This is a genomic window from Sphingomonas sp. R647 (assembly GCF_020177055.1).
Taxonomy (GTDB): Bacteria; Pseudomonadota; Alphaproteobacteria; order Sphingomonadales; family Sphingomonadaceae; genus Sphingomonas.
The window spans coordinates 508,753-619,655 of record NZ_JAIQXT010000002.1 but is presented as its reverse complement, the minus strand read 5'-3'; the positions used below and the strand labels follow the sequence as shown (position 1 = coordinate 619,655).

General features: G+C 66.1%; 113 protein-coding genes and 1 tRNA gene (2 of these 114 only partly in view). 63 read left to right on the top strand and 51 right to left on the bottom strand.

The genetic code is table 11. The features are described 5' to 3' along the window. Positions 1 to 1,773, bottom strand: the 5' portion of a protein-coding gene (locus K9B35_RS06935) for a glycosyltransferase family 4 protein (RefSeq protein ID WP_224921067.1). The gene continues 504 nt to the left of window position 1, outside the view; only the first 1,773 of its 2,277 coding nucleotides appear in the window; the start codon lies at positions 1,771 to 1,773; the stop codon falls past the left edge of the window. A 114-nt stretch (positions 1,774 to 1,887) separates the two neighbouring features. Continuing rightward, positions 1,888 to 2,334, bottom strand: coding sequence for a preQ(1) synthase (gene queF, locus K9B35_RS06930; RefSeq protein ID WP_224921066.1), 447 nt, complete (start codon positions 2,332 to 2,334; stop codon positions 1,888 to 1,890). A 30-nt stretch (positions 2,335 to 2,364) separates the two neighbouring features. On the opposite strand from queF, the gene K9B35_RS06925 reads away from it, so the two are divergent. Genes K9B35_RS06925 through K9B35_RS06905 form a run of 5 tightly spaced genes read left to right on the top strand, consistent with a single transcriptional unit; the run spans position 2,365 to position 8,443 of the window. Beyond that, the gene (locus K9B35_RS06925) at positions 2,365 to 3,909 is read left to right on the top strand and encodes a cryptochrome/photolyase family protein (RefSeq protein WP_263622361.1); all 1,545 of its coding nucleotides are present in this window, start codon (positions 2,365 to 2,367) and stop codon (positions 3,907 to 3,909) included. Between the two features lie 9 nt (positions 3,910 to 3,918). Continuing rightward, positions 3,919 to 4,755 (top strand): 3-mercaptopyruvate sulfurtransferase, encoded by an 837-nt coding sequence (gene sseA / locus K9B35_RS06920; protein WP_224921065.1) that lies wholly within the window; start codon positions 3,919 to 3,921, stop codon positions 4,753 to 4,755. Then, positions 4,752 to 5,945, top strand: coding sequence for a cystathionine beta-lyase (metC, locus tag K9B35_RS06915; RefSeq protein WP_224921064.1), 1,194 nt, complete (start codon positions 4,752 to 4,754; stop codon positions 5,943 to 5,945). Before sseA ends, metC begins: the two co-directional genes overlap by 4 nt. After that, on the top strand, positions 5,942 to 7,297 hold the full coding sequence (locus K9B35_RS06910) for a mechanosensitive ion channel family protein (protein WP_224921063.1): 1,356 nt from the start codon (positions 5,942 to 5,944) through the stop codon (positions 7,295 to 7,297). Before metC ends, K9B35_RS06910 begins: the two co-directional genes overlap by 4 nt. Before the next feature lie 9 nt (positions 7,298 to 7,306). Next, positions 7,307 to 8,443, top strand: coding sequence for a GNAT family N-acetyltransferase (locus K9B35_RS06905; RefSeq protein WP_224921062.1), 1,137 nt, complete (start codon positions 7,307 to 7,309; stop codon positions 8,441 to 8,443). A gap of 84 nt (positions 8,444 to 8,527) precedes the next feature. Here K9B35_RS06905 and K9B35_RS06900 read toward each other — a convergent pair whose 3' ends face one another. From K9B35_RS06900 to K9B35_RS06880, 5 genes are all read right to left on the bottom strand, one after another. Further along, complete coding sequence (locus tag K9B35_RS06900) at positions 8,528 to 10,234, bottom strand: hypothetical protein (RefSeq protein WP_224921061.1); 1,707 nt, start codon at positions 10,232 to 10,234, stop codon at positions 8,528 to 8,530. A 9-nt stretch (positions 10,235 to 10,243) separates the two neighbouring features. After that, positions 10,244 to 11,776, bottom strand: a complete 1,533-nt coding sequence (locus tag K9B35_RS06895) for a hypothetical protein (protein ID WP_224921060.1) — start codon at positions 11,774 to 11,776, stop codon at positions 10,244 to 10,246. Further along, a complete protein-coding gene (locus K9B35_RS06890; protein ID WP_224921059.1) occupies positions 11,773 to 13,413 on the bottom strand; it encodes a hypothetical protein in 1,641 nt (546 codons plus the stop codon). The genes K9B35_RS06895 and K9B35_RS06890 overlap by 4 nt, the downstream gene beginning before the upstream one ends. Before the next feature lie 73 nt (positions 13,414 to 13,486). Beyond that, positions 13,487 to 14,704, bottom strand: a complete 1,218-nt coding sequence (locus K9B35_RS06885; protein WP_224921058.1) for an argininosuccinate synthase — start codon at positions 14,702 to 14,704, stop codon at positions 13,487 to 13,489. A gap of 33 nt (positions 14,705 to 14,737) precedes the next feature. Continuing rightward, positions 14,738 to 16,066, bottom strand: coding sequence for an MATE family efflux transporter (locus tag K9B35_RS06880; protein WP_224921057.1), 1,329 nt, complete (start codon positions 16,064 to 16,066; stop codon positions 14,738 to 14,740). A 57-nt stretch (positions 16,067 to 16,123) separates the two neighbouring features. Here K9B35_RS06880 and K9B35_RS06875 point away from each other — a divergent pair, with 57 nt between their 5' ends. The 3 genes from K9B35_RS06875 (at position 16,124) to K9B35_RS06865 (ending at position 17,681) form a co-directional block, all read left to right on the top strand. Beyond that, positions 16,124 to 16,537 carry a DUF1801 domain-containing protein gene (locus K9B35_RS06875; RefSeq protein ID WP_318245958.1) on the top strand — a complete coding sequence of 138 codons (414 nt, stop codon included), beginning with the start codon at positions 16,124 to 16,126 and terminating at the stop codon, positions 16,535 to 16,537. Positions 16,538 to 16,626: 89 nt separating this feature from the next. Beyond that, on the top strand, positions 16,627 to 17,307 hold the full coding sequence (locus tag K9B35_RS06870; protein ID WP_224921055.1) for a CDP-alcohol phosphatidyltransferase family protein: 681 nt from the start codon (positions 16,627 to 16,629) through the stop codon (positions 17,305 to 17,307). Then, positions 17,304 to 17,681 (top strand): EF-hand domain-containing protein, encoded by a 378-nt coding sequence (locus tag K9B35_RS06865; RefSeq protein WP_224921054.1) that lies wholly within the window; start codon positions 17,304 to 17,306, stop codon positions 17,679 to 17,681. Before K9B35_RS06870 ends, K9B35_RS06865 begins: the two co-directional genes overlap by 4 nt. Here the strand turns inward: K9B35_RS06865 and K9B35_RS06860 are convergent, their stop codons facing one another. From K9B35_RS06860 to K9B35_RS06845, 4 genes are read right to left on the bottom strand one after another with little or no spacing between them, the layout of a single operon-like run. After that, a complete protein-coding gene (locus tag K9B35_RS06860; protein WP_224921053.1) occupies positions 17,682 to 18,908 on the bottom strand; it encodes an SAM-dependent methyltransferase in 1,227 nt (408 codons plus the stop codon). It abuts the gene before it with no gap. Positions 18,909 to 18,967: 59 nt separating this feature from the next. Beyond that, positions 18,968 to 19,717: a molybdopterin-binding protein gene (locus tag K9B35_RS06855; protein ID WP_224921052.1), complete on the bottom strand. Its 750-nt coding sequence runs from the start codon at positions 19,715 to 19,717 to the stop codon at positions 18,968 to 18,970. Then, positions 19,714 to 20,448, bottom strand: coding sequence for a cytochrome b/b6 domain-containing protein (locus K9B35_RS06850; RefSeq protein ID WP_224921051.1), 735 nt, complete (start codon positions 20,446 to 20,448; stop codon positions 19,714 to 19,716). Before K9B35_RS06850 ends, K9B35_RS06855 begins: the two co-directional genes overlap by 4 nt. Continuing rightward, a complete protein-coding gene (locus K9B35_RS06845; protein ID WP_224921050.1) occupies positions 20,441 to 21,196 on the bottom strand; it encodes a sulfite exporter TauE/SafE family protein in 756 nt (251 codons plus the stop codon). The genes K9B35_RS06850 and K9B35_RS06845 overlap by 8 nt, the downstream gene beginning before the upstream one ends. A 144-nt stretch (positions 21,197 to 21,340) precedes the next feature. On the opposite strand from K9B35_RS06845, the gene K9B35_RS06840 reads away from it, so the two are divergent. Together K9B35_RS06840 and K9B35_RS06835 are read left to right on the top strand one after the other, a co-directional pair. Further along, positions 21,341 to 21,730, top strand: a complete 390-nt coding sequence (locus tag K9B35_RS06840) for a CZB domain-containing protein (RefSeq protein ID WP_224921049.1) — start codon at positions 21,341 to 21,343, stop codon at positions 21,728 to 21,730. A 74-nt stretch (positions 21,731 to 21,804) separates the two neighbouring features. Beyond that, entirely contained in the window at positions 21,805 to 22,641 is an 837-nt protein-coding gene (locus K9B35_RS06835) for a PhzF family phenazine biosynthesis protein (protein WP_224921048.1), read from the top strand. A 102-nt stretch (positions 22,642 to 22,743) separates the two neighbouring features. Here K9B35_RS06835 and K9B35_RS06830 read toward each other — a convergent pair whose 3' ends face one another. Further along, entirely contained in the window at positions 22,744 to 23,208 is a 465-nt protein-coding gene (locus K9B35_RS06830) for an outer membrane protein (protein WP_224921047.1), read from the bottom strand. A gap of 156 nt (positions 23,209 to 23,364) precedes the next feature. Further along, positions 23,365 to 24,573, bottom strand: coding sequence for a 23S rRNA (adenine(2503)-C(2))-methyltransferase RlmN (gene rlmN, locus K9B35_RS06825; protein WP_224921046.1), 1,209 nt, complete (start codon positions 24,571 to 24,573; stop codon positions 23,365 to 23,367). A 160-nt stretch (positions 24,574 to 24,733) separates the two neighbouring features. On the opposite strand from rlmN, the gene K9B35_RS06820 reads away from it, so the two are divergent. Then, complete coding sequence (locus K9B35_RS06820; RefSeq protein WP_224921045.1) at positions 24,734 to 25,135, top strand: DUF4168 domain-containing protein; 402 nt, start codon at positions 24,734 to 24,736, stop codon at positions 25,133 to 25,135. Positions 25,136 to 25,160: 25 nt separating this feature from the next. Here the strand turns inward: K9B35_RS06820 and K9B35_RS06815 are convergent, their stop codons facing one another. Together K9B35_RS06815 and K9B35_RS06810 are read right to left on the bottom strand one after the other, a co-directional pair. Further along, a complete protein-coding gene (locus tag K9B35_RS06815) occupies positions 25,161 to 25,625 on the bottom strand; it encodes a hypothetical protein (RefSeq protein WP_224921044.1) in 465 nt (154 codons plus the stop codon). After that, on the bottom strand, positions 25,622 to 26,248 hold the full coding sequence (locus K9B35_RS06810; protein WP_224921043.1) for a histidine phosphatase family protein: 627 nt from the start codon (positions 26,246 to 26,248) through the stop codon (positions 25,622 to 25,624). The genes K9B35_RS06815 and K9B35_RS06810 overlap by 4 nt, the downstream gene beginning before the upstream one ends. 133 nt (positions 26,249 to 26,381) lie before the next feature. Here K9B35_RS06810 and K9B35_RS06805 point away from each other — a divergent pair, with 133 nt between their 5' ends. Together K9B35_RS06805 and dnaN are read left to right on the top strand one after the other, a co-directional pair. Further along, positions 26,382 to 27,038 carry an outer membrane protein gene (locus K9B35_RS06805; RefSeq protein ID WP_224921042.1) on the top strand — a complete coding sequence of 219 codons (657 nt, stop codon included), beginning with the start codon at positions 26,382 to 26,384 and terminating at the stop codon, positions 27,036 to 27,038. A gap of 147 nt (positions 27,039 to 27,185) precedes the next feature. Then, the gene (dnaN, locus tag K9B35_RS06800) at positions 27,186 to 28,289 is read left to right on the top strand and encodes a DNA polymerase III subunit beta (protein ID WP_224921041.1); all 1,104 of its coding nucleotides are present in this window, start codon (positions 27,186 to 27,188) and stop codon (positions 28,287 to 28,289) included. 48 nt (positions 28,290 to 28,337) lie between these two features. On the opposite strand, the gene K9B35_RS06795 is transcribed toward dnaN, so the two are convergent. Both K9B35_RS06795 and K9B35_RS06790 read right to left on the bottom strand, forming a co-directional pair. Beyond that, the gene (locus K9B35_RS06795; RefSeq protein ID WP_224921040.1) at positions 28,338 to 28,994 is read right to left on the bottom strand and encodes a hypothetical protein; all 657 of its coding nucleotides are present in this window, start codon (positions 28,992 to 28,994) and stop codon (positions 28,338 to 28,340) included. After that, positions 28,987 to 29,199, bottom strand: coding sequence for a helix-turn-helix transcriptional regulator (locus K9B35_RS06790; RefSeq protein ID WP_224921039.1), 213 nt, complete (start codon positions 29,197 to 29,199; stop codon positions 28,987 to 28,989). The genes K9B35_RS06795 and K9B35_RS06790 overlap by 8 nt, the downstream gene beginning before the upstream one ends. A 134-nt stretch (positions 29,200 to 29,333) precedes the next feature. Here K9B35_RS06790 and K9B35_RS06785 point away from each other — a divergent pair, with 134 nt between their 5' ends. The 6 genes from K9B35_RS06785 (at position 29,334) to K9B35_RS06760 (ending at position 36,388) form a co-directional block, all read left to right on the top strand. Further along, positions 29,334 to 30,083 (top strand): ubiquinone biosynthesis protein COQ4, encoded by a 750-nt coding sequence (locus tag K9B35_RS06785; protein WP_224921038.1) that lies wholly within the window; start codon positions 29,334 to 29,336, stop codon positions 30,081 to 30,083. Between the two features lie 53 nt (positions 30,084 to 30,136). Next, the gene (recF, locus tag K9B35_RS06780; protein WP_224921037.1) at positions 30,137 to 31,201 is read left to right on the top strand and encodes a DNA replication/repair protein RecF; all 1,065 of its coding nucleotides are present in this window, start codon (positions 30,137 to 30,139) and stop codon (positions 31,199 to 31,201) included. 83 nt (positions 31,202 to 31,284) lie between these two features. Then, on the top strand, positions 31,285 to 32,892 hold the full coding sequence (locus K9B35_RS06775; protein ID WP_224921036.1) for a bifunctional GNAT family N-acetyltransferase/carbon-nitrogen hydrolase family protein: 1,608 nt from the start codon (positions 31,285 to 31,287) through the stop codon (positions 32,890 to 32,892). Between the two features lie 59 nt (positions 32,893 to 32,951). Next, entirely contained in the window at positions 32,952 to 35,489 is a 2,538-nt protein-coding gene (gene gyrB, locus K9B35_RS06770; RefSeq protein WP_412103442.1) for a DNA topoisomerase (ATP-hydrolyzing) subunit B, read from the top strand. 87 nt (positions 35,490 to 35,576) lie between these two features. Next, on the top strand, positions 35,577 to 35,984 hold the full coding sequence (locus tag K9B35_RS06765; RefSeq protein WP_224921034.1) for a septal ring lytic transglycosylase RlpA family protein: 408 nt from the start codon (positions 35,577 to 35,579) through the stop codon (positions 35,982 to 35,984). 56 nt (positions 35,985 to 36,040) lie between these two features. Continuing rightward, entirely contained in the window at positions 36,041 to 36,388 is a 348-nt protein-coding gene (locus tag K9B35_RS06760; RefSeq protein ID WP_224921033.1) for a hypothetical protein, read from the top strand. 157 nt (positions 36,389 to 36,545) lie between these two features. Here K9B35_RS06760 and K9B35_RS06755 read toward each other — a convergent pair whose 3' ends face one another. The 4 genes from K9B35_RS06755 to K9B35_RS06740 form a co-directional block, all read right to left on the bottom strand. Continuing rightward, positions 36,546 to 37,838 carry a homoserine dehydrogenase gene (locus tag K9B35_RS06755; protein WP_224921032.1) on the bottom strand — a complete coding sequence of 431 codons (1,293 nt, stop codon included), beginning with the start codon at positions 37,836 to 37,838 and terminating at the stop codon, positions 36,546 to 36,548. Between the two features lie 60 nt (positions 37,839 to 37,898). Then, a complete protein-coding gene (locus tag K9B35_RS06750) occupies positions 37,899 to 38,279 on the bottom strand; it encodes a hypothetical protein (RefSeq protein WP_224921031.1) in 381 nt (126 codons plus the stop codon). Positions 38,280 to 38,353: 74 nt separating this feature from the next. Continuing rightward, complete coding sequence (locus tag K9B35_RS06745) at positions 38,354 to 39,304, bottom strand: isopenicillin N synthase family dioxygenase (protein ID WP_224921030.1); 951 nt, start codon at positions 39,302 to 39,304, stop codon at positions 38,354 to 38,356. 299 nt (positions 39,305 to 39,603) lie between these two features. After that, positions 39,604 to 40,098: a hypothetical protein gene (locus tag K9B35_RS06740; protein ID WP_224921029.1), complete on the bottom strand. Its 495-nt coding sequence runs from the start codon at positions 40,096 to 40,098 to the stop codon at positions 39,604 to 39,606. A 103-nt stretch (positions 40,099 to 40,201) separates the two neighbouring features. Between K9B35_RS06740 and K9B35_RS06735 the strand changes: the two genes are divergently transcribed. The 4 genes from K9B35_RS06735 to K9B35_RS06720 all read left to right on the top strand — a co-directional run bounded on the left by K9B35_RS06735 (position 40,202) and on the right by K9B35_RS06720 (position 42,866). Beyond that, positions 40,202 to 41,446, top strand: coding sequence for a multidrug effflux MFS transporter (locus K9B35_RS06735; RefSeq protein ID WP_224921028.1), 1,245 nt, complete (start codon positions 40,202 to 40,204; stop codon positions 41,444 to 41,446). Between the two features lie 77 nt (positions 41,447 to 41,523). Continuing rightward, entirely contained in the window at positions 41,524 to 41,865 is a 342-nt protein-coding gene (locus K9B35_RS06730) for a DNA primase (RefSeq protein WP_224921027.1), read from the top strand. Between the two features lie 118 nt (positions 41,866 to 41,983). Next, entirely contained in the window at positions 41,984 to 42,400 is a 417-nt protein-coding gene (locus tag K9B35_RS06725) for an ExbD/TolR family protein (RefSeq protein ID WP_224921026.1), read from the top strand. A gap of 67 nt (positions 42,401 to 42,467) precedes the next feature. Further along, positions 42,468 to 42,866 carry an acyl-CoA thioesterase gene (locus tag K9B35_RS06720; RefSeq protein ID WP_224921025.1) on the top strand — a complete coding sequence of 133 codons (399 nt, stop codon included), beginning with the start codon at positions 42,468 to 42,470 and terminating at the stop codon, positions 42,864 to 42,866. On the opposite strand, the gene ppc is transcribed toward K9B35_RS06720, so the two are convergent. After that, the gene (gene ppc / locus K9B35_RS06715) at positions 42,863 to 45,538 is read right to left on the bottom strand and encodes a phosphoenolpyruvate carboxylase (RefSeq protein WP_224921024.1); all 2,676 of its coding nucleotides are present in this window, start codon (positions 45,536 to 45,538) and stop codon (positions 42,863 to 42,865) included. The genes K9B35_RS06720 and ppc overlap by 4 nt on opposite strands. Before the next feature lie 173 nt (positions 45,539 to 45,711). On the opposite strand from ppc, the gene glpX reads away from it, so the two are divergent. Together glpX and K9B35_RS06705 are read left to right on the top strand one after the other, a co-directional pair. Next, a complete protein-coding gene (glpX, locus tag K9B35_RS06710; protein WP_224921023.1) occupies positions 45,712 to 46,680 on the top strand; it encodes a class II fructose-bisphosphatase in 969 nt (322 codons plus the stop codon). Further along, positions 46,680 to 47,435: a CPBP family intramembrane glutamic endopeptidase gene (locus K9B35_RS06705; protein ID WP_224921022.1), complete on the top strand. Its 756-nt coding sequence runs from the start codon at positions 46,680 to 46,682 to the stop codon at positions 47,433 to 47,435. Before glpX ends, K9B35_RS06705 begins: the two co-directional genes overlap by 1 nt. Here the strand turns inward: K9B35_RS06705 and K9B35_RS06700 are convergent. The 5 genes from K9B35_RS06700 to K9B35_RS06680 all read right to left on the bottom strand — a co-directional run bounded on the left by K9B35_RS06700 (position 47,407) and on the right by K9B35_RS06680 (position 54,087). After that, positions 47,407 to 48,177: an ABC transporter permease gene (locus K9B35_RS06700; RefSeq protein WP_224921021.1), complete on the bottom strand. Its 771-nt coding sequence runs from the start codon at positions 48,175 to 48,177 to the stop codon at positions 47,407 to 47,409. The genes K9B35_RS06705 and K9B35_RS06700 overlap by 29 nt on opposite strands. Beyond that, positions 48,174 to 49,112, bottom strand: coding sequence for an ABC transporter ATP-binding protein (locus tag K9B35_RS06695; protein WP_224921020.1), 939 nt, complete (start codon positions 49,110 to 49,112; stop codon positions 48,174 to 48,176). The genes K9B35_RS06700 and K9B35_RS06695 overlap by 4 nt, the downstream gene beginning before the upstream one ends. A gap of 66 nt (positions 49,113 to 49,178) precedes the next feature. Next, positions 49,179 to 49,931 (bottom strand): DsbA family protein, encoded by a 753-nt coding sequence (locus tag K9B35_RS06690; protein WP_224921019.1) that lies wholly within the window; start codon positions 49,929 to 49,931, stop codon positions 49,179 to 49,181. Beyond that, positions 49,928 to 51,274 (bottom strand): M48 family metalloprotease, encoded by a 1,347-nt coding sequence (locus K9B35_RS06685; protein WP_224921018.1) that lies wholly within the window; start codon positions 51,272 to 51,274, stop codon positions 49,928 to 49,930. Before K9B35_RS06685 ends, K9B35_RS06690 begins: the two co-directional genes overlap by 4 nt. Positions 51,275 to 51,411: 137 nt before the next feature. After that, entirely contained in the window at positions 51,412 to 54,087 is a 2,676-nt protein-coding gene (locus K9B35_RS06680; RefSeq protein WP_224921017.1) for an Rne/Rng family ribonuclease, read from the bottom strand. Between the two features lie 474 nt (positions 54,088 to 54,561). On the opposite strand from K9B35_RS06680, the gene K9B35_RS06675 reads away from it, so the two are divergent. From K9B35_RS06675 to K9B35_RS06660, 4 genes are all read left to right on the top strand, one after another. Further along, positions 54,562 to 55,812 (top strand): N-acetylmuramoyl-L-alanine amidase, encoded by a 1,251-nt coding sequence (locus K9B35_RS06675; protein ID WP_263622352.1) that lies wholly within the window; start codon positions 54,562 to 54,564, stop codon positions 55,810 to 55,812. A 111-nt stretch (positions 55,813 to 55,923) separates the two neighbouring features. Beyond that, positions 55,924 to 58,425 (top strand): penicillin-binding protein 1A, encoded by a 2,502-nt coding sequence (locus K9B35_RS06670; protein ID WP_224921015.1) that lies wholly within the window; start codon positions 55,924 to 55,926, stop codon positions 58,423 to 58,425. A gap of 100 nt (positions 58,426 to 58,525) precedes the next feature. Then, positions 58,526 to 59,653 carry a peptide chain release factor 2 gene (gene prfB, locus K9B35_RS06665; protein WP_224921014.1) on the top strand — a complete coding sequence of 376 codons (1,128 nt, stop codon included), beginning with the start codon at positions 58,526 to 58,528 and terminating at the stop codon, positions 59,651 to 59,653. 41 nt (positions 59,654 to 59,694) lie between these two features. Next, entirely contained in the window at positions 59,695 to 60,411 is a 717-nt protein-coding gene (locus K9B35_RS06660; protein ID WP_412103446.1) for a class I SAM-dependent methyltransferase, read from the top strand. A 119-nt stretch (positions 60,412 to 60,530) separates the two neighbouring features. On the opposite strand, the gene K9B35_RS06655 is transcribed toward K9B35_RS06660, so the two are convergent. Beyond that, positions 60,531 to 60,986, bottom strand: a complete 456-nt coding sequence (locus K9B35_RS06655) for a JAB domain-containing protein (protein WP_224921012.1) — start codon at positions 60,984 to 60,986, stop codon at positions 60,531 to 60,533. Between the two features lie 69 nt (positions 60,987 to 61,055). Between K9B35_RS06655 and K9B35_RS06650 the strand changes: the two genes are divergently transcribed. The 7 genes from K9B35_RS06650 (at position 61,056) to K9B35_RS06620 (ending at position 68,876) form a co-directional block, all read left to right on the top strand. Continuing rightward, positions 61,056 to 61,850, top strand: coding sequence for a thymidylate synthase (locus K9B35_RS06650; protein WP_224921011.1), 795 nt, complete (start codon positions 61,056 to 61,058; stop codon positions 61,848 to 61,850). Continuing rightward, the gene (locus K9B35_RS06645; RefSeq protein ID WP_224921123.1) at positions 61,847 to 62,323 is read left to right on the top strand and encodes a dihydrofolate reductase; all 477 of its coding nucleotides are present in this window, start codon (positions 61,847 to 61,849) and stop codon (positions 62,321 to 62,323) included. The genes K9B35_RS06650 and K9B35_RS06645 overlap by 4 nt, the downstream gene beginning before the upstream one ends. Positions 62,324 to 62,437: 114 nt before the next feature. Next, positions 62,438 to 63,607 carry a dipeptidase gene (locus K9B35_RS06640; RefSeq protein ID WP_224921010.1) on the top strand — a complete coding sequence of 390 codons (1,170 nt, stop codon included), beginning with the start codon at positions 62,438 to 62,440 and terminating at the stop codon, positions 63,605 to 63,607. 240 nt (positions 63,608 to 63,847) lie between these two features. Then, positions 63,848 to 64,777 (top strand): bifunctional riboflavin kinase/FAD synthetase, encoded by a 930-nt coding sequence (locus K9B35_RS06635; RefSeq protein ID WP_224921009.1) that lies wholly within the window; start codon positions 63,848 to 63,850, stop codon positions 64,775 to 64,777. Between the two features lie 150 nt (positions 64,778 to 64,927). Then, complete coding sequence (locus K9B35_RS06630) at positions 64,928 to 67,888, top strand: isoleucine--tRNA ligase (protein ID WP_224921008.1); 2,961 nt, start codon at positions 64,928 to 64,930, stop codon at positions 67,886 to 67,888. A 15-nt stretch (positions 67,889 to 67,903) separates the two neighbouring features. Continuing rightward, complete coding sequence (gene lspA, locus K9B35_RS06625; RefSeq protein WP_224921007.1) at positions 67,904 to 68,428, top strand: signal peptidase II; 525 nt, start codon at positions 67,904 to 67,906, stop codon at positions 68,426 to 68,428. Further along, positions 68,421 to 68,876 carry a DUF3035 domain-containing protein gene (locus K9B35_RS06620; protein WP_224921006.1) on the top strand — a complete coding sequence of 152 codons (456 nt, stop codon included), beginning with the start codon at positions 68,421 to 68,423 and terminating at the stop codon, positions 68,874 to 68,876. The genes lspA and K9B35_RS06620 overlap by 8 nt, the downstream gene beginning before the upstream one ends. Positions 68,877 to 68,977: 101 nt before the next feature. Here K9B35_RS06620 and K9B35_RS06615 read toward each other — a convergent pair whose 3' ends face one another. From K9B35_RS06615 to K9B35_RS06600, 4 genes are all read right to left on the bottom strand, one after another. Further along, the gene (locus K9B35_RS06615) at positions 68,978 to 69,706 is read right to left on the bottom strand and encodes a TorF family putative porin (RefSeq protein ID WP_224921005.1); all 729 of its coding nucleotides are present in this window, start codon (positions 69,704 to 69,706) and stop codon (positions 68,978 to 68,980) included. A 222-nt stretch (positions 69,707 to 69,928) separates the two neighbouring features. Beyond that, the gene (locus K9B35_RS06610) at positions 69,929 to 70,387 is read right to left on the bottom strand and encodes a RidA family protein (RefSeq protein WP_224921004.1); all 459 of its coding nucleotides are present in this window, start codon (positions 70,385 to 70,387) and stop codon (positions 69,929 to 69,931) included. After that, the gene (locus K9B35_RS06605) at positions 70,384 to 71,031 is read right to left on the bottom strand and encodes an HAD family hydrolase (RefSeq protein WP_224921003.1); all 648 of its coding nucleotides are present in this window, start codon (positions 71,029 to 71,031) and stop codon (positions 70,384 to 70,386) included. Before K9B35_RS06605 ends, K9B35_RS06610 begins: the two co-directional genes overlap by 4 nt. After that, the gene (locus K9B35_RS06600; protein ID WP_412103441.1) at positions 71,028 to 71,288 is read right to left on the bottom strand and encodes a DUF3572 family protein; all 261 of its coding nucleotides are present in this window, start codon (positions 71,286 to 71,288) and stop codon (positions 71,028 to 71,030) included. The genes K9B35_RS06605 and K9B35_RS06600 overlap by 4 nt, the downstream gene beginning before the upstream one ends. A 66-nt stretch (positions 71,289 to 71,354) precedes the next feature. On the opposite strand from K9B35_RS06600, the gene K9B35_RS06595 reads away from it, so the two are divergent. Further along, positions 71,355 to 71,717, top strand: a complete 363-nt coding sequence (locus K9B35_RS06595) for a response regulator (protein WP_224921001.1) — start codon at positions 71,355 to 71,357, stop codon at positions 71,715 to 71,717. A gap of 155 nt (positions 71,718 to 71,872) precedes the next feature. Here the strand turns inward: K9B35_RS06595 and rpmG are convergent, their stop codons facing one another. Next, the gene (gene rpmG, locus K9B35_RS06590; RefSeq protein WP_066664926.1) at positions 71,873 to 72,040 is read right to left on the bottom strand and encodes a 50S ribosomal protein L33; all 168 of its coding nucleotides are present in this window, start codon (positions 72,038 to 72,040) and stop codon (positions 71,873 to 71,875) included. Positions 72,041 to 72,329: 289 nt separating this feature from the next. Here rpmG and K9B35_RS06585 point away from each other — a divergent pair, with 289 nt between their 5' ends. From K9B35_RS06585 to K9B35_RS06565, 5 genes are all read left to right on the top strand, one after another. Then, positions 72,330 to 72,671 (top strand): hypothetical protein, encoded by a 342-nt coding sequence (locus tag K9B35_RS06585; protein WP_224921000.1) that lies wholly within the window; start codon positions 72,330 to 72,332, stop codon positions 72,669 to 72,671. Between the two features lie 10 nt (positions 72,672 to 72,681). Beyond that, the gene (locus tag K9B35_RS06580; RefSeq protein ID WP_224920999.1) at positions 72,682 to 73,248 is read left to right on the top strand and encodes a TMEM165/GDT1 family protein; all 567 of its coding nucleotides are present in this window, start codon (positions 72,682 to 72,684) and stop codon (positions 73,246 to 73,248) included. Between the two features lie 120 nt (positions 73,249 to 73,368). Beyond that, positions 73,369 to 73,866 carry a Dps family protein gene (locus K9B35_RS06575; protein WP_224920998.1) on the top strand — a complete coding sequence of 166 codons (498 nt, stop codon included), beginning with the start codon at positions 73,369 to 73,371 and terminating at the stop codon, positions 73,864 to 73,866. A 130-nt stretch (positions 73,867 to 73,996) separates the two neighbouring features. Continuing rightward, a tRNA-Arg gene (locus K9B35_RS06570) sits at positions 73,997 to 74,073 on the top strand. A gap of 75 nt (positions 74,074 to 74,148) precedes the next feature. Beyond that, positions 74,149 to 75,945: a tetratricopeptide repeat protein gene (locus tag K9B35_RS06565; protein WP_224920997.1), complete on the top strand. Its 1,797-nt coding sequence runs from the start codon at positions 74,149 to 74,151 to the stop codon at positions 75,943 to 75,945. An 11-nt stretch (positions 75,946 to 75,956) separates the two neighbouring features. Here the strand turns inward: K9B35_RS06565 and nth are convergent, their stop codons facing one another. Next, entirely contained in the window at positions 75,957 to 76,619 is a 663-nt protein-coding gene (gene nth, locus K9B35_RS06560; protein WP_224920996.1) for an endonuclease III, read from the bottom strand. Beyond that, positions 76,616 to 77,344 (bottom strand): 4-hydroxy-tetrahydrodipicolinate reductase, encoded by a 729-nt coding sequence (dapB, locus tag K9B35_RS06555; protein ID WP_224920995.1) that lies wholly within the window; start codon positions 77,342 to 77,344, stop codon positions 76,616 to 76,618. Before dapB ends, nth begins: the two co-directional genes overlap by 4 nt. A 110-nt stretch (positions 77,345 to 77,454) precedes the next feature. On the opposite strand from dapB, the gene K9B35_RS06550 reads away from it, so the two are divergent. Then, positions 77,455 to 78,369, top strand: coding sequence for a M28 family peptidase (locus K9B35_RS06550; RefSeq protein ID WP_224920994.1), 915 nt, complete (start codon positions 77,455 to 77,457; stop codon positions 78,367 to 78,369). A 109-nt stretch (positions 78,370 to 78,478) separates the two neighbouring features. Here K9B35_RS06550 and rpoN read toward each other — a convergent pair whose 3' ends face one another. The 6 genes from rpoN to K9B35_RS06520 all read right to left on the bottom strand — a co-directional run bounded on the left by rpoN (position 78,479) and on the right by K9B35_RS06520 (position 83,599). Then, positions 78,479 to 79,993, bottom strand: a complete 1,515-nt coding sequence (gene rpoN, locus K9B35_RS06545; protein ID WP_224920993.1) for an RNA polymerase factor sigma-54 — start codon at positions 79,991 to 79,993, stop codon at positions 78,479 to 78,481. A 5-nt stretch (positions 79,994 to 79,998) separates the two neighbouring features. Continuing rightward, positions 79,999 to 80,775, bottom strand: a complete 777-nt coding sequence (lptB, locus tag K9B35_RS06540; RefSeq protein ID WP_224920992.1) for an LPS export ABC transporter ATP-binding protein — start codon at positions 80,773 to 80,775, stop codon at positions 79,999 to 80,001. 104 nt (positions 80,776 to 80,879) lie between these two features. Further along, on the bottom strand, positions 80,880 to 81,434 hold the full coding sequence (locus tag K9B35_RS06535; RefSeq protein ID WP_412103440.1) for an LptA/OstA family protein: 555 nt from the start codon (positions 81,432 to 81,434) through the stop codon (positions 80,880 to 80,882). A 4-nt stretch (positions 81,435 to 81,438) separates the two neighbouring features. After that, the gene (lptC, locus tag K9B35_RS06530) at positions 81,439 to 82,080 is read right to left on the bottom strand and encodes an LPS export ABC transporter periplasmic protein LptC (RefSeq protein ID WP_224920991.1); all 642 of its coding nucleotides are present in this window, start codon (positions 82,078 to 82,080) and stop codon (positions 81,439 to 81,441) included. Positions 82,081 to 82,136: 56 nt separating this feature from the next. After that, positions 82,137 to 82,757, bottom strand: a complete 621-nt coding sequence (locus tag K9B35_RS06525; protein ID WP_224920990.1) for a ribonuclease D — start codon at positions 82,755 to 82,757, stop codon at positions 82,137 to 82,139. A 47-nt stretch (positions 82,758 to 82,804) separates the two neighbouring features. Then, positions 82,805 to 83,599: a TerC family protein gene (locus tag K9B35_RS06520; RefSeq protein ID WP_224920989.1), complete on the bottom strand. Its 795-nt coding sequence runs from the start codon at positions 83,597 to 83,599 to the stop codon at positions 82,805 to 82,807. Between the two features lie 203 nt (positions 83,600 to 83,802). Here K9B35_RS06520 and K9B35_RS20280 point away from each other — a divergent pair, with 203 nt between their 5' ends. Both K9B35_RS20280 and K9B35_RS06500 read left to right on the top strand, forming a co-directional pair. Continuing rightward, positions 83,803 to 84,645, top strand: a complete 843-nt coding sequence (locus tag K9B35_RS20280; protein WP_318245956.1) for a cold-shock protein — start codon at positions 83,803 to 83,805, stop codon at positions 84,643 to 84,645. A 10-nt stretch (positions 84,646 to 84,655) separates the two neighbouring features. Next, positions 84,656 to 85,486: a glutaminyl-peptide cyclotransferase gene (locus K9B35_RS06500; protein ID WP_224920988.1), complete on the top strand. Its 831-nt coding sequence runs from the start codon at positions 84,656 to 84,658 to the stop codon at positions 85,484 to 85,486. Here K9B35_RS06500 and K9B35_RS06495 read toward each other — a convergent pair whose 3' ends face one another. After that, positions 85,487 to 86,494 carry a DUF1176 domain-containing protein gene (locus tag K9B35_RS06495; RefSeq protein WP_224920987.1) on the bottom strand — a complete coding sequence of 336 codons (1,008 nt, stop codon included), beginning with the start codon at positions 86,492 to 86,494 and terminating at the stop codon, positions 85,487 to 85,489. It lies immediately after the preceding gene. A gap of 68 nt (positions 86,495 to 86,562) precedes the next feature. Here K9B35_RS06495 and K9B35_RS06490 point away from each other — a divergent pair, with 68 nt between their 5' ends. Beyond that, the gene (locus K9B35_RS06490) at positions 86,563 to 87,432 is read left to right on the top strand and encodes a 3-hydroxybutyryl-CoA dehydrogenase (RefSeq protein ID WP_224920986.1); all 870 of its coding nucleotides are present in this window, start codon (positions 86,563 to 86,565) and stop codon (positions 87,430 to 87,432) included. Here the strand turns inward: K9B35_RS06490 and K9B35_RS06485 are convergent. The 3 genes from K9B35_RS06485 to K9B35_RS06475 are packed head-to-tail and all read right to left on the bottom strand — an operon-like array spanning position 87,399 to position 89,844. Next, positions 87,399 to 87,758, bottom strand: coding sequence for a DMT family transporter (locus K9B35_RS06485; RefSeq protein ID WP_224920985.1), 360 nt, complete (start codon positions 87,756 to 87,758; stop codon positions 87,399 to 87,401). The genes K9B35_RS06490 and K9B35_RS06485 overlap by 34 nt on opposite strands. Then, positions 87,755 to 88,528 (bottom strand): MerR family transcriptional regulator, encoded by a 774-nt coding sequence (locus tag K9B35_RS06480; protein WP_224920984.1) that lies wholly within the window; start codon positions 88,526 to 88,528, stop codon positions 87,755 to 87,757. The genes K9B35_RS06485 and K9B35_RS06480 overlap by 4 nt, the downstream gene beginning before the upstream one ends. 47 nt (positions 88,529 to 88,575) lie before the next feature. Then, a complete protein-coding gene (locus K9B35_RS06475) occupies positions 88,576 to 89,844 on the bottom strand; it encodes a NupC/NupG family nucleoside CNT transporter (RefSeq protein WP_224920983.1) in 1,269 nt (422 codons plus the stop codon). A 114-nt stretch (positions 89,845 to 89,958) separates the two neighbouring features. Between K9B35_RS06475 and K9B35_RS06470 the strand changes: the two genes are divergently transcribed. Further along, positions 89,959 to 90,606, top strand: a complete 648-nt coding sequence (locus K9B35_RS06470; RefSeq protein ID WP_224920982.1) for a queuosine precursor transporter — start codon at positions 89,959 to 89,961, stop codon at positions 90,604 to 90,606. 19 nt (positions 90,607 to 90,625) lie between these two features. Here the strand turns inward: K9B35_RS06470 and K9B35_RS06465 are convergent, their stop codons facing one another. Both K9B35_RS06465 and K9B35_RS06460 read right to left on the bottom strand, forming a co-directional pair. Next, entirely contained in the window at positions 90,626 to 91,000 is a 375-nt protein-coding gene (locus K9B35_RS06465) for an ammonium transporter (RefSeq protein ID WP_224920981.1), read from the bottom strand. Then, entirely contained in the window at positions 91,000 to 91,290 is a 291-nt protein-coding gene (locus K9B35_RS06460; protein ID WP_224920980.1) for an autorepressor SdpR family transcription factor, read from the bottom strand. The genes K9B35_RS06465 and K9B35_RS06460 overlap by 1 nt, the downstream gene beginning before the upstream one ends. Positions 91,291 to 91,380: 90 nt before the next feature. On the opposite strand from K9B35_RS06460, the gene argB reads away from it, so the two are divergent. The 5 genes from argB (at position 91,381) to K9B35_RS06435 (ending at position 96,133) form a co-directional block, all read left to right on the top strand. After that, on the top strand, positions 91,381 to 92,280 hold the full coding sequence (gene argB / locus K9B35_RS06455; RefSeq protein WP_224920979.1) for an acetylglutamate kinase: 900 nt from the start codon (positions 91,381 to 91,383) through the stop codon (positions 92,278 to 92,280). Positions 92,281 to 92,373: 93 nt separating this feature from the next. Then, on the top strand, positions 92,374 to 92,670 hold the full coding sequence (locus tag K9B35_RS06450; RefSeq protein WP_224920978.1) for a YggT family protein: 297 nt from the start codon (positions 92,374 to 92,376) through the stop codon (positions 92,668 to 92,670). Further along, positions 92,667 to 92,978 carry a DUF167 domain-containing protein gene (locus K9B35_RS06445; protein ID WP_224920977.1) on the top strand — a complete coding sequence of 104 codons (312 nt, stop codon included), beginning with the start codon at positions 92,667 to 92,669 and terminating at the stop codon, positions 92,976 to 92,978. The genes K9B35_RS06450 and K9B35_RS06445 overlap by 4 nt, the downstream gene beginning before the upstream one ends. After that, complete coding sequence (gene folD, locus K9B35_RS06440) at positions 92,968 to 93,843, top strand: bifunctional methylenetetrahydrofolate dehydrogenase/methenyltetrahydrofolate cyclohydrolase FolD (RefSeq protein ID WP_224920976.1); 876 nt, start codon at positions 92,968 to 92,970, stop codon at positions 93,841 to 93,843. Before K9B35_RS06445 ends, folD begins: the two co-directional genes overlap by 11 nt. A 112-nt stretch (positions 93,844 to 93,955) precedes the next feature. After that, the gene (locus K9B35_RS06435; RefSeq protein ID WP_224920975.1) at positions 93,956 to 96,133 is read left to right on the top strand and encodes a TonB-dependent receptor; all 2,178 of its coding nucleotides are present in this window, start codon (positions 93,956 to 93,958) and stop codon (positions 96,131 to 96,133) included. A 39-nt stretch (positions 96,134 to 96,172) separates the two neighbouring features. Here K9B35_RS06435 and ung read toward each other — a convergent pair whose 3' ends face one another. Continuing rightward, positions 96,173 to 96,850: a uracil-DNA glycosylase gene (gene ung, locus K9B35_RS06430; RefSeq protein WP_224920974.1), complete on the bottom strand. Its 678-nt coding sequence runs from the start codon at positions 96,848 to 96,850 to the stop codon at positions 96,173 to 96,175. 59 nt (positions 96,851 to 96,909) lie between these two features. Between ung and K9B35_RS06425 the strand changes: the two genes are divergently transcribed. After that, a complete protein-coding gene (locus tag K9B35_RS06425; protein ID WP_224920973.1) occupies positions 96,910 to 97,281 on the top strand; it encodes a tRNA-binding protein in 372 nt (123 codons plus the stop codon). 180 nt (positions 97,282 to 97,461) lie between these two features. Here the strand turns inward: K9B35_RS06425 and ubiG are convergent, their stop codons facing one another. Then, positions 97,462 to 98,193, bottom strand: coding sequence for a bifunctional 2-polyprenyl-6-hydroxyphenol methylase/3-demethylubiquinol 3-O-methyltransferase UbiG (ubiG, locus tag K9B35_RS06420; protein WP_412103439.1), 732 nt, complete (start codon positions 98,191 to 98,193; stop codon positions 97,462 to 97,464). Positions 98,194 to 98,259: 66 nt separating this feature from the next. Between ubiG and K9B35_RS06415 the strand changes: the two genes are divergently transcribed. Next, positions 98,260 to 99,519, top strand: coding sequence for an aspartate kinase (locus K9B35_RS06415; RefSeq protein ID WP_224920971.1), 1,260 nt, complete (start codon positions 98,260 to 98,262; stop codon positions 99,517 to 99,519). A 24-nt stretch (positions 99,520 to 99,543) separates the two neighbouring features. Here the strand turns inward: K9B35_RS06415 and K9B35_RS06410 are convergent, their stop codons facing one another. Both K9B35_RS06410 and K9B35_RS06405 read right to left on the bottom strand, forming a co-directional pair. Further along, a complete protein-coding gene (locus tag K9B35_RS06410) occupies positions 99,544 to 99,810 on the bottom strand; it encodes a PepSY domain-containing protein (RefSeq protein ID WP_224920970.1) in 267 nt (88 codons plus the stop codon). 181 nt (positions 99,811 to 99,991) lie between these two features. Continuing rightward, entirely contained in the window at positions 99,992 to 100,795 is an 804-nt protein-coding gene (locus K9B35_RS06405; protein ID WP_224920969.1) for an endonuclease/exonuclease/phosphatase family protein, read from the bottom strand. A gap of 99 nt (positions 100,796 to 100,894) precedes the next feature. Here K9B35_RS06405 and K9B35_RS06400 point away from each other — a divergent pair, with 99 nt between their 5' ends. The 9 genes from K9B35_RS06400 to ftsH all read left to right on the top strand — a co-directional run. Further along, positions 100,895 to 101,413: a hypothetical protein gene (locus tag K9B35_RS06400; RefSeq protein WP_224920968.1), complete on the top strand. Its 519-nt coding sequence runs from the start codon at positions 100,895 to 100,897 to the stop codon at positions 101,411 to 101,413. A 47-nt stretch (positions 101,414 to 101,460) separates the two neighbouring features. Beyond that, positions 101,461 to 102,480 carry an NAD(P)H-dependent flavin oxidoreductase gene (locus K9B35_RS06395; protein ID WP_224920967.1) on the top strand — a complete coding sequence of 340 codons (1,020 nt, stop codon included), beginning with the start codon at positions 101,461 to 101,463 and terminating at the stop codon, positions 102,478 to 102,480. A 41-nt stretch (positions 102,481 to 102,521) separates the two neighbouring features. Next, positions 102,522 to 104,462: a sulfatase-like hydrolase/transferase gene (locus K9B35_RS06390; RefSeq protein ID WP_224920966.1), complete on the top strand. Its 1,941-nt coding sequence runs from the start codon at positions 102,522 to 102,524 to the stop codon at positions 104,460 to 104,462. A gap of 63 nt (positions 104,463 to 104,525) precedes the next feature. Then, positions 104,526 to 105,224, top strand: coding sequence for a hypothetical protein (locus tag K9B35_RS06385; RefSeq protein WP_224920965.1), 699 nt, complete (start codon positions 104,526 to 104,528; stop codon positions 105,222 to 105,224). A gap of 40 nt (positions 105,225 to 105,264) precedes the next feature. Continuing rightward, a complete protein-coding gene (gene ptsP, locus K9B35_RS06380; protein WP_224920964.1) occupies positions 105,265 to 107,550 on the top strand; it encodes a phosphoenolpyruvate--protein phosphotransferase in 2,286 nt (761 codons plus the stop codon). A 103-nt stretch (positions 107,551 to 107,653) separates the two neighbouring features. Further along, a complete protein-coding gene (locus K9B35_RS06375; RefSeq protein ID WP_224920963.1) occupies positions 107,654 to 108,616 on the top strand; it encodes a helix-turn-helix domain-containing protein in 963 nt (320 codons plus the stop codon). A 77-nt stretch (positions 108,617 to 108,693) separates the two neighbouring features. Next, on the top strand, positions 108,694 to 109,647 hold the full coding sequence (locus K9B35_RS06370; protein ID WP_224920962.1) for a tetratricopeptide repeat protein: 954 nt from the start codon (positions 108,694 to 108,696) through the stop codon (positions 109,645 to 109,647). Beyond that, entirely contained in the window at positions 109,610 to 110,698 is a 1,089-nt protein-coding gene (gene tilS / locus K9B35_RS06365; protein ID WP_224920961.1) for a tRNA lysidine(34) synthetase TilS, read from the top strand. Before K9B35_RS06370 ends, tilS begins: the two co-directional genes overlap by 38 nt. A gap of 69 nt (positions 110,699 to 110,767) precedes the next feature. Beyond that, on the top strand, positions 110,768 to 110,903 hold the start of the coding sequence (ftsH, locus tag K9B35_RS06360; RefSeq protein WP_224920960.1) for an ATP-dependent zinc metalloprotease FtsH. 1,823 nt of this gene lie beyond the right edge of the window; 136 of the gene's 1,959 nt are visible here — the first part of the coding sequence; its start codon is at positions 110,768 to 110,770; its stop codon lies off the right edge, out of view.

Sequence of the window (110,903 nt, the reverse complement as noted above, 5' to 3'; positions counted from 1 at the left end):
CTCAAACCATTCCCATTCAGGACGGCGCGCGATGTCGAGCAGCGCGATGAGTTCCTCACCAAAACGCTCCAGCAACGCGCGCGACAGCGCGTGGCCGGGATGCGCGTCGAGCATCGCTGCAGCCCCCAGCATCGCAAACGCACGCGCGCGCGGACTATCGAACTCCAGCGCGATCGATGCGGTCTGGTCGAACAGGATACGCGCCCAGTCGCGATATTTCGGCGCCCGCGCCTCGGCGGCACTGACTCCGAGCGACCACAAGGCGCGGCCGTTCGAATCTTCCGAACCCTTGTCCTCGCACCATTGCCGGTCGAAGCTCATGAAGTTGCGGAAGCGCCGCAGGTCGGGATTCCACGCATATTGGACGAACGCGGCGAACACGCTCGTCCACCGATCGCGGTCACTGTCGTCGAGCGGGTCAATCCGATGCATCAGGATCAGCGCGCGGGCATTGTCATCGATGCAATAGCCATGACGCCGGTCGGGCACCGCATAGATCGAATGCTGAAGCATGCCCGTCGAATCGCTCATTCGCTCGACCGCGCGAAAATCACCGGGCAGCACGGTCGTTCGCGCAGCGGGAAGGGCACGGATGCGCGGCGGGCGCGTGTCGCGCACCGCATCGAGCAGATCCGCCACCGCCTCGGCAATCCGCGGCCAGATCATCGTGCGGCCGCGGTCATGTGCGCGCCGCGCCATGGCTGCACGCGCCTTGTCGTCGTCGAGCAGCGCGCTGATCGCATCGGCAAAGGCGCCGCTGTCGCCGAACGGCACCAGGACGCCATGATTGTCGGCGAGGATCTCGGTCGCATGGACATAAGGCGTCGACACGACCGGCTTTCCCGATGCGACGGCATAGGACAGCGTGCCGGAGGTAATCTGCGCCGGGTTGGGATAGGGCGTTGCATAGATGTCCGCCGCCTGCAGATAATCGAGCAACTCATCCTGCTCGACAAAAGCGTTCACGAACGCGATGTTCCGTTCGACCCCGAGCGTCGCTGCGAGCGCGTGCAGGCGATCACGATACGCCTCACCCTCATGCGCCACCAGATTGGGGTGCGTCGCGCCGAGGATCACATACAGCGCATCGGGATGCCCGGCGACGATCGCGGGAAGCGCCTCGACCACCGTCTCGATACCCTTGCTCGGGGCGAGCAGGCCGAACGTCAGGATGACCTGCCGCCCCTGCCAGCCAAAGCGCGGCTTCATCGTATCGGGATCAACCAGCGCGCGGTCGGGAACGCCATGCGGAACCACCACCACCTTGCGCGGATCGACGCCATGCGCGCGGCGCAGGATATCTCGGCCCTTCTCGGCCATGACAATCACCCGCGCGGCACGGCGCAGCAGCGCTTCCATCACCCGCCGCTCATCCGGATTTGGCGCCTCGAGCACGGTGTGCAGCGTCGCGATCACCGGAAGCCCGCTGCGATCGAGCAGCGCGATCAGATGCTCCCCAGCAGGCCCACCATAGATCCCATATTCATGCTGGACCCAGATCGCCTGCGCGCCCGAGGCATCGATCGCACGCGCGGTGTCGAGATAGGCGGCGCGATCGTCCTGCGGGATCGTCGCGGTCACCGCCGGTGGGAAGTCATAGCTACCCGGCCGATCGTCCATCGCATAGACATCGACCCGCATCTCGGGAAAGCGGGCACGCATCGCCTCGAAACAATCCGTGGTGAAGGTCGCCAAGCCGCATTTGCGTGGCAGGAAATTACCGATCAGCGCAATGTGATCGACCCGGTCAGGCAGCAGCGACCCTCGCGTCATTCCTAATTCCTTCGCATCGGCAACATGGGTCAGCCCGAAGTTCGGGCGAGCAATCTCCAAACGTTACAATGACACTATGGTTGCATTGATGCTGCAATGCAACATCGCAAAGGTTCAACCGCGTCCGCGATAGCCCGGCACATCCTGCGCGGGGATCCACACGCCCGCAGGCTGCTCGCCCGACTGCCAGAATACGTCGATCGGAATGCCCCCGCGCGGATACCAATATCCGCCGATGCGCAGCCATTTCGGCTTCATCTCGTCGAACAGCCGCTGGCCGATCCCGACCGTGCAATCCTCGTGGTACGCGCCATGGTTGCGAAAGCTGCCGAGAAAGAGTTTGAGCGATTTGGATTCGACGATCGTGACGCCCGGCACATAATCGATCACCAGATGCGCGAAATCCGGCGCTGCGGTGATCGGACAGAGCGATGTGAACTCCGGCGAGACGAACCGGACGAGATAATCGCTTCCCGGACGCGGGTTGGGAACATAATCGAGCACCGCCTCTTCGGGCGATGCGGGGAGTGCGCTGGTCTGGCCTAGGAATTTGGGTGTCATGGCGCGCGATGTAGGAAAGGCGTTGCGGAAATGAAACGGGGGATCGACACGCTGATACCGCTATTGGTCGATCAGCTCTCGCCCGGCCTGTCCGCGCTGCGCACTGCCGACCCGGCAACCAGCGTCATCCTGATGATGGAGGTCGAGGAGGAAGCGACCTATGTCCGCCATCACAAGAAGAAAATCGCCTTCCTGTTCGCCGCGATGCGTCACCATGCTCAGGCGTTGCGCGACGCCGGGTGGCAGGTCGACTATGTCCGCCTGGATGATCCCGACAACAGCGGCAGCCTGACCGGCGAACTCGCCCGCGCGGTCGAGCGGCACCAGCCCGCCCGCATCATCGCTACCGAAGCCGGCGAATGGCGCGTCCGCCATGCGATGGAGCATTGGGCGGACAAGTTCGATGTGTCGGTGGAGATCCGCGAGGACGACCGCTTCATCGCCAGCCATGCCGAGTTCGACGCCTGGGCCGATGGCCGCAAGCAGCTGCGCATGGAATTCTTCTACCGCGAGATGCGCCGCAAGACCGGCCTGCTGCTGACCGAACGCGGCGAGCCCGAGGGCGGCCAGTGGAATTTCGACAAGGAAAACCGCAAACCAGCCGCGCGCGACCTGACCATGCCGCACCCGCTGTCGTTCGCGGCAGACGACCTGACGCAAGAGGTGATCGCGCTCGTCGCCGATCGCTTCGCCGATCATCCCGGGACGCTCGACGGGTTCGATTTTGCAGTCACCGCCGCCGATGCCGAGCGTCAGCGCGCGCATTTCCTGCGTTACGCCCTGCCGCAATTCGGCGATTATCAGGACGCGATGCTGACCGATGTGCCATTCCTGTGGCACTCGCTCCTCTCGCCCTACATCAATTGCGGGCTGCTCGATCCGCTTGACCTGTGCCGCCGGGTCGAGGCGTCGTACCGCGCCGGCCACACCCCACTCAACGCCGCCGAGGGCTTTATCCGCCAGATCATCGGCTGGCGCGAATATGTGCGCGGCATCTATTGGCGCGAGGGCCCGGACTATACCTCGCGCAACTTCCTCGATGCGCGGCGGCCCCTCCCCGCCTTCTACTGGACCGGCCAGACCGACATGCACTGCATGGCGCAGGCGATCGGCCAGACGCTGCAGAACGCCTATGCCCACCATATTCAGCGGCTGATGGTGACCGGCAATTTCGCGCTGCTGATCGGTGCCGATCCGGCGGACGTCCAGCGCTGGTATCTCGAAGTCTATGCCGATGCCTATGAATGGGTCGAGGCGCCCAATGTTCTGGGGATGAGCCAGTTCGGCGACGGCGGGCTGCTGGGGTCGAAACCCTACGCGTCATCGGGCGCCTATATCGACCGCATGTCCGATTATTGCGGGCATTGCCGCTATGACGTGAAGGCGCGCACCGGCCCGAAAGCCTGCCCGTTCAACGCGCTCTACTGGGACTTTCTCGTTCGCAACCGCGAGAAGCTGGGCAGCAACCAGCGGCTCGCCATGCCGTTCCGCAACTGGGACCGGATGGACGCGGACACGCAACGCGCGCTGCGGGCACAAGCGAAAGCGTTTCTCGCCGGGCTGGATGAAGGCTAGGCTGGCACAATGAACTCACTCGTTTCGACGCAATGGCTTGCCGATCATATCGGCGACGCGGACCTGCGCATCCTCGACGCCACCTGGTTCCTGCCGGGCGAGCCGCGCGACGCCGTGGCGGAGTTTGCAGGCGCGCACATCCCCGGCGCAGCATTCTTCGACATCAACGCCATCGCCGACCGCGCCAGCCCGCTGCCGACGATGCTGCCATCGGCCGAGCAATTCGCCGCGCAGGTCGGCGCGCTTGGCGTGGGCGATGGCGACCGCATCATCCTCTACGACAATGCCCCGCACCACACGGCGGCGCGCGCATGGTGGATGTTCCGCAGCTTCGGCATCGCCACCGCGCTGCTCGACGGCGGGTTCGCCAAATGGCGGGCCGAGGGGCATGCCATCGAAACCGGCTCCGTAGCTCCGGCGCCACGCACCCTGACGGCAACGCTCGACCCCGCCGGGGTCCGCAACATCGATCAGGTCCGCGTCAACCTCGACAGCCACGCCGAGCAGCTGGTCGACGCCCGCTCGGCCACGCGCTTCGCCGGCAGTGAGCCCGAACCACGCCCCGGCGTCGAACCCGGCCATATCCCCGGCAGCGCCAACGTGCCCTATTCGGAGTTCTTCAACGCCGACGGCACGTGGAAGCACGTCGCCACCCTGCGCGCGCTGTTCGAGGCGGAGGGGATCGAGGTCGAGCGCCCGGTGATCACCACCTGCGGATCGGGGATCACGGCGGCGGTACCGGCGTTTGCGCTGCATCTGCTCGGACATCGCGCCGCACTCTATGACGGCAGCTGGAGCGAATGGGGCGCAGACCCCGCTACGCCCAAGGCAAAGGGAGCTGCATGAGCGGCACGGACGACACGATGGGTAACGGCACGAAGGTCGTCGGCGCGGGACGTCGGCCCGAATGGACACAGGGGATCGTCAGCCCACCAGTGTGGCGCGCCTCGACCATCCTCTATGACAGTGTCGCGGAGATGCGTGCGGCCGGCGGGCGCGACACGCACCACCGGCTGTTCTACGGCCGTCGCGGCACCCCGACCCAGTGGAGCCTTGCCGATGCGCTGACCAGCCTCGAGCCGGGCGCAGAGGCGACCTTCCTCTACCCCTCCGGCGTCGCCGCAGTCTCCGCCGCGCTGCTCAGCGTGCTGTCGCCGGGCGACGAGCTGCTGCTGGCCGACAGCGTCTATGACCCGACGCGCAGCTTCGCGACCGGCTTTCTCGCGCGCTTCGGAGTCACCACGCGCTTCTACGATCCAATGATCGGCGGCGGTATCGCCGATCTGATCGGCGAGCGCACCCGCGCGATCTTTATGGAAAGCCCCGGAAGCCTGACCTTCGAAGTGCAGGACGTCCCCGCGATCGTCGCCGCCGCAAAGGCGCGCGGCGTAACGACGCTCATCGACAATACCTGGGCGACGCCCCTGCTGTTCCCGGTCATCGAACTCGGCGTCGATCTGTCGATCCTAGCCTGCACCAAATACATCGTCGGCCATAGCGACGTGATGCTGGGCAGCGTGACCGCCGCAGCGACGCACTGGACCAAGCTCCGCGACACCAGCTTCGCGCTCGGCCAGACCGCCAGCCCCGACGATGCCTGGCTCGGCTCGCGCGGGCTGCGCACCATGGCGGTGCGGCTGAAGCATCACGATGCGGCAGCGCTGGAGATCGCGCGCTGGCTGGAAACGCGGCCCGAAGTGGCGCGGGTGCTCCACCCCGCCTTGCCCTCCTGCCCCGGCCACGACCTGTTCGTGCGCGACTTCAAGGGCGCCACCGGACTGTTCTCCTTCGTGCTCAAGGGCGGGACCGAGGCGTCGCGCGCCGCGCTGATCGACGGGCTTGAGCTGTTCGGCATCGGTTATAGCTGGGGCGGGTTCGAGAGCCTGGCGATCCCGATCGACCCGCAGCGCCATCGCAGCGTCACCCAATGGGAGGCCGAAGGGCTGGCCGTGCGGTTGCAGATCGGGCTGGAGGATCCCGCCGACCTGATCGCAGATCTCGCCGCCGGGCTCGACCGGTTCCGGGCCGCTTCGTGACCCTCCCCAACCTCATCCCGCCCGCGCTGGCACAGTGGCTCACCGCCAACGGCATCCACGCCCCCACCCCGCCACAGCTGGTCGAGGGCGCAATTGCGGGGAGCCTCGCGCTCGTCGCGCTGGCGATCGGCTGGCTTGCCGGGCGCAAGCTGGGGCCGCTTTTGACCGCATTCTGGGAGCGGCGCGTCGGCAATCATGTCGAGGGGCTGGCCCCGCGCATGCACAATGTCGTGCGCCACGGCAGCGCGGCACTGCTGCTGGCGATGATCGCCAATGCCTGGCCGTGGACGACGCTGGCCGCGATGCTGCTGGGCATCGCGCTCGGCGCGGCGACCGCGATGACGGTGATGACCGTGATGCGCGGACTGCACATGCCGCGCTGGAGCGCATGGGCGGTCTCCGCGATCGTGTTCGTCGCGATCCTGAGCCATGCGCTCGGCGGGTTCAACGTCATCACCGACACGCTCGACCGGATCGGCGTCGATGTCGGCTCGCGCCGGCTGTCGCTGCTCGCCGCGGTCACGGTGCTCGTCACCGCCGTTGCGCTCTATGCCGGGGCGCGGCTCGTCAACCGGGTGATCGCGCATTCAATCCGCGAGGCCCGCGGGTTCGACGCGACGCAGAAGCTGCTGATTCAGAAGCTCGCCAGCATCGCGGTGATCGTCGTCGTGTTCCTGTTCGGGATCGACCTGCTCGGCATCGACCTGACCAGCCTTGCCGTCTTCTCCGGCGCGATGGGCCTCGCGGTCGGCTTTGGCCTGCAAAAGACGGTCGGCAATCTGATCGCCGGGATCATCCTGTTGATGGACCGCTCGATCAAACCGGGTGACGTGATCGTGGTCGGCGACAGCTTTGGCTGGGTCAACAAGATCGGCGTCCGCGCAGTCAGCGTGATCACGCGCGACGGCAAGGAGCATCTGATTCCGAACGAGAATCTGATGACTCAGGAGGTGGAAAACTGGTCTTTTTCCGACCGCAATGTCCGCGTCCGCATCCCGGTCGGAATCGCCTATGAATCCGACGTCAAGCTCGCGCAGAAGCTGATGCTCGACGCCGCACTGGAAAGCCCGCGCGTGCTCGATTCGCCGCGGCCCAATGTCTGGCTCACCTCGTTCGGCGACTATGCGCTGGAGCATGAGATCCTCGCCTGGATCAGCGATCCCGAAGGCGGCGTTGGCAATGTGAAGAGCGACGTGCTCAACCGGCTATGGGTCAAGTTCCAGGAACACGGCATCGAAATCCCGTTCCCGCAACAGGTGCTCCATTTCCGCAGCAGCAAGGGCGACCGGATCGGCAGCGTCGCGGGCGTGCGCAGCGACGCGCCGGTTGGCGGACTCGAAGACGCTCCCTAGATACAGCGCGTGCCGGAACCCATTTCAGCCCGCATTGCCGAAGGAGTCGCGTCGATCCCGGCGGCGCAGTGGGACGCCTGTGCGGGCGACAGCAATCCGTTTCTAAGCCACGCCTTCCTCGCCGCATTGGAAGCATCGGGGTCGGTCGGCGCCGGAACCGGCTGGCAGTCGCTGCCGATCGTGATCGACGACGCAAACGGCATCCCCGCCGCCATCGCCCCGGCCTACGCCAAGAGCCACAGCCAAGGCGAATATGTGTTCGATCACGCCTGGGCCGACGCGTTCGAGCATGCCGGCGGGCGCTATTACCCCAAGATTCAAGTCGCGGCCCCGTTCACCCCCGTCCCCGGCCCCCGTCTGCTGCTGCGTGATCCGGCGCTGGCACCGGCGCTGATCGCGGGGATCGAGGCGCTGACCGACAACAACCGGCTGTCGTCTGCGCACGTCACATTTGTCGATGAAGCCCAGTTGCCGCTGTTCGAGGAGGCCGGCTGGCTGGTCCGCGCGGGGACGCAATTCCACTGGCACAACCGCGACTATGCCGATTTCGACGCCTTCCTCGCCGACCTGTCCTCCCGCAAGCGCAAGGCGATCCGCAAGGAACGCGAGCGCGCGGTCGAGGGGCTGGCGATCCGGCATCTCAGCGGCGCGGAAATCACCGAGGCGCATTGGGATGCGTTCTGGGTGTTCTATCAGGATACCGGCAGCCGCAAATGGGGTCGGCCCTATCTCACCCGCCCCTTCTTCTCGCTGCTCGGCGAAGCGATGGGAGACCGGCTGCTGCTGATGTTCGCCGAGCGCGACGGGCGGCCGATCGCGGGGGCGCTCAACCTGATCGGCGGCGATGCGCTCTATGGCCGCTATTGGGGCTGCGTCGAGGACGTCCCCTTCCTCCACTTCGAGCTCTGCTATTATCAGGCGATCGAGGCGGCGATCGCACGCGGACTACCGCGGGTCGAGGCGGGCGCGCAGGGCGAGCACAAGCTGGCGCGCGGCTATGTCCCCGTCACCACCTGGTCGGCGCACTACATCCCCGATCCAGGCTTTCGCCGCGCGATCGAGGAGTATCTGGCGCGTGAGCGCGACGCGGTGGCGCAGGAACAGGAATTTCTGGGCGAGCTGACGCCGTTCAGACGGGGCGGTTAAGGCTTCCCAATGCCCGTTTGCCCTGAGCTTGTCGAAGGGCCGCGCCCCGCCCTTCGACAAGCTCGGAGCAAACGGAGCGTGAGGTTAAGCCTCCTTCTTCGCGCGCTCCCACGCTTCCATCTGCTTCTTCTTGTCGCGCTCCAGAAACTCGCGGATGTTCTGGATCTGCTTGCGATAGGGGCCGAGATCTTCGGCGTTCAGCTCTGCTGCCGGCTGGCCATGGTCGATCTTGAACAGCGCGCTGCTGCCATCGCGCCACACCGGAATCAGCCCCGCCTCAAGCCGCTTGTCGTACGGCGGCGGGCTGATCACCCACAGATAGTCATAGGCATGGCGCGGGAAGCGCGCGAGGCTGACCGCAACCGGCCGCCACCATTCGCGCGGGCATTTGGTGTCGGTGACAATCTGTGACGGATCATGGCTGAACCCGCGCGCCTGCTTGTAACGGACGGTGAGCAACTGCCCGCCCGCCATCGACCATTGGTCGTTGGTGTAGGCCAGCTTCCGCACCATCGCCATGCCGGGCAGGTGCTGCAGCCGCGTCATCGTCCATTCGTTGTAACAGGTCTCACCGACGAAGCTCAGCAGCCGCGCCCCCTCTGGCACATGCTCCAGCGCCGCGAGTTCGCGGTCATAGGATTTGTCGTAGAGAACGTTGCTATACGTCGTCGTTCCCATGCGAACGAGGAAGAAGGCCAGCCCCGCCATCGCCAGCACGCTCGCGCCCCGGATCGTCATGCCCGGCTTTGGGCGCAGGGAGATCACGGCAATCGCGATCATGTACGGGGCAAGCCGCATATCGGCATAGGCCGATCCGAACACGACGCGCGGCAACAGGATGAACACCGCGATCAGGAACAGCGCCGAAATGCCCAGGTGGCGCGAATATTCGATATTGGGATCGCGCAGCCCCTTGAGCAGCACCAGGAACAGCACGCCGAGGCAGGCGATGTCGAACAGCTGCCAGCGGTCGCGCAGGACCATCAGCACCCACCAGATCTTCGCGCGCCAGTTGAACCAGTCGCCAGTGACGCCGCTGACATCGCCCGCGCTGCGCCACATCAGCATCAGCACGGCGGCGGGGACCAGCGACAGGCAGTGGATGCCCGCCATGAACCACGGCACGACCCACCTTTGCACAAAATTCTCATGCCACGGGCCGGTGCGCGGACCGCGCATATCATGCTGGCGGATCAGCTCGGCGGCGAAACAGAGCACGCCGAGCGTGCCCCAGCCAAAGGTGTGCGTGACCCAGATCAGCATGCCGATCGGCACGAACAGCACCGCGCGCAACCGCACCTTGCCCATCCGCGCCAGCCGCAGCCACAGCGCAAAGGCGTTGAGCGCCAGCGCCATCGACAGCGCGAAATTGGCGAACCCGAAATGGAACGCATAGTTATAGGCGAGCGGCAGCGCGAACAAAGCGGTCGCGGGGATGCGGCCATGCACCTCGCGCGCGATCCAGAGCAGGCCGGTAACGGTCAGCACCGGGATGGTGATCACGATCAGCTTGACCGCCAGCTCAAGCCCGAAAATCGGCTCCAGCGGGATGATCAGCAGGTCGAGCCCGAGATTGCCGATCAGGCTCCATTCGAACTTGTACCAATCGTTGAGCCACGGCACTTCGCCATGGCTCAGCTGAACGCGATACCGCGCCATATGGCCCGGCAGGTCGACCTGCGGGGGGATGTCCGGCCACAATAACGGGATCGCCGCCGCAAGTGCCGCGAACAGCACGAACCAGCGCGTCTGCCACCAGCGTGGCATCTCGGTCGGATTTCCCCCTTGCATCCGACCGCCTTACTGCGGCGCAGCACCTGCGGGCAAGCGGCTTGCCGAACGATCGATCGCATAGAGCGCCGAACCGTCCTGTTTCCAGACGGGGCGCAGGCCGTGCAACGATGCCGGGGCGGTCGGCGCGTCGATCAGCCAGACATGGGTGAACGCGTCACGCGGGAACGCCGCGAGCGCCCGGTCGCGGGGAAGGAGGTTGGGATCGTGCGGACAGGCAGCCTCGACCGAAATCTGCGACGGATCATGTGCGAAATAGCCGAGCGGCAATGGCACGCGCAGCAACGGCGCGCCCTCCATCCGCCACTGATCATTGGCAAAGGCGGCGCGGCGCGCGGTGGCAAAGGCGGGAAGGTGCGTGCGGCGGCTGTGCGCCCAGGGCTGGTCGCAGCCGTCACCGACCAGCGCGAACACGCGCGCGCCGCGCGGAAGCTGATCGAGCGCCGCCAGCTCCCGCCGCCAATCGGCATCGTAGAGCGCGAAGCTGGCGGTGGTGCCGAGCGTGCGGATCAGGAAAAAGGCGAGGCCCGCCAGCGCGATGATGCGGACTGGCGCCCCCTCGCGCGGGGTCAGTCCCGCCAGCGCCACGGCAAAGGCGAAGGGCAGCAGCCGCAGATCGGCATAGGCCGAACCGAGCAGCGTGAACGGCAGCAGAAGGAATGCCAGCACCGTCAGTCCCGCAGCCGCAGCGGCTTGCGGCTCGAACCGCCCCGCCTGCCCCCGGATACCGGCATAGACCGCCATCACGATCACCAGCAATGCCGGCAGGTCGAGCCAGATCCACCGGTCGCGCAGCACGCTGCCCAGTCCCTTGAGCTTGGCGATCAGGTCGAAGAAGCGCCCGGTGTCCGCAGGTGCCCCACCACCGCGCCAGAGCAACATCGCCAGCACCGGAGGCGCGAGCGGAAGCGATGCGATGGCGGCGTCGAAGGCAGCGCGCGCGAGCGACCGGCCTTTGACCCGCGCTGCCCATTCGCCCGCAAAGACGAACAGACCCAGCATCGCCCAGCCCATCGCGTGGCACGTCCACACGATCAGTCCGAGCGGCACGAATATCGCCGCGCGCAACGCGATCCGCTGCAACCGCCCCAGCCACAGCCACAGCGCCCAGCCGCCGAGCGCGAGCGCCATCGCGAGGCAGTAATTCACGAACCCGAACTGAAACGGATAGCTGTACGCCAGCGGCAGCGCGAACAGCGCCCACGGACTCTCCCGCCCGGTCAACTCCCGACTGAGCCAGAGCAGCGCCCCCGTGGTCAGCACCGGAATTGCCAGCACCACCAGCTTGACCGCAGGCTCAAGCCCGATCAGCGGCGCCAGCGCGGCAACCAGCAGGTCCACCCCCAGATTGCCGACCAGTCGCCACTCGAACGCGTAGTAAGTATCAAGCAGCGCCGCCTCATCGCCCAGCATCACGCGGTACCGCCCGATATGGCCGGGCAGGTCGGTCAGCGGCGGCACGGCGGGCCACAACAACGGGATTGCCGCAAGCAGCATCGCAGCGGCCAAGAACCACCGGCTTTCCCACCAGCGCCCGCTCATCGCTCCACCCGATAAACCGTCGCGCCCGGCGCAACCGGGGTCAGCCAGTCCGGCGGGGTCCCCGCCCGCAGCGCGGCGCGCAGTGATCCGGCGGGCGGCGCGCCAAGCTCGTCCCACGCCCCGCCGCAATCGGCGATCAGGTCGATCCGCAACCGCTTCGCCTCGGCACGCGCCGCGCCAACCGGCAGGTCGACCAGCCGATACACCGCCAGATTACCCTGCGCATTGCGATGATAGGGTGCTGCGAGAATGCGGTGGCGCGTCTCCGCCAGCGCATAGGCCCCCAGGTCGATCGGCCCAGCAACCGTTCCAGCCGGTTGGGCAGCAAGCTGCGCCAGCACCGCACCGCCATCGCACGTCGCAGCGGGCGGCGGCGGCGCGGCAAGACTGCCCAGCGCCGGATAGAGAAACCCCGCCGAAACAACCCACGCCGCCGCCAGCGCCAGCGGCCCCCGCTCCCGCGCATAAGCGATCAGCGCCGCCAATCCCGGCGCGGCGAGCAGCGTCCCGGCGTAGATGCCACGCAACTGCACCAGCGCGAGCGCGAGCGCCGCCAGCTGGAACCCGGCGAGCACCGCCCAGCCCGTGCCGCGCGTCCGCCACCACTGCCATAGCGTCGCGGCCAGTCCCGCGAGCGCCAACCCGACATAACCGATCGCATGATCCAGCGGCGCGCCGAACAGCGGCTGCGCCTCCGCCACCCGCCCCAGCCACAGCCGCTCCAGCAGCGGATCGACCCCGCCATAGGGCGACAAGCAGGCAGGTGAGAGCGCAAGCGCCGCGACGACCGCAACATCGACCACCACAAATGCCGTGATCAGCCGTGCGCGCGGGCTCGCCATGCGGCGCGCAACCAGCGCGAGCGCGAGCGGCGCGAGCGCCGCCACCTGCGCCGCGCGCCACAGGGGTGCGGCGAACGCATCGCAGGTCGCGACACTCCACCCGCTCGTCCGAAACAGCAGCGCCGCCAGCGCCAGCCCGACGACCAGCGCAGCGCCATAGCCGAGCAGGCGGAGCCGCTCCCCCGCCCCGTCTGCAATCCAGCGCAGAACCAGCACCCCGCCGCCCAGCGCCAGGAACGGCGCAGTCTCCATCCCCACCACCAGCGACGCGACGCTCGCGCCGCCCGCCGCGACGCCGCAGCGCCACCCGCCGGGACCGATCACGGCGCGGACGAGGACCAGCAACAACACCAACTGCAGCCCATGATGGTCGATCCGCCCGGGCAGGAACAGAGCGCTCGCCGGATAGGCCAGCGCGGCGACAATGACAGCAACGGGTGCCGACACCGCAACCCGCCGCGCAATCGCCGCGACCAGCGTCAACGCGACCGCAAACAACAACAACGGCCACATCATCACCGCGACCAGCTCCGCCGCGTGCGCGCCCGCAACAGGCGTCAGCACAGCGATGATCGCGCCGGGCACCAGATCGGGCAACCGCGACCAGTGCATCTCCAGCCCCGCAGCCCCAAGCCGATACTGCGCCAGATCGCCAAATCCCTGGCCACCCAGCCAGTCGCGAATTTGCTGCAACCGCATCACATCATCGGTATCGGGCAGCCGCAACACCGACAGCGCCGCCCAGTCCCGCCACGCCCATACGGCAGCGAGCAGCAGCGCAAGCGTCGCCGCCACTGCATTATCGCGCCAGACCGTAGATCGCGCCGCCCCCATGGGGCTTTGCTAACCGACGATGGTTAACTTTGCATCAGGCCCCGCGCCGCCCCAACAACCGCAGCCGCAGCGCGTTGAGCTTGATGAACCCCGCCGCGTCGCGCTGGTCATATGCGCCCTGGTCGTCCTCGAACGTCACGACCTTTTCGCTGTACAGCGAATAGGGCGACTTGCGCCCGACGACATAGACGCCGCCCTTGTACAGCTTGAGCCGCACGGTCCCGGCGACCTTTTGCTGCGAGTAGTCGATCGCGGCCTGCATCATCTCGCGTTCGGGCGCGAACCAGAAGCCGTTATAGACCATCTCGGCATAGCGCGGCGCCCATTCGTCCTTGAGGTGCGCGGCGCCGCGGTCGAGCGTGATGCTTTCAATCCCGCGATGCGCGAGGTGATAGATGGTGCCGCCCGGCGTCTCGTACATGCCACGCGACTTCATACCGACGAAACGGTTCTCGACCAGATCGAGCCGGCCGATACCATGCTTGCGGCCAAGCTCATTGAGCGCCGCCAGCAGCGTCGCGGGCGACATCGCCACACCGTTTACCGCGACGCCATCGCCCTTTTCGAAATCGATCGTGATATATTCGGGCGTGTCCGGCGCGTCCTCCGGGTTCACCGTGCGCGAATAGACATAGTCGGGGGTCTCATCCCACGGATCTTCGAGCACCTTGCCCTCGGAACTGGTGTGCAGCAGATTCGCGTCGGTCGAGAACGGCGATTCGCCGCGCTTGTCCTTGGTCACCTGGATCTGGTGCTGCTCGGCGAATTCGATCAGCTTGGTGCGGCTGGTCAGGTCCCATTCGCGCCACGGTGCGATCACCTTGATGTCCGGGTTCAGCGCATAGGCCGACAGTTCGAAACGGACCTGATCGTTGCCCTTGCCAGTCGCGCCATGGCTGACCGCATCGGCATTCACTTCCTTGGCGATCTCGATCAGCCGCTTGGAGATCAGCGGGCGCGCGATCGAGGTGCCGAGCAGGTACAGCCCCTCATACAGCGCGTTGGCGCGCATCATCGGGAACACGAAATCGCGGACGAACTCTTCCTTGAGGTCGTCGATGAAGATGTGCTCGGGCTTCACCCCGGCATCCAGCGCCTTCTTGCGCGCCGGCTCCAGCTCTTCGCCCTGCCCCAGATCGGCGGTGAAGGTCACGACCTCGCAACTGTATTCCTGCTGAAGCCATTTCAGGATCACGCTGGTGTCGAGACCGCCCGAATAGGCAAGCACCACGCGATTGATCTTGTCGGCCATGTCGAACGCTCCAGAAAAAGGACGGCTGCGCCTCTAGGACCGTGGCGGCGCTTCCGCAACCGTAGCGAACAGGCGCGGCAAATGGATGGCGAGCAATCCGGCGCGGAAACCATAACTCGCCAGCAGCGCCAGCCACAGTCCCGTGGCACCGAACGGGCGCAGCAGCAGGTCGGTCGCGATATACAGCGCCGTCGCGAGGATCGCGGCATTGCGCAGCGCCCGCCCCCGCGTCGCGCCGATGAACACGCCGTCGAGCAGCCAGGCGGGAACGCCGACGATCGCCGCCAACGCAGCGAGCGGGAGCACCGCCCGTGCCGCCGCTCGCACCGCTTCGTTGGTGGTGAGCAGGTCGATCAACGCACCGCCGAACACCAGCGCGGCCAGCGTCGCGAGCAGTCCAAAGCCGAGCGAAAACTCTCCCGTCAGCCGGATCGCGCGCTTGAGCTCGCCCCGCGAACCGCGCCCGACCGCCTGCCCCACCCGCGACTCGGCGGTGAACGCGAAGCCGTCGAGGACGAAGGCAAAGATGCTGACCAGCTGCATCAACACATGGTTCGCGGCGAGTTGCACCGTCCCCAGCCGCGCCCCGGCATTGGCCAGCCACAGGAACAGCGTCAGCAGCGCGATCGTGCGCACCATGATGTCGGCATTGACCGCAAACAGCCGCTTCCACGCCGCGCCATGCAGGAAACCCGCGCGCTGCCCCAGCAAGGCGCGCGGCCCGGCGATCCGCGCAACCAGCACGATCCCCGCGACCAGCCCTACCCATTCCGCGATCGCGGTACCAAGCCCAACCCCGCGCGCGCCCATGCCAAACTGCCACACGAACACCATGTCGAGCACAGCGTTGACGAGGTTGACCAGGATCTGAAGCGCCAGCGTCTCGCGCGTGCGGCCAAGGCCGAGCAGCCAGCCATTGATCGCATAGAAGCCGAGCGCGGCAGGCGCGCCCAGGAAGCGCGCCGTCACAAACTCCCGCGCCGCATCGTCCAGCGCCCCGCCCCCAGCGAGCAAGGCAAAAGCGAGCGGCACGAGGATGATCTGCAGCGCGACCAGCACCACGCCGATCCCAAGCCCCGCCGCCACGCCACGCACCAGCAGCCCGTCCACCTCCTCCCGCGCACCACGGCCATGCGCCTGCGCGGTCAGCCCGGTCATCCCCATGCGCAGGAATCCGAACGCCCAGAAAATGAAGCTGATGATCGCCGTACCCAGCGCCACTCCGGCGAGCGCGGCGGCGTCTCCGGTCCAGCCGATCACGGCGGTATCGACCAGCCCGACCAGCGGCACCGTCGTCTGGCCAAGCATGATCGGCCAGGCCTGCGCCAGGATCGAACGGCGGGTGAGCGGGGCCGATTGCATCGCCGCCCTGTGCGGCTAGACTGGCCGAAAATCCAGCGAGGTCATGCCGTGGCCGATGTGAAGACCAAGCCCACCCCCGCCGACGTCGCCGCCTTTATCGACGCGGTCGAAAACCCCGTCCGCCGCGCGGATGCACGGACGGTCTGCACGATGCTGGAGCGCATCACCGGCGAATCGCCAAGGATGTGGGGCGCGTCGATCATCGGCTTTGGCAGCTATCATTATCGCTATGACAGCGGGCACGAAGGCGACATGTGCCGCCTCGGCTTTTCGCCGCGCAAGGCACAACTGGTGCTCTATGTGTTGAGCGACACGCCGGGCGAAGCGGAGAAGCTGGCGCGGCTGGGCAAGCACAAGACGGGCAAATCCTGCCTTTACATCAACAAGCTGGCCGATGTGGACATGGCCGTGCTCGAGGACATCGCGCGCGACGCGCTGGCCCATATGAACGCCAGATACCCGCCGGCCTGAGCCGCACGGCGTCCCGGTCCGGCGCGCGCTTCCACCACCTCGTCAATTCACAGCATTGCCCCCGGTCTCCGCATGGAGGATAGGGAACTATGACAGATCTAAGACAGGAGCCCCCCGCGCTCGACCGGATTCAGCAGAATTGGCTGGCAGCCGGTGAACGGCGCATCCTGAACTGGCTTTGCGCGCACATGCCGACCGCGATCACGCCGGATGTGCTGACGCTGACCGGCATGGTTGGCGCCGTGATGGTGTTCGCAGGCTATGTCGCGAGCAACTGGGGCATCGGATGGCTTGCGCTGACGCTGGCCGGCTATGCGGTGCAATGGTTCGGCGACTCGCTCGACGGCAGCCTCGCGCGCTGGCGGCGGATCGAGCGGCCGTCTTATGGCTATTTCATCGACCATAGCTGCGACGGGATGGCGAACCTGCTGATCGTCGCGGGCATCGGGCTCAGCCCGTTCGTGACGATGGACGTCGCGATGATCGCGCTGGCGGGCTATCTGCTCATGTCGATCCACACCTTCCTCTCCGCACGCGTGGTCGGCGAACTGCGCCTCTCCTATCTCGCCGCCGGGCCGACCGAGTTGCGGCTGATGCTGATGGGCATGACGGTGATGATGTGGGTGCTGGGGCCGGATCGCGGGCTGTTCGGCTTCATCTCCGGCTTCGACCTGTTCGTCGGCGGGATCGGCGCGATCCTGATTTTGCTGTTCCTGGGCCAGACGATCGCGACCGGACGGCGGCTCGCGGCACTGGAACGGCGGCGATGATCGCCGCTCTCGCCCTGCTCATGCTTCAGGCGCAGCCAGTGCATGTGGCGCCCGGCCCGCTGCCCAAGGCGGAAGCCGAACGCCGGGCCGCCGAGCGCTTCGCCGACCTCGACCTCAACGAAGACGGCTCGATCGAACGCGATGAGGTGCGGGCGCGCTTCGATTTCGAGGCGAGCGCCGAGGCGACCTATGCCGCATCGCGCCAGTCGAAAAAGGCAAGCCAGCCGCGTCCGGCAGTGCGCGCGCCGCGGACCGACTGGGCCAGGGCCGATGCGTGGTTCACAGCAGCGGACAAGGATGGCGACGGCAAGGTGACGCGCGCGGAACTCGACGCGCATCTTGGCGCGGATATCGAGCAACTCGGCGTCCAGTAATCAGCCGCGCAGCCGCGCTTCTTCCGCCGCCATATAATCCCGCGTGATCGGGAGCGCGGTGCGGGACCGGCTATACTGGAGCTGGTAATTGACCAGCCCGCCATTCTCGAAACTCACCAGCGACCCGGCGAGATAATAGGTCCACATCGCGAAGAACCGCTCGTCATAGAGCGCGACGATCTGCTGCCGTGCCGCCATCGCGCGGTCGTACCAATGCTGCAGCGTGTGGCCGTAATGCAGCCGCAGCACCTCGACATCGGTGAGGAAGAAGCGCAGCTCCTCATGCCCGCGCAGAATCTCCGACAGCGCCGGGATATAGCCGCCGGGGAAAATATACTTCGCGGTGAAGGCGTCGGTCACCCCCGGCCCGCCCGCACGGCCGATCGTGTGGAGCAGCATCACCCCCTCGGGCGTCAGCAGCTCGCGGCACTTGGCGAAGAAGGTGCGGTAATGCGCCGGGCCGACATGCTCGAACATGCCGACCGACACGATCCGGTCGAACTGCCCGGTGACATGGCGATAATCGATCAGCTCGAAGCGCACCTTGCCCGCCACGCCCGCAGCTTCGGCACGTTCGCGCGCGATCTTGAGCTGCTCCTCGCTCAGCGTCACGCCCAGCACCTCGGCCCCGGTCTTTTCGTGGAGATACAGCGCCATGCCGCCCCAGCCGCAGCCGATGTCGAGCACCGTCATGCCGGGTTTGAGCGCCAGCTTGGCCGCGATATGCGCCTTCTTGTCCGCCTGCGCCTGCTCCAGCCCATTCGCCGGGTCGGTGAAATAGGCCATCGAATATTGCCGGTCGGCGTCGAGGAACAGGTCGTAGAGTTTCGCCGACAGGTCGTAATGATGCGCGACATTCCGCTTCGACCGCCGCGCCATGTTGATGCGATCGAGCCGGAAGCGGACATTATCAAACGCACGCTTCACCGGACCGATATCGAGATTGCCGGTCTTGTCCTCCCACCGGTTGTTCGCGGTGACGAGGCGCAGCAGCGCAAGGATGTCGCCAGTCTCAATCACCAGCCGCCCGTCCATGAAACACTCTGCCGCGCCGAGCGCCGGATCGGTCAGGATGCGCCGCGCCACCGACGGATCGGTGAAGCGGATCGTGACAGGAGCAAGGCCGGGATCGGGCGATCCAAAACTGCGCGCACTGCCGTCCGCATGGATCACGGTGAGTTCGCCGCGCTTCACGGCGCGGGTGAAGAAATGATCGATCAGCGCCATGCGCGGCAAGCTAACGGCTGGACTTTGTTTCGCAAGTGCGAAGGTGACAGAAAACCGCGCTAAATCCCCGCATACCATTCGTAATCGGCGACATCCTCCCAATAGCCGCCCTTGCCGCGCCCGATCCCGTCGAGCGACGCGACCGCCTCGACCCGCATGACATATTTGGCGTGCTTGTAGCCAAGCTGCCGCTCGACCCGCAGCCGCACCGGCGCACCATGCGCGATCGGTAGGATGCGGTCGTTCATCGCCCACGCCATGATCGTCTGGGGATGAAAGGCGTCGATCAGATCAACCGATTCATAATAGGCACCACCGCGCAAACTGTCGGCGCAGTGGAACACCAGATAACGCGCACTGTCGCGCAGCCCGGCAGCGTCGAGGATCGCCGACAGCTTCGGCCCCTGCCACTTGCCGATCGCGCTCCACCCTTCGACGCAATCATGGCGCGTGATCTGCGCCCGCTGCGGCATCGCGCGTAGGTCGGCCAGCGACAGGCTGAGCGGCCGCGCGACCAGCCCGTCAACGCGCAGCCGCCAGTCGGCGAAGCGATTCTCGGCAAGCGCCATATATGCGGGAGTTCCCGGGTTCCGCGTGCCGTTCGAGCGGAACCGCGGCGACATGTCCTCGGGCGAGAACTCTCGGGCGAGCGCATTGCGGTTCGTAATGACGCGCTGCAGGCTGCGATGCACCGCCTCTGCCTTGAACAAAATGTCGCGCCCGGCCTCACTCTTGCCGACGCTGTCGCATCCGGCGAGCAGCCCGCCCGCGCCCGCGACGATCAGATTGCGGCGGGTGATCAGCGTCATGCGTCCTCCTCGCGCGGCACGCGCCATTTGCCGGTCACCATCGATCGCACCTCGTTCAACGGCCCGGCCAGGATCACCAGCGCGAGATGGACGATGATGAACAGCACCAGCAGCATCGTGACGATGAAATGGATCGACCGCGCGCTCTGCCGCCCGCCAAAGATGTCGAGCAGCCACGGCCACGCCGCATTCATCCCCGGCGACATGGCAAGCCCGGTAAAGATCACCAGCGGCAGCAGCACGAAGATCACGCCCGCGTAACTGAGCTTCTGGAAGATATTGTACGCGCGCGGGTTTTCGGGGTCGTGGAAACGCAGCGCGAGGTGCGACTTGAAATCGGCGATCAAATGCCCGCGCGACAATTCGCTGCGCGCGATGCGCAGGTCGCGCTGGAAATGCCGGTTGATCAGGCTGACGATCATGTACGCCAGCAACGCAAAGGCCAGCACCAGCGCGAAGAACAGATGCCAGCGCCGCGCCATTGCAAGGTTGTAGGTCGACGGGATCGTCAGCCACCCGGGCACCCGCGCAGTGTCGAAAAACCAGATCAGCTTGAACCATGGCCGGTCGTAATTCGCGCCATATTCGCCCCAATAAAGCTGGCCGTGCGCATTAAGGATCATCAGCCCGCTGCCGAGCAGGATGATCACGCTGACCGCCGTCACCCAATGCCACAGCCGCGTCGACAGCGTGTGGCGGCGAATCACCTCCGGGGGCGCGGGATCATCCATAGGCACGGACGAAGAATATCACCGTCGTTGCCGCCGTCACCAGCAATGTCCACGCGCGCACGACGCCCGGCGACAACCGCTTGCCGATCGCCGCGCCGCCGAAGCCACCCAGGATCGCACCCGCCAGCATCGGCAGGCACGCGCGCCATTCGACCATCGCAAAACCGATGAACACGAACGCCGCAGCAAGGTTGGCGACAGCCAGCATCAGCGTGCGGATCGCGAACAACGCGCGCGGCTCGATATTGGCGAGCAAGCCATAGGTCGCGGTGGTCATCAGCCCCACCCCGCCGCCAAAATAGCCGCCATAGATGCCCAGCAGCCCCTGCGCGCCGATCAGCGTGCGCCGCCCGATCGTAACCCGCGCATGCAGCCAGTCGGCCGCGCGCCGCCCGAACGCCATCACAACAAAGGCGAACAGCAACAGCCACGGGATCACGACATCGAACGTGTCGCTCGGCGTCAGCACCAGCAACAGGCTGCCGGCCAGCCCCGCAAAGAAGGTGATCAGTGCGAGCAGCAGCACCGACAGCCCTGCCACCGGCCCCAGTTCGTCCCGAAACCCCCATGCGCTCGCCGCCGCGCCGGGCAGCAGCGCAACGTTGGACGTCGCGTTGGCGATGTTGGCGGGCAAGCCGAGCGCAATCAGTGCGGGCAGCGTCGCGAACGTCCCGCCGCCCGCCAGCCCATTCATCACGCCGCCGGCGATACCGGCGAACAGGGCAAAGAGCAAAGCGGGCCAGTCCATCCAGCGCCCCTAGGCTGCGGGTGCAGAAATGCAAAGGCCGGCCGCGGCTTCCGCTTTGGGTAGCTGATTTGCCTCGCGCCCCGCCCGGCCCGCGCTGCACCGCCTAGAATAGCCCTGATAAACAAGGATAAGGGATTGGAATTGATGGACGGACGGGATCTGCTGGCACAAGTGCAGGCGGCGATTGGCGCGCATGGGGCATGGAAGCTGAAGCTCAGCACGGCGGTCTCAACCGGTCGAAGCGATGACGAGCCAGCCAGCGTTTGCCGTGACGATCTATGCCGCTTTGGCGCCTGGCTGCACGGCCCGGACATCGCTCCTTCCATCCGACAGGGCAAACCCTATCAGGTCGTTCGGCGCCTCCATGCCGAGTTCCACCAATGCGCCGGCGAAGTACTCGATCGGGTCAAGCGTGGCGATCAGGCAGGCGCCAGCGCGCTGCTCGCCGGCGACTATACCGATCGCTCCGCAACGCTGATCCGCGCGCTGACAAAGTGGAAGAGCGAGCTTCAGGCCGTTTCAGAACCCGTCTGAGGCCCCGGCAAACCGCCCCTTGCGTCAGCGCGGGTCGCAGTTCAATCCGCCGGGCTGGAACAAGGAGCGCGGCGATGAAACTCGATCTGGTCGACGTATTCGGGGCGGACGGAAACACCGGCAATCCGCTCGCGGTGGTGCATGACGCGCAGGCAATGGACGCCGATGCGATGCTCGCGCTCACCCGCTGGCTCGGCTTTTCGGAAACGACCTTCCTGATCCCCGCGACCGATCCGGCGGCGGACTATCAGGTGCGTATCTTCTACCCGGCGGGCGAACTGCCCTTTGCCGGGCATCCGACGCTTGGCACCTGCCATGCCTGGCTGGAGGCGGGCGGGGTGCCGCGCGACCCCAGCCGGATCGTCCAGCAATGCGGTGTCGGGCTGGTCCCGATCGCGCGCGATGGAGGCTTGCTGTCCTTCCGTGCACCGCCGCTGGCCCGCTCCGGTCCGTTGAGCGACGCCGAACGCGCCGAAGCCGCGCGGCTTGCCAATGTGCCGGCGGAGGCGATCGTCGATGCGGTCCACGCCAATAATGGGCCGGGATGGCAGCTGCTGCGGCTGCGCTCGGCGGCGGATGTGCTCGCGGTCGACCCACCCGCACGTGCGCCAGCGGGAACCGATATCGGGTTGGTCGGCCCCCATCCCGATGGCAGCGAGATCGCGTTCGAGCTGCGCGCCTTCTTCACCGACGGCAATGGCCGGCTGATCGAAGACCCGGTGACCGGCAGCCTCAACGCCGCGACCGCGCAATATCTGTTCGGCGCAGGACTGGCCACGGGCAGCTACACCGCCGCGCAGGGCCGCATGACCGGATGCGACGGACGCGTCGAAGCGCGGATCGACGCCGACGGTCATGTCTGGATCGGTGGCCGCACTGCGACCGTGGCACGCGGCGGCGAACTCCTTTAATTTCGCGCGGTACCGCAATTCAGCGCAGCTGAATCAAACGCTGAAACAAAAAGGGCGACCCTTGCGGGCCGCCCTTTCCGTGTCTCGTTCCGATCGAAGCGATCAGAAGCGCAGGCCGACGCCGACGCCCGCGAAGTTCACGTCCGGACCTTCGACCAGGGTGCGGCGATACTCGACCTTGGCGTAGACCTTCTCGCCCAGGTTGTGCTGGTAGCCGGCACCGGCGAACGCGCCATCGTCGCCGTCGGCGAAGCCGTAGCCGCCGAGCACATAGGCGCGGCCAGCGTCGCCAACCTTGGCGCCAACGCGGCCACCGATGGTCCAGAACACGTCGGTATCTTCAGCAAGGACCTTGTCGGCCGCGCCTTCGATGCCGATGAACGCGGTGTCGCCCAGATCGAAGTCATAGCCGACTGCGACGCCAGCAAATGCCTCTTCGGCGCCCTCGGCCCAGGCGATACCGCCACGGACTTCGACGCGGGCTTCGCCCGGTGCAGCGTCCTGAGCGAACGCGGGCGCAGCGACGGTGGCAGCAGCAAGCGCCGCAAGAATAGCAATCTTACGCATACAAAATTCCCCAAGCAGGATGTTGTTTTTGGTTCCGCAACGCGATGTTGCGACACCGTAACTAGGGACCCACCCCGTGAGTTACAAGAGTAACACGGTTCATTTTTACCACGACGTGATCAACGTGTTGCAAATCGGCAACAGCAGCGCGAATGGCTAACCCAGTGCGGCCTGTTTCTCATCCGCCAGCCGGTCGAGCTCGGCGCGGCTCTTCTTCTCGCTCGCGGTCTTGAGCTGGCCGCACGCCGCATCGATGTCGCGCCCCCGCGGGGTGCGCGCCGGGGCAGAGATGCCAGCGCCGAACACGATCTCCTGAAACGCGCGAATCCGCTGGGGCGTCGAGCATTCGTACGGCGCACCCGGCCACGGGTTGAACGGGATCAGATTGACCTTGGCGGGCAGCTTATAGTGCTTGATCAGCCGTACCAGTTCGCGCGCATCGGCGTCGCTGTCATTCTTGTCCTTCAGCATCACATATTCGAACGTGATGCGGCGGGCGTTATTGGCGCCGGGGTAATCGGCGCACGCCTGCAACAGCTCCTCGATCCCGAACTTGCGGTTGAGCGGCACGATCTCGTCGCGCACTTCCTTGGTCACCGCGTGGAGCGAGACGGCGAGGTTGACCCCGATCTCCTCGCCCGCCCGCGCCATCATCGGCACAACGCCACTGGTCGACAGGGTGATGCGGCGCTTGCTCAACGCGATGCCGTCGCCGTCCATCACGATCTTCAGCGAATCGCGGACATTGTCGAAATTATAGAGTGGCTCGCCCATCCCCATCATGACGATGTTGGTGAGCATACGCCCCTCGGGCTGGCTCGGCCATTCGCCCAGCGCGTCGCGCGCCAGCATCACCTGCCCGACGATCTCGCCGGGCTCGAGATTGCGGACGAGCCGCATCGTGCCCGTGTGGCAGAAACGGCAGTTGAGCGTGCAGCCGACCTGGCTCGACACGCACAAGGTTCCCCGATCCGCGTCGGGGATAAACACCATCTCGTAATCCTGCCCATCGTCCGACCGCAGCAGCCATTTGCGCGTCCCGTCGGTCGACACCTGCGCCTCGATCACCGCCGGTCGCGAGATGACGAAGCGCTGCGCCAGCCAGGGCTGCATCGTCTTCGAGATATCCGTCATCAGGCTGAAATCGGTGACACCGCGATTATAGATCCAGTGCCACAGCTGTTTGGCGCGCAATTTCGCCTGTTTGGACTCCAGCTGCGACGTCTCCAGCGCCATGCGCAGCTCCGCCTTGGACAAGCCGAGCAAGTCGATACGGCCATCGGCGCGCGGCTTCAGGCTGCGCGGAACGGGCACGGGATCGATGTGCCCGGCGATGGACATCAGGGGATTCGCGACTGATTGCATTGCGCGCATATAGCCGAAGTGACGGCAGATTTCCATGCCCCGCCTATCCCGGGGCAGCCACGGCTTACCGAGGAAGGGTTGCGATCGGGGTCCCCCGTCGGGAACTTTGGCGCATGCGCGTCCTTTGACGCCTTTGAATGCAACCAATTGGAGCAGTAACTTGATCACCCTGACCCACGCAGCGCTAGCCGCCGGCGTTCTGTTCGGCACCCCCGCCATCGCGCAGACGACGCCGCCGGCGGCCCCCGCACCCCAGGCCCAGACCGCGGCCCCGACGCCAGTGACTGACGAGGAAGTGACCAAATTCGCCCGGGCAGCGCTCGCCGCTGATGCAGTGACCAAAGACGCGTCGATCCCTGCGGCGGACAAGACTACAAAGATGACGGAGGCCGTTACCGGCGCGGGTCTCGACACCGGTCGCTTCAACGAGATCGCGACACTGGCTCAGACCGATCCGGCGGTGAAGGACAAGGTTCAGGCAGCAATCGTCGCGGTGCGTGATGGGCCGCAGGCCGCCGTCCCCGCACCGGCCGCCAGCCCGACCCCTGGCGGGCAGCAGTAAAAATGGCAGCGGGGGCTGCGCCCGGCTAACGCCGCGCGCAGCCCATTGCCGCCGCGTCGATCGCGGTCGCCGCGCCTTTGAGCGCATAGACATCGGCGAATGCCCCGCCGCCGCGCGCGACGCTCTCGACACTCATCGAACGGCTCGATCGAATCGCCGCGACGATGGCGCGGTCGGTGCGGGCATCCGGCGCCCACGCGTCGCTGGCCCCGGCGATCAGCTCGAAGCGGCGCTCGCCGATCGCCAGCGTCACCTTCGCGCGCGGATCACGCGCGCGGCTCAGCCGCACATGAACCTGATTGCGCGCCTGCGAACGGGGCCAATTGGCGATGCTGGCAAACGCACCCGCCCCGCCCCGCACCGGCTGCCCGATCGCGTAGCAGCGGGCGGGGCCCGCGTCGCGAAACGCGCCCCAGCTATCGAACACCCCGAGCGACTCGCGGCCCTGCTCCTGCGCAGCAAGGGACATGGCGAGAAGGAGCGCGATCATGCCGGCGCCCGTCCGCTGCCCAGGTGGACCACGGTCTCTTCCCCGCCCTCGATCATCACCACCGATCCTTGCGGCAGGCCGGACGAGATCGGGGCCGCAAACTCGGCATGCCCGCCCTGCCCAGTCATCACGCCACGCAGCACGCGGCTGGAAATGCCATGCATGATGATCAGCCGATCGCCCGGATCTTCATGCGTGTCGGCAAGCCAGGCGGAAACGCGCGCCGCAATCTCCGGATAGGTTTCGCCATCGGGCGCCGGATGGAGCAGCCCGGTCGGGGCGACGACCGGAAGGTCGCCCGCTATCAGATCGGCGTAATAGCGCCCGCCCCAGCTGCCCATGCCGATCTCCGTCAGCCGCGGATCATGCCGCGCGGCGTGCCAGTCGAGTTCCAGATGTTCGGCGATCACCGCCAGCGTCTGCAGCGCGCGGCCGGTATCGGATGCCCACAGCATCAGCGCAGGCGCCCGACCGAGCAGCGTCGCCAGCGCCTGCCCCATCTCGTCTGCCTGCGCGAAGCCGGCGCGGGTCAGCGGCGTGTGCAGATGCTCGCCCTGCAACCGGCGTGCGGCGTTGAACACCGTCTCGCCATGTCGTGCGATGAAATCCCGTCCCTTGCGCATCGCCAACTGATTGAGTGCCCTGTGGCACAAAAGCAACGGTTTTCCGTGTTTATCCAACGTTCATGCAACTTGTGCGGCGCAGCGTCATTAGAGCCCCCGACCCGTGAACGGGTTGAGTTAAGGAGTTTCAGTAATGCGTATCGCAATTGCAGCCGCGCTGGCCGCATCCACCATGATCGCCACCCCGGCCTTCGCCCAGGACACCGATCCGACCTTCACCGGCCTCCGCGCCGGCGTCGTTGGCGGCTATGACATCCTGCGCCCGGGCAGCAGCGAGGACAGCGACATTGATGGCGACGACCAGAATGTCGACGGCTTCCTCTATGGCGTCGAGCTGGGCTATGACATCGGCGTCGGCGGCGCAGTGGTCGGCGTTGAGGCCGAGCTGTCGGATTCGACCGGCAAGGTCGAGTCGCGTTCGACCGATCCCAACTTCTTCGGCTTTGGTGAAGTCGGCGCCGGCCGCGACATCTATGTCGGCGTGCGCGCCGGCGTTCTCGCCTCGCCGAGCACGCTTATCTACGCCAAGGGCGGCTACACCAACGCCCGCCTGAACGTGCTCGCGACCGACGGCACGACCGAACTGCGCGAGAATTTCGAGCTGGACGGCTGGCGCATCGGCGCAGGCGTTGAGAAGGCGATCGGCACCAACAGCTACGCCAAGCTCGAATATCGCTACTCGAACTATTCGAACGCGAATTTCGAGTATCGCAACGGCGCGATCACCGAGGATTTCGACATCGACACCGACCGTCATCAGGTCGCAGTTGGCGTCGGCTTCCGCTTCTGAGCGGACTGCCGTCCACAAATGAATGAGGGGAAGGGCTGGAGCGGCTTGCTCCAGCCCTTTTTCACGTTAAGGATATCTCGAACTTCCGACGGCAATTCGGGCGCCGTCAGTTGATTATGGGCGTCCGCCCGGGGGTTTGGAATACACATGAAAGCGACGATCGAACGCGCCACGCTCCTTCGGGGCCTCAGCCACGTCCAGTCGGTGGTCGAGCGGCGCAATACCATCCCCATCTTGTCCAACGTGCTGATCGAGGCATCGCTGGACGGATCGCTCCGCCTGATGGCAACCGATCTCGACCTGCAGATCGACGAAACCGTCCCGGCAGCGGTGGATCAGGCAGGCGCGATCACCGTGCCCGCGCACACGCTGTTCGACATCGCCCGCAAGCTGCCCGAAGGGTCGCAGGTCGAGCTGACCGCGGCCGACGGCAAGATCAAGATCAATGCCGGCCGCGCGAAATTCGAACTCGGCACGCTGCCGCGCGACGATTTCCCGGTGATTGCGGAGGGCGAACTGCCCACCGTGTTCGAGCTGCCCGCCGAAACGCTCAAGCAGATCATCGACAAGACCCGATTCGCAATCTCGACCGAAGAGACGCGCTATTATCTCAACGGCATCTTCCTGCACGTCGCCGACGACATGCTGAAGGCTGCAGCGACCGACGGCCACCGCCTCGCCCGTGTCACCGTGCCGCGTCCGGAAGGCGCCGAAGCGATGCCCGACGTCATCGTCCCGCGTAAGTGCGTGGCCGAGCTGCGCAAGCTGCTCGACGAGGTCGACGGATCGGTCGGCGTGTCGCTGTCGGGATCGAAGATTCGTTTCGACCTGGGCGCCGCGATCCTGACCTCGAAGCTGATCGACGGCACCTTCCCCGATTACAGCCGCGTCATCCCGACCGGGAACGACAAGATCCTGAAGATCGACCCCAAGAGCTTCATGCAGGGCGTCGATCGCGTCTCGACCATCGCGACGGAAAAGACCCGCGCGGTGAAGATGGCGCTCGACCGCGACCGGATCACCCTTTCGGTGACCAGCCCCGACAACGGCACCGCGGCTGAGGACGTTCCCGGCGAATATGCCGCGCAGCCGTTCGAGATCGGGTTTAACTCGCGCTATCTGATGGACATTCTCGGCCAGATCGAAAGTGACCTGGTCGAAGTCCACCTCGCAGACGCCGCTGCGCCGACGCTGATTCGTGAGAATGACAAGTCGCCTGCGCTCTACGTGCTGATGCCGATGCGCGTCTGACGGTTCGGGAGGGCGGGACAGCCCCGCCCTCCCGCCGCCCGGCTGCGATCAGAGCTGCCCCAGCCCGCGCCGAAAGCCGATCCAGGTCGATACAACCAGATACAGTGCCATCACCAGCGTTAGCAGCGTCCAGCTGTCGACATCGGCGACCAAGCCCAGCTTCGCCAGCGTCGCCCAGATGAACAGCGCGAGTTGCGCACCCCAGAAACACACCGCGCCAGCCAGCAGCGACACTTGCCGCATCAGCTCATCGCTCGTGCGATAGAGCCGCCAGTTCAGCCAGGTCTGCCCCGCTAGCGCCGCGAGCACTGCCGCCGCGCTGATCGCGCGTGCATCAGCGCCCAGGCCGAGATGCGCCAGGATCGGCGGGGCGGCAAGGATCGGGCCGGACAGCGCGATGATCACGCCCTGACGGCGGATTGCCAACATCGAGTCGCGGTCCGGCGGTTCGCTGCCCGGCTGGCGGAACGCCACAAGTCGGCGCCAGCGCTGCTCCGACGCGCTCATCACCAGTACGAAACCGCCCATGAACAACAGCATGAAGCCGATGCCGAGCGACGCGAGCTCGGCAATCGTCCAGCGCTCGAACCCGGTCTTGTCGACAAACATGGCGACACTGAAACCAAATCCAGCACCGATAATGCCGCCGATCAGCGCTTCGACGGCATGCCGCCGCCAGCGTTGCGCGCGCGTGAATTCAGTCACGTTCGGGTGCGATCCAGTCATCGAGGAAAATTTCATCGACTGCCACTCCAAAGATTTTCGCCATCCGCAACGCCAGCGGCAGGCTGGGGTCATATTTGTCGGTCTCGACCGCATTGATCGTCTGACGCGAGACGCCGAGCAGCCGGGCGAGGTCGCCCTGACTCAAGTCCGTCTCGGCACGCAGGATCTTGAGCCGATTATTCACAAATGCTGTCCAGAGGTCTTGTCCATATGACAAGAGCTCTTGTCATAGCGGCGAGGCCCTTGTCAAGAGCTCTTGTCATGCTTGCACTGCGACCGGTAATGGCTTATTGACAACTCTGTCAGTAAGGACGGCCTATGGCGACGCAAGCAATCGACTGGAGCAAACCCCGCAGGCGCGAATGGGGGACGGCGCTGGCCGCGCTGCGCCGCCTGCTCGCCAATGGCGATGATACGGTGCAGGTGTTCCGCATCATGCGCGCGCTGAACGGCGACACGCTCGCCCGCAACTACCGCAGGCTGCTCACCACCCCCGAAGGCGGGCGGATCGCCTACCGCCGCACCGAACTCGCCGAAAAATTCTCCGACCGCGCTTGGCTCGATTCGCTGCCTGCGGGCAGCGTCGGTGCGGCCTATCGCGCCTTCCTCGACCGCACCGGCTATTCGGCGCAGGGGCTGGCCGATGTCAGCTATGCCGATGCCGATGTCGAGCGCGGGATCGAGCATCCGCACGCATGGTATGGCCGGCGTGAGCGCGACGTCCACGACATCTGGCACGTCATTACCGGCTATCAGGCCGACGAGCCGCTGGGTGAAGCGTGCCTCGTCGCTTTCTCCTACGCGCAGACCGGCGGCCTGGGCTGGGCGTTCATCGCGCTTGGCGCCGCGCTCAAGAGCCTGCGCGTGACCGGATCGCGCAGCTTCGCCAAGGCGGTGCGCGAAGGCTATCGCCACGGCAAGGTCGCGCGCTGGCTGTCGGGCGAGGATTATGAACTGTTGCTCGCCGAACCGCTCGATGCCGTTCGTGCGCGGCTGAATATCGGCGACCCGGCGCTGTACCGCGCGGCACAGGCCGAATTGCGCGACAAGGGCCTCGTCGGCATCTAGCACTTGCCGCGCGGACGCTATCGCGCGGCGAGCGGGACCGCTAAGGCGCAGCGATGGCCCTCACCCGCCTCGTCCTGACCGACTTCCGCAATCATCGCGATACGATCCTGACCCCCGGGCCGGGCTTCGTCGTGCTGGCGGGGGACAATGGCGCGGGGAAGACCAATGTGCTGGAGGCGGTGTCACTGCTCGCCCCTGGCCGCGGGCTGCGCCGCGCACCGCTGACCGAAGTGGCGCGGCAGGGCGGGGCCGGCGGGTTCGGAGTAGCGGCGCAACTTGACGCTGAGGTCGAGATCGGCACCGGCACGCAGGCCACAGCGCCTGAACGTCGAATCGTGCGGGTCAATGGCGCCACTGCCGCTGCAACCTCGCTCGGCGAATGGTTGACGGTGCTGTGGCTCACACCTGCGATGGACCGCCTGTTCGCCGAACCGGCAAGCGAGCGGCGGCGTTTCCTCGACCGACTGGCTCTCGCGCTTGCCCCCGGCCACGCGCATCACAGCGCGCGCTACGAAGCCGCGATGCGCGAGCGCAACCGTCTGCTCGGCGCGGACGAACCCGCCGATCCCGATTGGCTGACCGCGCTTGAAGCGCGCATGGCCGAGCATGGCGCAGCGATCGACACCGCGCGCCGCGACACCGTGGCCCAGCTTGCCGAAGCCCTTGCCGGACAGCCGGAAGGCCCATTCGCACGCGCGGGCCTGGCAATCGAGGGCGACGACGCCCGCGACCTCGCGGCGCGCCTGCGCTCGGGCCGATCGCGTGATGCAGCTGCGGGGCGCACATTGGTCGGGCCGCATCGTCAGGACCTGGCGGTCATTCATCTGTCCAAACGACAGCCTGCCCATCTCTGCTCGACCGGCGAGCAAAAGGCGCTGCTGCTCGCCATCGTCCTTGCCCATGCAGAATTGGTCGCGGCGCGCATCGGTCGCGCGCCGATCCTGCTGCTCGATGAGGTCGCCGCCCATCTTGATCCTTCGCGCCGTGCGGCGTTGTTCGATCGGCTGGCCGGGCGGGGGCAGGTGTGGATGACGGGTACCGAGCCAGACCTCTTCGTGAACATGCCGGGCCCGCTCCACCACTATCGCGTTACGCGCGGGACGCTCGACGAGACGTGAACGCTCAACTTGTGCCAAGTACCAGCGGCTGAACTTTTTCAGATCGCGTGCGTATCGAAGGCTGTTGAAGAACCGGAGCATCGATGACCAGAGCCACCCCCGCCAAGCTCGAAATTCGCAACGCGACGCCTGAAGACATCCCCGGCATCCTCGCGCTGACCCGCAAGACCTATCGCAACGTCGACAATTACAGCGTCGGCATGATCCGCGGACATATCAACAACTATCCCAGCGGCGTATTCGTCGCGCTCTATGAGGGTGAGGTAGTCGGCTATTGCGCCGCGAGCCGGATTGACGAGGAAGTGGCACTCGCCCCGCACGACTGGGAATCGATCACCGGTAACGGATTTGGCAGCCGCCACGATCCCACGGGCGACTGGCTCTACGGCTATGAGATGGTCGTGGCGTCGAAGCAGCGCGGATTGCGCATCGGCAAGAGGTTATACGACGCGCGCCGTGTACTGGTCGAGCGCCTGGAGCTTAAGGGAATCGTGTTCGGGGCGCGGATTCCCAATTACCGCCGCTTGATGGCCAAGGTTGACGGTCCCGCCGATTATATCGAGCGCGTCGTCGAGGGCGAGATCCGCGATCCCACCATCGGTTTCCAGATCGCCAACGGCTTTCGCCCGATCGGCGTGCTTCCCGACTATCTGCCGGAAGACAAGCCATCGGGGGGGCATGCCGCGCACATGGTCTGGCGCAATCCCTATGTCGATCCGAACGAACCGCCGACGCATCGCGTCCCGCGCGACATCGAAAGCGTCCGTCTCGCGACCGTCCAGTTCCAGGCACGCGCAGTAAAGGATTTCGACGAGTTCATGCGCAACGTCGAATATTTCGTCGATGTCGCGGCGAACTATCGATCAGACTTTGTCGTCTTTCCAGAGCTGTTTACCCTGTCGCTCCTGTCGTTCGAGGGTCGCGACCTCTCCCCCGCCCAGGCGATCGACCGGCTGACCAGCTGGCGCAAGCCGCTAGTCGAGAAGCTGTCGGATCTGGCATTGTCCTATAACGTCAACATCATCGGCGGGTCGCACCCGACCTATACCGAGGATGGCGAAATCCAGAATGTCGCCTATGTCTGCCTGCGCGATGGCTCTGTCCATGCGCAGGAGAAGATCCACCCCACCCCGGACGAGGCCTATTGGTGGCGGATCAAGGGCGGCGACAGCGTCGATGTGATCCAGACCGATTGCGGTCCGATCGGCGTTCTGATCTGCTACGACAGCGAGTTTCCCGAACTCGCCCGGCGACTGGTGGATGAGGGCGCGCGGATCATCTTCGTCCCCTTCTGCACCGATAGCCGCCAGGGCTATATGCGCGTCCGCTATTGCGCGCAGGCCAGGGCGATCGAAAACCAGTGTTTCGTCGTCATGAGCGGAAATGTCGGCAATTTGCCGGGCGTCGAGAACATGGACATCCAGTATGCGCAAAGTTGCATCCTGACTCCGTGTGACTTTCCGTTTGCGCGCGACGGCATCGCCGCAGAGGCGAGCGAGAATATCGAGACGCTCACGATCGCCGATGTGAACCTTGCCGACCTGACCTGGGCACGGGCTGAGGGCACGGTCCGCAACCTCACCGATCGCCGTTTCGACCTCTATCGAATCGACTGGACGCAAAGCCCCCGCGGCGAGCAAAAGATGCCGATCGGCCATGGCCATGAAAAGAAGGGGCCGGGCGGGGGGTAAAGCGCCGCGCGGGGCCCATTTTGCTTCCGTTTTGTGACCGGCGATCCTATATGCCGGGCATGGCATCCCAAGACGATAAAACCCCCGAAAATACCCCCAACGCAAACGCCTATGGCGCGGATAGCATCAAGGTTCTCAAGGGCCTTGACGCGGTGCGCAAGCGGCCGGGCATGTATATCGGCGACACCGATGACGGTTCCGGCCTGCACCACATGGTGTTCGAGGTTTCGGACAATGCGATCGATGAGGCGCTGGCCGGGCATTGCGACAGGATCATCATCCAGCTGAATGCCGACGGATCGGTTAGTGTCGAGGATAATGGTCGCGGCATCCCTACCGGCATCCACAGCGAAGAGGGGGTCAGCGCGGCCGAGGTCATCATGACCCAGCTGCACGCGGGCGGAAAGTTCGAGAACACCTCGGACGACAATGCCTATAAGGTGTCGGGCGGGTTGCACGGTGTCGGCGTGTCGGTGGTCAACGCCCTGTCCGAATGGCTCGACCTCAACATCTGGCGCGACGGCGAGGAGCATTATATGCGCTTCGCGTTCGGCGATGCGGTCGCCCCGCTCAAGGTTATCGGCCCGGCCGTCGATGAGAACGGCAACCCCAAGAAGGGGACGCGCGTCACCTTCCTCGCCTCGCCCGCAACCTTCAAGATCACCGAATATGACTTTGAAAAGCTCGAGCATCGCTATCGCGAGCTGGCGTTTCTGAACTCTGGCGTCCGCTTGTTTCTGCGCGATGCGCGGCACGAGGAGGTCAAGGAAATCGAGCTGTTCTACGAAGGCGGGATTGCCGCGTTCGTCAAATATCTCGATCGCAACAAGACGGCGCTGATGCCCGACCCGGTCGCGATCGCCGGCACCCGCGACGACGTCACAATCGACGTCGCGCTGGAGTGGAACGACAGCTATTACGAAAATGTCCTGTGTTTCACCAACAACATCCCGCAGCGCGACGGCGGCACCCACCTCGCCGCCTTCCGCGCCGCGCTGACCCGCACGATCAATAATTATGCGGACAAGTCGGGACTGTTGAAGAAGGAAAAGGTCACCCTCACCGGCGACGACATGCGTGAGGGGCTGACCGCGATCGTGTCGGTCAAGCTGCCCGATCCGAAGTTCAGCAGCCAGACCAAGGACAAGCTGGTCAGCTCAGAGGTGCGCCAGCCGCTAGAAAGCCTGATGGCCGACAAGATGAGCGACTGGCTGGAAGAAAATCCAGCTGTTGCACGGCAGATCATCCAGAAGGTGATCGATGCCGCCGCCGCGCGCGAGGCCGCGAAAAAGGCGCGAGAGCTGACCCGGCGCAAGGGGGTGATGGACATCGCCAGTCTGCCCGGCAAGCTCGCCGACTGCCAGGAGCGCGATCCTGCCAAATCCGAACTGTTCCTGGTCGAGGGTGACTCGGCAGGCGGATCGGCGAAGCAGGGCCGCGACCGGCATTTCCAGGCGATCCTTCCGCTGCGCGGCAAGATCCTGAACGTCGAGCGCGCGCGCTTTGACCGGATGCTGTCGTCCAAGGAAATCGGCACGCTGATTCAGGCGATGGGCACCGGCATCGGCCGCGACGACTTCAACCTTGAAAAGCTGCGCTACCACAAGATCGTCATCATGACCGACGCCGACGTAGACGGCGCACATATCCGCACGCTGCTGCTCACCTTCTTCTATCGCCAGATGCCCGAGATTATCGAGGCCGGGCACCTCTTCATCGCCCAGCCGCCGCTGTACAAGGCAAGCAAGGGGCGGTCCGAAGTGTATCTGAAGGACGATGCCGCGCTGGACCAATATCTGGTCGATGCGGGCGTCGGCGGCACCGTGCTCGACACGTCCGGGGTGCAACGCACTGGCGAGGAGCTGCGCGAGCTGGTCGAACATGCCCGCCGGATGCGCACGCTCGTGCGCTACGTCCCGCGCCGCTACGATCCGATGATCATCGAGGCGCTGGCGCTGGGCAAGGGGCTCGATCCCAACGCATCGCGTGAGCAGCGGGCAGACAGCCTCACCTCGGTGGTCACCCGCCTGGATGCGGCGGATGCGGACGCACGCTGGTCTGCGCGCGTGACGGACGATGGCGGCTATCATTTCGAGCGCGCATGGCGCGGCGTAACCGACCATCATGTCGTCGAGGCAGCGTTCCTCGTCTCCGCCGAAGCGCGCAAGCTCCACGCGCTCGCGATCGAACATGCCGACAAGTATCTCGTGCCCTCAAAGCTGATCTCGTCCAGGGCCAGCGCCGCGGCAGAGGCCGCCGAGGCGGAAGCGGCATCCGATGGCGAGGAAGCGGCCGCTCCTGTAACCGCCGCCAAGGGGGAGGCGCTGGTTTCCCGCCCCAGCCAGCTGCTCGACGCGATCCTCGCCTTTGGTCGCAAGGGCCTGTCGATCCAGCGCTACAAGGGGCTGGGCGAGATGAATGCCGAACAGCTTTGGGAAACCACGCTGGACCCGTCGAACCGGTCGATGCTGGTGGTCCAGGTCGATCAGGCCGATGTGGCGGATGAGATCTTCACCCGACTGATGGGCGACGTGGTCGAACCGCGCCGCGAGTTCATTCAGGAAAATGCGCTCAGCGTCGCCAATCTCGACGTTTGATCGCAGAATCCAAACAGCGCGGCGCTGGACGGATTGCCGTCCGGCGCCGTCTCTGTTTCACAGCCGGTCCGAACGAGGGGCCGGGACATGCGGGGATTCATTGCTGGCAGTTTGCTGATCGCCGCCGCGCCCGTCGCGGCGCAGGATGCTGCGCCTGCCGCCCCTGCCCCCGCGTCCAGCGTGCTCGCGAGCGGCATGGCCAGTTTCTATGGCGACGCCCATGCCGGCAACCGCACTGCCAGCGGTGAACGCTTCAACCCCGATGGTATGACCGCCGCACATCGCAGCCTGCCCTTCGGCACGAGGCTGCGCGTGACCGATCCGTCGACCGGGCGCAGCGTGATCGTCCGCGTCAACGATCGCGGACCGTTCCACAAGAGCCGCATTCTCGACCTGTCCGAAGCCGCCGCGCGCGAGCTGGGCATCGTCCGCAGGGGCCGCGCAGTGGTCGAGATTGCGCTGGCGGACACGGTGGAAACTACCACCGCCGAGTAATTCCCGTTTCGGGTACGTAAGGTCCATGCTATCGTCGCACCGGGAGGTCCGATGCCATGTCCCTGTTGCTGCTTGCCCTCGCATTCCAGTCCGGTGCCGACGATGCCGCGATCCGCACCTATCGCGAAAAGACGCGCGCTTCGATTCCCTGCCAGAAAACCGACGATCCCGATGAGGTGACGATCTGCGCGATGCGGGAAGCGGACAAAAAGTACCGCGTCCCGTTCGTCACCCCTCGCGCGGTCGACAACCGGCCGGCCGAGACGGCACGGGTGCTGGAGGACACGATGTTCCAGTGCGGCGTATCGGGCCCGTTCCTCACGCAGTGCGGCGGGATGGTCGGCGTGACGGCCAGTGTCGGCTTCGACGGCAAGGTCGTCCGCAAGCGCGAACCGGCGCCCTAGCCAGTAATCCTCCCCCGCAAGGGGGAGGTGGCGCCGCAGGCGACGGAGGGGAAGGACCGCTGTGTGCTATCGCCTCAATCCGTCGTGCTTCCTCCCCCTCCGTCAGCTACGCTGACACCTCCCCCTGGCGGGGGAGGATAGGTCAGGAAATCGCTTCTCACTCGCCGAGAATATGCATCCACATCGGCTCGCCCGCGAGGCTTTGTGACCCGCGCAGCTTCTCGAGCGCCTGCGCGACACAGCGTTCCGGCCCCTCATGCGTCACGATCGCCAGCAGCACGCTGCCATCCGCCATCGCACCGCGCTGGATGAGCGATTCGATCGACACGCCCGCATCGCGCATCGCTGCCGCGATCTCCGCCAGCACACCGACCTTGTCGGGCACGGTAAAGCGCAAATAGGCGCGCCCGCGCCGCTCGCCGCTCGGTGCCGCAGGTTCCTTGGCCAGGCTGGCGGCTGGCATTGCGTAGGGCGGGCCGAATTCGGTCCGCGCGATGTCGATCAGGTCGGCGACGACCGCGCTTGCGGTCGGACCGTCGCCTGCACCTGCGCCCTGGAACAACAGGCGACCGACAAAATTGCCTTCGGCTACTACCGCGTTGGTCGCGCCGGTGACGTGCGCCAGCGGATGCGCGAGCGGGACGAGATGCGGGTGGACGCGCTGAAACAGTCCGTCGCCGTTCAGATCGGCAATGCCGAGCAGGCGGATGCGGTAGCCCAGCGCCGCAGCTTCGGCGATATCGGCGGCGAGCAGGTTACGAATGCCGCCGATCGCCACATCGCCAAACGCCGGCTGGGTGCCAAAGGCGAGGCTGGCGAGGATCGAGAGCTTGTGCGCGGCGTCGACGCCGTCGATGTCGAAGCTGGGATCGGCTTCGGCAAAGCCCTTGGCCTGCGCCTCGGCCAGCACTTCGGCGAAGTCGCGGCCCTCGGCCTCCATCTTGGACAGGATGAAATTACAGGTGCCGTTGAGGATGCCGTAGACGCGGTCGATCACGTTCGCCGCCGCACCCTCGCGCAGCCCCTTGATGACAGGCACGCCGCCCGCGACCGCCGCCTCGAATTTCATCGGCGTGTCGGCCTGTTCGGCGACATGCGCGAGTTCCAGACCATGATGTGCGATCATTGCCTTGTTGGCGGTGACGAGCCCCTTGCCCGCCGCCAGCGTCGCGCGCGCCAGCGCCAGCGCCGGGCCGTCCGATCCACCGATCAGTTCGACCACGACGTCCGCGCGAGGATGCTGCGCCAGATCGCGCATGTCATCGACCCAGTCGAAGCGGGTGATATCGACGCCGCGATCCTTGGTCCGGTCGCGCGCAGAGACAGCGACGATCTCGATCGGCCGCCCCGCGCGCCGCGCGATCAAATCGGCATTGGCGTCGATCAGACGAATGACGCCCGCGCCAACGGTTCCAAGTCCGGCAAGGGCGACGCGCAACGGTTCGGTCATTGACTACTCCAGTTCAGGAGCAGCGCGTTACCGGATCATCGAGGGCTTGGAAACACAACCTTAGTTTGACCCGGATGTACCCCGGCTGTTCAACACTGCGCGATAAATGGCCGTATCCTGTTCCTTGACGAGATAGGTCTTAGCCCGTGAAAATGCTGAACGCGAAATGCAGCCCTCAATCGCTTGTTTTAGCGCTGCCGGCTTGGCGGGAACCGCGCGCTCTGCGAGGGCCTGATCGATGAACGCACTCGCTGCGGCTGGCTGCTGCCGAACCACGCACTGACCGAACTGGTCCGCGGTCTTCTCCGCCCGACGCTGTTCCCAGGTCGCTGCCTGCGGTTCCATATATTGTCCGGGGTGCGGCATGATCGCATCGGCGCTTTGTGCGAAGGCCAGAGGCGCGGCGGCCACGGTCAGAGAGATGGCAAGCAACAGACGCATGACTACGCTCCATCATATGAGGTGACGAAGCGTATCACCCAATTCACGGATCGCCAAAAGCGGGCGCGCGCCGCCTATTTCTTCGTCAGCCCGATCTCGGCCAGCCGCTCGGCGAGATAGTCGTGCGCGCTGATCGGCGGCTCGCGCTCGGGGTTCTGCGCGGTCACCGTCTGCGGCAGCGCCTTGATCAGGAAATCGGGCGCGGGGTGGAGGAAGAAGGGCATAGAATAGCGCGAATGGCCGCGCCGCTCGACCGGCGGGTTGACCACACGGTGGGTGGTCGAGGGCAGGACATGGTTGGTCAGCCGCTGCAGCATGTCACCGACATTGACCACCAGCGCACCTTCGGGCGGCTTCACCGACAGCCATTCGCCATCCTTGTCGAGCAGTTCGAGCCCCGCCTCTTCCGCGCCGAGCAACAAAGTGATGAGGTTGATGTCCTCATGCGCGCCGGCGCGCACGTTCGGCGCATCCTCGGTCACCGGCGGATAGTGGAGCAGGCGCAGCACCGAATTGCCGTCGGCGACCGCATGGTCGAACCAGTCAGACGCAAGGCCAAGATGGACGGCGATCGCCGAGAGCAGCTTGTCGCCGGCCGTGTCGAATGCCGCGAACAGCTCGATAAAAGTCTCGCGAAAGCCCTCGGGCTGGTCGGGCCAGATATTGGGCGCCATCAGCTCCGAGAAACGATGGCCCGCCGCCAGCTCGCGTCCGATATGCCAGAACTCCTTGAGGTCGACATGGGTCGCGCCCTTGGCAATCTCGGTCTTGAACGGGGTATAGCCGCGCGCGCCGCCGCCACCCGCGACGAAATAGCCGCGCTTCACATCCTCAGGCAGGTCGAAAAACGCCTTGGTCATCGCCCAGGCGCGATCGACCAGATCCTGCGGGATGCCGTGATCGGCGACCATCGCAAAGCCGAACCGCTCGAACGAGCCACCCAATGCGGCGGCAAATCCCTGCGGGTCGCCGGCCTGATCGGCAAGGCTGACGAGCGGGACCTGGGCGAGAATGGTATCGGGCATTTCAAAGCGACTCCGGGAAACGATTCCGTTTCAGATAGTCGCTTGCGTCACGAACGAACAGAGGCGGGAAATCCCGGATTGAAGGCGCGGGAGGGACGCGGGTGCCGTGCGCCCCTCCCGCTGCGCCGTCCGCCTACGCGTGGACGGCGGGTCGGTGGATTCTTGTCTGTTTCAGCAAAGCTGAAACGGTTGCGGCACCAGCCCGCTCCCCCACCCGGCCACCCATAGAATACCGTGCCGTTGGGTGGCCGGGTGGGGGAGCGGGCTGGCGCCGCGATTCAGCGGAGCTGAATCAAACTTCAGTTTCCGGAGACGGTCAGCGTGCCGCGGCTCTTCGCGTCGCCCGTGCTGTCGATCTTGAGCGTATAGGGGCTGCCCGACTTGGTCTTGCCGGTCAGCTCGTCGCGGTTGCCGGTGACGGTGAAGCCCGCCCCTTCCATCTGCTCACGGAACCAGTCGCGCACGCGGGTCGCCTCGGCCGGCGCGTCGAAGGTGACATTGACGCCGCCCGACTTAGTGCCGTCCTGCCGATCATCGATATTGAGGCTGGCGACCGTCGCGCCGGGATAGAGCTTGACCCCGTCGACTTCGAAATTCTCCGCACCGATGTTGAACTTGGGCAGCTTGATCGAGCCTTCGAACCCGGGGGCCTTGACCGATACCTTGCCGTCCTTGTCCGCTGCGGCGGTGACCGATCCATTATCGCCCTGGATCGAAATGCTGGTCCCATCACCCTCTCCGCCACAGGCGGCGAGCGCGGCGGCGAGCGGAAGCACAAGCCAGATAGGTTTCATCACAAACTCCACGCGTGTTATTTGAGCAATACACTATCGCGCTTTAGCGCACAGGTCAAATCCCGGGGGTGACGCTTTGGTTGCAATGCGGCATGGGCGGCGCATGGACGTGCGTACCCAGACTTCGCAAGCCGCCGCGCCGGAGAACCGGTCGCCCATTCCGATGGGTGAATTCGTGGCACTGATCGCGTCGATCATGGCGCTGACTGCGCTTGGCATCGATTCGATGCTGCCTGCCCTGCCCGCGATCGCCGATCAGTTGGGGGTGAGCGAGCCGAACCACCGCCAATATGTGATCACCGCCTTCATGCTCGGCTTCGCCTTCGCGCAGTTGGTCCACGGCCCGCTTGCCGACCGCTTCGGGCGCAAGCCGGTGATCGGCGTCGCGCTGGCATTTTATGTCGTCACCAACCTGATCGCGGCGAGCGCGAGCAGTTTCGAACTGCTGCTGGTCGCGCGCGCGGCGAGCGGCGCGGCGGTTGCAGCGGGGCGCGTCGTCACCGTCGCGCTGGTGCGCGACTGTTTTCAGGGGCGCGCGATGGCGCGGGTGATGAGCCTGGCCTTCATGACCTTCATGATCGTCCCTGTCGTGGCGCCCGCATGGGGCCAGTTGATGGTGATGATCTTCGGGTCGTGGCGGCTGATCTTTGGCGGGATCGGGATCGTCTCGGCGCTGGTCCTGACCTGGTTCCTGTGGCGGATGCCCGAGACGCTGGACCCCGCATCGGTCAACCGGCTCGACCTGCGCGAGATCTGGCGCGGCTATCGCATCATGTTTCGCGACCGTTGGGCGGTGGGATACACGTTCGCGACGGCCGCCATTTCCGGCTGTTTCTTCGCCTTCATCGGCTCGATCCAGCAGATCGTCTATGACGTGTTCAAGCGCCCCGAACTGCTGACGGTCGTGTTCGCGTCGATCGCCGGGCTGATGGCGGCGAGTGCCTTTGCCAATTCGCGGCTGGTGATGCGGTTCGGGATGCGGTTCCTGTCGCACCTTGCCATCGTCGTGACGACGTTGCTCGCCGCGATCCACCTCGCGATCATCCTGTTCTACGGGGAGACCTTGTGGATCTTCATCGTGTTGCAGGCGCCGATGATGGCCGCGATGGGCCTCGCCAATTCCAATTTCTCGGCAATGGCGATGGAGAATATGGGCGAGATCGCCGGGCGCGCATCGAGCCTTCAGGGCTTTATCGCGACTCTGGGTGCCGCAGTGATGGGCGCGGTGATCGGCCAGTCGTTCGATGGGACGACCGTGCCGCTCTATATCGGCTTTACCACGCTCGGCCTGACCGCGCTGGCGATCGTATTTGTAACCGAGCGCGGCAGATTGTTTCGGCGTAACTGAAGGCGCCTGTCGCGCCGCGACGGAACCAGCCGACCCCGCCCGCCGTTCGCGTCTCCAGTAAGATAGAGGAGATGGCGATGGGTGGTCACCAGGTGCAAGGTCATGGAACCGGCGACGACGGCTATGACGAAGACGGCTATGACGAGAGCCAGCGCGCGGAGATTCTCGAGGCGACGGTCGGCGGCCCGGGCAACGGAACGCTGCTGACCGATCTGACCCCCGACCTGGGCGCGGATGTCGATGCTGATGAGGACGAGGATGAGATCCTGATGGTCGCTGACGAGACCGCCGATGAAGCGATCGGCGATCCCGACGAGGACGACGATGCGATCGAGGACTCGCTTCAGACGGAGTTCGACAATGGCGAGGTCGATGAAGACGATCTCGACGATCCCGAGGCGGCGGCGCTCAATCCGTAGTACGCCAATTTAGCCGGGGCGCAGCGTTTCTGCGCCCCGGGACTCCCCCCCACAATTCAGCTTGCCACGCGCGTTGAATATGCCATGATACATCATCTCGTAACGAGAGGAGGTATCGATGCCCCGTGCACTTGCCTATAGCCGCGCCACCGAAGACGAACCGTTCAGCGCGCTTAACATCACCCCGTTGATCGATGTCATGCTGGTGCTGCTGATCATGTTGATCGTCACCATCCCCAGCGCGACGCACAAGGTTTCGGTGGATTTGCCGCAGGGGGAAACCAAAGCGCTCCCCGCCCTGCCCCATCAGCTCGACATCACCGCCGACGGATCGCTGCTGTGGGACGGCACACGCATTTCCGACGCGCAGCTTCCCGCTTTGCTCAAGGCGCAGGTTGCCGCCGACACGGCGCTGCTGGTCAAGACCGACGAAGCGGCCCGCTATGCGCGGTTCGACGAGATCCTGGCGCAGGTAAAACGGGCCGGCATCAGCAAGCTCGCCTTTGTCGGGCATGAGCGGATGAAGATCGACTAAGACCCCTCGCAGGAGGATCGTGCCGCCGACGCTTCCACGGCCCGCGATCCTCCTCTATCCCGCCCGGATGAAGCGCTTCACCCGCACGATCACCGCCGCGCCCGAAGACATTGACGAGCTGGGCCATGTCAACAACGCGGTCTGGGTCCGCTGGATTCAGGATGTGGCGGTGGCGCATTGGGCCGCCGTCGCCCCGCCCGAGCATCGCGACGCCTATGTCTGGGTCGTGACCCGGCACGAGATCGACTATCGCGGCAATGTCGTGGCGGGCGAGACGGTGACCGCCGAGACCTGGGTCCCGGAGCCGCCCAAGGGCGCGCGCTTCGACCGCCATATGCGCTTCACCGGCGCCGATGGGCGGGTGAAGGTCGAGGCGGTGTCGACCTGGGCGATGATTGACCGCGCCACCGGACGGCTGGTCCGGGTGCGGCCCGAGATCGCCGCACCGTTTATGGGCGATGCCTAGCCCGAATTGCGCAGTGCGGTCGCGATCGCGTTGATCGACAGCAGGATGCCCTGTTCGATTTTGGGATCGGTCTCGCCCGCGCGATGGCGCTTGAGCAGTTCGACCTGCAACAGGTTGAGCGGCTCGATATAGGGCAGCCGCAGCTTGATCGAGGTTTCGAGCGCCGGGTGCTTTTCGAGCAGCCGCGTCTGGCGCGTCACTTCGAGCAACTGGTCGTGCGTCGTCCGCCAGCCGTCACGGATGCCACCGAAGATCCCATCGGCGAGCGCGCGATCCTCGACCAGCGCGGCATAGCGCTCGGCAATGCCCATGTCGGACTTGGCCAGCACCATTTCCATATTCGCCAGCGTCGAGGCGAACAGCGGCCAGCCCGCCGCCATCTCTCGCAGCAAACCGCGATCGGGGAAGGCGGCAAGCGCATGGCCGACGCCGTACCAGCCGGGCAGCATCACCCGCGCCTGCGCCCAGCTGAACACCCACGGGATCGCGCGCAGATCCTCGATCGCGTCGCTCTTCTTGCGGCTGGCCGGGCGGCTGCCGATCTTGAGCCCCGCGATCTCGGCGATCGGGGTCAGCTGGCGGAAAAAGGTCGTAAAGCCGTCGGTGCCATAGACCAGGTCGCGATACGCCTTGAACGCGGTGGTCGAGAGCTGCTCCATTGCGCCTTCGAACCGCGCGGCGTCGGCGTCCGACAGGCGCTGCGGCTCCAGGCTGGCCAGCAACGTTGCCGACGCCATCGCTTCGAGGTTGGTCTGCGCACTTTCGCGGGTGCCGTATTTGGCGGCAATCACCTCGCCCTGTTCGGTGATACGAATGCGGCCCTGCACCGTGCCGGGCGGCTGTGCCTGAATCGCGGCGAAAGATGACCCGCCGCCGCGCCCGACTGCGCCGCCGCGACCATGGAACAGCTGCATGCCGACCCCGGCTTCTTCGAACACCGGGCGCAGCGCGGTCGAACCCTTGCTGAGGCCCCAAGTGGAGGTCAGGTAACCGCCATCCTTGTTCGAATCCGAATAGCCGATCATCACTTCCTGATGCCCGCGCGCGCCGGCGATGGCCGCGACCTCGGGCAGCGCGAACCAGGCGCGCATGATGTCCGGCCCGGCATCGAGATCGCCGATCGTTTCGAACAGCGGCACCGCCATGATGTGCGCAACCGCCGGTTCGCCGGGGATGTACAGGCCGGCTTCCTTGAGCAGGACATGCACTTCGAGCAGGTCCGACACCGACTGCGCCATCGACACGATATATTGGCTGATCGCCGCGCGGCCGTAACGGGCATGAACCTCCGCCGCGGCATTGACGATGGCGAGTTCCGACGCGGTCTCGTCCGAATAGGTCGTATAACGGCTGGTCAACGGGCGCGGGCTGGCAAGTTCGCGTCGCAGCAGCGCGATGCGCGCGTCTTCGTCGAGCGCGGTGTAATCGGCCTCGACCCCGGCAACCTTGAGCAGTTCGGCCACGACGCGCTCATGCACCGCGCTGTTCTGGCGCATGTCGAGCGTGGCGAGGTGGAAGCCGAAGATATCGACGGCGCGGATCAGGCGGCCGAGCGAGCCGCTCGACGCCAGCGTCTCACCACCCTGCGCCGCCAGCCCCTTGGCGATTGCCGACAGGTCGGCGCGGAACGCTGCCGGATCGCCGTAGCGCTCGCCCTTGAGCGCGCCTGGACGTGACGGCGCCTTGCCGGTCAGGTCGCGATAGGTCGCGGCAAGGCGCGCATAAATGCCCGAAATCGCGCGGCGATAGGGCTCGTCGCTGCGGCTCGCGGCATCGTCGCCGCTGGCATCGGCGAGCCCCTGCACACCAGTATCGATCTGCGCATGATGCGCCGAGATCGAGATTTCGGCCCCGAGCGCGTGGACTGCGTCGAGATAGTAAGCGAGCACCGTCTCAGCCGAGCGCGCCATGGTGAGGCGCATCGAATCGGCGGTGACGAACGGGTTGCCGTCGCGGTCGCCGCCGATCCAGTTGCCCGGGCGCAGGAACGCCGGTACGCGGCTGCCCAATGCGCGGTCCCAACGGGCATAGAGCGCGGGCAGCGTCGGCAGGAACACGTCGCGCAGATACGACAGCACGTTTTCGATCTCGTCGGCGACATAGAGCCGCTCGAACCGCAGCACGCGAGTCTGCCACAGCAGTCCGACCTGCCGCACGATCGCCTCATCGACCAGATCGCCGTCCTGCGTTTCGGTGACGCCCTGATCCTTCAGGCGCATCAGTTCGGCGATGCGGTTGCGGTGGTCGAGCATCGACTTGCGCCGCACCTCGGTCGGGTGCGCGGTCAGCACCGGGGCGACCAGAGCATCGGCGAGCAGCTCGGCGATCCGCTCACGCCCGATGCCATGTTCCTTGAGCTTCGCGACGGCATGCTCGATATCCGCGCCCGGTTCGGCGGCAATGCCCTGACGGTCCTCAGCCAGATTGGCGAGCATCGAAAAAAGCATGAAGCTGCGCACGAAATCGAGCGTCTCGTCGAGGCTGAGGCTGTCGAGGCCCGGATCGATCGAGTCCGCCCCGGCAATCCCGCGATGCCGGTCGACCGATGCCGACCGGATATATTCGATACGGCGGAACAGCGCGTCGCCGCCATAGGCGCGGATCACGTCGCCCAGAACGCGACCAAGGAAACGGACATCGGGATTGTTGGTGATCGGAGGTGCGCTAGCCATGCCGCGCGTGCTGCACTGCAAGATGCATCGCGTCAACGAGTCCGTAACGTCAGTTACCATTCCGGCGGTGATGCGAATTTTGCTGGCGATGACAGCGTTGGCGGGCATCGACAAGCCCCGCCCACCCTCCTATCGCCCCCCTCAATCAAGGTAGAAGAGGACAAGCCAGCCCCATGCAGACCGCCAGCCAGGTTCTCGACCGCGTACTCGTCCTCGAAATGGTCCGCGTGACCGAAGCCGCCGCCATCGCCGCATCGACGCTGACCGGGCGCGGCGACGAAAAGGCCGCCGATGCTGCCGCGGTGGAGGCGATGCGCGCTTCGCTCAACGAGCTGTACATGGACGGCACCGTCGTGATCGGTGAGGGCGAGCGCGACGAGGCGCCGATGCTGTATATCGGCGAGAAGGTCGGATCGGCGCCGGGCAAGGGGCCAAAGATCGACATCGCGCTCGATCCGCTGGAGGGCACCACGATCTGCGCCAAGGCCGGCCCGAACAGCCTCGCCGTCCTCGCCATTGCCGAAGAAGGCAATCTGCTCAACGCCCCCGACGTCTATATGGACAAGATCGCGGTCGGTCCGGGCTATCCGCCCAATGTCATCGATCTCGACAAATCGGTGACCGACAATATCTGCGCGATTGCCGCTGCCAAGGGTGTCGAGCCGCGCGAGATCATCGCCTGTGTGCTCGATCGCCCGCGCCATGAAAAGCTGATCGCGGAGCTGCGCTCGCTCGGCTGCGGCGTGGTGCTGATCGGCGATGGCGACGTCGCCGGGGTGATCGCGACGACCGATCCCGACACGACGATCGACGTCTATATGGGTCAGGGCGGCGCGCCGGAGGGTGTGCTGTCGTGCGCGGCGCTGCGTTGCGTTGGCGGCCAGTTCAAGGGCCGGCTGCTGTTCCGCAACGATGACGAGCGTGCCCGCGCCCGCAAATGGGGCATCACCGACCTCGACAAGCAATATGACCTGTCGGAGCTGGCCAAAGGCGACTGCATCTTTGCCGCGACCGGCGTGACCGACGGATCGCTGCTCGCCGGCGTCAAGCGCAAGAAGGGCAAGATGACGACCGAGAGCGTCGTGATGCGCGCCAGCAGCGGCACCGTGCGCTGGGTCAAGGGCGAGCATCGCATCGATTGATGGGCGCGGGCGAGTCCGCCTCACTGATCGACGCCGCGTTGCTGGCGGTGCTGGCCGCCGCCTATCTCTGGTTCATCCGATCCGGCGCGCGCGGGACGGCGGCGCCTGATCGGATCGCGCGCTATCGACGCTGGATGACCTATGCGCCCGCCGCATTTGGGGGAAGCGCGCTACTCGTGCTTCTCGTGGCGGGCGACATCGCCGCACTCGCCACCCTACCCGCCGAATTCGTACCGCTGGTCGATGACGCGCGCCGAATCGCCGGGCTGGGCGACAATGTCGCGCACATCCAGATCGCGGTCCTCGCGGCGGTTCTCGGCAGTGCACTCATCGGCGTGGCGCTCGCCGCGTGGCGAAAGCGGAGCGGGCGCGGCGCGCTGACCCCGCACGCGATGGCAGCGCTGGTGCCGCGCGATCGGACAGAGATCGGCTGGGCCGGGTCGCTCGCCATCATCGCCGCGATCGTCGAGGAACTCTATTTCCGCCTCGCGCTGCCGCTGATCGTCGCGCGGCTGTCGGGTAGCGCGCTTGCCGCGATCGTGATCGCGACACTGATGTTCGCGCGGGCGCATCGCGGCTATGGCTGGCCGGGGATGGCGTTCGGGGTGTTCAGCGGCGCAACGCTTGCGCTGCTCTACCTCGTCACTGGCCAGCTATGGTTCGCGATGCTGGCGCACGCGCTGCTCAACCTCAACGTGCTGGTGCTGAGGCCGATGCTCCTGCCCGTCAGTTCTTCAGACGCCAGCCGCTCTTGAAGATCCAGCCGATCACGGCGAGGCAGACGGCCAGGAACGCGGCGGTGAAGCCCAGGCTCACGCCGATCGCGACGTCGCCCTTGTCGAAAAACGCCCAGCGGAAGCCGCTGACCAGATAGACGACCGGGTTGGCGAGGCTGACCGTGCGCCACGGCTCGGGCAGCATGTTGATCGTGTAGAATGCGCCGCCGAGGAACGTCAGTGGGGTAACGATCAGCGCTGGCACGAACGACAATTGCTCGAAACCCTTGGCCCAGATGCCGATGATGAAGCCGAGCATCGAGAAGGTGACTGCGGTCAGCACCAGCATCGTCAGCATCATGAACGGATGCGCGATCGGCACATCGACGAACGCCATCGCGGTGAACAGGATGATCAGGCCGATCGTGATCGACTTGGTCGCCGCCGCGCCGACATAGCCGATCACCATTTCCCACGCAGTTACCGGCGCGGAGAGGAGTTCGTACACGGTGCCGGTGAACTTCGGGAAGTAGATGCCGATCGACGCGTTCGAGATCGACAGCTGCAACAGGTTCATCATGATCAGGCCGGGTACGATGAAGCTGCCGTACGAAACCCCGTCCAGCTCCTGCATGCGGCTCCCGATCGCGCCGCCGAACACGACGAAGTAGAGCGCGGTGGTGATCACCGGCGTGACCAGGCTCTGCCACAAGGTGCGCAGCGCGCGCGCCATTTCGAAGCGATAGATCGCCCACACGCCGTGATGGTTGAATCCCTTCACGCCGCTTCCTCCCGCTTGGCCGCCACAAGGTCGACGAAGATGTCCTCAAGGCTCGACTTGGACGTGTCGAGATCCTTGAACGCAATATTGAGATCGGCGAGCTTGCGCAGCAGCGACGGGATGCCGGTCCGCTCCGCCTGCGCATCGAACGTGTAGCGCAGCCGCGTCCCCTCGTCGGTCAGCGCCAAATTCCATTCGGCCAAATCGTGAGGAATGGTGTCCATCGGCTCGACCAGCGCGATGTCCATTTCGCGCTTGCCGAGCTTCTTCATCAGCACCGCCTTGTCCTCGACCAGCAACAGTTCGCCCTTGTTGATCACCCCCACCCGGTCGGCCATTTCCTCGGCCTCCTCGATATAATGGGTGGTCAGGATGATCGTCGTGCCGCGTTCGCGCAGGCGGTGGACCAGCTTCCACATGTCGCGGCGCAGTTCGACATCGACGCCCGCGGTCGGCTCGTCGAGGAACAGCACTTCCGGCTCATGCGCCAGCGCCTTGGCGATCAGCACGCGACGCTTCATTCCGCCCGACAGTTCCATGATCTTGGAGTTGCGCTTGTCCCAGAGCGACAGGTCTTTGAGGACCTGTTCGACATGGGCGTCGTCGGCGGGGCGGCCGAACAGGCGGCGGCTGTAGCGGGTGGTCGCCAGCACCGTCTCGAACATGTCGACCGACAATTCCTGCGGCACCAGTCCGATCATCATCCGGGCGGCGCGGGCTTCGGAAATCGCGTCATGCCCGCCGACGGTGATCGTGCCGGATGACGGCGTCACGATGCCACAGATGATGCTGATCAGCGTCGTCTTGCCCGCGCCATTCGGGCCGAGCAGCGCGAAAATCTCGCCCTTGTTGATCTCGAGATCGACTGCGCCGAGCGCCTGATGCCCGGAGGCATAGGTCTTGCTGACGCCGCGGACGGAAAGTATCGGCTGCATGCATGGCCCCCGCATGTGGAGGGCGCCATCTAGGCACGGGACAAAGGCCGAACAAGGCCGGGCGGATTATTTCCCCCGGCGCCGCGCCGCTTCGACCGCCTGTTTCAGGACTTCATAAGGGACCATTCCCGAAATCACCTGATCGCCGACCACCCAGCTTGGCGTGCCGGTGACGCCCAGCTTGCCAGCAGTGTCGAGGTTGCGGGCGACCTCTGCCTCGACGCGTTCGCTGGCGATCGATTGTTGCGCGCGCGCGGTGTCCAGCCCGGCGGATGCGGCGGCGGCGTCGATCGACGCCTGGCTCAACTGGCCGCCCGAATAGAGCGCGGTGTGGAATGGCTTGAACTTGCCCTGCTCGGCGGCGGCGAGCCCCCAGCGCGCGGCGACGCGGCTGCCCTCGCTCAGCACCGGCAATTCGCGATAGACGACGCGGAGCTTAGGGTCCTCCGCCACCAGCCGCGCGACGATCGGCAGGCTGGCGCGGCAATAGCCGCAGGCATAGTCCATCCACACCGATAGCGTGACGTCGCCCGACGGATTGCCCTCCCACGCCCCGGCATAGGCGTCGAAGATCGCGGCGCGGTTGGCGGCGACCGCCTTGCCGCTTTCGCGTTCCTGCAGCCGCTTCATCGCCTCGGGCAGGATTTCGGGGTTTTCGAGGATATAATCGCGCACGACCTGACCGATCGCCTTGTCGTCGCGCGCCGCGCCATCGGGCGTCAGCGCCTGCACCCCGACCACGACCAGCCCGCCGACCACGCCGGACAGCACGAGGGTGCCGGCCAGCGCCAGCGGGCTCTTCGCCAGTTTTTCGATCACTTGCGCTTCCTGTCCTGCATCATCGCCTGGCCCGCCATGACGATATCCTGCGCGCGAATCCAGTCGGGCGTGCCCTGCGTCAGTCCCGCCATCGCCGCCTGCGCGCTGGGAATGGCGCGGCCGAAGTCGCCCATCATGCTCGCCCGTTCGGCGGTGGCGAGCGCGGCGCGCGGGGCGTCGCCCTTGCGCTCATACAGCATGCCGAGCTGATACCAGGCGAACGGGTTTTCCTTGTCGCGAACCACCGCCTGACGCAGCACCTTCTCTGCCTCGTCGAGATGCGTCGCATCCTCGGTCGCGAGCAGCGCGTGGCCAAAGCTGGTGGCAATCAGCGGCTGAAAATTGGTGCGCGTCGTCGCCTCGCGCAACGGAGCCAGCGCATCGCGCGGCTTGCCGGATTCGAGCAGGATCTGCCCCTCGAGCTCCAGGAAATAGGGATTATCCGGCTCGGCACGGACCAGCGCCGCGGCCTCCCCCGCCGCTTCCTTGGGATAGCCGCTGAGATGATAGGCATAGGCGCGGGCGTAGCGCGCAGGGACGGTGACGTCAGTCGCCGGGTAGCGGCGCAGCGTGTCCTTGGGCTCGGCGACATAGCCGCGCAGCTTCGCCTGCACCCGCTTGAACCGCGCCTCGATCTGCGGATCGTTGGGCTTGTTCCACGCCGGATCGGATTGAAGGTCGGCGGTTAGCGTCGCGATACGATCACCCGACATCGGGTGGCTCATCACATAGCTGGTGTCGCTGCCGCGCTTCAGGCCCCAGCGATATTCCTGCTGCTGCAGCTTCTTGAAGAAATCGAGCATGCCGCGCCCGCTGACGCCCGCTCCGGAGAGGAACTTGACCCCGGCAGCGTCGGTCGTCGCCTCCTGCGCGCGGCTGAAGGACAGATAGTTGCCGAGCGCGGCACGCTGGCCCAGCTGCATCAGGCCCATGCCCGCGTCGGCCGAGCCCGCCGCCATCGCCGCCGCGCCGAGCAAGAGGCTGAGGATCGTGATACCGGTCGCGCCTTTCCCCATCCGGTCGCCGAGCGGGACGTGGCCGCCGGTGATATGGCCGAGTTCGTGTGCGATCACGCCCTGCACCTCATTGGCGCTGGTGGCGGCGTCGAGCAGGCCGGAATGAAGATAGACCGTCTGCCCGCCCGCGACGAAGGCGTTGATCGACTGGTCGTTGATCAGGACGATGCGGACATTGGCGGGCGACAGGTTCGCCGCCTTGATGATGTCGCGCGACATGTCAGCGAGCAACGCCTCGCTCTCCGCGTCGCGCAGGATCGATTGGGCATAGGCCGGGCTGGTGACGCACAACAGCAGCAGCGCGAACAGGGATACAAGCCGCTTCATGCCGCCCATCATGGTGGTTTTTCCCCCGCGATCAACAGTCGGCATGACCAAGCGCGATTTGGGTGCGTTGGACCGGGCGCCATGAACCCGCGATGAAAAAAGGGCGGGAGCATCGGCCCCCGCCCCTGTTTTCGCGATCAGGCCCCGAAGGTACGCTGCCACCAGCCGCCGCGCCGTGGCGCGCCGCTATCGGCATTGGCTTCGTCGGTGTCACCATCGGTTGCTTCGGCTTCGGCTGCCACAGGTGCGGCTTCCGCCTCTGCAGGTGCCGCTTCCTCAGCGGGCTCGGCGACGACTGCCTCATCCGCCTTTTTGCGACGGCTGCGCTTGGGCTTGGCCGGAGCTTCCTCCGCAACCGGAGCCTCGACCGCCTCGACCACCACCGGTGTTTCGACCGGAGCGACTTCGGCGGCAGGAGCGTCCTCGCCCTTCTTGCGGCGGCTGCGCTTCGGCTTGGCCGGCGCTTCCTCGGCAACCGGAGCCTCGGCCGGCGCGGCGTCGGCAACCGGCTCGGCGGCGTCCGCTACCGGCTCGGCATCGGCCTTTTTGCGGCGGCTGCGCTTGGGCTTGGCGGGCGCTTCTTCGGCGACCGGCTCTGGCTGCGGCGCATCGGCCTCGACCGAAGCGTCTTCGCCACCCTCGACTGCGCCGTCCTCGACCGCACCGTCCTCGCCAGCGCCATTGCCGCGACGACCGCCACGACGGCCACGGCGACGGCGCTTGCGGCCCTCACCCGAGTCGTCGGCAACCGGTGCGTCGGCGGCTGCCTCGACAGCCTCACCCGCGTCGCTGGCGTCGCCATCCTCGTCCGCACCCTCGGCGTCCGACTCCTGCTCGCCCTCGGCACCCTGCGCGCCTTCGCCGTCCTCGCGACGGCCGCGACGGCCGCGACGGCGACGGCGGCGCTTGCGACCCTCAGCCTCGGTCTCGGTGCGCTCGCTACGGTCGCGACGCTCACGCGGGGCGCGGGCCTCGACCTGCTCTTCCTCTTCTTCTTCCTCTTCCTCGTCGTCGATCTCCTCGACGATGTCCTCTTCGATCTCCTGGATCGCGGCAGCGAATTTCGGTGCGTGCGCGGGCGGCGGGCCGCTCGCCTCGACCGACATGCGCGCGCCTTCGAGTTCACCGTCCGACAGGATTTCGACGCGAACGCCGTAGCGATCCTCGATCTCCGCGATGTCGGCGCGCTTGTTGTTGAGGACGTAGAACGCCGCTTCCTGGCTGCAGCGCAGCGTGATGTGCGACCCACGACCGCGTGCGGCCTCATCCTCGATCAGGCGCAGCGCGGACAGGCCCGCCGACGATGCGGTGCGGACGAGACCCGTTCCCTCGCAATGCGGGCACTGACGCGTCGAAGCCTCGAGCACGCCGGTGCGCAGCCGCTGGCGGCTCATTTCCATGAGGCCGAACGCGCTGATCCGGCCGACCTGGATGCGGGCGCGATCGTTCTTCAGCGCCTCCTTCATCGCCTTCTCGACCTTCCGGACGTTGGACGAATGGTCCATGTCGATAAAGTCGATGACGACGAGGCCGGCCATGTCGCGCAGCCGCAGCTGACGCGCGATTTCCTGTGCCGCTTCCAGGTTGGTGGCGGTCGCGGTCTGCTCGATCGAATGCTCGCGGGTCGAGCGGCCCGAGTTGATGTCGATCGACACCAGCGCCTCGGTCGGGTTGATCACGAGATAGCCGCCGGATTTGAGCTGTACCACCGGGTGGTACATCGCCGACAATTGCTCTTCGACCCCGGCGCGCTGGAATAGCGGCACGGCGTCGCTGTAATGCTTCACCTTCTTGGCGTGGCTCGGCATCAGGAGCTTCATGAAGTCCTTGGCCTGACGATAGCCGTCATCGCCCTCGACGATCACCTCGTCGATATCCTTGTTGTAGATATCGCGGATCGCGCGCTTCATCAGGTCGCTGTCGCCATAGACCAAGGCGGGCGCGGAGGATTGCAGCGTGTTTTCGCGAATCTCGTCCCACAGCCGGGCGAGATAGTCGAAGTCGCGCTTGATCTCGGTCTTGGTGCGCTGAAGCCCCGCAGTGCGGACGATGCAGCCCATCGACGCCGGGAGCTTGAGGTCCGACATGATCGTCTTGAGGCGCTTGCGGTCGGCGGCCGAGCTGATCTTGCGGCTGATCCCGCCGCCATGCGCGGTGTTGGGCATCAGCACGCAGTAACGACCAGCGAGCGACAGATAGGTGGTCAGCGCCGCACCCTTGTTGCCACGCTCTTCCTTCACGACCTGAACCAGCAGCACCTGACGGCGGCGGATCACGTCCTGAATCTTGTAGCGACGGCGCAGATTCATGCGGCGCTGACGCAGCGCCTCGACCTGATCGTCACTGCCCTTGCGACCGCGACGGCGGCGACCGCCCTTCTCGCCCTCACCTTCACCTTCGGACTCGCCGGTTTCGGCGCCGTCCTCATCCTCGTCGGATGGGCGTTCGAGAACCTCGAGGTCGCCATCCTCGTCGTCATGGTCGTCGCTGTCGTCAGCCTCACGCAGTGCTGCTTCTTCGGCGGCATGCTCGGCCTCTTCGCGCAGCAGCGCGTCGCGGTCTTCCTTCGGGATCTGATAGTAATCGGGGTGAATTTCGCTGAACGCGAGGAAGCCGTGGCGATTGCCGCCATATTCGACGAACGCCGCCTGAAGCGACGGTTCGACGCGGGTTACCTTGGCGAGATAGATATTTCCTTTGAGCTGCTTGCGCTCGGCACTCTCGAAATCAAACTCCTCGATTCGATTTCCTTTGACGACCGCCACGCGGGTCTCTTCCCGGTGGCGTGCGTCGATCAGCATACGCATGGTCATTATATGGTCTCCGGGCGCGCCAGGCGGGTGTCAGCCGCGGCGCGCGAACAAGATTGCGCCCCGTCAAAATGGGGGCGCAGGGGTTTGGTGATGCCTCTGCTGCATTGGCACGGCCGGACCCGTGGGTGCCCGCCTCCGCCGCCTCGCGCGCGACCGCCTGAGCGGTGCGATGCGGGATGGACGGAAATTGCCTCATGCAGCGTCAACCTGAAATTACCGGGCCAAATGGGGCCGGCGATGGATACCGAATGACCCAGAGTTGGGCTCGGTCGGCACGATGCCTAGCATCGGTGTGGCCGCGCGGCAACATTTCGCGTGCGTACCGCAAATGCGGCCCGCGCCCCGGCAACGCATTGCCGGTTGCCGGCAAATAAATGCCGAATCCCAAATTAACCGCATGGCTTCACCGTGCCGGAAGGTGCCGGTGATTATTCCGGTCGCGTCAGGGAGACTTTATTTTGTGAGTACACGTGCATGCTTTTGGGCTGGACCCCCCCCAGCCCGGCGCGGCATATCGCCCGGGTGTCTTTTTTCCTTGCCCTCCTCGCCGGCTTTTTAAACGGCGCGCCGAGTTGGGCCGGGACCATACGTGCCATCGACGTGCAGTCGAACCGGATCGTGATCCAGTTCGACGAACGGGTCGCCGGCGCCAGTAGCTTCGTCCTTGCGGGTCCGAACCGGATCGCGCTGGACCTGATGGGTGCGCGCCCCGGTGCGGCACCCGACCTTAATCGTGGCCCCGTCGCTTCAGTGCGGCAGGCCGCGCAGGGTGATGGCGCGCGCGTCGTGTTCGATCTGGCGCGTCCGGCGATCGTCACCGACGGCAAGTTCGGCGCTGACGGATCGACGCTGACGCTGGAGCTGCGCACGGTTGACGAAGCGCGCTTCGCCCGCGCCGCAGCGGAAGGGCGGCTGAGCTTTCTTCCGCCGTTCAGCTTCGTGCGTGCATCCAGCCGGCACAGCTATAGCGTGTCGGTGCCGGTGCCGCCCAAGCCGATGCCGTTTGCGATGCCGCGCATCTATGGTGCGGACGATGATCGCCCGCTGGTGGTGATCGATCCCGGCCATGGCGGTCACGACCCCGGCGCGATCTCCGCTGACGGCATTCAGGAAAAAGAACTGGCGCTCAAGATCGCCAAGGCGATCCGCGACGAACTGGTTTCATCGGGCCGGGTGCGGGTCGCGCTGACCCGTGAGGACGACCGCTATCTGCTGCACCGCGACCGGTTTGAGATCGCGCGGACATTGGGCGCGGCGCTGTTCATCTCGGTCCATTGCGATGCTGCGCTGCACGCCGGGGCGAGTGGCGCGACCGTCTATACCCTGTCCGAAGTCGCATCCGACAAGGAAGCGGCACGGCTGGCGGCGCGCGAGAACAAGTCGGATGTGATTGCCGGGATCGATCTGGCCGGGCAGAATCGCGATGTGTCGTCGATCCTGATCGACCTGACCCAGCGCGAGACGATGAACGCGTCGGCGGCGTTCGCCCGGCTGCTCGGCCGTGAGGCGCAGGGCCTGATCCCGGTCAAGGACAACCCGCATCGCATGGCGTCGCTGCTGGTGCTGAAGGCGCCCGACATGCCATCGATCCTGTTCGAGGCGGGCTATATCTCCAATGCCGGCGACGTCGCGCTGCTCAACACCGGCGAGGGCCGCAAGCGCGTGGCGCGGAGCGTCGAGCGTGCGGTCGCGATCCACTTCGCCACGCGAATGGCGGCGCGGTAGCGATAATCCTCCCCCGCAAGGGGGAGGATAGATTTACGGACCTCGCCGCCCCCTCACCCCGTCGCATCCCCCGCTGGCAAGGCGGCGATATCCTGCTAAACCCCGCGCGCAATGGCGGACCAGACCCAACCCAATTTCGTGCTCAAGTTCACGCGTGAGGACGCAGGCGATCGCTTCGCGCGGATCCGCCGCAAATGGTGGTTCAAGGTGCTGGCGTGGCTCGCGCTGCTCGCAGGCCTTGGCACGATCGCGCTGTGGGCGCTGTTCCTGCGTGACCTGCCGTCGGTCGACAAGCTGCGCAGCTATGAGCCGCCGCTGCCGACCAATATCCGTGCCGGCGACGGGACGCCGCTGCGCAGCTATGCCCGCGACCGCCGCGTCGAATTGTCGTTCGAGGAATATCCCAAGCTGATGGTCGGCGCGTTCCTCTCCGCCGAGGACAAGACCTTTTTCCAGCATAGCGGTGTCGATTATCCGGGGCTGGTGCGCGCGGCGTGGCAGGGGCTGACCAGCGGCGAAACGCCGCGCGGGACATCGACGATCACGCAACAGGTGGCAAAGAACCTGTTGCTGACCAACGAGGTCAGCTATGTCCGCAAGGCGCGCGAGGCGATCCTGGCGTTCCGCATCGAGAACTCGCTGTCCAAGGAACAGATCCTCGAACTCTACCTTAATCAGATCGCGCTTGGTCGCAACGCGTTCGGAGTCGAGGCGGCGGCCAATGCCTATTTCGACAAGAGCGTCGGCGAGCTGACTATCCCGCAATTCGCCTATCTCGCGATCCTGCCCAAGGGTCCGAGCAACTATATGCCCGAGCGGCACGAGGCGCGCGCGATCGAGCGGCGCAACTGGGTGCTCGGGCAGATGCTCGAAAACGGCTATATCGACGCCGCGCAGCATAGCGCCGCCATCGCCGCACCGCTGGGCGCGGTCCCGCGCAAGACGCCCAAGTCGGACCCGCTCGGCGGCTATTTCATCGAGGAAGTGCGCCGTCAGCTGATCGACAAGTTCGGCGAGAATGAAGAAGCGGGGCCGTATAGCGTCTATGCTGGCGGGCTGTGGGTCCGCACCTCGTTCGACCCCGAGCTGCAAAAGGCGGCGCAGAAAGCACTGCGCGACGGCCTGATCCGCTATGATCGCGGGCGCGGCTGGGCCGGGCCGATGCGCGAAAAGCCGTTCGAGGGCGATGGCTGGCGCAGTGCCCTGCTCAACGAGAATATCGACCTCGATTACGAGGACTGGCGCGCGGCGATCGTCATTTCCAAGAGCGCGGGCAGCGCCGAGATCGGGTTCAGCAACGGCACGACCGGCGTGTTGCCGCGCGGCGCGGCGCAGACGCCGGTGCGCGGCAAGGGCGGCACCGCCTTCGCCGCGCTGAAGCCCGGCGACGTGATCGCGGTCGCGCCCGAGGGCGGCGTGTTCGCCCTGCGCTCGATCCCCAAGATTTCGGGCGGCATGGTGGTCGAAGACCCGCGATCGGGCCGCATCCTGGCGATGCAGGGCGGATTCGACGCGACGGTTCAGGCATTCAATCGCGCGACCCAGGCGCAGCGTCAGCCCGGTTCGACGATCAAGCCGATCGTCTATGCCGCCGCGCTCGAAAACGGGATGACCCCGGCCTCGATCATCGTCGATGGACCGTTCTGCGTGTGGCAGGGCGCGGCGCTGGGCGAGAAGTGCTTCCGCAACTTCGGTAATACCCGCGGGGCGGGACCGCGCACGATGCGCTGGGGCATCGAACAGTCGCGCAACCTGATGACCGTGCAGGCGGCGAACCAGACCGGCATGGACAAGGTCGTCGACCTGATGCAGCGCATGGGCGTCAGCCAGCAGAAATATCCGCCCTATCTGTCCTACGCGCTCGGCGCGGGCGAGACGACGGTGATGCGGATGGTCAACGCCTATTCGATTTTGGTCAATCACGGCCGCGCGCTCAATCCGACGCTGATCGACTTCGTCCAGAACCGCCATGGCAAGGTGGTGTGGCCGGAGAACTGGCGCCCGTGCGACCGCTGCAACATGCCCAATTGGGATGGCAAGCCGATGCCGCGCCCGGTCAACCGCGCGCGTCAGGTGCTCGATGCGATGAGCGCGTATCAGATGGTCCACATCACCGAAGGCGTGATCCAGCGTGGCACCGCCACGGTGCTGCGCGACCTGAACCGTCCGATCATGGGCAAGACCGGCACGTCGTCCGGCCCGCGCGACGTGTGGTTCATCGGCGGCACGCCGCAGATGATCGCCGGCATGTATATGGGCTATGACACGCCGGTGAATCTGGGCGGCTATGCCCAGGGCGGCACGATCGCCGCGCCGATCTTCAAGGCGTTTGCGCAAAAGGCGCTGGAGAAGGAGGATGTCCTGCCGTTCACCGCCCCTGCCGGCGTCCGCATGGTCCGCATCGACCGCACCACCGGCAAGCGCGTGTTCGGCCCCTGGCCGGGCACCGACCCCAAGGGCGCGGTGATCTGGGAAGCGTTCAAGCCCGAAAGCGAACCACGCCGCCGCAGCCGCCGCGACGAGGAAGCGCCCAAGGCCGAGGTGAAGAAGAAAGCCGTGCAGCGCGAGCAGCGCGATAGCGACTTCTTGCAACGCGAGGGTGGAATCTACTAGGCCCGCGCATCGTCGCCCCGGCGCAGGCCGGGGCCGCGCGCGTGTTGGGCGGCCCCGGCCTGCGCCGGGGCGACGGACGTATTTGAAAGGTTACTTCATCATGCGCGCCGAAGCGCAGGCATATGCCGACAAGATCAACGCCGCGCTCGCACTGCTGCGCCGCTTCATCGACTGGGACAAGGCGCTGCGCAGGCTCGACGAGCTGAATGCGCGCGTCGAGGATCCGACCCTGTGGGACAAGCCCCGCGAGGCGCAGGAGGTGATGCGCGAGCGCCGCCGTCTGGACGAATCGATCACCGCAACCCGCGCGATCGAGCGCGAACTGGCCGAAACCGCCGAGCTGATCGAGATGGCCGAGGCCGAGGGCGACGAGGAAATGGCGGTCGAAGGCACGCAGGGCCTCGCCGCGCTCGCCGAACGTGCCGAGCAGGACAAGGTCAAGGCGCTGCTGTCGGGCGAAGCCGACGCCAACGACACCTATCTCGAAGTGCATTCGGGCGCAGGCGGCACCGAGAGCCAGGACTGGGCCGAAATGCTGCAGCGGATGTATTCGCGCTGGGCGGAGCGCCATGGGTTCAAGGTCGAGCTGGTCGACTATCACGCCGGCGAACAGGCGGGCATCAAGTCGGCGACGTTGCTGATCAAGGGCGAGAACGCCTATGGCTATGCCAAGACCGAGAGCGGCGTGCATCGCCTCGTCCGCATTTCGCCCTATGACAGCTCGGCGCGGCGGCACACCAGCTTCTCGTCGGTATGGGTCTATCCGGTGATCGACGATTCGATCGAGATCGAGATCAACGAAAGCGACCTGAAGATCGACACCTATCGCGCGTCGGGCGCAGGCGGGCAGCACGTCAATACCACCGATTCGGCGGTGCGCATCACCCACGTTCCATCGGGCATCATCGTCGCCAGCCAGCAGGACCGGTCGCAGCACAAGAACCGCGCGACCGCGATGGGGATGCTGAAGGCGCGCATGTACGAGGCTGAACTCGCCAAGCGCGAGGAGGCCGCGCTCGGCACCTATTCGGCAAAGACCGAAATCGGCTGGGGCCACCAGATCCGCAGCTACGTCCTACAGCCCTATCAGCTGGTGAAGGACCTGCGCACGGGGGTGACGTCCACCGCGCCGTCGGATGTACTCGACGGGGCTCTCGACCCGTTCATGGCAGCTGCGCTATCACAGCGCGTGACCGGCGAAACGGTCGAGGTGGAGGACGTCGATTGAGACTGGCCGGCGCTGCGTTGTTCCTGACCCCGGCGCTGCTGATCGCCGGGTGTGACGAGACGCGCCCGCGCCCCGAGCCGGAGCCGAGCGAAGAGCTGGCCTTTCCCGCCGCCGACCGTCCGGTCGCGCCGATCGTGTCGTCGCGCTGGTCCACCGAAGAGGCGCGCGACCGGCTGAACGAAGCCGATACGGTGATGAACCTCGCCGAAATCCGCCCCGGCACCACCGTTGCCGATATCGGCGCGGGCGAGGGTTACTACACCGTGCGCCTCGCCGCGCGGGTCGGTGCCAAGGGCCGGGTGCTGGCGCAGGACATCGTTCCGGAGGTCCGCGACGCGCTGGCGCAGCGTGTGGCGCGCGACCGGCTCGACAATGTCAGCGTGCGGCTGGGCGAGCCGGAGGATCCGAAGCTGCCCGACAACAGCTTCGACCGCGTGTTCATGGTGCACATGTATCACGAGATCGAATCGCCCTATGAATTTCTGTGGCGGATGCGTCCGTCGCTGCGCCGCGACGGGCTGGTGGTGGTGGTCGATGCGGATCGCGCGACCGAGAATCACGGCACGCCCCGCGCGCTGCTGAAATGCGAGTTCGCTGCGGTAGGCTACACTCAGGTCGCGATTCGCGACATGCCCTCGGCTGGCGGCTATCTGGCGATGTTCAAGGCGCAGGGGCCGCGCCCCGAACCGTCTGCAATCCGCGCCTGCCCCAACCGCCCGAGCGGCAAGGCGAGCGGCAAGCCGATGGGCGATGAATAGGGGCTTTTTGTTTGCGGCACCGGCCCGCTCCTCCACCCGGCCACCCAACGACAGTGTATTCTATGGGTGGCCGGGTGGGGGAGCGGGCCGGTGCCGCGTTCAGCGCAGCTGAACCAAATTCAAAGCAAACCGGCGGCGCGGAAGCTCCACGTCGCACCGTCGCGCCCCACCACGACATGATCGATCAGCCGCGTATCCACCGCCGCGAGCGCGCGGGCGAGGCGCGCGGTGACGTCGCGGTCGGCGCGGCTGGGCCAGGCCTCGCCCATCGGGTGATTGTGCGCCATCACCACCCGCACCGCGTCGAGCAGCACCGCGTCGGCGACGATTCGGCGTAGCGGCAGATCGACGGAGATGGTGCAGGGCGACAGGATCCGCCGCGTACCAAGCAATGTCCCGCGCGAATCGCAAAAGGCGAAGGTAGCGACCTCGCGCCGCTCGTCGGCGATGTCTGCGGCAAGTCGGCTGGCCAGCGCGTCGGGGGGGTATTCCGGGGAGATAACGGACGACGCGCCAGCCATGGGCAGAGCGTCGCGCGCCGCCGCTGCCGGGTCGAGCGCAACTCGGTCCGGCATGGTGAGACTTAACACCAAAATGGTGCGACCGCGCTTGGCGGCTCCGGGACGCTCGGCTAGGCTCGCCGCATGCGGCAATATCTCGACCTGATGGAACGCGCGCTGCGCGATGGCGCGGTGCAGAACGACCGGACCGGTGTCGGCACGCGCAGCGTGTTCGGCCACCAGATGCGCTTCGACCTCAGCGAGGGCTTCCCGCTGCTGACGACCAAGAAGCTGCATATCCGGTCGATCTTCATCGAATTGCTGTGGTTCCTGCGCGGCGACACCAATGTGAAGTGGCTGCAGGATCGCCGGGTCAGCATCTGGAACGAATGGGCGAATGAGGCGGGCGATCTCGGCCCGGTCTATGGCAAGCAATGGCGCGACTGGGAGGCGCCGGATGGCCGCCATATCGACCAGATCAAGGAGCTGATCGAGACGCTCAAGACTAGCCCCGCGTCGCGCCGAATGATCGTGTCGGCGTGGAATCCGGGCGAGCTGCACGCGATGGCGCTCGCCCCGTGCCACTGCCTGTTCCAGTGCCATGTCGCGAACGGCAAGCTGTCGCTTCAGCTGTATCAGCGCAGCGCCGACATCTTCCTGGGCGTCCCGTTCAACATCGCGAGCTATGCGCTGCTGACCCATATGCTGGCGCAGCAATGCGATCTGGAGGTCGGCGAGTTCATCTGGACCGGGGGCGACTGCCACCTTTACTCCAACCATGTCGAACAGGCCGAATTGCAGCTGGCGCGCGCACCCGGCCCGCTGCCCCGGCTCGAAATCCTGCGCAAGCCGCCGTCGATCGACGCCTATGAGTTCGAGGATTTCGCGCTGCACGACTATGTCGCACAGCCGCACATCAAGGCTGAGGTGGCGATCTGATTACCTTCCACCTCGCGCGTGCGGATAACGGCGTCATCGGGGTCGATGGCGACCTGCCCTGGCGGCTGCCTGCCGATTTGAAGCGCTTCAAGGCGCAGACCATGGGCAAGCCGATGGTGATGGGGCGCAAGACGTTCGAGAGCTTTCCCAGCCCCCTGCCCGGCCGCCGCCATATCGTGCTGACCCGCGATCCTGCGTGGCGCGCGGAGGGGGCGGAAGTGGTCCATTCGGTCGATGAGGCGCTAGCTTTGGCAGGCGAAGGCGATGTCGCGATCATCGGCGGGGCGGAGATTTTCGCGCTGTTTCTGCCGCTGGCGGAGCGGATCGAGCTGACCGAGGTGCATGTGTCGCCGGAGGGCGATGCGGTGGTGCCCGCGCTCGGCGCAGAGTGGCGTGAGGTCGCGCGCGAGGATCATGCTGCCGAGGGCGAGCGCCCGGCGTACAGCTTCGTCACGCTGGAACGGCTTCCCTGATTGTCACCCCGGCCTTGTGCCGAGGTCCACGGTGCCGCAAAACCCTAAGCGATCGGATGCGCGGCACAGTGGATGCCGAAACAGGCCCGGCATGACGAACTGGGGGAGAGTCTCGTGAAAAAATGGCTGTGGGGCGCACTCGCCCTGATCGCGGTGGCGGGCACCGCATTCCTGATCCTCGCCCCCGGCATGATCGAGCGCGGCATGAACAAGGTCGCTGCGACCAAGCTCCCCACCGTCACCGATTCGACCCGCAAGCTCCACGCTACGCTCCAGATCGCGGACCTGCACGAGGACACATTGCTGTGGAAACGCGACCTGCTCGACCGGGCGGATCGCGGCCATGTCGACCTGCCCCGGCTGATCGAGGGAAATGTCGCGCTGCAGGTCTTCTCGTCGGTCACCAAGACACCGAAGGGGCAGAATTACGACGCCAACAGCGCCGAGACCGACAATATCACGATGCTGGCGGTGGCGCAGCTGCAGCCGCCGCGCACCTGGAGCTCGCTGCTCGAACGGTCGCTCTATCACGCGCAGAAGCTGGAGCGCGCCGCTGAGCGGTCGGACGGGCGGCTGCACGTCATCCGGTCGCCTGGCGAACTCGACGCGCTGGTCGCGGCGCGTGCGGCGGGGCAGAAGGCGGTCGGCGGGCTGCTGTCGATCGAGGGGCTGCAGAATATGGAGGGCAAGCTCGAGAATCTGGACCGGCTGCACGCGGCGGGGTTCCGCATGGCGGGGCTGGTGCATTTCTTCGATAATGAGATCGCCGGGTCGATGCATGGCGAGAAAAAGGGCGGGCTGACCCCGCTCGGCCGCCAGACGATCGCGCGGATGGAACAGCTCGGCATGGTCGTCGACATCGCCCATTCGAGCCACGCGACCGTCGCCGAGGTGCTGAAGATCGCCAAGCGTCCGGTCGTATCCAGCCATGGCGGGGTGCAGGCGGTGTGCAAGGTCAACCGCAACCTGTCCGACGCCGAGATTCGCGGCGTGGCGAAGACCGGCGGGGTGGTCGGCATCGGCTATTGGGACGCGGCGATCTGTGGCACCGAACCGGAAAAGGTCGCCGCAGCGATCGCGCATGTCCGCGATCTGGTCGGGATCGACCATGTCGGGCTGGGGTCGGATTTCGACGGTGCGACCACGACCGGGTTTGATACGGCGCAGCTGGTTTATGTGACGCAGGCGCTGGTCGATCGCGGCTTTACGCCCGAGGAGATCGGCAAGGTGATGGGCGGCAATGTGCTGCGGGTGATCCGCGCGGGGATCGCGCCGGGGAAATAACCTCAATCCTCCCCCGCCAGGGGGAGGTGGCGCCGAAGGCGACGGAGGGGGCGGACGGCTGCGCCCTCTCGACCGTCGTGCTTCCTCCCCCTCCGTCAGCTTCGCTGCCACCTCCCCCTGGCGGGGGAGGATTTGAAGGTGGCGCGTTCGCCTCGAGCCCCCTCCACCAGCTTCGCTGGTCCCCCTCCCCGTTCCGGGGAGGATTTGATTCCTTGCGTGCTGACCTTATAGCCCCCGCGCATGGAGCGGCTGGACGGAGCGGCTGCGGTCCCCGGGCATTTGCGCGGCGGGATCGTTGCGCTGGGGAATTTCGATGGCTTTCACCGCGGCCACCAGGCGGTGGTGGGCCGCGCCGTGGCGCGCGCGCGCGATGAAGGGCGTCCGGTCATCGTCGCGACGTTCGACCCGCATCCGGTGCGCCATTTCCGGCCCGATACCCCGCCCTTTCGCCTGACCACGCTCGACCAGCGTCAAGCGCTGTTCGCCGCGGCAGGCGCGGACGCGATGCTGGTGTTCCAGTTCGACGGCACGCTCGCGTCGCTGTCGGCGCGCGAATTTGCGCAGCAGCGGTTGTGCGACCTGATCGGCGCGGGTGGCGTCGTCACCGGCGCGGACTTCACCTTTGGCAAGGGGCGCGACGGCAATGTCGCGGTGCTGGCGGAACTCGGCACGGAGCTGGGGTTCAGCGTCGATACCGTGGCGCCGGTCGCAGCGGAGGGCGAGGTCGTCTCGTCCAGCCGCATCCGCGACGCGCTGCGCCAGGGCCAGCCGCGTGAGGCCGCCGCCTTGCTCACCCGCCCGTTCGCGATCGAAGGGGTGGTCGAGGGTGGCGCGAAGCTGGGCCGCGAGCTCGGCTATCCCACCGCCAATATCCGGCTCGGCGCGTATCTGCGCCCGCGTTACGGCATCTACGCGGTGCGCGGGCGGCTGGCGGATGGGCGGGTGCTCGACGGGGTCGCCAATCTCGGCATCCGCCCGACGATTGACCCGCCGGTCGAACTGCTCGAACCCTATTTCTTCGATTTCTCGGGCGACCTCTATGGCCAGAGCGTGGAGGTCCAGCTGATCGACTTTCTGCGCGACGAGGCGAAATATGACGATCTCGACACGCTGAAGGCGCAGATTGCGCGCGATTGCGACGCGGCCCGGGAAGCGCTGCGAATTAGCTAGCCCCTCTCCTTCAGGGGAGGGGTTGGGGTGGGGCAGTGCGTCGGGGCGATGCCTTCGGCCAGGACTCCTCCACCCCAACCCCTCCTCTAAAGAGGAGGGGCTTTAGAGAGCTTCCCGCAGTCCCCGCTTTCCTCTAATCGGCGCAGACCCATGACCGACACCAACGAACCCGCACGCGACTGGCGCGACACCGTCTTCCTGCCGAAGACCGACTTTCCGATGAAGGCCGGCCTTGCCGCCAAGGAGCCGGAGATCCTCGCGCGCTGGGCCAAGCTCGGCCTGTACGACCGGTTGCGCGAGCAGCGCGCCGGGCGTGAGCGCTTCATCCTGCATGACGGCCCGCCCTATGCGAATGGCGACATTCACATGGGCCATGCGATGAACAAGATCCTCAAGGACATCATCGTCCGCAGCCAGAGCCTGATGGGCAAGGACGCGCCGTACGTCCCCGGCTGGGACTGTCACGGCCTGCCGATCGAATGGAAGATCGAGGAAGCGTACCGCGCCAAGAAGCTGAACAAGGACGAGGTGCCGGCGGCGGAGTTCCGCGCCGAATGTCGCGCCTATGCCGAGAAATGGGTCGCGGTGCAGCGCGGGCAGTTCGAGCGGCTGGGCGTGATGGGCGATTGGGACGATCCCTATCTCACCATGAAGTTCGACGCCGAGGCGACGATCGCTGGCGAATTGCTGAAGTTCGCGAAAAGCGGCCAGCTGTATCGCGGGGCCAAGCCGGTGATGTGGTCCCCGGTCGAAAAGACCGCGCTGGCCGAGGCCGAGGTCGAATATGAGGATGTGGTGTCGACGCAGATCGACGTCGCGTTCGAGATTGTCGATGCGCCGAACGCGCCGGAGTTGGTCGGCGCGCATGCGGTGATCTGGACGACCACGCCGTGGACGATCCCGGTGAATCAGGCTTTGGCTTATGGGCCGGAGGTTGAGTATGTTCTGCTCGACGCACATCCCATCCGCATTCTTGTCGCTCGCGAACTGGCGGAATCGGTCTATCGTCGCCTAGCCAACGCCGGTGTTCTGACGCTCGATCCAAGTGATCCGTCGTTCCGAGCGGATGACGTCCTGACCACGGTGAAAGGCTCCGACCTCGCCGGTGCCACCGCCCGCCACCCGATGCACCATCTCGGCGGCTTCTTCGCCAAGCCGCGCCCGTTCCTGGCGGGCGAGTTCGTCACCACCGACGCCGGTACCGGCCTCGTCCATATGGCGCCCGATCATGGCGAGGACGATTTCCTGCTGTGCAAGGCGCATGGCATCGAACCGGTGTTCGCGGTCGATGGCGCGGGCATGTACCGCGCCGACTGGGCGTGGCTGGGCGGTCAGGGATCGGTGATCAACAAGAAGTTCGTCGCAGCCGACGGCCCGATCTGTAGCGATCTGCGCGCGGCAGGCGCGCTGCTCGCCGCGTCGGACGATTTTGCGCACAGCTATCCGCATAGCTGGCGGTCCAAGGCGAAGATCATCTTCCGCGCGACGCCGCAGTGGTTCATTCCGATGGATGGGAGCCGCTCATCCGTCGCCCCGGCGCAGACCGGGGCCGCTGCGACAAGCGCGGGGGATGAGCCTCTGGCGGCCCCGGCCTCCGCCGGGGCGACGGGAAGGGATGTCGCGGCGGAACTGCCGGGCTTTGCCGCGCCTGCGGGGTTCGGGCCGGTCGTCAATCCGTCCAACGCCCCGACCCTGCGCAACCTCGCACTCGACGCGATCGAGCGGACGCGCTGGGTGCCCGAGCGCAGCCAGAACCGCATCCGGTCGATGGTCGAAGGTCGCCCGGACTGGGTGATCAGCCGCCAGCGCGCCTGGGGCGTGCCGATCCCGCTGTATGTCAACCGCGCGACCGGTGATTATCTGCGCGACGAAGGCGTCAATGCCCGCATCCTCGACGCCTTCCGTGCGGGGGGTGCGGATGCGTGGTTCGGCGCGGATCATCAGGCGCTGCTTGGCCCGGACTATGACCTCGCCGATTATGAGGTGGTCAACGACATCCTCGACGTGTGGTTCGACAGCGGCTCGACCCACAGCTTCGTGATCGAGGCGCGCTATGGCGCGGGCGTTCGTGCGAACCTGTATCTCGAAGGGTCGGACCAGCATCGTGGCTGGTTCCAGTCGTCGCTGCTGGAGAGTGCGGGGACGCGCGGGCGCGCGCCCTATGACGCGGTGCTGACGCACGGCTTCGCGCTCGACGGGCAGGGCAAGAAGATGTCCAAATCGCTCAAGAACGTCGTCGACCCACTCCAGGTGATCGGTGAAAGCGGAGCGGATATCCTGCGCCTGTGGGTCGCCCAGACCGATTATTTCGACGATGTCCGCATCGGCAAGGAAGTGCTGGGCGGCACCGGCGACGCGTATCGCAAGATCCGCAACACGTTCCGCTATCTGCTCGGCGCGCTCGACGGGTTCGGCGATGCCGAGAAGGTCCGCGTCGAGAAGATGCCGGAGCTGGAGCTGTACATCCTCCACAAGCTCGGCATGCTCGATGTCGAGCTGAAGGCGGCGGCGGAGGCTTACGAGTTCAACCGCTACGCCCGCGCGCTGTCGGATTTCATGAATGAGGACCTGTCGGCCTTCTTCTTCGATATCCGCAAGGATTGCCTCTACTGCGACGCGGCGGACAGCCCGAAGCGGCGCGCGTACCGCACGGTGCTGGACGTGCTGTTCCACGCGCTCGTTCGCTATGCCGCGCCGATCCTCGCCTTTACGGCCGAGGAAGTATGGCAGGCGCGTTTCCCGTCCGAGGATGGATCGGTCCATTATCTCGAATGGCCCGAACTGCCCGCTTTGCCCGGCGACGACGCCGTCTCGACCGAGTGGGAGGATATCCGTCGCCAGCGCGTGGCGGTGACCGAGGCGATCGAGCCGTTGCGGCGTGACAAGGTGATTCGCTCGAGCCTCGAGGCCGAAGTGACGGTGCCGAACCTGTTGCGCCCTGCGGCAGAACTGGCCGAGGTGTTCATCGTCGCCGATGTGCATCACGGTGATGACGCGGGCGTCGCAGTCACGCGGACCGAGCACAAGAAGTGCGGCCGCTGCTGGCGTCTGCTTCCGGAGGTTGAAGCCGATGGCGCGCTGTGCCACCGCTGCGACTCGGTAGTTTCCTAAAAAAGCGTGGGACCCATGACTCGCAACCGCACGATCGGCTTCGCCCTCGCCCTGCTGATCTTTGTCGCCGATCAGGCGATGAAGGCATGGGTGGTCGAGGGGCTGGGCATCGACGCACCGGGCAAGGCGATCGAGGTCGTGTCGTTCTTCGACCTGCGCTTCGTCGCCAATATCGGCGTGTCGCTGGGCCTGCTCGCCGCAGAGACCGATACGATGCGCTGGGCGCTGGTCGCGCTGACGGCGGGAATCGCGGGCGGCGTGGGCTGGTGGATGCTCAAGGAAGAGAACCGCAACGACATGCTGGCGCTATCGCTGGTGCTGGGCGGCGCGCTCGGCAACATCGTCGACCGGATGCGCTTTGGCTATGTCGTCGACTATGCCGATTTGCACTTTGGCGAATGGCGCCCTTTTTTGGTCTTTAACGTCGCCGATGCTGCGATTACCATCGGCGTCCTGATCCTGCTCATCCGGGCGCTGTTCGTGCGAGAAAAACCCAAGGCCGATGACACCGGCGCCCCTGTGGAGAATGCCAATGCGTAAGTCCGTGCTTGTTGTCGCTGTGTGCGGCGCGGCGACCCTGCTCGCCAGCTGCGGCAGCAGCCTGTTGGGCGACCGCAAGCGGCCCGACGAATTCGCCGTGGCGCGTCAGGCGCCGCTGGTGATTCCGCCCGACTTCGCGATGCGCCCGCCCCAGCCGGGTGCGCCGCGTCCACAGGATGCCGGCGGCCCCGCGCAGCAGGCGCTGGACGCATTGTTCGGTGGCAGCGCCCCGCGCAGCGCGAGCGAGCGTGCCGCACTCGACGCAGCGGGCGGCCGCACCAGCGCTGATCCCGGCATCCGTTCGGGCGTCGGCAGCCCCGACACCAGCGTGGTGGACAAGGGCAGCACGACCCGCGACATCGTCGCCGCGCCGCAAGGCGATGGCCGCGACGCGCAGACCCAGGCGGGCACCCCCGCCCCGGCCGCTTCGCCGACGCCGCAGAACTGAGGATTCAAGAGCCCTCTCCCGCTTGCGGGAAGGGCTAAGAAAGCAAAAGGGCCGCGGAACGTGAGTTCCGCGGCCCTTCGCTTTGTCTGCGATCGACTGGCTTAGAAAGCCGCGCCGAGCGTGAACAGCACCGCGCCGTCCGCGCCAAAGGTTTCCTTGAACGGTGCGTCTTCGTTGGTGTTCACATACGAGACGCCGAAGGTCAGAACCTTCCAGCTGGCTTCGGCACCGATCGAATAGTCGAGCACCTTGCTGTCGCCGTCATAGCCGCCGAGGAAGCTGTCGCTCCACGAATGACCAAGGCTTCCCTTCAGCTTGAAGGGCGTGTCGGGAATCGCGACCGTGGCGGTGGCCGAGGTGTAGAATGCGCCGGCATCGCCCAGCGCGTCCTGCCCCTTCGGCGCCCAGGCGACCATGCCCTTGATCGTTGCCGGACCGACGGTGCCGGTCAGCGCGAAATAGGGTTCGATGATCGTCGTGTTCGACGCGCCGGGATAGAGATAGAGGGTCGCGCCGATGTCGGCGGTCAGGCCGGACGCGACTTCGGTGGCGAAGCCGGCAAACACGTCGATTTCGGTGCCATTGGCAAAGCCGATGCCCGAGCCCCAGGTGCCGACATAGGCGCCGCTCTCATGCGCGACGGTGAAGCCGCCCTGGATCGTCGCTTCTTCGTTGGTCTGGCTGAAGCCGCGGAAGCGATAATCGCTGACGACGGTTGCCGAACCAGTGATGGTGAAGGCGTCGGGTGCTTCGGTCTCGTCCTGCGCGAAGGCAGGGGTGGCGGTGGCGGCGAGCAGCAGCGCGCCGGCGATGGACTTGGTGAAACGCATGGGATCCCTTTCGTCTTGGTGCGATTTCGGTCCCCACCTGCAGCGGAAGGGCTGCCGCATTGGCTCGGAACCTGCGTTCCGGCGCGGCTATTGCCTCCCACTGCGTGAAAGTTGCAGCAATTCGTTGCGCTGCACAATTCCATTTCGCTTGGTCAACGCAATTGCGCCGCCGCTGTTGCGGCGGCGCAACAGGATTGTCACACTTGTGACCGTCCCCGTTCATTACTTAACTGCAATGATCGCGTCGATCTCGACCGCCGCGCCGCGCGGAAGGACCGCGACGCCGACCGCCGCACGCGCGTGACGGCCAGCCTCGCCGAACAGCTTTTCCATCAGCTCCGACGCGCCGTTCGCGACCTGGGGCTGTTCGGTGAAAGCTGGATCCGAGTTCACGAACACGCCGAGCTTCACGATCTGCTCGACCCGGTCGAAGCCGCCCAGCGCCTTGCCGATCTGTGCGACGACCATCAACGCGCAACGCTCGGCGGCTTCCTGACCATAGGCCAGGTCGCGATCCTCGCCGAGGCGGCCGGTCATCACCACGCCATCCTTGAACGGCAGCTGCCCCGACACGTGCATCAGCCCGCCCGCGGTGACGGTGGGGACATAGGCCGCAACCGGCGCTGCGGCTTCGGGCAGTTCGAGGCCGAGTTCGGCGAGGCGGGCGTGGATGTCGGTCATGCTAAATCTCCATAAGGGGTGTGATGCGGGGCGGGCGCGCCATCAGCGAAGCGCGCGGTGATCCAGCGCTGCGCCTCACGCCAGTCGTCGATGCGGGCGTGCGCGTGCGGCGCGACCGGCACATGCGGCGCCAGGCTGGGTTCGGACACCATATGCAGGCGGAAGACGTGCGGGGCTTCGCGCGCGACCGATTCGTGATGCGTCGCGAGATCATCGACGAACACCGCGACGCTGGCGCCATGTTCCTCGACCAGCTGCGCGACGGGGCGGCCCTTCCCGCCCTGATTGCACTCGACGCGGTGGACGATGCCGTGCGTATCGAGCTGGGCGATGCGGTGTTCGCGGCAATGGTCGCGCAAATTCGTGAGGATGACGATGTCGGCCTGCTCCGCCAACGCCTCGAGCGATTCGCGCGCGTGCGGCACCACCGTCTGCCGCGCCATTTCGGCGGGGAAGAAGCCGTCGAGATAGCCCCACATCGCCTCAGCGGTCAGCGTGCTGCCATCGCGCGGCTTCATCGCGCGCGACCAGTCGTGGCTCGACAGGTCGAACTCGATGTCATGCGCCTCGTCGAGCCAGGTCCCGAAATGCCGCACCATGTGCAGCAGCACTTCGTCGCAGTCACAGATCAATAGCGGCTTCATGCGGTCTCCAGCGCGTGGCGGGCGGCGACGAGTGCGGCGGGGGTGGTCCCGGTCGCCTCGGCACACGCGATCAGGTCGGGCTCATGCGCCTCAAGAAACCCCAGCACGGCGGCGAGCACCTCGGCATCGCCCGCCCGCGAGCGCAGGTCGTGGGGCGACAGACCGGTCAGGTCGAGCAAGCGGTGCGCCCGCGCCGCGTCGGACAAGGCCCAGGCGAGCGCACCCAGCGCTAGCGTCCCCGCGTCCTCATTTGTCACCGCGCCACGCATCGCCTAGTGCTTCGCCCAATCGTTCGTTGGCCAATCGTTCGTTGAAGGGATCGCGTGGCAAAAAGGGTGCTGGTTGTCGAGGACAACGAACTCAATCTCAAACTTTTCTGCGACCTGCTGCGCGCGCACGGGTTCGAGACCGCGCCGGTGCGCGACGGGCGGGAGGCGGTAGCAACCGCGCGCAGCTTTGCCCCGGACCTCGTCATCATGGACATCCAGCTGCCGCACATCTCCGGCATCGACATCATCGGCCGGATGCGCGGCGACCCGGTGCTCAAGTCGATCCCGGTGATGGCGGTCACCGCCTATGCCGGGCACGAGGATGAGGCGCGGATCCGTGCGGCGGGGGCGAACGCCTATGTCACCAAGCCGATTTCGGTGATGCGGTTTGTGGAAGAGGTGCAGGGGTTGCTTTGAGCCACCCCGTCGCCCCGGCGCAGGCCGGGGCCGCCAGCGGCGTACCGCTCCGGCCGAACACGCAAAAAGCCGCAGAAGCGATCCTTCTGCGGCTCTGCGTGCCGTGGGCGGCCCCGGCATACGCCGGGGCCGCGTAAACTTCGCTTGCGCGAAGTTTACTTGATCTTCGCTTCCTTGAACTCGACATGCTTGCGCACGACGGGGTCGTACTTCCGGAAGCTCAGCTTCTCGGTCTGGTTGCGCGGGTTCTTCTTGGTCACATAGAAAAAGCCGGTGTCAGCGGTGCTGACGAGCTTGATCTTGACGGTAGTCGGCTTGGCCATCGCCCGGGTCCTGCAATAATCAAAAAAGAATAAGCGGCCCGCGCTGGCAGACCGCTGTCAGGAGGGGGCGCATGCCGCCTTGGCTCGGCAATGTCAAGCATGGGGTGGCAGGTCGAGCTGGATTCAGCTGCGCTGAATCACGGCACCGGCCCGCTCCCCCACCCGGCCACCCACACGGTATCTTCAATGGGTGGCCGGGTGAGGGAGCGGGCCGGTGCCGTAGGCGTGGAACACCGATAGCGCGCATTAGCGGGTTGTTCACCATGTTGTCGCACGCTGCTGTCATGCGGTGAAAGAGGCAATGGAGGCGAGCATGGCAGAGGGGCTGAACTGGGTTCTGACGAACGAGCTGCACCAGCGAATCGATTCGATCGGGGCGCGTGCGTCGCGCGCAGCGACCTCGGACCTAGCCGCCGATCTCGACGCGATTCGCCGACTCGCCATGGCCAATGGCCTGACCCCGGCGGTCTGCATCGTGCATGCCCTTGAATCCGCGCTCGCATCGGGGCAGCGCGGGCCGATGATCACCGATGGGCTCTCCTTGCTTCGGGACGCTGTCGCGTGCGGCCGCACCGATTCGCGCACCGGCGCGGCGTTCGCCGCCGCCTGCTCGATCCGACTCGCCAGCTAAGCGACAGTCTATGGAGGCGGTGGTCCCTGCGTTCATCGCCGCATTGCTGACCCAGGCCGGGGATCGTTCGCCCTGGCTCGTCGCGATTCTGGCCGATCGTTATGGCCGCCCCTTCACCGTCGCGTTCGCGGCGTTGTTCGCCCATGCCGCCGGCAACGCAATCGCCGCGACCGGCGCACTGCTGATCGCGCCGCTGCTCACCCCCAATGCCAAGCAGCTGCTGCTCGCGCTCGCGCTGATCTTCGCAGCAATGGGCGCGCTGTGGCGGCTCAAGGCGCCCGACCGGCTGGAGGGCTGGCGGCTGGGCACGTTCCTCACCCCGCTGCTCGGCGTGTTCATCCTCGCGCTTGGCGACACCACGCAATTCTTCACGCTGGCGTTCGGTGTACGCGCGCAGACACCGTGGTTTGCACTCGGCGGGGCGTGTGCGGCGATCTTCGTCGTCAATCTGGCCGCGGCGCTGATGGGGGAGCTCGCCTGGCGGCAACTCCCGATTCGGCAGTTTCGAATCGGCTTCGGGCTGTTGTGCCTGCTGGCGGGCGGCATCATCGGCGCGGCGGCGCTGCGCCTGATCTAGCGTTAGTCCAAGATCGAACGCGTCAATTAGCCTGATCGGGCAATTGCGTCTGAACGAATGGACCCCAAATGGCAGAGAGTCGTTTCATCTCCGACTCAACTATCATCGAGGGACTCCATCATGGCCGACACCGACGCCGCGCTGAAAACGCCGACCGACCTCAACCGCAACGATACCAAGAGCGTGGCGGAGGCGCTGAACGGGATTCTGGCGGACAGCTTCGCGCTGTATCTCAAGACCAAGAATTTCCACTGGCACGTCTCCGGCCCGCATTTCCGAGATTATCACCTGATGCTCGACGAGCAGGCGGCGCAGATTCTGGCGACGACCGACGTGATCGCCGAACGCGTGCGCAAGACCGGCAACACCACGCTTCGCTCGATCGGCGACATCGCCCGCCACCAGACGATCAAGGACAATGACGCCGAGTTCGTCAGCGCCGACAAGATGCTGGCCGAACTGCGCGAGGATAACCTCAAGCTGGTCGAACTGCTGCGCGAGGCGAAGGACATCGTCGACGACGCCAAGGACAACGCCACCAGCGGCGTGCTCGACGACTGGACCGACCAGGCCGAAGAACGCGCCTGGTTCCTGTTCGAGACCAGCCGCAAGGGATAATGCCCGCGCGCCGGATCGCGCGACGCCGCGATCCGGCGACTGGCTCAAGCGTCTTGTGGCGATTTCGGGAAGGCGATCGATCGGGTTTGCGTTGACCGAGCGCCACAGAGCAAGCTAGGGGGCGCGTACTGCACCCGTAGCTCAGCTGGATAGAGCGCTGCCCTCCGAAGGCAGAGGCCACAGGTTCGAATCCTGTCGGGTGCGCCAGCCTCCTCCCACGACCTACTCTCAGACCATGATTGTCAGATGCGCACGCGTACACGGTCGCTATGGTCGGCCCGGATGCGCATCCTTCTGACTTTGGCCCTGCTTTCGATCTCGACCGGCGCGCTCGCTGCTGAGCGCGTCCCGGTGCCGGCTGCTGCCGAGGCGAGGCTGGCGGCCCGCGATTTTCCCGGAGCCGGAGCGATTATCCTCCCGGCGTTCGAGCAATGTATGGCGGCGCCCGATCCGGGTGACACCTGCCTCGACATCGTGATGTTCATGATCCGCATGGCCGATATGGCTGGCGATGCGACCATTTACGACAAGCTGCTCCCGGTCGCGCTGCAATATGCCGAACTGGTCCTGCCGCCGCAGGACCGCGAACTCGCCGATTTGCGGAGCAAGGCCGCCGACCGCCGCTTCGTCGCTGGCGACTATGCTGCGGCGGAAGCGCTCTATCGCAGCGTGCTGGCGGCGCGGCGTGCGGCGACACCCGTCGACGACCCGGCGCTGGCGGAGGCCCTGTCCGACCTGCACCTGACGCTGCGGCTGCTTAAGCGCTATGACGACGCCCTGCCGCTCGCGGTCGAGCGAACCGCGGTTGCGCGCCGCATCGGCGACCCCGCGCAACTCGCTGACGCATTGTGGCGCGAAGGCCAGACCCTGTTGAACCTGACGCGCTATGCCGAGTCCGAAGCGCGTCTTCGCGAGTCCGCTGCGCTCGACGCGCGCGCCGGCGAAGGACGACGGGCGGCAAGGCTGGCGACGCTCGACCTGCTGTCGCTCAGCCTGTTCGAGCAGCGCCGCTTGCCGGAGGCCCGCGCGGTCGCGGTCGAGGCGCTGGCGCTCGCGAACGCAGTCGAGGGCGCGCGCGGCGACACCACGCTGGACGTCATGGGCGACATCGCAATCTATGACCGCGATCTCGGCGATCTCGATGCCGCAGAAGCCGGACTTCGCACCGGTATCCTCCGCGCCGACGGGACATCGCATGCGGCGATCAAGGTGCGCGTGCGGCTATATTCGGCGCTTGCCACCGTGCTGTTGCGGCGCGGCCGCGCGCTCGACGCGGTGCAGATCATGGCGAGGCCAATCGACGAAATGGCGACGCTGAGCACCGGCGAGCAGAACGACCTGTCCGACGTGCTGCAAAACTACGCCGTATCCCTCGCCGAGATCGGACGGCTGGCTGACGCGGAGGTGATGTCGCGCCGCGTGCTGACGATCCGCAGGGCAACGCTGCGCGCGGACGATCCGCTGATTGCGCGTGCGCTCAGCACGCTCGGCTACATCCTCGACAAGCTCGATCGGCGCGAGGATGCGCTCGCCGCGCATATCGAGGCAACGACCCTGCGGCTGGGACAGGGCGAGGACGAGGCCACGCTGGCGCGCGACGATTTGCTGATCGTGTCGGTCGGCAATGTCGCGGTCACGCTGGTGCAGCTAGGCCGCCTTGAACAGGCCAAGCCGTTTCAGGAACTGGCGTTGCAGCTGTCCAAAGCACGCTTCCCCGCCGGATCGTCCGATCTGGCGACGGCACTCAATCGCTGGGCACAATATCGCAAGGCGATGGGGGCGTGTGACGGGCTGGATGCGGCGCGGGAGGCGCGGGCGATCTGGGCCAGGGAAGCCGGCGTCGTGTCTCCGAACCGGGTGATCGGCGACATCAACCTCGCGCTGCATCTGCGCCAGTGCCGCGGCGATGCGGCGGAACAGCGGACCTATTGGCGCGACGCGGTGCGCTACCTCCTCGCCGATGCCGGACAATCGACCGACTATGACGCGCGCGCCAAGACCGTGCTGAGCGACCGACGCGTCGTGTTTCTCGGCAATGTCGATGCCAATTGGCAACTGGCGCATGGGCCCAAGCGCTAAGGCGCGCCAGCCTAAGCCGTGGTCTGCTTCACTGCTCTGGGCGCGGGCGTCTTGGGCTTGAACGCGCACAGGTCCGCGACCGGGCAGCGCCAGCATTCGGGCGTGCGCGCCTTGCAGATGTAGCGGCCGTGCAGGATCAGCCAGTGGTGAGCGTGCAGGCGGAAGGGCTGCGGCACCCCCTTTTCCAGCTTTTTCTCGACCGCCAGCGGCGTCTTGCCGCGCGCCATACCCGTGCGGTTGCCGACGCGGAACAGGTGCGTGTCGACCGCGAAGGTTTCGTGGCCGAAGGCGACGTTCATCACCACATTGGCGGTCTTGCGCCCGACGCCGGGCAGCATTTCCAACGCGTCACGGTCCTCCGGGACCTGGCTGCCATGCTGCGCGATCAGCGCTTCGCTGAGCGCGATCACGTTCTTGGCCTTGCTGTTGAACAGGCCAATCGTCTTGATATGCTGCTTGAGGCCCTCTTCGCCCAGCGCGACCATCTTTTCCGGCGTATCGACTTCAGCAAACAGCCGCCGCGTCGCCTTGTTCACCCCCGCATCGGTCGCCTGCGCCGACAGCACCACCGCGACCAGCAGCGTATAGTCATTGACCGATTCGAGTTCGGTTTCGGGATTCGGGTTGGCCTCGGCCAGCCGCTCGAAAAAGGCGAAAATATCTGCCTTCTTCAAAGCCCAAGCACCGAGTCCATCGTGTAGCGCCCGGCTGGCTGGCCCGCGAGCCACAGCGCCGCGCGCACCGCGCCGCGCGCGAAGATCGCGCGGTCCTGCGCATAATGCGCCAGTTCGATCCGCTCGCCCTCGGTTGCCAGCATCACGCTGTGGTCGCCGACGATGCTGCCTCCGCGCAGCGAGGCGAAGCCGATCGTCCCCTCGGCGCGCGCGCCCGACAGGCCGGCACGGTCGGCGACGCGGACCTCGCCCAGCGAGACGCCACGCCCGGCGGCTGCCGCCTCGCCCAGCATCAGCGCGGTGCCCGAAGGGGCGTCGAGCTTGTGCCGGTGATGCGCCTCAACAATCTCGATATCCCAGTCTGGGCCGAGCCGCGCCGCGGCCTCACGCACCAGCCGGGTGAGCAGCACGACGCCAAGCGAGGTATTGCCGGTCTGAAGCACCGCGATGTCGCGTGCGGCTTCGTCGATCGCTGCATGGTCGGCGGGGCTGAGACCGGTGGTGCCGATGACGATCGGTGTCCCGGCATCGCGCGCGGCGGCGAGATGCGCGGCGAGCGCCGAGGCGCTCGAGAAATCGACCAGCGCATCGGCGGCGCGGGCGAGTTCGACCGGATCGTCCCCGGCATCTGCGCCCCCCGCGAGGCGGACGCCCTGGACGGCCAGAATGTCGCGGATGGCGGTGCCCATGCGGCCAAGGCTGCCGTAGATGCCGATGCTGGTCATGCGCCGTGCTTGGCGTCGGATGCGGGCGACTGCAACAGCGGAATTGTTGCGGTGTCGCGCCGCTTAGCTTTTCGCTTGCCGCCCAGCCGGTTGATCGCGAAGCAGTGAAGATGCTCCTTCGTTCGTTCGCCCTCGCCGCCGCCCTGCTCACCCCCGCCGCCGCATCGCCGGACCAGTTGTTCGAGGATGTTCGCATCCTCGCCGCCGATGACATGGCTGGCCGGCTGGTCGGCACGCCGGGATCGGCGAAGGCGCGCGCCTATTTGCTCGGGCGCATGAAGGCGATCGGGATCGAGCCCTATGGCGATGGCTATGAGCAGCCCTTCACCGCGCAGCACAAGGACGCGGCGCTGAACGGGATCAATCTGGTCGGCCGCATCCGTGGGACGAGTACGAGCGACCGGGTGCTGGTGATCGGCGCGCATTACGACCATTTCGGGGTTCGCGGCGGCAAGGTGCTCAACGGCGCCGACGACAATGCGTCGGGGGTCGCGACGTTGCTGTCGATCGCCGAGGATTTTGCGCGTCAGCGCCCGACGCATGACGTGATTTTTGCGCTGTGGGATGCCGAGGAACAGGGGATGTATGGCGCGCACGCTTTTGTCGAGAAGCCGCCGGTGCCGCTCGCGCGGATCGCGCTGAACCTCAATCTCGACATGATGAGCCGCAGCGACACGGGCGAATTGTGGATCGCCGGAGCGCATCACTATCCGTTTCTGCGCGCGCGGTTCGAGCAACTGGCGGGCGCCGCATCCGTGACGCTCAAGATCGGCCATGACGGCCCGCCGTGGACGGGCAGCGATGACTGGACCGCCGGGTCGGACCATTATGCGTTCCACCGCAAGGGCATCCCCTTCGCCTATCTGGGGGTCGAGGATTATCCCGATTATCACCAGCCGGGCGATGATTTCGACACGATCCCGAAGGCGTTCTTCGCGCGATCGGCGGCGACGGCAGTGATGGCGGCGCGGTTGTTCGATCGGGAGTTGGGGGCGATTGCGGTGGAGGCTGGGCGGGGGGAGTAATGTGCCCCTACCCCCGTTTGCCCTGAGCCTGTCGAAGGGCCGGCTAAAACAGCTGTGGCACTGCGCCCTTCGACAAGCTCAGCGCAAACGGAGTGAGTCGCCGGGACGGCTACGCCCCCTCCAGCGCCTTCTGCCGTCTCCGCTGGACCGAGCTGCCGATCCCCATCGATTCGCGATATTTGGCCACTGTGCGCCGGGCGATGTCGAAGCCCTTGGCGTTGAGCAGTTCGACCAGCGTGTCGTCGGACAGGATTTTCTTGGGATCCTCGGCCTGAATCAGCGTGCGGATCGCGCTCTTCACCGCCTCCGCCGAAACCGCGTCGCCGCCTTCGGATGACTGGATCGCGCTGGTGAAGAAATACTTCAGCTCGAACAGGCCACGCGCGCAGCTGAGATATTTGTTCGACGTCACCCGGCTGACGGTCGATTCGTGCATCTCGATCGCGTCGGCGATCTGGCGCAGCGTCAGCGGCTTCAAATGGCTGACGCCGTTGCGGAAGAACGCTTCCTGCTGCTTCACGATCTCGGACGCCACCTTGATGATCGTGCGCTGGCGCTGGTCGAGCGCTTTGACCAGCCAGTTGGCGCTGGCGAGCATGTCGCTCAGCCACGCCTTGCTGCCCTTGTCCTGCGGCCCCGCCGATACTTCGGTATAATAGGCCCGGTTGACCAGCACGCGCGGCAGCGTCGCGCTGTTGAGCTCGACCGCCCACGCAGCACCGCGCTGCGCGACGAAGATATCGGGGGTGACGGCGGGCACCGCCTCGCCGCCATAGCGGCAGCCGGGCTTGGGATCGTAGCTGCGCAACTCGCGGATCATGTCCGCCATGTCCTCGTCATCGACGCCACAGATACGCTTCAACCGCGCCAGCTCGCCGCGTGCGAGCAGGTCGAGATTGGCGATCAGCGCCGCCATGCACGGGTCGTAGCGATCCGCCTCCTTCGCCTGCAGCGCGAGGCATTCGGCAAGGTCGCGCGCGCCGACCCCGGTCGGATCGAGCGTCTGGATCACCGCCAGCACCGCCTCCACCCGCGCCAGCGGCACACCGAGCCGCGTCGCGATGTCGAGCAGCGCCGCGGTCAGATACCCGCACTCGTCGATCTGATCGATCAGATGCTGGGCGATGAACAGGTCCGCGCCATCGATCACCGCGCCGACCTGCGCCGTCAGGTGGTCGGCGAGGCTGAGGTCGGGGGAGGAAAAGCTGTCGAAGTCGGTGCCATCCTCGCCCCCGGCCCCGCCGCTGCCCGTGCCGCTCATGCCCAGGCCGCCGTCGAGCCCGCCGACCGAATCGGCGGCGCTGTCATGGTGGAAGGTCTCGGCGGTCAGATCGACGTCGAGCGCCGCCTCCCCGGTCGCTTCGCCCGACGACAGCAACTCGCTCGAATCCGCCGGGCCGTCGCGCTCGGTGAAGGAATCGGACGGTTCGACCGGCTCGGCCGCCTCACCGCGTTCCTCCTCACTGCGCCCGGTTTCGAGCAGCGGGTTCTTCTCAATCTCCTCCGCGATGAAGGTTTCGATCTCGAGATTGGACAGCGCGAGCAGCTTGATCGCCTGCTGCAACTGCGGCGTCATCACCAGCGATTGCGACTGGCGCAGATCGAGGCGAGGGGCGAGGCTCATAGGATTTAGAGCGAGAAGCCTTCACCGAGATACAGGCGGCGGACATTGGCGTCGGCGACCAGATCGGCGGGCGACCCGGCAAACAGCACGCGGCCGTCATAGATGATCGAGGCGCGATCAACGATGTCGAGCGTCTCGCGGACATTATGGTCGGTGATCAGCACGCCAATATTGCGCGTCTTCAACTCCTTCACCAGATCGCGGATATCGGCGATCGAGATCGGGTCGATGCCGGCGAACGGTTCGTCGAGCAGCATGATCGACGGGTCGGCGGCGAGCGCGCGGGCGATTTCGGCGCGGCGGCGTTCACCGCCCGACAGCGCCATTGCCGGCGCGTCGCGCAGGCGCGTGAGGCCGAATTCGTCGAGCAGCTTTTCCAGCTTGGCCTCGCGCGCCGCCTTGTCGGGTTCGGCAAGCTCGAGCACGGCGGAAATATTCTTGGCCACCGAAAGCCCGCGAAAGATCGAGGTTTCCTGCGGCAGATAGCCAAGGCCCAGCACGGCGCGGCGGTACATCGGCAAAGGGGTGATGTCGTTGCCGTCGAGCATGATCCGCCCGGCATCGGGCTTCACCAGCCCCATCACCGAATAGAAGCAGGTGGTCTTGCCCGCGCCGTTGGGACCGAGCAGCCCGACCACTTCACCGCGCCCGACCGTCAGCGACACGTCCGACAGCACGACGCGCTTGTCATAGGATTTCGCGATCGACACGACGGCGAGGCCCGATGCGGGCGGCGCGCTCGCGTCGATGGTTTCAGGTTCCAGTGTCTCGACGTCTGCCATGCTGCCCTTCCTGATCGCAGGGGATGCTTACCGAATCCCCACCGCACAGTCACTTGGCAAGTTTTGTGCATGAAGAAGGGCGCCGATCCGCCCGATTGGGTCGATCAGTTGCGCTCGGGAACGGTGAAGCGCCCGGTGACGCGCCCGCCCGATCGCACGACCGTGCCATCGGGCGCCCGGGTGGTGCCGACGCCCGATCCGTCGATCGACGCGCGACCGCTGTCGAGGTCGAGCGTGAGCCGACCGCCGCTGACGGTGTTGCCACCCTGGGTGAGCGAGACATTGCCGAGCATCGTGATGACACGGCGATTGATGTCGTACACGCCATATTGCGCGCGCGCCGTCTGGTCCGGCCGGGTGACCGTCACCCCACCCGACGCGTCGAAGCGCGTGGCGGCGGGCGAGCCGTCGATGATCTGACCGCTATAGGTCACCGTCACGCGCGCGGCGGTCAGGGTCATGTTCGCCTGGGTGATCTTGACGCCGCCCGACAGGATCGCGCGGTTGGCGCGGTCATCGAGCTGGATGCTCTGCGCATCGAAATCGATCGGCGCGTTCGAATTATGGCCCGACTGACCCAGCGCCGCCCCGCCCAGCAGAGCGGTGGTGGCCAATGCCGTCGAAGCGGCAATCAGGAACGGGCGGGATGTGCGGTGCACCATGTCACCTATTTGCGCGCTTGGGATCGATCCGCAAGCGGGCATTGCCTTCTATTTTTACGGTTCGCTTGTCGAGATCGGCAGTCATCTTGTCGCCGCTGAAGTTTCCGAGCGGCGTGCTGCCCGCGACTTTGCCGGTTCCGGTCAGCTGGCGCGACTTCAGATCGATGGTCGAATCGCGCGTGTCGAGGCGATAGCCGTCGTTGGTGCGGAACTGGATCGGGCCATCGACCGCGACCTGTTCGCGCTCCATGTCGTACCGGCCCTTGTCGGCCTTCACCTGCGCCGGGCCATCCGAAAGCTGGATACCGGCGATCAGATCCTGCAGCTGCACGATCGGTTCGGCCGAGCTTTTCTGCACCGCCGACCCGGCCTGAAGGACAAAGGCCTGGCCCTTGGCATCGGCGCCGCGATAGCGCGCCGACTGGATGCGCAGCCGCTCGCTCGCGACATCGACCTTGTTCTTGTCGAGCATGAACGACACGTCGCCGCCCATGAACAGCGGCGCCATCACCAGAAATGCGCCGAGCACGCCGATCCCGGCGGGCAGGACGGCGAGCAACGTCCGCACGATGCGGTCGTGGCTGCTGCCAGGCCGCGCCCAGCGCTTGCGCCGCGAGCGTTCCTGGACAGCGATCTCAGACATGCGGGTTCCCGATGGAAGGGCAGCACCGGAGGATTCGGTGCGGGATGCCCATAACGTCACGCATGGGCAAAAATATCCGTCTCCGGCCAGCCCGCGAGGTCGAGGTCGGCGCGATGCGGCAGGAAGTCGAAGCATGCCTGCGCCAAGACCGTCCGCCCCTCACGCGCCAGACGGCGGTCGAGCTCTTCACGCATTGCGTGCAGGTAGCGGACGTCGGACGCGGCATATTCCTTCTGCGCGTCGGACAGCACCGGGCCGCCCCAGTCGGACGATTGCTGCTGCTTGCTCAGCTCGACGCCAAGCAGTTCGCGCACCAGTTCCTTGAGGCCGTGGCGATCGGTGTAGGTGCGAATGAGGCGCGACGCGATCTTGGTGCAATAGACCGGCGCGGCGGTGACACCGAGATAGTGGCGCACCGCCGCGAGATCGAACCGCGCAAAATGGTACAGCTTCACCCGCTCCGGATCGGCGAGCAGCGCGCGCAGATTGGGCGCGGCATAGTCGCTGTCCGGTCCGAACCGGACCAGATGCTCGTCCGCGCCGCCATCCGACAGCTGGATGAGGCACAGGCGATCACGCGGGGTAATCAGCCCCATCGTCTCGGTATCAACGGCGATATCGGCCCCGGGCGCGAACACGCCTTCGGGCAAATCTTCTTCATGCAAATAAACGGCCATGGCCTGCGCCTAGCCGCTTATCGCTTAACGCTCAATAACCGTGCCGATCACTCGCCGGCGGGCGGCGCATTCTTCGCGGCACGGCGGCGCGACGCCATGTTGAGGGTTTCGACCAGCGCCGAGAACGCCATCGCGGCGTAGATATAGCCCTTGGGCACATGCACGCCGAAGCCATCGGCGATCAGCACCGCGCCGATCATCAGCAGGAAGCCGAGCGCTAGCATCACGACAGTGGGATTGTTCTTGATAAAATTGGCGAGCGGATCGGCGGCGAGCAGCATGACAATGACGGTGACAATCACCGCGACGAACATGATCGCGATCTCGTCGGTCATGCCCACCGCGGTCAGGATCGAATCGACCGAGAAGACCATGTCGAGAATGATGATCTGAAAGATCGCCGACCCGAAGTTCATCGTCGCGACCTGCTTTTTGTCCAGCACCGCATGATCGGTCGGAACCGGATCGATCGTGTGGTGGATTTCCTTGGTCGCCTTCCACAGCAGGAACAGGCCTCCGGCGATCAGGATCAGGTCGCGCCACGAAAAGGCGGTTTCAAAGCTCGGCTCGCCGGTCGGGCCGGTCGCGCCCTGAATGCCCAGGTCGAATACCGGGGTGGTCAGCGAGACGATCACGAAAATCATCGAAAGCAGCAGGATACGCATCACCAGCGCCAGCCCGATGCCGATTCGCCGCGCCTTTTGCTGCTGATGCTCGGGCAGCTTGTTGGTCAGGATCGAGATGAAGATGAGGTTGTCGATTCCCAGCACCACCTCCATCACGATGAGGGTGATGAGGGCGGCCCAAGCGGCCGGATCAGCGATCAGTGCGGCGATATCCATGCCGCCTCTCTGCCGTCGAGACGCGCGCGGCGCAAGTATCCGTCGAAACGGTGGCAAAAACGCGACGAAATCGTTCGCGCATCTTCGCGATCTGGTCTATGTCCTGATTCCATAGGCGTGTCGCAAACGCCGGAATAGCTGCGCCTTCGTCCGGTTCAGCCATTCGATTCGAATATGGGCGAACCGGGAAGACGAACAGGGCAATGAGTTTTGATCGAGGGCGCCGCGGCGAGCGCGGCGGACGTGGCAGAGACAAGCGCGACGGCTTCGGCGGCGACGATTTCGGCGGTGGTAGCAGCAGCTACGGCGATCGTGGCGGCTTCGGCGGCGGCGGTTTCGGTGATCGCGGCGGCTTCGGCGGCGGCGGCGACCGCTTCGGCGGCGGTGGCGGCGGCGGCGGTGGCGGTGGTTACCGCGGCGGTGGCGGCGGCGGCTTTGGCGGCGGTGGCGGCGGCGGCGGCTTTGGTGGTGGCGGCGGCGGCGGTGGCCGCGGCATGCCCCCGCAGGTCGTTGGCGAAGGCACCGGCGTCGTAAAGTTCTTCAACGCGCAGAAGGGCTTCGGTTTCGTTGTCCGTGATGACGGCGGCGAGGACGTGTTCGTGCACATCAGCGCAGTCGAGCAGGCTGGCCTGACCGGTCTGGCCGAAGGTCAGCCGATGGGCTTCACCCTCGTCGATCGCGGCGGCCGCATCAGCGCGACCGACCTGAAGATCGACGGTGAGCCGATGCCGGTCGAAGACCGCGGCCCGCCGCGCGATCGTCCGGATCGTCCCGAGCGCAGCGGCCCGGGCGGCGGCGGCGGCATGGGTGGTCCCCAGCGCCAGCTGACCGGCGAGAAGGCAACCGGCACGGTCAAGTTCTTCAACGCGATGAAGGGCTTCGGCTTCATTCAGCGCGACGACGGCCAGCCCGATGCGTTCGTACACATCAGCGCCGTCGAGCGCGCCGGCATGCCGACGCTCAACGAAGGCGACCGGCTTGAGTTCGAGCTCGAGGTGGACCGTCGCGGCAAGTACGCCGCGGTGAACCTGACGCCCGGCTCGTAAAGCACGTCCCATGTTCCGGCTGATCATTGCCGGACGGGGGATCATTGCGGGGGCTGCCCTGGCCATTTCGGCCGCGGCAGCCCCTGTTGATTCGGCTCCCGGCCAGTCCCAGACGGCAGCCCCTGCCCCTGCCCCCGCAGAGGTGCCGGTCGTGGCCGCGCGCATCCTCGCCACCCATCCGCACGACAGCAGCGCCTTTACCCAAGGCCTGTTCTTCGCCGACGGGGCGCTGTTCGAAAGCACCGGTCAGCATGGCGAATCGGTGGTGCGCGAAGTCGATCTCACCACCGGCAGGGTGAAGCGCGAAGTGCGCTTGCCGCATGAGTATTTCGGCGAAGGCAGCACAGCCTGGGGCGACACGATCATCAGCCTGACCTGGAAACACGGCACAGCATTCCGCTGGGACCGCCGCACGCTGCGCCAGATCGGCACGTTCAGCTATCCCGGCGAAGGCTGGGGGCTGACGCAGGACGGCAAGAGCCTGATCCTGAGCGACGGCACCGCCGAACTCCGCTTCCTCGACCCCGCGACCTTTACCGAACAGCGGCGAATCACCGTCACCTATCAGGGTCGCCCCATTCGGCGGCTCAACGAGCTGGAATATGTGCGCGGCGAGATTCTGGCGAATATCTGGCATCAGGATCTGATCGTGCGGATCGACCCGGCGAGCGGCGTCATCACCGGTGTGATCGACCTGCGCGACCTCGCCGCCGCCGTGCCGGTGAGCGATTCGGAGGCGGTGCTCAACGGCATCGCCTATGACGACAAGAGCGGGAAGCTCTACGTCACCGGCAAGAACTGGCCCTCGCTGTTCGAAATCGCGCTGCCGACCGCGAACTGATCAGCGCGGGACGGCCTTTGCCCGCCACACCGTCAGCCAGTTGATCGACCCGCGACATTCGCCCATCGCGCGCGCCTCGGTCAGGCGAAAGCGGGTGCCATCCCAGACATAGGTCTCCGCGCTGCCGCAATCGCCGATCCCGCGACCCTTTGCATAGCTGCCCAGTTCACCCGTCTTGAGATCGAACCCGACATTGACCAGCATCGCGGGGCCGTCCGCGGTCCAGCCGGGGGCTGAATCGAACCCGGCCACTTGAACCTTCCCGTCCCGCACGAGGTAAGCGATGCTCGAGAAGTTGTACGCCCCGGCACCGCACGGGACCAGCGCCAATGTCGCGCCGCCGCCCAGTGCGTAACGCTCGACTTCGGGCAGCGACTCGCTCGAGTAGTTCTCGGCACAGTCCGACTGGGTCCATAGCTGGTTGAGCAGCGTAGGGGACAGCACAGCCGGTGTTCCGGCGGGGCGGATCGAGGCGATCACCGGCAGCGACGGCGCAGCGGGGACCGCGCTGGCGGGATTCGCACCCTTGGCGATGACAGCGGTCGTGGTCCCCGCCCTGCCCTGCTCCGCATCGATGAAGCGCAGCGACGCCGATGAGCCCGACAGCGAAATCCGCCCGAGCGACTTGCCCGCGCTGTCGCGGACGATCACGACCTTGCCGTTTGCCAGCGCCCCGACCAGCGTCAGCGCCTCAGCACCACTGAACGCGTCGCCGCGCCACACCGCAGCCGCGCTGGCCGCCGGTGCGCCTTCGACATGGACGGTCGGCCCGCCGGGCGCCTCCTCCCCCATCAGCTCGACCGCCCAGCCACCAGCCGGCCCGGCTTCGCGCGTCACCGCCATCTGCCAGCCAGCGTCCGACCAGTCGCCGCCTTCGGGCTGGAGCGAGGTCATCTCGCACTGCTTCACATTGTCGCAGGCGACGACCCAGTCGCCAAAGGTCTTCATCGGCCCCTGTTGCGGAGCTGGGGCGGATTGGGCGAGCGCGAACGCGGCAAGGATCAGCATGGCGCGCATCCTAGCGGTTCACGCGACGACGCGGTAGGAGGCGCGCAACAGATTTGATGGAGATGGTGATGAAAACGGTTGGCGTGATCGGCGCGGGGCAGATGGGGGCGGGCATCGCTCAGGTTTCGGCGCAGGCGGGCTATCGCGTGCTGCTGTCCGACATGGACGTCGCGCGCGCCGAAAAGGGCAAGGCGGGGATCGCCAAGCAGCTCGCCCGCGCGGTGGACAAGGAAAAGATCACCGCACAGGCCGCCGAAGCCGCGCTCGCCAACATCGAATGCGTCGGCGGGACCGATGCCTTCGCGCCGTGCGATCTGGTCATCGAAGCCGCTACCGAACGTGAGGAGATCAAGCGCACGATCTTTGCCAATGTCGGCAAGGTGCTGAGCGATACCGCGATCCTCGCCAGCAACACCTCGTCGATCCCGATCACCCGGCTGGCGCAGGCGGCACCCGATCCCGCGCGCTTCATGGGCGTGCATTTCTTCAACCCGGTGCCGGTGATGGGCCTGATCGAGCTGATCCGCGGTCTCGCCACCAGCGACGCGACGGTCGCGGCGGTCGAGGCGTTCGGCAAGACGCTGAACAAGCGGATCGTCCACGCCAATGACGCGCCGGGCTTCATCGTCAACCGCGTGCTGATGCCGTTCCTCAACGAAGCGTGCTTCGCGGTGGGCGAAGGCGTCGCGACGATTCCGGACGTCGATGCGGCGATCCAGCTCGGCCTCAATCACCCGATGGGGCCGTTCACGCTGGCCGATTTCATCGGTCTCGACACCTGCCTCGAAATCACCCGCGTGCTGTTCGAAGGGACCGGCGACCCCAAATTCCGCCCCGCCCCGCTGCTGATCAAATATGTCGAGGCGGGCTGGTATGGCCGGAAGACCGGGCGCGGCTTCTACGATTATTCGGGCGCGGAGCCGGTGCCGACGCGTTGAGGGTCGGCGGGGGTCGACAGGTTCAGGCCGATCGCCCCCACCGCGATCAGGGCGATAAAGCCGATTTGGACGGGCGTCAGGCTTTGGCGAAACAGGATGACGCCAATCAACGCGACCAAGGTGATCCCGACGCCCGACCAGATCGCATAGGCGACGCCCATCGGAATGCGCGTGAACGCGAAGCCGAGCAGCCAGAAACAGATCGAATAGAGCATGATCGAGGCAGCGCCAAAGAGCGGGCGGCTGAACCCGTTGGACGCCTTGAGCAGGCTGGTCGCCGCAACTTCAAAGGCGATGGCAATCGCCAGCAGGATCCACGCGTTCATGTCGTCCCTCCCGTCATACGCGCCGCAGCGGCGAGTTTGATGAAATCCCAGACTCGCTTGCTGAACCCCGGATCGACCGCGTCGCCCCATTGGTCCATTTCGTCATACATGCGCGCAACGCCAGCAAAGACTTGTGGCGAGGCGACCTGCGCGAACGGCTGGAGCAAAGCCATCCACGCATCGACAAAGTCCTGCGCTTCGGCGCTGCCGGGATCGAGTGGCAGCGCCGCTTCGATCCGGGCACCCAGTTCTCGCCACCCCTGCGCATAGTCGGCCTGGTCGAAGCCCGCGGGGAGCGCGGCCCAACTGGCCGCGAAATTGGCGCGATCCTCCGCATCCAGATAGCGCGCGGCGATCGCCGCCATGTCCGCTTCCTTTACGTTTTCCTCTCCCGTCCTGATGAGCGCGCACAGCGTAGCGATATCGATCGGCTCGCCGCGATTGATGCGCGCGCAGACCGAGAGCAAAAGCGCGCGGGAGTTCGCCAGTTCGGCAGCTTGTATCTCGATCGTGGCGATTCGTGCGGCGATCAGCGGGCCGAGGTCCAGCGGCCCCCGGGCAAGCATTGCAGCAATGTCCTTGAGCGGGAAGCCCAGCCGCTTGAGCGCAGTCGCGGCATTCAGTCGGGCGAGGTCGCCTGCGCCATAGACCCGACGTGTGCCGGCGGTGCGCACCGGCGCGACGATGCCGCACTGTTCGTAGTAGCGCAACGCACGCAGCGACAGGCCAGTGCGCCGCGCAACCTCACCAATCTCCATCCGATCGCTCATGGGGTAGCACCCTACCCGCTGACGTTACGTCAGGAGCAAGCACAAATTCACGGCAGCATTAACCCAGCCAGCGCCGCGCTGAGCAGGTTGGCTAGGCTACCCGCGAGCAGCGCCTTGATCCCGAGCTTCGCGATCATCGGACGCTGGTTCGGGGCAAGGCTGCCGGTCGCGGCCATCTGGATCGCGATCGAGCTGAAGTTCGCAAAACCGCACAGCGCGAAGGTGATGATCGCGGTGCTGCGCTCGCTCAGTCCCTGGGTCTGGCCAAGGTTGAGGAAGGCGACGAACTCGTTGAGCACCATCTTGGTGCCGAACAGGCCGCCGGCCGCCGCAGTCTCGTTCCACGGAATGCCGACCAGGAACATCACCGGGGCAAAGGCGGTGCCGATGATCCCCTGAAACGTCAGGTCGGGATAGCCGAACAGGCCGCCGACCGTGCCGAGCAGGCCGTTGGCGAGGGCAACCAAAGCGACAAAGGCCAGCACCATCGCGCCGACCGCGACCGCGATCTTGACGCCGGTCTGCGCGCCCATCGCCGCGGCCATGATGATGTTGGCGGCGCGCTCTTCCTCCACTTCGGTCTCGACCGCGCGGATCACCGCCGCCTCGCCATCGACCAGCGTATCCTCGAGCGGGAGTTCGTCCGCCTTCACCACGGGCTCGTCCGGCATCATGATCTTGGCCATCAGCAGCCCGCCGGGCGCGGCCATGAAGCTGGCGGCGAGCAGGAACTGGATGTTGATGCCCATCGCGGCATAGGCCGCGAGGATCGTCCCCGCGACGCCGGCCATGCCGACCGACATGATCGCGAACAGCTGTGACGGGGTCAGGCTGGCGAGATAGGGGCGGATGACCAGCGGCGATTCGCTCTGGCCGACGAAGATGTTGGCCGCCGAACACAGCGATTCGACTTTGCTGACCCCGGTCACCTTCTCGATCGCGCCGCCGATCCAGCGGACCAGAAACTGCATGATCTTGAGGTGGTAGAGCACCGAGACGAGCGCGGCGAAGAAGATGATGACCGGCAGCGCGGCGATTGCGAAGCTCTGTCCGCCGACTTCGGGCCGGGCGAGCGGGCCGAAGATGAAGTCGGTCCCCGCCTGCGCATAGCCGAGCAGCTCCGACACGCCCTTCGCCATCCACTCGATCGCGGCGCGACCGGCGGGAACATAGAGGACGAGGAAGGCGATTCCCGCCTGCAACGCAAAGGCCGGGCCGACGACCCGCAGCCGAATCGCACGCTTGTTCGAGGAGAGCAGGAAGGCGATCGCGAGAATCGCGACGATACCGAGAATGCCGATCGGAAGATTGTTCAACTGGAAACCCCTTTGTGCCGCGTCTTGGGCGCGGCATTCGGGGTGGCACCATAGCGTTTGCCGCGCGCGCCGCTAGGTGCTTCCGTCAGCAACAAAACCGCGTTAGGCAGCGCAATGACCACACCGGCTCCGCTGACGCGCTCGCTCTTCGTCCTTTCGATCTTTTATGGCGGCATGGTCTGCATCGCGGGCGTGCTGGGCAACAAGCAGGTGGCATTGGGGCCGCTGGCGGTGGAGGCGGGCATTTTCGCCTTCCTGCTGCTGGTCGCCGTTTCCAGTGCCGTCGCCGAACTGCACGGGCGTTCGGTCGCCAACAAGCTGGTGCTGTTCGGTTTCATCCCGCTGATCGCGTCGCTGTTGCTGTCGCTGCTCGTCTTCGCACTGCCGCCATCTGCGGAGATGATCGAACAGCGCGCCGATGGGCTCAAGGCGATCCAGCTGATCCTGTTCAGCACCTGGCGCATCTGGATCGGCGGGATCATCGCCTATGGCATCTCGCAGACGCTGAACGTCACGATCTTCGCCGCGCTCAAGGGCAATGAAGGATCACGACTCCTGTGGTTCCGCTCGGCGGTGGCCGGCGTCCTCAGCCAGATCGTCGATACGCTGGTGTTCGTCTTCATCGCCTTTTACGGCCTGTTCGACATCACCAACCTGCTTGCCGGACAGATGCTGGCGAAGGTCACGCTGTCGATCGTACTGGTACCGGTGCTGATCTATGGCTTTGTCGCACTCGGGCGGCGGCTGGACCGGGCGGCGTAGGCCCGGTCCCGGCACGCGGCTACGCCGCCCCGGCCTTTGCGCGCACCGACTGGCAATAGCCAAAGGTGATCGCAAGGCCCGCCAACACCGCGCCACCGCCGATATAGACCGCAGTCTGGATCGGGGCGAAGGCGAACGCAGCGGCGTAGATCAGCCCGCTGATGACCAGGGACCAGCCGCCGACGCGATGGACCTTGCGCGCGAGTGCGCTCGGCACAAAGCGCTTGGGCATCATGTTGCCGAACCACGCGACCATCAGCCCGGTCGCACCCAGCACGATGCGGGTCACCGTGTCGTGATCGACATGGCCCGCGCTGCGCGCCGAACTGAGGCCCAGCGCGAGCACGACAATCCCCACGCCCCACGCCAGGCTGATCTTGGTTTCGCTGTTCATCATGCGCTCTCCTTGCCGGGTGCGGTCGATCCGCTGCCCCCGAATGAATCGACAAAGCCCAGCAGCGCCTCTTCGAGCACCGAGAGCTTGAGGTGATAGATGACCGACTTCCCCGCCTTTTCGGCGTGAACCAGGTCGGCTTCCTTGAGCACCGCGAAATGCGCCGACATGGTCGGTTTCGACACGTCGAACTTGTCGCTCAGGTCGCCCGCACTCATCGGCCCCTTGCGCAGCAGTTGCAGCACACGGCGGCGGGTGGGGTCGGACAATGCCTTGAAGACCATGCTCATGATTTGTTATTTAGCTAATCATCGAATTGAGTCAAGCCGACTCATCCGCGCATGCTTTCGTAAGTGCGCAACTCCCGCTAAGGGCGCGGCATGACCGATCACGCACCCGACCCCGCGATGCTGGCCAAGGCCGAGACGCTGACCGACGCGCTGCCCTATATGCAGCGTTACAAGGGCAAGACGTTCGTCGTGAAATATGGCGGCCACGCGATGGGCGATCCCGAGCTGGCGCGTGACTTTGCCGAGGATGTCGTGCTGCTCAAGGCGGTGGGGATCAACCCGGTCGTCGTGCACGGTGGCGGGCCGCAGATCGGGTCGATGCTCAAGCGGCTTGGCGTCGAATCGCAGTTTATCGGCGGGCTGCGCGTCACAGACGCTGAAACCGCGCGCATCGCCGAAATGGTGCTGGCCGGATCGATCAACAAGGAAATCGTCAGCTGGATCGGCGCGGCGGGCGGAAAGGCGCTCGGCATTTCGGGCAAGGATTCAGGCCTGGTCACCGCGCGCAAGGTCCAGCGCGATTCCGCCGATCCGCTGCAGGGCATCGAACGCCATGTCGATCTGGGCTTTGTCGGAGAGCCGGTTGCGGTCGACGCCTCGGTGCTGACGACGCTGAGCGATCAGGGCTTTATCCCGGTGATCGCGCCGATCGCGCTGGGTGCGGACGGCCATACCTACAACATCAATGCCGACACCATGGCGGGGGCGATTGCCGGCGCGCTCGGTGCATCGCGCTTCTTCCTGCTCACCGATGTGCCGGGCGTGCTGGACAAGGACAAGAACCTGCTGACCGACCTCGACCCCGGCCGGATCATGGCGCTGAAGGCCGATGGCACGATCAGCGGGGGGATGATCCCCAAGGTCGAGACCTGCGTCGCCGCGGTCGATGCCGGGGTGGACGCCGCCGTCATCCTCGACGGACGCATCCCGCACGCGATGCTGCTCGAAATCTTCACCACGCAGGGCGCGGGAACCTTGGTTCACCGCTGAGCCGTCTTATATAGCCAACACAGTTGCCGATAGCCGCCGCTTTCCTGTAAAAGCGCCAAAACTCCGGAGGCCCGATTGGACCCGTTTCTGAACATGCTTTTCGGGATCGTACAGATCCTGCTCAACGTGCTGTGGTGGATCATCGTCATTCAGGCGGTGCTGTCGATCCTGATCTCATTCAACGTGATCAACACCTATAATGATTTCGTCAGCTCGCTGTGGCGCGGCCTCAATACGCTAACCGAGCCGATCTATCGCCCGATCCGCCGCATCCTGCCCGATACCGGCCCGATGGATTTCGCGCCGTTCGTGGTGCTGATCCTGATCGCGATCATCAATTATGCGGTGATTCCGAACCTCGCGGTCGCGCTCGCCAGCCCGGCGGCGTGAGCCAGCCCTGGCGGGAAGCGCCGCCGGGCCTGACCATCGCCGTGCGCGCCACACCGCGCGCGTCGAAGAGTGCACTGCTCCCGGGAACGCCCGAGCATTTCGCCGCGCGCATCGCCGCGCCGCCGGTCGAGGGCGCGGCCAATGCGGCGCTGATCGAACTGGTCGCCAAGACGTTCGGCGTTCCCAAGCGCGACGTGGCGCTGATCGCCGGGGACACGGCACGGGTGAAGCGCCTGACCATCACCGGCGATCCCAAGACGCTGGCGGGAATCGCCGCGTCGCTCTATGGGGCGGGGCATGAGCGCTGAGATCATCGACGGTAAGGCATTCGCCGCCAATCTGCGTGCCCGGGTGGGCGAGGCTGCGGCAGCATTTGAGGGGCAGGCGGGCCGCAAGGCTGGCCTCGCGGTCGTGCTGGTCGGTGACGACCCCGCCTCCGCCGTCTATGTCCGCAGTAAGGGCAAGGCGACGGTCGCCGCCAACATGGCGAGCTTCGAACACCGCCTGCCCGCCGACACGACTCAGGACACGCTGATCGCCCTGGTGCGCCAGTTGAACGCCGATGCGGCGGTCGATGGCATCCTCGTCCAATTGCCCCTGCCCCGCCATCTCGACGAGCAGGCGGTGGTCGCGGCGATCGATCCGGGCAAGGATGTCGACGGGCTGACCCCGGTCAGCGCCGGCCGACTGGCGCTCGGCATCGACGGACTGGTGCCGTGCACCCCGCTCGGCAGCCTGATGCTGTTGCAGGACCAGATCGGTGACCTGTCGGGCCTCGATGCGATCGTCATCGGCCGCTCGATTCTGGTCGGCAAGCCGATGGCGGCACTACTGACTGCTGCCAATTGCACTGTCACCCTCGCCCATTCGCGCACCCGCGACCTCGCCCATCATGTCAGCCGCGCCGACATCGTCGTGGCGGCGGTCGGGCGCGCGGGCTTCGTCAAGGGTGAATGGCTGAAGCCCGGCGCAACCGTGATCGATGTCGGGATCAACCGCGTCGACGGCGCGCTGGTCGGCGATGTCGAATTCGACAGCGCGGCATCGGTCGCTGGCGCGATCACCCCGGTGCCGGGCGGGGTCGGGCCGATGACCATTGCCTGCCTGCTGCGCAACGCGCTGGTCGCTGCGTACCGCAATGCGGGCATCGCCTTCGACGCCGGCGGTTTGTAAGCGTTGATCGGCGGCGCGGAGCTTCGTCGCAGCGCAGCAAATTCCTACTTGTGACGTTGTATCATAGCACTTAAGAGTGCGCGCGAATCCAGTTTCAGGGAATTGCGTAACCATGAAGTTCACCGCCCTCCTGCTCGCCACCAGCGTCCTCGCCGCCCCGGTCCTCGCCCAGACCAGCGATCACACCGAGCGCGACCGGTCGAGCCGCAACCCGGTGCATGGCGAGACGACCGACGAAGTGGTGATCAGCGCGCCGGGTCTTGAGCGCCTCGACCTGCTCGCGGGCACGTCGGTGATCACCGGCGACGAGCTGGTGCGCGACATTCGCGGCCAGATCGGTGAATCGCTGACGCAGGTGCCGGGCGTATCGGCAACCTCGTTCAGCCCCGGCGCGTCGCGCCCCGTGCTGCGCGGTTTTCAGGGCGAGCGCGTGCGCGTGCTGACCGATGGCCTTGGCACGCTCGACGTCTCCAACACCTCGACCGACCATGCCGTGTCGATCGAGCCGCTGACGGCGGAGCGCATCGAAGTGCTGCGCGGCCCCGCGGTGCTGCTGTTCGGCAGCCAGGCGATCGGCGGCGCGGTCAACGTGCTCGACCGCCGCATCCCGCGCGCGGTGCCGGAGAACGGTTTCCATGTTGACGCGATCGGCGCCTATGGATCGGCCGCTGACGAACGCGGTGGCGGCGCGGCGGTGGACTTTGCGATCACCCCGCAGATCGTCGCGCATATCGATGGCAGCTATCGCAAGAGCGACGATCTGCGCGTCGGCGGCTATGTGCTGAGCGACCCGCTGCGCGCCGAACAGCTCGAGATTGCGGCGGAAGAGGCCGATGAAGGCCATCTGGAGGAAGCCGAAGAGGCGCTGGAGAACGCCAACCGTCGCGGTCGCCTGCCCAATAGCGGCACGCGCACCTACACGCTGGGCGGCGGTCTCGCGCTGATCAACGATGGCGGGAGCCTCGGCTTCTCCGCCGGCTATTATGACACCAACTATGGCGTCCCGGCGCGTCCCGGCGCTGAGCATCACCATGATGACGGCGGCGTCGTCGATCCGGACGCGGAAGAGCATGACCATGGCGAAGAAGCCGTCACGATCGGTCTGAAGCAGTTCCGCGCCGATGTGCGCGGCGAGGTCAAGATCGGCGGCTTCATCGACGCGCTGCGCGTCCGCGCCGGCTACTCGGACTATGAGCACACCGAGTTCGAGGGCGAAGAGGTCGGCACTGTCTTCAACGCCGAGGGTTTTGAAGGCCGCCTCGAGCTGGTTCAGGCCAACCGCAATGGCTGGCGCGGCGTGACGGGCTTCCAAGGCTTCACGCGCGACTTCGCCGCGGTGGGCGCGGAAGCGTTCGTGCCGCAGAATGTCACCGACCAGTATGGCTTCTTCACGCTGCAGGAAGTCGATCTCGGCGCGATCGGGCTCGAAGGCGCACTGCGCTACGAGCACACCCGCGTCCGCGCGGGCGAGGTGAAGCTCGATCTGGACGAGGACGGCCCGACCGCGGCGTTCGACCGCCGCTTCGACGCCTTCTCCGGCGCGATCGGCCTGTCCTATGCGGTCACGCCGCAGGTCAAGGTCGGCGTCAACGCCTCGCGCGCCGTCCGCGCACCGTCGGCCGAAGAGCTGTTCTCGAACGGCCCACACATCGCCACCCAATCCTATGAAGTCGGCAACCCCAATTTCCGCACTGAAAAGAGCTGGGGCGGCGAAGTCTATGCGCGTGGCGCCGCCGGGCCGGTGCGCTTCCAGATCGCGGCCTATGCCAACTGGTTCGACGACTACATCTATGAAGTCGCGACCGGCGACGAGATCGACGAACTGCCGGTGTTCGAATTCCGTCAGTCCGACGCCCGCTATCTCGGCGTCGAAGGCGAGGTGTCGACGACCTTTATTGATGGCGGCGAGGGCGGCTTCTCGCTCGGCGGCAATCTCGTCGCCGACTATGTGAATGCCGAACTGGGCGACGGCAGCGCGGTGCCGCGCATCCCGCCGTTCCGCGTGCTTGCCGGCATCGACGCCAGCCAGGGCGCATTCGGCGGCCGGGTCGAGGTCGAGCATGCAATCCGCCAGACCCGCGTCGCGGCGTTCGAGACCGAGACCCCGGCCTTCACGCTCGTCAACGCCTCGGTCACCTGGCACCCGCTGGGCGAAAAGCGCGAAACCGCGATCATCCTGTCGGCGAACAACATCTTCGACGTCGATGCCCGCCGCCATGCGAGCTTCACCAAGGATTTCGTGCCGCTCCCCGGCCGCGACATCCGCGTGTCGGCGCGACTGAGCTTCTGATTTAACGCCGTCGCCCCGGCGCAGGCCGGGGCGACGGGCTCAGACAGCCGGCAGCGCCCAGTCTATTTCACCGCGCCCGTGCGCACGCAGAAACGCATTCGCCTGCGAAAATGGCCGCGAGCCGAAGAATCCGCCATGCGCCGATAGCGGCGAGGGGTGGACCGATTTCAGCACCAGATGGCGCGGATCGACCGACGCCGCCTTTTTCTGCGCATGGCTGCCCCACAGCATGAACACCACCGGGTCGAGCAGCGCGTTGACCTGCGCCACCACCGCATCGGTGAACCGCTCCCACCCGCGCCCCTTGTGCGACGCCGCCAGCCCCATCTCGACCGTCAGGCAATTGTTGAGCAACAACACCCCCTGCTTCGCCCAATGTTCAAGGAACCCATGGCCCGGCGGGTCGATGCCAAGGTCGCTCTTGAGCTCCTTGTAGATATTCACCAAGCTCGGCGGCACCTTCACCCCTGGCTGGACCGAGAAGCACAGGCCATGCGCCTGTCCCTCTCCATGATAGGGGTCCTGCCCCAGGATCACGACGCGGACGCTTTCGGGCGGGGTCAGGTCGAGCGCGCGGAACCAGTCGGCGCTCTTGGGGAAGATGCGCTTTCCCGCCGTCTTTTCAGCCAACAGGAAGGCGCGCAGATCGGCCATATAGGGGCTGTCGAACTCGGCCTTGAGCGGGTCGAGCCAGCTTGGGTGCAACTTCACGGTCATGGGCAGGGACTGGGCGAATCCAGCCGCCTGTGTCAATCGACGCCGCACAGGAGACCGCGATGCACATGAGCCACGCCGCCGACGCCCCCGCCGCGCCGGAAATCAGCTTCGACCAGTTCCTCGCGGTCGACATTCGTATCGGCACGATCATCGCCGCCGAGCCGTTTCCCGAGGCGCGCAAACCAGCGTTCAAGCTGACCATCGACTTCGGCCCGGCGATCGGGGTCAAGCGCTCCTCGGCGCAGATCACCGAGCACTATACGCTGGACGACCTGCCGGGGCGACAGGTCGCCGCAGTGGTCAACTTCCCCCCGCGCCAGATTGGCCCGATGATGTCGGAGGTGCTGACGCTCGGCTTCCCCGATGCACAGGGGAAGGTGGTGCTGTTCCACCCGAGCGTGCCGGTGCCGAATGGCGGGCGGTTGTTCTAGGCGTTCAGCGCGATCTCATGCTTTGCTCATGACGCTCACGGGTTGGCGGGACGACTTTGTGCCGCCAACCAGGAGACGCAGCATGACTGACGACCGCCCGCAGCCACCAGCCCTACCCAACGAACATTCATCCGGTACGATCTTCGACCGGATCCACCGCTCGCCACGAATCCCTGATCGTTACGCCGAACGCCGCGCGGTCAGCAAATAGTTGAGCGCCATATCCTCGCTCAGATGAAACCCCGCGCCGGGCGAGAAGCTGAGGCCGCGCAGGTCGGATACTGCCATTCCCGCGTCCTCGAGCAACCCGGTCAGCTCCTCGGGCGTCAGGAACTTGGCGTGGTCGTGCGTTCCGCGCGGGATCATCCCCACACCCTCGGCAACCGTAATCATCGCCAGACGCGATAGCGGCGTGCGGTTGGGGGTGGACAGGATCATCAGCCCGCCGGGGGCCAGCGCCGCGACGAGGCCGCGCACGAACGCCGCCGGATCGGCGACATGCTCGATCACCTCCATCGAGGTGACAAGATCGAACTGGCGCCCCGCGACCTCGGTCTCGAACTCGCCCGCGCGATAGTCGATGGTCAGGCCCGCCGCTTCGGCATGCGCGCGCGCCGCGCCGATATTCTCGGGCGCCGCGTCAACCCCCGTCACCGCCGCGCCCATCCGCGCCAGCGGCTCGCACAACAGCCCCGCGCCACACCCGACATCGAGCGCGGTCCGGCCCTTGAGCGGCGCAAAATCGCGCGGATTGCTGCCCCAATGCGCGTCTATCGCCTCACGAATGTAGCGCAGCCGCACCGGGTTGAGCCGGTGGAGCATCGCCGACTCGCCCTTGGGATTCCACCAGTCCGCCGCCAGCCGACCGAAATGTTCAGCTTCACGCGGGTCAATCGTTGCTTTGCTTGTCATCGCCATCCCCCCCTCTTATCAGCGCGCCCACAGCTTCCCAACCGGGACTTTGGGGGACAGGTTCAAATGGCGCGTATCGTGATGAAGTTCGGCGGCACGTCGATGGCCGGGATCGAGCGGATTCGCAACGTCGCCGCGCGGGTGAAGCGCGAGTGGGAGGCGGGCAATCAGGTCGCGGTCGTCGTGTCGGCGATGGCGGGCGAAACCGACCGGCTGGTTGGGTTCTGCAAGGAAGCCTCGCCGCTCTATGACCTGCGCGAATATGACACGGTCGTCTCGGCCGGCGAACAGATCACCAGCGGGCTGCTCGCCATCGCGCTGCAGGCGATCGGCGTGCCCGCGCGCAGCTGGCTCGGCTGGCAGCTGCCGATCCACACCAGCAGTGCGCATGCCAGCGCGCGGATCGACACGATCGACACCGACACGCTCAACGCGAGCCTCGCGGACGGCCATGTCGCGGTCATTCCGGGATTTCAGGGTGTCGCCGACGATCATCGCATCACCACGCTCGGCCGTGGCGGATCGGATACCAGCGCGGTCGCGGTCGCGGCGGCAATGAAGGCGGACCGGTGCGACATCTATACCGATGTCGACGGCGTCTATACCACCGACCCGCGCATCGTGCCGCGCGCACGCAAGCTGACCAAGGTGACTTACGAAGAGATGCTGGAACTGGCGAGCGTCGGGGCGAAAGTGCTCCAGACCCGCTCGGTCGGGCTGGCGATGAAGGAGGGGGTGCGCGTGCGCGTGCTTTCTTCGTTCGAGGATACGCATGACGACACCGGCCATCGCGGCACGCTGATCGTTGGCGAAGAGGAGATCAACGACGTGGAACGGCAGCTCATCACCGGCATCGCCGCCGACAAGAACGAAGCCAAGGTGACGCTGACCAACGTCCCCGACCGGCCGGGCGCAGTCGCCCATATCTTCGGCCCGCTCGCGGAAGCCGGGATCAACGTCGACATGATCGTCCAGAACGTCGCGCACGCGACCGGATCGACCGACGTGACCTTCACCGTCCCGCGCGCCGAACTGGCTCGCGCGCTCGACGTGCTGGGCAAGCAAAAGGCGCCGATCGGCTATGACGCGCTGGTCCACGACACCAAGATCGCGAAGATTAGCGTCGTCGGCGTCGGGATGCGCAGCCATGCCGGCGTCGCCGCGACGATGTTCGACACGCTAGCCGAACGCCGCATCAACATCCTCGCTATCACCACCAGCGAGATCAAGGTCAGCGTGCTGATCCACGAGGACGAGACCGAACTCGCCGTCCGCGTGCTGCACACCGCCTATGGGCTGGACGCGCCGGAGGACGAGGCGGCCTGATCACGGCCGCCCCGCTTCTCATTATCAGTCTTCCAGCTCGCGCTCGACGATCTCGTACGTACCCGGGCGCAGCTTCAGATCGTAGCGCTTGCCGTCGGCCATGCGCGCGTCATCGACCTCCCAATAGGGGCCGTCATCGTCCAGCTCGACCTCTTCCCAGCTGACGAAACCGGCAGCGCGCACCGCCTTTTCGATCGCGGCGGCTTCGGTCGCGGTGGGCGCGCGATCGGCGAGCGCGGGGGTCGCGACGAGCACAGCAGCACCAGCGGCGGCGAGAGCGAATATCTTCATAAAAACCTCAATCCTTCCGGTCTGTGAATCACAGGCCAGGGCGCAGCGTACAGCGATGCTCGCATGCACGACCCGGCCGGTTCGATGCGTCCGACATCACGATCAAAGGATCGCCAGAGGGGCCCGGGCCGCCGGGGATTAAAGCATGGGACGGCGCGGGGTTCCCGCCTCCGCGATGTGCTCAGCGCGGCGTCAGGGTCGCCGCGACGCCATAATGGTCCGACGGGAACTCGCCCGCCACCGCATCGGCGATGCGCCGGGCGTCGCTGATTTCGAACGCGCGTGGGTCGGCGAAGATATGGTCGATCACGCGCGATTTGTGCCCGCGCGCGACCACCAAAGTCGTGTCCACCGCGCCGGGGGCAAGCACCGGCTCAAGCCCGCGGATCGCGATCGGCGCCAGCGCGGCTTCGTCGAGCGGCGCGTTGAAGTCGCCCATCAGAACCAGCGGCACATCGTCAGTCGGCAACCAGCCAAGCAGCCCGTTGATCTGCTGCGCCCGTACCGGCCCGGCCTCAGGCTGGTGGGCGAGGTGGGTGTTGACGACGTCGACCAGCCGCCCGCCGCTGCGCACCCGTACGCGCAGCGCGGTGCGATAATCGTTCGCCGGGTCCAGCTTGATCGTGTCCGTCTCCACCACCGGCAGGCGCGACAGGATCGCATTGCCATAACGGTTGGCCGCGCCGACCGGCGAGGTCGACATGAACTCGACGCGATAACCACCCAGCGCGGCGGCGATCGTCTCGGCCTGATTGGGCAGGTTTTTCTTCGAATCCTGCAGCACTTCCTGCAGGCCGATCACATCGGCATCGGCGGCGCGCAGCACATCGACGATCAGCTTGAGCCGCAGCGGCCAGTTGCCCGCATCGTGCCAGATGTTGAACGTCACCACCCGTAGCGGTTGGCGCGGCGCCATGGCGCGCGGGGCGCAAGCGGCAAGCGGGGCGGCGGCGGCAGCGGCGAGCAGGGTGCGGCGATCAATCATGGCCGAGGATTAGCAAGTCTGACAGCGCTGTCCAAGGTGACGCGTGCGGCAGGACTCCCGGGGGATTGAACAGAAGCCCGCCTGCGGCATTATCACAGGATGCGAAGCCTCACCCTGGTCGGCCCTGCCGCTTTCGTCGTGGCGCTCGCCGCCTGCTCCCCCGCCCCGGCCCCGCCGGGCAATGGCGAGGCGCAACAGCCTGCCCCGGTCGAATCCGTCCTCCCGCCCTCCCCCACGCCCTCACCCGCACCCATCGTGCTCGGCACCGTGACCGAGGCAGCAGCGGCGCGGTTGCAGGGCGAACTGCGCTGTGCATTCCTTTCCGACGCCGGGCGCCTAGTGCTGGTCGGGGCCGGCAATGTCGATCGGGCGAGCCGCGCAACGGTCGTCGTGATGCGCGACACGACACCGGTCCTGCTCACCGCGCGCGAGGCGGGCGGGTTCGATGCGCTGACCCGGGGCAGCAGCTTTGACGGCGAGAAGCTGATCGTCGCGATCACCCGTGGCGCCGAGCGGACGACCGGGCATGAGGGATCCAGCCACACCGCAACGCTATCGATCGAGGCTCCGGGATCTGCGCCGCAAGCGATCGACGGTGTATGGGAATGCGGCCCCTGACCGCTCGCAGCTTGCCTAACTGCGCAGACCGGCGCTAGGCGAGCACCATGACCATTGGTGAAGAGCGCCTCCAGCGCCGCATGGCGCGCGGCATCGAATTTCTCGGCAGCGAGACGGCAATCCTGTGCGGCGCGATGTCGTGGGTGAGCGAGCGCAACCTCGTCTCCGCCATTTCCAACGCGGGCGGCTTCGGCCTGATCGCGTGCGGCGCGATGACGCCCGAGCTGCTGGATGCCGAGATCGCGGCGACCAAGGCGCTGACCGACAAGCCGTTCGGTGTGAACCTGATCACCATGCACCCGATGCTGTTCGACCTGATCGCGGTGTGCGCGAAGCATCAGGTGACGCATATCGTGCTCGCCGGCGGGCTGCCGCCGACCGGGAGCCTCGATGCGATCAAGGCGAGCGGTGCCAAGGTCATCTGCTTCGCGCCGGCGCTCAGCCTCGCCAAGAAGCTGATCCGCTCGGGCGTCGATGCGCTCGTCGTCGAGGGGATGGAGGCCGGCGGCCATATCGGCCCGGTGTCGACCAGCGTGCTCGCGCAGGAAATCCTGCCCGAGGTGTCGGAGCAGGTGCCGGTTTTCGTCGCGGGCGGGATCGGGCGCGGCGAGGCGATCGCCGGCTATCTCGACATGGGCGCGGCGGGCGTCCAGCTCGGCACGCGCTTCGCCTGCGCGACCGAGAGCATCGCGCATCCGAACTTCAAGAAAGCATTCTTCCGCGCCAGTGCCCGCGACGCGATCTCGAGCGTCCAGATCGACCCGCGCCTGCCGGTGATCCCGGTGCGCGCGCTCAAGAACGCCTCATCCGAGCTGTTCACCGCCAAGCAGCGCGAAGTCGCGCAGCTGCTCGACGACGGCAAGGTCGAGATGATGGAGGCGCAGCTCCAGATCGAGCATTATTGGGCGGGCGCCCTGCGCCGCGCGGTGATCGAGGGTGATGTCGACAATGGCTCGCTGATGGCCGGCCAGTCGGTTGGCATGGTGACCAAGGAAGAACCCGTCGCCGACATCATCGCCCAGCTGATGGCCGAGGCCGCGGCGGCACTGGAGAAGCGGGCGGCTTAGCTAGATTGCGCCGCAACGTGGCGTGACGGCGAGCGCCCCTGATGCGGCCTTTGCCCGCGCCGGGTGCGGTATTCGACAGTAATTGCCATGGAGTTGTTATGCCGGGTTCTCCTCACGTTTCACGCCGCGGTGTCATCGGGGCGGGGCTTGCCGGAGCGGCTTCGGCTTCGCTGCCGCAAACCAGCGCGGCGACCGGCCTTCAGCGCCCGAACATCCTGTGGTTCGTCAGTGAGGATAATTTTCCCTATATCGGGGCTTATGGCGACAAGATTGCCCATACGCCCGCCATCGACGCGCTGGCGTCAAAGGGAGTGCTTTACCGGCACGCCTACGCCAGCGCACCGGTCTGTGCACCGTCCCGCTTCGCGATCCTGACAGGCGTCAATGCGCAAAGCTGTTCGCCCGCACAGCACATGCGTGCCGAAGCCGGACTGCCCAGGCAATTGCGGACCTATCCCGAATACATGCGGCAGGCAGGCTACTACTGCACCAACAACAGCAAAACCGACTATAATTGCGACGTCGAACCGGCACGCATCTGGAACGAAAGCAGCGAGACCGCGCATTGGCGCGGCCGCGCGCCGGGCCAGCCGTTCCTGGCTGTCTTCAATACGATGACGACGCATGAATCGCGTCTGTTCCAGCCCACAGCCGGACGGGTCAAGCCGCGGGACATTCGCGTCCCCGCTTACCTCCCCGATATTCCCGAGGTCCGCGAGGATTTTGCCAGCTATTATAATCTCATCGAAAAAATGGACGGTGAGTTTGCCGCCAAGATGGCCGAGCTTGAAGCGGACGGCCTGGCCGAAGACACGATCGTCTTCTATTATTCCGACCATGGCGGGGCGCTCGCCCGCAGCAAGCGCTATTGCTATGATGACGGACTTCGATGCGCGCTTATCGTGTATGTCCCTCCAAAGTGGCGACATCTTTCCCCGCAAGCCGGAGGCGAAGTCGGCACGCCGATCAGCCTGCTCGATCTGGCTCCGACATTGTTGTCGCTAGCTGGCGTCCCGCAGGCAACCCAGATGCAAGGCAAGCCCTTCCTGGGTCGCGACGCCGTCCGAAGTGAGTTGGCATTCGGCGCGCGCGACCGGATGGACGAACGATATGATCTGGTCCGCACGGTAACGGATGGTCGATATCGCTACATCCGCAATTACATGCCGCATCGACCATGGGGCATGCACGGCGCATTCGAATGGCTCGCAAAGAACTACCAGGGGTGGGAGCGCGAATATCTGGCGGGTCGGCTGAATGCAGCACAGACCCGGTTCTTCCAACCCAAGCCGTTCGAGGAACTCTATGACCTGCAGAGCGATCGCGATCAGATAGACAATCGCATTGCCGACCCCGCCTTGGGTGCAATTGCACGCCGGCTCCGGCGTGCGCTCGATCGTCAGATGATCGCGATCAACGACAACGGCTTCATTCCGGAAGGCTCGCCGCTGGAGGGATATTCCGAGAGTCGCCGGCCGGGCGCGTATCCACTCAAACAGATATTGCGGCTGGCCCAGATGGCAGCACGGGGGGACCGCCGCAAGCTGGGCGCATTCGAAGTCGCACTTGGCCACTCTAACGAAGTCATGCGCTTCTGGGCGGCGACGGGCTTGCTGATACTCGGCAAGGGCGCTGCGCAGACTAAACCGAAGCTCGTAGCGATGGCGGGAAGCGACCCGTCGAAACTTGTACGTGTCGCGGCAGCGGAAGCTTTGGTGCGGATCGGCGCTGAGCCCGCCGGCGTGGATTTCCTGATCGATTTGGCGCAGCCGACTCAAACGGCGCGCGTCCGTCTTCGCGCGCTTAATGCACTGACCGAAAACCTTGCGGAGTCCGGCCGCGCGCTTGCGGTCGCCAAATCGGCACGCGAAGACGCGGACGAATATGTGAAGCGCGCAGGCGCCTACCTGACCGCGCGTTTGGAAGGTAGCTACGATCCTATGACCTCGAATGCTGCCGGGATCCGCCGCGGGTCACCATAGTTCCATTGGCGCGGCGCCCACTGGATTAACCAATCTTTGACACCCGCCTGCTTGGGTGGCGGGATGAGCCGCCTCCTCCTCGCTATCCCGCTATTCGCCCTCGCGAGCGCCTGCGCTGGACCGGAGCGGATTGCCGCGCCCGCGCCCCTTCCGGTTCCTCTGCCTCCCCCGGTCCAGACCGCTGCGCCGCGCGCGCCCGATGGGGCTGCGGCCAACCTTACCATTCCGGCGCGTCTCCCGGACGGCAGCTATGCAACCCTCAACCGAACGGTCTCTGCCAAAGCAGCCGCATGGCATTTGCGCGCTGCATTCAATGTCGCAGCACTCAACTGCAACGATCCGGCGCTGGCGCCCGCCTATAACCAGTTCCTCAAGGCACATCGCGGCGCGCTGAAGGCGGCGCATCACGCGCTGACCCGCGAGCATGGCGACGCATCTTCGTTCGATCCGGCGATGACGCGGCTTTACAATTACTTCGCGCAGCCGCCGGTGATGGCGCAGTTCTGTGCGACCGCCGCGCCGCTGCTGCATCAGGTCGCCGCACTTCCGGCGGCCGAGCTGCCCGCCATCGCGCCCGCCGCGCTGGCGCAGATCGATCGGCCCTTCACCGATTTCTACGCGCGCTATGACGCCTGGCGCGCCGATCTCGCCGCGTGGCGCGCGGGCGACGCTCCGGCGACCCCACGTCTCGCCTATGCGACCGAGGTGTTCCGCGCCGAGCCGCATGTCGGTGGCGGCACGGTCACGCTCGCCGCGCGCTGAATTTCTTGGCGCTATCGGGGCGATCTGATAGCGCTCTCCCATGCCCGTTTCCGCCGCCGCCTCCGCCCGCGAAATCCTGACGCGGTTGCACGACGTGATGGCGTCGCGCACCCCGGCCCAGTCCAAGCTCAACGCCGTGGTCGAGATCATCGGAGAGTCGCTGCGCAGCGAGGTGTGTTCGATCTACCTGCTGCGTGAAGGCGTGCTCGAGCTGTTCGCCACCCGTGGCCTCGCGCAGGAGGCGGTCCACGTCACCAAGCTCGCGCTGGGCGAGGGTCTGGTCGGCATGATCGCGAAGAATGTCGAGACGCTGAACCTAGACGAAGCTGCCTCACACCCCGACTTCGCCTACCGCCCCGAGACGGGCGAGGAGCAGTTCCACAGCTTTGCCGGCGTGCCGATCATCCGCAAGGAGCGCGCGGTCGGCGTGCTCGCCGTGCAGCATGCCGATCCGCGCAAGTATGAAGAGGTGGAGATTGAGGCGCTTCAGACCGTCGCGATGGTGCTGTCGGAGCTGATCGCCAATGCCGGCCTGATCGACAGCGCCGACACCAGCGCGGGCGGATCGACCCGCGCCCAGCCGACCGCGACCGCGCGGATCAGCGGGTTCAAACTGGTCGAGGGCATGGCGGCGGGCGCCGCCGTCTTCCACCAGCCGCGCATCACCATCGAACACACGGTGGCCGAGGATACCGAGGCCGAGCGTCACCGCGTCTATGCCGCGTTCGACAAGATGCGCGAGCAGATCGACCGCATGACCAGCCAGGCCGAGTTCGGCGTCGGCGGCGAGCATGAGGAGATCCTCGAGACCTACAAGATGTTCGCCTATGACGAGGGCTGGGGTCGCCGGATCAATGAGGCGATCGACAGCGGCCTGACCGCCGAGGCGGCGATCGAGCGCGTCCAGCAACGCACGCGGATGCGCATGCGGCAGATCGACGATCCGTTGCTGCGCGAGCGGATGCACGATCTGGAGGACCTCTCCAACCGCCTGCTGCGCATCGTGTCGGGCCAGCTCGGCACTGCGGCGCAACTGGGTCTGCGGCAGGATTCGATCCTGATCGCGCGCAATCTCGGCCCCGCCGAACTGCTCGAATATGACCGCCGCCGCCTCAAGGGCGTGATCCTTGAGGAAGGGTCGCTGACCGCGCACGTCACCATCGTCGCGAGGGCGATGGGCGTGCCCGTGCTCGGCCGCGTCAAGGATGTCCGACGTCTGGTTGCTGAAGGCGACCGGCTGCTGCTCGACGTGACCGAAGACTCGCTGGTCGTCCGCCCGACCCATGCGATGGAAGAGGTGTTCGAGGCGAAGCTGCTGATCACGCAGAAGCGCCGCGCAGTCTTTGCCTCGATGCGCAACCTCGCGCCCGAGACGCGCGACGGCCATCGCGTGACGGTGATGGTCAATGCGGGGCTGCGCGACGATGTCGCCGCGCTCGACCTGACCGGCGCAGACGGGATCGGGCTGTTCCGCACCGAATTCCAGTTCCTCGTTTCCGCCACCCTGCCCCAGCGCGAGGGGCAGAAGCGCCTGTATCGCGACGTGCTGGAGGCCGCGGGCGACCGCCCGGTGATCTTCCGCACCGTCGATATCGGCGGCGACAAAGCACTCCCCTATCTCGACCATGACGAGAATGGCGAGGAAGAAAATCCGGCAATGGGCTGGCGCGCGCTGCGGCTGGCGCTGGACCGCGAAGGGTTGATGAAGGTGCAGGCGCGTGCGCTGCTCGAAGCTGCCGCCGGGCGCACGCTCAGCGTCATGTTCCCGATGGTGTCCGAACCCTGGGAGTTCGAACAGGCGCGCGCAATCTTCGAGGCGCAGCGCAGCTGGCTGGAGGGGCGCGGGCATAAATTGCCGCTGCACATCCGTTATGGCGCGATGCTGGAGGTACCGGCGCTCGCCGAAGTACTCGACATCCTGCTGCCGCAGATCGATTTCCTGTCGATCGGCACCAACGACCTGACCCAGTTCCTGTTCGCCGCCGACCGCGCGCACCCCAAGCTGGCGGTGCGCTATGACTGGCTCTCCCCCTCGATCCTGCGCTTCTTGCGCCGTGTGACGCGGGAGGCGCATGCGGCAAATGTGCCGGTCGCGGTGTGTGGCGAGATGGGCGGGCGACCGCTCGAGGCGATGGCGTTGATCGGGCTTGGCATCGACCGGCTGTCGATCACCCCGGCGGCGGTGGGGCCGATCAAGGCGATGGTCCGCAGCCTGAACCACGCCGCGCTCGGCCCGGCGATGGACACGCTGCTGGCGAAGCCGCCGCGCGACATGCGGGCCGCGCTGGAAAGCTGGGCACAGGCCAACGGGGTAGAGTTGGCCTGAGCCAAATGCCGGAGGAATGCTGGCATTTCAGGTAGTGCGCAGGTTGACACTCCATTAAGGAGTACAACAAGGCGCGCGAGCATCAGACACCGGAGGGAATTGAATGGACGGCGAACCGGGCGACACCCCGAACCTGTTTCCGGTGAAGGTCGGGGAAAAGCTGCGTGACGCCCGTCTGGCGCAGGGACTGGAATTATCCGATGTCGCCGGGCGCACACGCATCCCGCTCCGCCACCTCGCGGCGATCGAGGCGTCGGACTATTCAGGCCTTCCCTCGCCCACCTACGCGATCGGCTTCGTCAAATCCTACGCCCGCGCGATCGGCGCGGATGAAGTGGCATTGGCGCGTGAACTGCGCGCCGAGACCGCGAGCACCTTTGCTGCGCGCGAAGTCTATGAGCGCTATGACCCCGAAGAACCGGTACGCGAGCCGCCGAGCGGACTGGCCTGGGCGGGCGCGATCGTCGCGCTGTTGCTGCTCGGCGCCGTCGGGCTGTGGTACGGGACCGACCTGTTCCGGGGCGGGATGAGCGCAGCGCCCGAGCCGACGCCGACTGCGATCGCTACCCCCGACGCGGTGCCGAGCGCGGAGCCGACGCCGGTAACGGGCGGGCAGGTCACGCTGATCGCGACCCAGCCGGTTTGGCTGCGCATCTATGATGCGGCGGGGACGCGGCTCTATGAAAAGGAAATGGCGGCGGGTGAGCGCTACGACGTGCCGGCCGATGCCAACAATCCGATGATCAATCTGGGCCGGCCGGAAGCCGTGCAGGTTACGATCGACGGGGCCGAAGTGGCCGCACTTGGACGCCCCGGCATCGCCATCAAGGATGTGCCGATCAGCGCGGATGCCCTGCGCACGCGTGGCCAGCCCGGCGCCGCCGCGACGCCCGCTCCGGAGTCGAGCCAGGCCGCGACGCGGACACCGACGGCGCAGCGCGCTCCGGCCCCGCGTCCGGCCGCTGCCCCGACGCGCAGCCCGGCGACGCAGCCATCGGCCACGACGCCTGCCCCGGTCCAGCCATCGGGTCCGGCGCCACAGCCGGCCGCGACGCCGGATGCTTAAGGCTGGGGTCAGCATCGGTGGACGAGACTTTGGTGCTATAGAAGGTTGAGCGAAGGGTATCGCGGGTGGGGACGAATATGCGTTTTCTGAACAAGAGTGCGGCAATGGCGGTGGTGCTGGCGGGGCTGGCATCAATCGCCGTGCCGGTGGCGGCACAGACCAGCCGCGACGGGATCGAGGGCCGGGTCGACCGGCTGGAGCGTGAGATGCGCGCGGTGCAGCGCAAGGTGTTTCCGGGCGGCGCAGGCCAGACGGTCGAACCGCAGATCACTGCCCCCGACCGCGGCGGCCCCGCTCCCGGCATCCCCGCGAGCGGCGTGGTCAGCGACCTGACCGCGCGGGTCAGCGCGGTGGAATCGCAGCTGTCGACGCTGACCGGCCAGATCGAGCAAAACCAGTATCGCCTGCGCCAGCTGGAAGAGGCGTTCACCGCCTATAAGCGCTCGACCGATGCGCGGTTGAAGGCGCTGGAAGATGGTGCCTCGTCGGTTGGCGGTTCGGCCCCGGTGAGCGGGATCGGCGGCACGCCGACGCCCGGCCCGCGTCCGACGCCGCCGCGCCCGACCACGCCCCCACCGACGACAACGGCGCCGGTGCCGACCACGCCGGTGGCAGGGATCGAACGCCCCAGCACCGGCGACGCGGCCGAAGACACTTACACCTATGGCTTCCGCCTGTGGCAGGCGAAGCAGTATGACAAGGCGATCGTGGAACTGCGCAGCGTGGTGCAGAAGCATCCCAAGCATCGCCGCGCCAGCTACGCCCAGAACCTGCTCGGCCGCGCGCTGCTCGACCAGAACAAGCCCGCGCTCGCCGCGACCGCCTTCTTCGAAAACTATCAGAAGATGCCCAATGGCGAGCGCGCGCCGGACTCGCTCTATTATCTCGCCCAGGCGCTGGTGAAGATGAAGAAGCCGGCGAGCGAAGTCTGCAAGGTCTATGACGAGCTGACCCAGGTCTATGGCGACCGTATCTCCGAAGCGATGAAGATGGATGTCGCCACCGGCCGTTCCGCCAGCAAGTGCCGGTGACGCGCTGACCCCGCTCGATCCGGCCTGGATCGAGCGGTTTCGGCGCGATCTGGAGGCTGCCCTCGGGAAGCCCTTTGAAGGAACGCTTGCGCTCGCGGTTTCCGGTGGCCCGGACAGCATGGCCATGCTCGCATTGGCCCAAGCCGCCTTTCCGAAGAGCGTAGTGGCGGCGACGGTCGATCATGGGTTGCGACCCGCTAGTGCCGATGAGGCGCGGATGGTCGCAGATTGGTGCTCGACGGCTGGTATTCCGCACGCGACCCTCAAGCCCCCGCGGCGCATCTTTCAAGCCAATGTGCAGGCCGATGCGCGCCACCTGCGCTATGATCTGCTCGGCCAATGGGCCATCGAAACTGGCGCCCACGCGCTGCTGACCGCGCATCATTGCGACGATCAGGCCGAGACATTCCTCATGCGTGCTCGTCGTGGATCGGGTCCAGGGGGGCTTGGCGGCATCCGAACGCGATGGCGCTGGGAACGCCATCGCTGGCACAATGGCTACCCCAAAGGCGGAGCGGCCGCAGCTGCAGACGTTGATGGGGTGACGGTGCTTAGACCGTTGCTCAACTGGCGGCGGGCAGACTTGCGTGCGATTGTCGAACTGAACGCGATCCCCTTTGTCGATGATCCCAGCAATGCGGACGAACGATTCGATCGCGTCCGCATGCGTCAGCTTCTTGCTCACAATCCTTGGCTCGATCCGGTCGCACTGGCGCGATCCGCGCGGATTTGCGGAGAGAGCGATGCCGCTCTGGCCGCGATGATGGACTGGGTCGGGCGTGAGCGGACGCTCGCGAGCGATGTGGCCGAACGGCGCATCGATATGAGCGGACTGCCGCGCGAACTGCGGCGCAGGCTCGCGCGCGACGCAATTGGCTACGTCCGGTTGATCGAGGGTCTGACCGAGGGCAGCTGGAGCGATTCGGCCAACATCGAATCGCTGCTGGACGCACTCGAAAGCGGTTCGGGCGCCACCCATGCCGGGGTCCAGGCGACCGCAAAAGGCGAAATCTGGCACTTCCGCCCCGCCCCGCCGCGTCGATCACACTGATCGAAGCTGTTCCATTGCCATTAACCTGCGACCGCCTATCTTGTGCGCTGAGGAAGGTGCAAGCGACCCATGAGCGACGACAACAAGACCCCCGGCCCTGAGAATAACGGCAATCCGTGGATGAAGAGCCTGCTCGTGTGGGTCGGCATCCTGGCTGCACTCGCACTGTTCGTCAGCATGTTCGGCGCGCCGAGCAGCACGACCG

What these genes read in the sequence shown, in the direction of transcription:
- K9B35_RS06525 (WP_224920990.1), bottom strand. Translation starts at nt 82,757, where the DNA reads ATGGCCGTTTATTTGCATGAAGAAGATTTGCCCGAAGGCGTGTTCGCG.
- K9B35_RS06630 (WP_224921008.1), top strand. Translation starts at nt 64,928, where the DNA reads ATGACCGACACCAACGAACCCGCACGCGACTGGCGCGACACCGTCTTC.
- K9B35_RS06785 (WP_224921038.1), top strand. Translation starts at nt 29,334, where the DNA reads ATGGCGACGCAAGCAATCGACTGGAGCAAACCCCGCAGGCGCGAATGG.
- K9B35_RS06615 (WP_224921005.1), bottom strand. Translation starts at nt 69,706, where the DNA reads ATGCGTTTCACCAAGTCCATCGCCGGCGCGCTGCTGCTCGCCGCCACC.
- K9B35_RS06725 (WP_224921026.1), top strand. Translation starts at nt 41,984, where the DNA reads ATGCCCCGTGCACTTGCCTATAGCCGCGCCACCGAAGACGAACCGTTC.
- K9B35_RS06845 (WP_224921050.1), bottom strand. Translation starts at nt 21,196, where the DNA reads ATGGACTGGCCCGCTTTGCTCTTTGCCCTGTTCGCCGGTATCGCCGGC.
- K9B35_RS06620 (WP_224921006.1), top strand. Translation starts at nt 68,421, where the DNA reads ATGCGTAAGTCCGTGCTTGTTGTCGCTGTGTGCGGCGCGGCGACCCTG.
- K9B35_RS06720 (WP_224921025.1), top strand. Translation starts at nt 42,468, where the DNA reads ATGAAGCGCTTCACCCGCACGATCACCGCCGCGCCCGAAGACATTGAC.
- dapB (WP_224920995.1), bottom strand. Translation starts at nt 77,344, where the DNA reads ATGACCAGCATCGGCATCTACGGCAGCCTTGGCCGCATGGGCACCGCC.
- K9B35_RS06410 (WP_224920970.1), bottom strand. Translation starts at nt 99,810, where the DNA reads ATGAAGATATTCGCTCTCGCCGCCGCTGGTGCTGCTGTGCTCGTCGCG.
- recF (WP_224921037.1), top strand. Translation starts at nt 30,137, where the DNA reads ATGGCCCTCACCCGCCTCGTCCTGACCGACTTCCGCAATCATCGCGAT.
- lspA (WP_224921007.1), top strand. Translation starts at nt 67,904, where the DNA reads ATGACTCGCAACCGCACGATCGGCTTCGCCCTCGCCCTGCTGATCTTT.
- K9B35_RS06425 (WP_224920973.1), top strand. Translation starts at nt 96,910, where the DNA reads ATGCACATGAGCCACGCCGCCGACGCCCCCGCCGCGCCGGAAATCAGC.
- K9B35_RS06850 (WP_224921051.1), bottom strand. Translation starts at nt 20,448, where the DNA reads ATGGATGATCCCGCGCCCCCGGAGGTGATTCGCCGCCACACGCTGTCG.
- K9B35_RS06405 (WP_224920969.1), bottom strand. Translation starts at nt 100,795, where the DNA reads ATGATTGATCGCCGCACCCTGCTCGCCGCTGCCGCCGCCGCCCCGCTT.
- K9B35_RS06735 (WP_224921028.1), top strand. Translation starts at nt 40,202, where the DNA reads ATGGACGTGCGTACCCAGACTTCGCAAGCCGCCGCGCCGGAGAACCGG.
- K9B35_RS06925 (WP_263622361.1), top strand. Translation starts at nt 2,365, where the DNA reads ATGAAACGGGGGATCGACACGCTGATACCGCTATTGGTCGATCAGCTC.
- K9B35_RS06605 (WP_224921003.1), bottom strand. Translation starts at nt 71,031, where the DNA reads ATGAAGCCGCTATTGATCTGTGACTGCGACGAAGTGCTGCTGCACATG.
- K9B35_RS06870 (WP_224921055.1), top strand. Translation starts at nt 16,627, where the DNA reads ATGACAGATCTAAGACAGGAGCCCCCCGCGCTCGACCGGATTCAGCAG.
- K9B35_RS06390 (WP_224920966.1), top strand. Translation starts at nt 102,522, where the DNA reads ATGCGGCCTTTGCCCGCGCCGGGTGCGGTATTCGACAGTAATTGCCAT.
- K9B35_RS06415 (WP_224920971.1), top strand. Translation starts at nt 98,260, where the DNA reads ATGGCGCGTATCGTGATGAAGTTCGGCGGCACGTCGATGGCCGGGATC.
- K9B35_RS06575 (WP_224920998.1), top strand. Translation starts at nt 73,369, where the DNA reads ATGGCCGACACCGACGCCGCGCTGAAAACGCCGACCGACCTCAACCGC.
- rpoN (WP_224920993.1), bottom strand. Translation starts at nt 79,993, where the DNA reads ATGAGCCTCGCCCCTCGCCTCGATCTGCGCCAGTCGCAATCGCTGGTG.
- K9B35_RS06470 (WP_224920982.1), top strand. Translation starts at nt 89,959, where the DNA reads ATGACCACACCGGCTCCGCTGACGCGCTCGCTCTTCGTCCTTTCGATC.
- ung (WP_224920974.1), bottom strand. Translation starts at nt 96,850, where the DNA reads ATGACCGTGAAGTTGCACCCAAGCTGGCTCGACCCGCTCAAGGCCGAG.
- K9B35_RS06895 (WP_224921060.1), bottom strand. Translation starts at nt 11,776, where the DNA reads ATGAGCGGGCGCTGGTGGGAAAGCCGGTGGTTCTTGGCCGCTGCGATG.
- K9B35_RS06450 (WP_224920978.1), top strand. Translation starts at nt 92,374, where the DNA reads ATGCTTTTCGGGATCGTACAGATCCTGCTCAACGTGCTGTGGTGGATC.
- K9B35_RS06835 (WP_224921048.1), top strand. Translation starts at nt 21,805, where the DNA reads ATGAAACTCGATCTGGTCGACGTATTCGGGGCGGACGGAAACACCGGC.
- folD (WP_224920976.1), top strand. Translation starts at nt 92,968, where the DNA reads ATGAGCGCTGAGATCATCGACGGTAAGGCATTCGCCGCCAATCTGCGT.
- K9B35_RS06650 (WP_224921011.1), top strand. Translation starts at nt 61,056, where the DNA reads ATGCGGCAATATCTCGACCTGATGGAACGCGCGCTGCGCGATGGCGCG.
- K9B35_RS06705 (WP_224921022.1), top strand. Translation starts at nt 46,680, where the DNA reads ATGGGCGCGGGCGAGTCCGCCTCACTGATCGACGCCGCGTTGCTGGCG.
- K9B35_RS06755 (WP_224921032.1), bottom strand. Translation starts at nt 37,838, where the DNA reads ATGACCGAACCGTTGCGCGTCGCCCTTGCCGGACTTGGAACCGTTGGC.
- argB (WP_224920979.1), top strand. Translation starts at nt 91,381, where the DNA reads ATGACCGATCACGCACCCGACCCCGCGATGCTGGCCAAGGCCGAGACG.
- K9B35_RS06520 (WP_224920989.1), bottom strand. Translation starts at nt 83,599, where the DNA reads ATGGATATCGCCGCACTGATCGCTGATCCGGCCGCTTGGGCCGCCCTC.
- K9B35_RS06775 (WP_224921036.1), top strand. Translation starts at nt 31,285, where the DNA reads ATGACCAGAGCCACCCCCGCCAAGCTCGAAATTCGCAACGCGACGCCT.
- rpmG (WP_066664926.1), bottom strand. Translation starts at nt 72,040, where the DNA reads ATGGCCAAGCCGACTACCGTCAAGATCAAGCTCGTCAGCACCGCTGAC.
- K9B35_RS06655 (WP_224921012.1), bottom strand. Translation starts at nt 60,986, where the DNA reads ATGCCGGACCGAGTTGCGCTCGACCCGGCAGCGGCGGCGCGCGACGCT.
- K9B35_RS06730 (WP_224921027.1), top strand. Translation starts at nt 41,524, where the DNA reads ATGGGTGGTCACCAGGTGCAAGGTCATGGAACCGGCGACGACGGCTAT.
- K9B35_RS06460 (WP_224920980.1), bottom strand. Translation starts at nt 91,290, where the DNA reads ATGAGCATGGTCTTCAAGGCATTGTCCGACCCCACCCGCCGCCGTGTG.
- K9B35_RS06395 (WP_224920967.1), top strand. Translation starts at nt 101,461, where the DNA reads ATGACCATTGGTGAAGAGCGCCTCCAGCGCCGCATGGCGCGCGGCATC.
- gyrB (WP_412103442.1), top strand. Translation starts at nt 32,952, where the DNA reads ATGGCATCCCAAGACGATAAAACCCCCGAAAATACCCCCAACGCAAAC.
- metC (WP_224921064.1), top strand. Translation starts at nt 4,752, where the DNA reads ATGAGCGGCACGGACGACACGATGGGTAACGGCACGAAGGTCGTCGGC.
- sseA (WP_224921065.1), top strand. Translation starts at nt 3,919, where the DNA reads ATGAACTCACTCGTTTCGACGCAATGGCTTGCCGATCATATCGGCGAC.
- K9B35_RS06900 (WP_224921061.1), bottom strand. Translation starts at nt 10,234, where the DNA reads ATGCAAGGGGGAAATCCGACCGAGATGCCACGCTGGTGGCAGACGCGC.
- K9B35_RS06810 (WP_224921043.1), bottom strand. Translation starts at nt 26,248, where the DNA reads ATGCGCAAGGGACGGGATTTCATCGCACGACATGGCGAGACGGTGTTC.
- glpX (WP_224921023.1), top strand. Translation starts at nt 45,712, where the DNA reads ATGCAGACCGCCAGCCAGGTTCTCGACCGCGTACTCGTCCTCGAAATG.
- K9B35_RS06815 (WP_224921044.1), bottom strand. Translation starts at nt 25,625, where the DNA reads ATGATCGCGCTCCTTCTCGCCATGTCCCTTGCTGCGCAGGAGCAGGGC.
- K9B35_RS06695 (WP_224921020.1), bottom strand. Translation starts at nt 49,112, where the DNA reads ATGCAGCCGATACTTTCCGTCCGCGGCGTCAGCAAGACCTATGCCTCC.
- K9B35_RS06500 (WP_224920988.1), top strand. Translation starts at nt 84,656, where the DNA reads ATGTTCCGGCTGATCATTGCCGGACGGGGGATCATTGCGGGGGCTGCC.
- K9B35_RS06610 (WP_224921004.1), bottom strand. Translation starts at nt 70,387, where the DNA reads ATGACCGACATCCACGCCCGCCTCGCCGAACTCGGCCTCGAACTGCCC.
- K9B35_RS06885 (WP_224921058.1), bottom strand. Translation starts at nt 14,704, where the DNA reads ATGGCCGACAAGATCAATCGCGTGGTGCTTGCCTATTCGGGCGGTCTC.
- K9B35_RS06580 (WP_224920999.1), top strand. Translation starts at nt 72,682, where the DNA reads ATGGAGGCGGTGGTCCCTGCGTTCATCGCCGCATTGCTGACCCAGGCC.
- K9B35_RS06740 (WP_224921029.1), bottom strand. Translation starts at nt 40,098, where the DNA reads ATGAAACCTATCTGGCTTGTGCTTCCGCTCGCCGCCGCGCTCGCCGCC.
- K9B35_RS06565 (WP_224920997.1), top strand. Translation starts at nt 74,149, where the DNA reads ATGCGCATCCTTCTGACTTTGGCCCTGCTTTCGATCTCGACCGGCGCG.
- K9B35_RS06495 (WP_224920987.1), bottom strand. Translation starts at nt 86,494, where the DNA reads ATGCTGATCCTTGCCGCGTTCGCGCTCGCCCAATCCGCCCCAGCTCCG.
- K9B35_RS06765 (WP_224921034.1), top strand. Translation starts at nt 35,577, where the DNA reads ATGCGGGGATTCATTGCTGGCAGTTTGCTGATCGCCGCCGCGCCCGTC.
- K9B35_RS06830 (WP_224921047.1), bottom strand. Translation starts at nt 23,208, where the DNA reads ATGCGTAAGATTGCTATTCTTGCGGCGCTTGCTGCTGCCACCGTCGCT.
- lptB (WP_224920992.1), bottom strand. Translation starts at nt 80,775, where the DNA reads ATGGCAGACGTCGAGACACTGGAACCTGAAACCATCGACGCGAGCGCG.
- K9B35_RS06860 (WP_224921053.1), bottom strand. Translation starts at nt 18,908, where the DNA reads ATGGCGCTGATCGATCATTTCTTCACCCGCGCCGTGAAGCGCGGCGAA.
- rlmN (WP_224921046.1), bottom strand. Translation starts at nt 24,573, where the DNA reads ATGCAATCAGTCGCGAATCCCCTGATGTCCATCGCCGGGCACATCGAT.
- ptsP (WP_224920964.1), top strand. Translation starts at nt 105,265, where the DNA reads ATGCCCGTTTCCGCCGCCGCCTCCGCCCGCGAAATCCTGACGCGGTTG.
- K9B35_RS06400 (WP_224920968.1), top strand. Translation starts at nt 100,895, where the DNA reads ATGCGAAGCCTCACCCTGGTCGGCCCTGCCGCTTTCGTCGTGGCGCTC.
- prfB (WP_224921014.1), top strand. Translation starts at nt 58,526, where the DNA reads ATGCGCGCCGAAGCGCAGGCATATGCCGACAAGATCAACGCCGCGCTC.
- K9B35_RS06370 (WP_224920962.1), top strand. Translation starts at nt 108,694, where the DNA reads ATGCGTTTTCTGAACAAGAGTGCGGCAATGGCGGTGGTGCTGGCGGGG.
- K9B35_RS06880 (WP_224921057.1), bottom strand. Translation starts at nt 16,066, where the DNA reads ATGCAATCGGCCCCGCTCACCCGCCGTTCGATCCTGGCGCAGGCCTGG.
- K9B35_RS06760 (WP_224921033.1), top strand. Translation starts at nt 36,041, where the DNA reads ATGTCCCTGTTGCTGCTTGCCCTCGCATTCCAGTCCGGTGCCGACGAT.
- queF (WP_224921066.1), bottom strand. Translation starts at nt 2,334, where the DNA reads ATGACACCCAAATTCCTAGGCCAGACCAGCGCACTCCCCGCATCGCCC.
- K9B35_RS06550 (WP_224920994.1), top strand. Translation starts at nt 77,455, where the DNA reads ATGCTCCTTCGTTCGTTCGCCCTCGCCGCCGCCCTGCTCACCCCCGCC.
- K9B35_RS06485 (WP_224920985.1), bottom strand. Translation starts at nt 87,758, where the DNA reads ATGAACGCGTGGATCCTGCTGGCGATTGCCATCGCCTTTGAAGTTGCG.
- K9B35_RS06675 (WP_263622352.1), top strand. Translation starts at nt 54,562, where the DNA reads ATGCTTTTGGGCTGGACCCCCCCCAGCCCGGCGCGGCATATCGCCCGG.
- K9B35_RS06680 (WP_224921017.1), bottom strand. Translation starts at nt 54,087, where the DNA reads ATGACCATGCGTATGCTGATCGACGCACGCCACCGGGAAGAGACCCGC.
- K9B35_RS06435 (WP_224920975.1), top strand. Translation starts at nt 93,956, where the DNA reads ATGAAGTTCACCGCCCTCCTGCTCGCCACCAGCGTCCTCGCCGCCCCG.
- K9B35_RS06685 (WP_224921018.1), bottom strand. Translation starts at nt 51,274, where the DNA reads ATGAAGCGGCTTGTATCCCTGTTCGCGCTGCTGCTGTTGTGCGTCACC.
- K9B35_RS06465 (WP_224920981.1), bottom strand. Translation starts at nt 91,000, where the DNA reads ATGAACAGCGAAACCAAGATCAGCCTGGCGTGGGGCGTGGGGATTGTC.
- K9B35_RS06480 (WP_224920984.1), bottom strand. Translation starts at nt 88,528, where the DNA reads ATGAGCGATCGGATGGAGATTGGTGAGGTTGCGCGGCGCACTGGCCTG.
- K9B35_RS06635 (WP_224921009.1), top strand. Translation starts at nt 63,848, where the DNA reads ATGGAGCGGCTGGACGGAGCGGCTGCGGTCCCCGGGCATTTGCGCGGC.
- lptC (WP_224920991.1), bottom strand. Translation starts at nt 82,080, where the DNA reads ATGTCTGAGATCGCTGTCCAGGAACGCTCGCGGCGCAAGCGCTGGGCG.
- K9B35_RS06375 (WP_224920963.1), top strand. Translation starts at nt 107,654, where the DNA reads ATGGACGGCGAACCGGGCGACACCCCGAACCTGTTTCCGGTGAAGGTC.
- K9B35_RS06865 (WP_224921054.1), top strand. Translation starts at nt 17,304, where the DNA reads ATGATCGCCGCTCTCGCCCTGCTCATGCTTCAGGCGCAGCCAGTGCAT.
- ubiG (WP_412103439.1), bottom strand. Translation starts at nt 98,193, where the DNA reads ATGACAAGCAAAGCAACGATTGACCCGCGTGAAGCTGAACATTTCGGT.
- K9B35_RS06385 (WP_224920965.1), top strand. Translation starts at nt 104,526, where the DNA reads ATGAGCCGCCTCCTCCTCGCTATCCCGCTATTCGCCCTCGCGAGCGCC.
- ppc (WP_224921024.1), bottom strand. Translation starts at nt 45,538, where the DNA reads ATGGCTAGCGCACCTCCGATCACCAACAATCCCGATGTCCGTTTCCTT.
- K9B35_RS06745 (WP_224921030.1), bottom strand. Translation starts at nt 39,304, where the DNA reads ATGCCCGATACCATTCTCGCCCAGGTCCCGCTCGTCAGCCTTGCCGAT.
- K9B35_RS06490 (WP_224920986.1), top strand. Translation starts at nt 86,563, where the DNA reads ATGAAAACGGTTGGCGTGATCGGCGCGGGGCAGATGGGGGCGGGCATC.
- K9B35_RS06855 (WP_224921052.1), bottom strand. Translation starts at nt 19,717, where the DNA reads ATGACGCTGATCACCCGCCGCAATCTGATCGTCGCGGGCGCGGGCGGG.
- K9B35_RS06670 (WP_224921015.1), top strand. Translation starts at nt 55,924, where the DNA reads ATGGCGGACCAGACCCAACCCAATTTCGTGCTCAAGTTCACGCGTGAG.
- K9B35_RS06840 (WP_224921049.1), top strand. Translation starts at nt 21,341, where the DNA reads ATGGACGGACGGGATCTGCTGGCACAAGTGCAGGCGGCGATTGGCGCG.
- K9B35_RS06750 (WP_224921031.1), bottom strand. Translation starts at nt 38,279, where the DNA reads ATGCGTCTGTTGCTTGCCATCTCTCTGACCGTGGCCGCCGCGCCTCTG.
- K9B35_RS20280 (WP_318245956.1), top strand. Translation starts at nt 83,803, where the DNA reads ATGAGTTTTGATCGAGGGCGCCGCGGCGAGCGCGGCGGACGTGGCAGA.
- tilS (WP_224920961.1), top strand. Translation starts at nt 109,610, where the DNA reads ATGTCGCCACCGGCCGTTCCGCCAGCAAGTGCCGGTGACGCGCTGACC.
- K9B35_RS06805 (WP_224921042.1), top strand. Translation starts at nt 26,382, where the DNA reads ATGCGTATCGCAATTGCAGCCGCGCTGGCCGCATCCACCATGATCGCC.
- dnaN (WP_224921041.1), top strand. Translation starts at nt 27,186, where the DNA reads ATGAAAGCGACGATCGAACGCGCCACGCTCCTTCGGGGCCTCAGCCAC.